This is a genomic window from Lactobacillus sp. ESL0680, assembly GCF_029392855.1.
GTDB lineage: Bacteria > Bacillota > Bacilli > Lactobacillales > Lactobacillaceae > Lactobacillus.
On record NZ_CP113945.1, the window covers coordinates 1,499,152 to 1,614,494 of the forward strand.

Sequence of the window (115,343 nt, forward strand, 5' to 3'; positions counted from 1 at the left end):
ACTAAGTCTATTTGGTAAAAATACCTACCATCAATCTTGAGCCTGATTAGTTTTTTATGAATAAAGATGTTAAACTAGTAATGCTAAATTTTGCACATCACACGAGCACGGGAGCATGATTAATGGATAAATTGACAATCGCGTTAAATATTTTAAAAACTAATCATTATAAATTAACCAAGCAACGCCAAGAGCTGCTTACTTATCTCTATCAGTACTCGGATTACTACCTATCCTTAACCCAGCTCGATAAACATTTACGCCAGCATTTTTCTAAGATGAGTCACGATACAATTTACCGCAATGTTAAGGAAATGCAGGAAATTGGCATTGTGGAAACCAAAATGTTTCCCAATGGTCTCCGTGTCAAATTCCAATGCGACTTTATCGCTTCTAACCACAGCCATTTTATTTGTCAAGAATGTGGGCGTACGATTGAGTTACCATTGCCCAACTTTAACAGTGTGAACGTGCAGCTGGTCGGATTTCAAATTGATGATTACCAAGTAGAAATTCACGGTTTATGCGATCAATGTCAACTTAAAAGCCAATAAAAATAGAGCAGCAAGTCAGCTGCTCTATTTTTATTTTCAATTTTACTTATCCACCGGTTTTTTCCACAAGCCTAAGATTACTCCAGCAACAAGTGAACCAATAATTGTTGCCACAAAGTATAAAACAATGTGGTTAGCCAGTGGCGATACCCACAAGCCGCCGTGAGGTGCAGGCACACCAATCCGCCAAAGACCAACTAAGGCACCACCAACAGCTGAACCAATGATACACGATGGAATAACGTGACCAGCATCGGCTGCCGCAAACGGAATTGCCCCCTCAGTAATAAAGGAAAAGCCTAAGATCCAGTTAGTAACACCGGCGTGGCGTTCATCTTCAGTGTACTTGTTCTTAAAGAACGTTGTCGCAATCGCAGTCGCAAACGGCGGTACCATCCCACCGACCATTACAGCAGCCATCATCACAGCGGCAACCGTTGAGTGCGGGTCATTAGCAAAGGCACCAGAAGCAAAGACATAAGCAGCCTTATTGAACGGGCCACCCATATCAATTGACATCATCGCTGCTAAGATCATGGTCAAGACAACCAAGTTGCCGGTTCCCATTTTATTTAAGAAGTTAGTAATCGCAAAGTTAATACTACTAAAAATCGGGTTAACAATGTAATACATAATTAAGGCGATTAATAACAAACTCAATATCGGGTATATCAGCATTGGCTTCATTCCCTCAAGCGACTTTGGTATCTTGGTACACAACTTTTTCAAGCCAACTACTAGGTATCCAGCAATAAATCCAGAAGCTAAACCACCCAGAAAACCAGCCGGTGATTTGGCATTAGTGATTACGTTGGCTACATAAGTGCCACCGTAAGAGCCACTATAAACAGTCGCCATAAACCCGCCGACAAAACCCGGCATCAATGCCGGCAAATCACCGATTGACTCAGCGATATAACCTGACAAAATCGGTACCATAAAGGCAAAGGCCATGTTTCCGGCATTATTAAGAAAGATGAAGGCTGGTGATTTTGGTCCACCGGCATAATTTTCCACAATAAAGGAAATCGCCATCAAAATCCCGCCGCCGATAACAAACGGCAACATGTGAGAAACACCATTCATCAAGTTTTGATAAATTGAACCCCAGACGCCCTTCTTTGAGCTGTCACTATCATCAGCCTTACTGTCTGAATGATAAACATTCGCCTTGCCTTCCAGAATGGTTTTAACCAACTCGTCGGGCTTATTAATCCCGTCAACTACCGGTCGACTAATCAATGGTTTGCCATCAAAACGTGGCATATCAACCTTTTTATCGGAAGCAATCACGACACCTTGTGCGCGACTGATTTCTTCAGGAGTCAGTTTATCCTTAACGCCTTCTGAACCATTGGTCTCAATTCTGACATCAGCGCCGAGCTTGTTGCCGGCTTTAATCAGCGCTTCTTGCGCCATATAAGTGTGGGCAATTCCGTTAATGCAGGCTGTTACCCCAACAATCAGTGGCTTATTGCTGGCGCTACTCTTTGCTTGACTTGCCGCTTGCTTTTCGGCATCACTCTTAGATTCAGCTTGTTCAAACAGGGCGATTACTTCCTTAGGTGTTTGTGCCAATTTCAGTGCACTAACCAAATCAGGATTAATTAGTAGTCCCGATAACTTAGCTAAGGCTTCAAGGTGCGTGTTATCAGCACCAGCTGGCGCGGTAATCATGAAAAACAGGTAAACTGGCTTGCCATCAAGTGAATTATAATCAATTCCCTGTTTACTTTTAGCAAACAACACCCGCGCCTTGTTAATTGACTTGTTGCGCGCATGCGGCATCGCAATACCATCGCCAATCCCAGTTGTCGACTCATCTTCGCGCTCCCAAATCGACTTAATGAACTCATCTTCATTATTGACAATTCCGGTCTGCACTTCGAGGTCGGCCATCTCCTTAATCGCATCTTCCTTATTCGTTGCCTTCAGCGACATAATCATAGATTCAGGAGCTAAAATATCTTTGATTTTCATAGCTAATTCTCCTTTTTATGAAATCTGCTCTACCTTAATTTGCGGCAAAACCGCATCAATCTGACTTTTAACCGCAATATCCTTAGTAAAGGCAGTCGCGGCACCACAGGCCATCCCAATACGAAAACTTTCTTTAGGATTACCACTCTTAACATAACTGCCAACAAAGCCAGCAATCATTGAGTCTCCAGCACCAACGGAGTTAACAGCTATACCAACAGCAGCCGGAGCATGATAAACATGTTCCTTGGTTATTAAATAGCCTCCCTGAGCAGCTAGCGACACCATGACATTTTGGGCTCCCTTGTCTAGCAGCTTTCGGGCACAAGTCAGCATCTCTTGGTCGCTGTTAAAAGTCGTATTAAACATATCCGCCAATTCATGATGATTGGGCTTAACTACCAGCGGCTCATAACTCAAAGTATCTAAGAGTGCTTGCCCAGTTGTATCAATCACAAATTCAGCACCAGCCTTTTTAATTAGCGGCAGCAACTTTTGATAAAAATCGACCGGCAAATTTGGCGCTAAAGACCCACTTAAAACAACAATATCGCCAGCTTGTAAGTCGCTAAAGCGGTCTTCAAAAGCCGCAACTTCTGCAGGTGCAATCGCGGGACCGGCGGCATTAATTTCCGTTTCCTGCTCGGCATGCACCTTAACGTTCACCCGCGTCAAATCTTTGATGGTCACAAAGTCGTTGACAATTCGGTGCTGATTCAATTGGCGCACTAATTCCTTACCAGTAAAGCCGCCGACAAATCCCCAAGCCGTGTTTTCAATTCCTAGCTGATTAAGAATTTGTGACACATTAATGCCCTTGCCGCCAGCCAAAAAGGTCGCATCTTGTGTACGGTTCACTGCACCAGGAATAACTTTTTGCGGCTGCATGACATAATCCAAAGCTGGATTAACAGTAACTGTATAAATCATTATTTTGCCTCCTTTAAATCAATTTCGTGAGGTAGTATCTGCCTTTGCTCATTCGTTAGGTCAGTCGTAATTACACTGACATCTTGACTATTAGCAAAAATCGCGAAGTTGCGTTCACCAATTTTAGAAGCATCAGTCAAAACATAAGTGTGTCGCGCCTGAAGAATTTCCATTTTTTTCATCGCTGCTTCTTCTGGATCAGGTGTGGTCAAGTTGCCTTCCTGATCTAACCCGTTAGTCCCAACAAAGCTAGCGGCAAACTTCATCCCCTCTAGCTGCCTAATCGCTGATTGACCAACAACCGCGTGAGTATCATCTTTGACACGTCCGCCTAATAGGATCGTGTCAAGTTCATGATTTAATGCCCCTAATGCTGTCTCCAGACCATTAGTCACAATCGTAACGTGAGGAATATCCGCCAAAAATGGCACCATTTCATAAGCCGTCGTCCCCGCATCAATAAAGATATAATCATTTTCATGAACAAAATGTTCCACTGCATAACGGGCAATTTTTATTTTCGCTTCATGGTTCATACTAAAACGAATATGCTGGGACACATCATGCGCGAAATTTTTCACAGATTGTGCACCGCCATGGATTCTTTTAAGTAGTCCCTGTTGCTCTAACTGAATCAAATCACGGCGAATTGTCGATTCTGATGTGTTGGTAATCGTCGATAAATCCTTGACCTGACACATTTCGTGTTGATTCACATAATTCTCAATAATTTTTTGCCTTTCTTGCGTTAACATTCTATCCACCTCTTGCACATATTGTATTCGGTTCCATCACCAAAATCAATCATTTTAGTGCAAAATCATTCATTTTTATTCAAAGATGCGCATAAATAGCTATAAAAAGAGCACTAACCCGAAAAGATTAGCGCTTTTTAATTAAGCTAATAAATAATCAACGGTTGCCATGCCGGCTGCTTTTACCGCAATCAACATACAACGTTCATCCAACATAAAGTTAGGACTATGGTGCGGATGAGTCTGACCATCAGCAACATCACACCCAACATATAAAAAAGTACACGGCTTTTGCAAAGCATAATAAGAAAAATCTTCGGAAGGATCTTGGGCGCCAAAATCTCTGACTTCTTTAATTTCCGGAATATTCGGTAGTTCCTTTTGTAAGTTGGCAACAACCTGCTTAGTAAAATCGGGATCATTATATAGCACTGGTACATCCTTGATAATTTCATATTCAGCTTTAACGCCAAACATTGCCTCTGTTCCCGTAATTAACTTCTTGAGCTGCTCATGAATAAGTGTCCGCGTCTTTTCCTTCATGATTCGAATATCACCCTTTAGTGTGACCGTCTCTTTAATGGCATTACTAGTGCCAACGCCATCAAATGAACCGACCGTAATACTAGCGTGATCGGCTGGCTCAACTCGCCGAGAAACGATTGTTTGTAAGGCAGTCACAAAATAAGATCCAGCAACAATGGCATCATTTGACAATTGCGGCATTGAGCCATGACCACCTTTACCGATAAATTTAACCGTAAAGTTCGAGCGACCAGTTTGACTTTCACCTAAATGATAAGCAACCGAACCAACAGGCATTGTTGACATCACGTGAATCCCGATCACATTATCAACATTATCCAAAACGCTGCCGGCAATCATTGCTTGGGCACCACTTGGAGCCTTTTCTTCGGCAGGTTGATGAATAATCCTAATCGAACCCCGCAATTTATCCTTGAGCGCGATTAGATTTTTAGCTAAAACCATTAAATAAGCAGTATGGGCGTCATGGCCACAGGCATGCATTACGCCAGAATTTTGCGACTTAAACGGCAACCGACTGTCTTCCTGAACAGCCAAGCCATCAAAATCAGCCCGCAGCCCAAGTTTGCGTCCAGGTTTGCCACTGTCAATATCTACAGTAATACCAAACCCTGACCCGCAATCCTTAACCGTGCAGTCTAAGCCATCATAAAAATGCTTAATATAATCATGAGTTTCTTGCTCTTCATTTGATAATTCAGGGTGAGCATGTAAATGCCGACGAATTTCGATCATTTCGGCTTGGTCATGATCTAATCGCTCTAATAATTCTTCTTTAACAGTCATTTAATTCTCCTTATTAATCCTAAGACATCACAGTTAATTCAATTATACGTCACAATTTTGCTAGTACTAAAAATGGACTGGCTTCTTGTGCTAAAATTAAAAGGTTGTCTTTAATAAATAGTAAGGAAGTTTAATCAATGGAAGAAAACGAACCACAGATACGACGACACCACATTTCTGCCAGCCACCACATGAAAATTCAATGGAAAGAATTTTTCAAAAGTCCTGACGATACCCTAATTAAGGACACAACCTTAGTTGAAAAAGGGTCGCTGGTTGGTAGAATTGGCATTATGCTACTGGAATGCGGCACTGGTGCTTGGCGCGTGCGCGACTCAATGAACACCGTGGCGCGTGCACTTGACATTACTTGCTCAGTTGACATTGGGCTAATCTCAATCGAATATACCTGCTTCGACGTTAATAACAAGTCATATTCGCAGACCCTAACCTTGCCGACCACTGAAGTTAACATGAACAAGTTAAATAAAATGGAGCAATTTGTCCGCCAATTTGAAAATAATAATGACCATTTGTCAATTGGCGAAATTCATCACCGGTTAAATGAAATCGAACGCCACACAGCCAACTATCCTGTGATTATTGCAGCCTTAAGTGCCGGATTAGCCTGCGGGAGCTTTATTTTTCTCTTAGGCGGCGGTCTACCGGAAATGATCTGTACCTTCTTTGGTGCCTTAGTCGGCAACTACGTGCGCGGCGAAATGAGTAAACGCAAAATTACACTTGTTGCCAAAATCGCCGTTGGTGTTGCCATTTCTTGTGCTGTTTACTTTTTATGCTTTATGCTGGGACAAAAACTTTTAGGCTGGAATCACGATCATGCTTATGGCTATATCGGTGCGATGCTCTATGTTATCCCTGGTTTTCCTTTCATTACTTCTGGTCTCGACATGTCCAAACTCGATATGCGTTCAGGACTAGAGCGCTTGGCTTATGCCTGCTTAGTAATCATGACAGCAACAATGGTTGGGTGGGGCGTTGCAATTAGCCTGCACCTAACGCCTGGCGCGATGCCAAAGCTTAATTTAACGCCAACTGTTCTAACCTTTTGCCGGATTATTGCAAGCTTTTGCGGTGTCTTTGGCTTCTCCGTCATGTTCAACGCTAAACCCCAAATGGCACTTGTGGCTGCCATAATCGGTGCTATTGCTAACACCTTGCGCCTAAGTCTAGTTGACTATAACCATTTACCGGCAGCTCTTGCCGCCTTTATTGGTTCCCTACTTGCCGGGTTATTAGCCAGCTTTGTTCGCGAAAAGGTGGGCTTTCCTAGAATTGCAATTACTGTCCCCGCAATTGTCATCATGGTACCTGGGCTTTATATGTACCGTGCTGTTTTCAACTTTGGCATCACTAACATTAATGTTGGTGCTTATTGGATTATGAATGCATTAATGATTGTGGTCGCCCTGCCAATTGGCTTATTAACGGCCCGAATCTTAACTGATGCTAAGTGGCGCCACGCCGACTAAATATTTTTAGATAAAATAAACGCTCATTTGTAATGAGCGTTTTTAATTTATGATAGAAAAAAACGGACAAGACTTTCGTCTTGTCCATTTCTGTGTAAGTAAACATTAGCTACTAAATATTAATAAAACTAATAAATTTTTACAACCTATTTGCCTGTCCCAATCTATAAGCCCATCATATGAGCAAAAACCGGAACAAGCAAATTATCAACTAAGCCAGTAGCGACAACCGCAACTGCTGCCATGGCTCCTTGTACAGAGCCAAGTTCCAAACCGAAAGCTGAACCAATTGTGTGACCAGCAGCACCTAAGCCTAGGCCAGTTCCCATTGGGTCACTATCAAGTCTGAACCATCTAACCATTTGCTTACCTAAGGCATAGATGACAACCGCATTCAAGATGCAGGCCATTGCCGTAATTGAAGCATTACCACCAATTGCTGTCGTTAATGGCATAGCAATCGCTGTTGTAGCTGACTGACTAAGCATTGATCTGATACCTACTTTATCAAGTCCAACTGCCTTAGAAACTAAGGTAATCAGAACCAATGAAATAAAGGTACCAATAATCAAGCTCAATAAGATGATAACCCAATTCTTTTTAACAACGTCGTTACGTTTATATAGCGGCACTGCAAAAGCAATTGTGGCTGGGGTGATAAACCAAAAGATAATATCACCACCAGGCTTGTAAGCTTGGGTATAAACTTGAGCTGTTGAAACATTAAAGCACTTAGCTAATACCATCAAGATTACAATTCCCAAAACCATTGCAACAAACAATGGTTGGAAAATAAATAGACCATGAGATTTTTTAAACAACCACTTACCAATTAAAAAGACGAGCAGTGATAAAAAGACTCCGAACAAAGGATTACTGATATAAGCCATTATTTGCCATCTCCTGTCTTAACATCTTTAGAAACTGAACCTAATTTGGCTGAGGTCAACTTCTTTTTTACCCAAAGCAATGCTCTTGTTGTATATGCAGTTACAACTAACAAGATAACTGTTGCTAATAAAATAACTATAATTAGCTTAACTCCTTGGGCCTTCATAATGTCTAAATTACCCGCAATGGAAATCCCAGAGGGAACAAACATAAAGCTAATTAATGAAATGAGGGCACTACCAAATGAATCAACCCATTCAAGCTTAACAATATGAGTTGTTAATAGTACATATAATAGGACTAAACCGATAACTGGTGTTGGTACCGGGAAGCTCTTCGGCATTACTTCTGAAATTAATTGTGATGCAAACAAGATTGCTGCATAGACCAGCATTTGGAATAAAAGCGGCGCTGATTTATGTTCAGATTCTTTATTTTTCATCTTACTCATCCTTTCGCGTTTTCCTTATCTTCACGGATAAAGATACTAGAGAAAAGGCAGTTTGTGAGCAAAATTAGGCTGAACTGCAAAAATCAGACTGTGAACTGCAAATGAGCGAAAGTGAATGTTATTGCACTTAAATGCGCTTACATCCCTAACCTTTGACTTAAATCTTTTCTATATGAACGGCCAACCTGGACTTTTTCACCATTACTCATCACCAATAACAATGTATTATTGAACCACGGCTGAACCTCTTTGACTTCCTCAATATTAACAATTGAATTACGGTGAACCTGCATGAACTTAGCCTGATTGAGGCGCTCCTTTAACCAAGCCAAAGTTTCATGAGTTTCATAATTATTTTGAGCTGTTGAAATTGTCAAGACACCACTATTAATCGTCGCCACAATCAAGTCGTTCTTTTTAATTACAACATTACGATCATCGAGTTCAATGCTAAGCATTTCATTAACCACATGATGCTGCTCCTTACTAATTTGCGGTTGCTCACGCGAGCCCATTACGTTTCGCACCTTAGTTAAGGCCTGATCGATCCGTTCCTGCTCAAATGGTTTTAGGACATAGTCCAAAGCACCAACATCAAATGCCTTTACGGCATACTCATCATACGCGGTTGAAAAAATAATAATCGGTGAATAATCCGCGGGCTTCAATTCATTAGCTAACTCAAAGCCGTTTTCTTCATTAAGTGAAATATCCAAAAACATTAAGTCAATTTTGTTTTTAAGCAGCTCCATCTGTGCCTGCTTAATGTCTTCTGCCTGATAAATAGATAGTTCTATCCCACTAACGCTTGGGCTTTTGGTAATTAAATACTCTAACTCAGTTCTTGCCAGCGGCTCGTCATCAACCAATAAAATTTTCATAATTCACACCTCTTTATTAATTATTATCAACCAGACTAGCTGGTGATTTACTCTTTAATGGAATAACCGTTTTAAAAATCGTACCACTGTCACTAGTTTCAATTTGCAATTTACTGCTGGTACCATACAATCCTTTAAGTCGCATATTCAAATTATATAGTGCTGTGCCCGTTCCACTGCCCTTTTTTGATTCGCTGACTGGCTTTTTGCCTAAATATTTCAGAACATCCGGATCAACACCGTTACCGTTGTCAATTGCCGCTATTTCCATATGTTTATTATCTAATTTCTTAAGCTGGATAATAATTCGGTTGCCCTGCTTTCGACCCTTAAAAGCATGACGCACCGCATTTTCGACAAAGATCTGCAAACAAAACGACGGCAAAAGTGTATCGTCAGGGACACCAATTTGGTAATCAATTGTAAATTTATTAGGAAAGCGTAGCTTTTCAATGCTCATATAGGAATCAACGTGCCGGCGTTCCTGATTCAGTGTTACTTCCTTTTCTTGACCATTGCGCAAACTTGACCTGAAAAAGACACTTAGCTGCATTAATGCCTGATGTGCTTTTTCAACGTTTACTCTCATTAATGCTCCAATCGTGTTAATCGCATTGAAGAAAAAGTGTGGGTTAATCTGAACTTGCAAGGCCTTAATCTCTGCTTCATTGAGTAAGCTGGTCTGTTGTTCGGCAATCCCAATTGCCAATTGTCCTGAAAAAATCATGGCTAACCCACGCACCAAGTTTTCTTCAACGACCGTCATCTTACTGCCCTCGCAAAAGTACAGCTTAAGAGCACCAATTGTCTGATTATTAACACGCAAAGGAAATACAATTGCCGAGGTTAATGGGCAAGATGGTTCTGGACAGCCGATCTCTTTTTTCGAATAGGCCAACTTTTCCTTTCCTGTTAAGATAGCAGTCTTGGATAAGTCAGTTATTACGGGTTCACCCGCGATATGGTGATCTTCACCAGCACCAACGTGAGCAAGAACATTAACTCGGTCGGTTAACCCCACCGCGTCAAAGTTAGTGTATTGCTTAATAATTTGACAAACGTGCTTGGCCGAATCAAAGTCAAGCCCCTTGCGAAAATAAGGCAGCGTTTTGTTAGTTAATTCCAAAACATCTTTAGTTTGAACCGCCCTCAACTGGCGCTCATTTGACAGGTAAGTCTTCAAAATCTCAATAAATAAACTTGCACCAATGGTATTTAACAGAACCATCGGGACAAAAATCAAGTTTACTAGGCCTATACCATGGAAAGTAAAGATGAAGGCCATCTGAATTAATTCCGCAAAAAAAGCTAAGACAGCTACCCATGGCGTTGATGGATAAAGATTATCGCCTTTAACGCGATCACCGCATATTCCAACAAGATAACCAATAAGAACCGAACTAAAAATATAAAAATAATCAGAAAAGCCGCCAAAGACAACCCGGTGCAGACCACCTATTAGACCAACCATCATCCCAACATACGGTCCACCAGTTAGGCTAGCTGCTGTAATCACTAGAATACGCGTATTGGCGATCGAATCCGATTGCGGCAAACCCGTTATAATCAACGGCGTAACTACTTCCTTGGAACTAGTAATCTCAACCCCCGTCAAATTCGCCATCACAACAAAAATTGCAAAAATAATCGTCAGCCAAATTTGCGATTTTAACGTTCTTTTTTCAATTAAGTTCCTAAAAAAGCGCATGTTAACAAGCAAAAATGCCAGCAGCATAATAATGCCCAGCCGTTCCATCAGCAAAATAAATAAGTTAAACATTGTCAATTACTCCCGTTGTGTCTTATTACATTTATTATTGCACAAATCAAAGTATTTTCTTTAAGCAACTTTTTATTGCACTGTCTTAAGTAAATAAAAAGTATTCTAAACTATACAATTTAGAATACTTTAACCTACTAGGTATTATATTTACAAATATAAAACTATGAAATTTCGACATCGCCCTCTTTGGTAGTTATCTTTACTAAAGGCTGACCGGAAACCGTCTTTGAAAAATGTTTACCCTTGTTAGAACCATGATATTTAATATCACCTTCAGGGGTTGATGCTGTGTAGCTGACACTTGGTGCATGCTTAATATCAACATCACCTTCCTTAAGTGTTAGCGTACTATTGCCAGTGAATTTTGTGCCGGAAAATTCAGCATCACCTTCAGTTAATTGGGCAATCAGCTTTAATGCCCCCTTGGACACATCGAGGTCGCCCTCTTTTAAAGCGATTTTTGCACTTGAAGCTGAGACATTCTTAAATTCAACGTCGCCGCCAGTATTTTTAATATACAAACTGCTTAACTTCAGATTTTTCAACTCAATATCGCCATCTGAACTAGTACTTGAAATTTTCGTCAATTTGCTCTTAGGAACAGTAATGCTAATATCGGCATCGTCATCATCGCCGCCTTTTTGAGAAACATTTAATTGACCCTTAGTGACAGATGCATGCAGAGCGTGGTCGTCATCATCAAACTTGACTTGATACTTACTACCGGCATGAATCGAAACATCTGCCTCTTTCAAGTTAAGTTTGATTTTACTAAATGATCCAACTTCAACAGTCCGCCAATCATCAGAATCTGCTGCTACCTGTGTACTAGTTTTTGAATTAAACAGTTGACCAGTTGCAATTGCACCAATTGCCATAATCATAGTTATAACTTTTGTACTCTTTTTCATTTTATCTCTTCCTAACAAACACAATTTATTATAACGTAGAAGATTTTAATATAAACTTTTTAAAAATTCAAACGTCTAACCAAGTTTTGTCTTTTATGAGCATGTTGTTAAAGTAGTTCAGCTATATTTAATTAGATAACTATATATTATATAAGGTTATTTATTCTCTTCTTTAGCTGTTGGCAAACCAAATGAACCAATTAAGCCAATTACTGCAAAGATGAGCATTAAGATGAAGCCCCAATGGTAACCTGTTGCCAAAGCAGAAGCTTTATTCACTCCTGCATTAGCAGAACCAATAGTCACAACCAGCATTGCCAAGGCTGTTCCTAGTGACCCACCAATCTGGCGAATTGTTGACGATCCAGCATTGGCGTGAGCCGTCATGCTTGACTGTACCTGGTTAATTCCCGCGGTAAAGGTTGTCATCATCGTAAAGGAAATCCCGACCATCCGCAAAGCGTAACATATACCAATCATCACTAAGCTAGTTTGCGCGCTGAAAGTCAGCATTGGTACCGTACCAAGAACTAGCATTGCAAAACCAAATAGTGATAACTTTTTAATTCCTAACTTGTCATACAAAGTCCCCGAAATCGGGTTGCAGATAATCATCAACAATGCTCCAGGCATCATTACAAGACCAGAAGTCAAGGCTGTTTCGCCGCGTGTCGTCTGCAAATATAGCGGCAAGACCAGTTCAATTCCGACCATGGCCAAGTTACTGATTGTACTTAATAGCGTACAGAGGTTAAACTGCCAATTTTTAAAAACGCGAATATCAAGTAGTGGTTCTTCTAAATGTAATTGTCTCCGGCAGAAAAGATAAATGACTACCAAACCAATAATAAAAATGAGAGCTAAGGTAAACGTGATTTTGCCAGTGTTACCAATTTCTGACAAAGCATACAAAATTAGCCCGAAGCCAAAAATTGATTCTAAGAATGAAATCACATCTGTTGTACTCATGTGCGGCGTTGTAATATTTTGCACCGTAAAGATTGCCAAGAGAGCTACCAGACCACTGGTAACACTCAAAATGATAAAGAGCATCTGCCAGCCAGAATATTTTAAAATCAAGCCAGAAATTGTCGGGCCTACTGCTGGACCAAAGCCAATGACCAATCCCGTAATTCCCATTGCCATACCGCGCTTTTCAGGTGGAAACATCATCAAAATCACGTTCTGAATAAATGGCATCAGGCCACCAGCCGCAATTGCCTCAATAATCCGTCCTGTTAACAAAACATAAAAATTAGGTGCGAAAACACAAATTAGCGAACCAATAAAGAAAATTCCCATCATGGTTAAATAATTTTGCTTCATGCTAAATGATTCAAAAATCCAGGCGGACATTGGAATCATTAGACCAACCACCAATAAATATGCAGTTGTCAGCCATTGGGCCGTGGACTGGCTGACGCCAAACGCAGCCATAATTGTTGGCAATGCATTATTTAGGAAGGTTTCTGCTAATAGCGCCACAAAGGCACCAAACAGCAGCACCGCCATCATTAAGTTTCGCTTTTTTCCAGAAATTTGTTTTATTTCTTGTGTCATCTTTTCTCCTTTTATGTAGTAAGCTACACTTTTACAAATAAAAATGAGATATTAAAAATTAGAGATAATTCGATTTAACAATCTACTTAGTTGCTCAACATCTTGCTGATTCATCCCCTGAATTATTTGCTGATTGGTTTCAGCCATAATCTGGTGAATAGTAGCAATATTATCATCAATCAATTTAAACCCTTTAGCAGATAAAGTTAATACAATCTGACGTTGATCGCTCTTAAGATGGGCTGTTTCAATAAGCTGATTACTTTCTAGTCGTCTAACAATTCCCCGAATTGTTGGGTGACTTAAAACAAAGGTATCAGCAATTTCTTTTTGCGTAATGGTTCTGCCCTTAGAATCATACAGATAAACCATTAGTGAAATCTGCGCTCCAGTTAATGAATATTCACTAAATATACTAGCAAAGCGATTATTTAAGGCTTTCTCAATTAGAGTATTAGCAATTTTAAATTTTGGTCCTAATTGATTTAAGAATATTTCTGACATTTTAACCTCTCTTGTTTTAAGTAGTATACTACAGTTCTTGCAAAATGACTAATTTAAATTTTCTTAGTAATAATTAAAAAAGCCTCTTTGTTCGGCAACATAATTAGATTATAATTAAAATAAGATTTGTTTATTATTAAATATGTTGCTTAATTTGAGGTACGCAAATGGATTTATTAACAACTATCCACAATAAGGGATTAATTTTAGATGGGGCAATGTCTGATGAACTAGAAAAGCAAGGAGTAATAACAAATAATAAATTATGGACAGCGATTGCTCTAACAAACAACCTTCCGGCCGTTTACCAAGCCCACTGGAACTATCTTCAAGCAGGTGCCCAATTAATTATTACTGACACTTATCAAGCTAACGTGCCAGCTTTCGTTGAAGCTGGTTACACTGAGCAGGAAGCCATAGACCTTATTGCAAATGCCGTTAAAATTGCCAAAAAAGCCCGTGACGATTATGAATTAAAGACTGGCAAGCACAATTTTGTCGCTGGTTCCATCGGTTCTTATGGTGCCTATCTAGCAGACGGCAGTGAATACCGTGGGGATTACAACCTTACAACTAACGAATATCTTGACTTTCATTTACCCAGTTTAAACACAGTCATTGCGCAGCGTCCAGATTGTCTGGCAATTGAAACGCAACCTAAATTAACGGAAGTTATCGCACTTTTAACTTGGCTTACCAATAATGCTCCACAAATACCTGTTTACGTCAGTTTTACACTGCACGATACAACCAGAATCAGTGATGGTACCAGCTTAAAGAAAGTTATCCCCGCAATTAACGAGTTCCAGCAAGTTTTTGCAGTTGGCATTAACTGTGTCAAGCCTATCCTCGTTACAACAACCATCAAGACGATTCACCAATTAACTGATAAAGAAATTGTCGTCTATCCCAATCAGGGCTATTCTTATGATTCATTTTCCAAGACTTGGTTAAAAATTCCATACACTACCGATTTTTATCAAAGTACCAAAAAATGGTACAAGGTAGGGGCACATTTAATCGGCGGGTGCTGCACCACAGGACCAGAACAAACACGTGAAATTGCCCGCGCTTTTCAAGAAATTTAAGTTAGCTTAATTATTTCAGAAAGTCTGATAATGTTTTATAATTAAACTAACAATATATAAATGTATAAGGAGGCTTATAATGGGCTTTATTCTCATGGTTAGCAGCTTAATTATTGGTGGTGGTCTAATCGCTATTGCAATCTTAGCTGCTACCAACCAAACTTTAAAATATTTAACTTTGTCAATTGGCAGTTTAGCTTTATTAGGTGGCTTAGTTCTATTATTGGCACCAACATTTTCTCATCAAGTTTATGATTGGCTATATACATTAATTATTAACCATCAATTTTAATTATAAAAATAGAGTAGCAGTTAGCTACTCTATTTTGTTCCCAAATATTTTATTTAATTCTTATCAGCAATTGCCTGAATTGCATTTCTTCCTGAGAAAATGCAGTAGCCGGCATGAGTACCCGGAACATTAACACCATAGGTATCACCGTATAAAACTGCTGACCCATCACTACCAATTGCATAAAGTCCTGGGATCGGTCTGCCCTTGGTATCTAAAACTTCATTATTAATGTTCACACGTAACCCATCACCAGTGGTGTAGGCACCAACCCCTAATTCAATTGCGTAAAATGGTCCGTCACCAGCAATTGGCAGCATATACTTAGCAGGCTTATGGAAGTCAACATCTTCACCCTTTGCGGCCATTTCATTGTAGTGCTTAACGTAAGCTGGCAAGTTTGGTGTGTCAATTTCTTCAGCTAAGTCTTCAATCGTAGCTGCCTTATGCAAGAATTTGCGACCATCCTTTTCAGCCTTTTCAATATCATCGCGCAAAGTTGGGTATCTATCTTCTGGAACCATTGGCTTCATTGAACGTGGGTAGGCCTTGTCAGTAAAGTCATCTAAAATTGATTGACTAAAGATACAGAAGACGCGGTCTTGGCGGTTCATTGCATTGCCTTCATTTGCCCAGTTAACAACACAGGCCGCCTCATTAACAAAGCGTTCGCCTAGTTCATTAACCCACATTTGTGGTTGGTCGCAGACTGAGCTCCACATTGCCGTTCCCCATAACTTAAAGGCAGGAACAGTTTTATCCTTTAATTGGCCGCCAAACATCATTGACATTCCAGTAAAGTACTTCTTAGCTCCCAATTTCCATGCTAAGCGCAGTCCATCCCCAGTACTCTTACCTGAATTAACTGGAATTACATTATCTGGATTTTGGTGTGGTGTCTTGCCAAATAATTCTGAATCGTTCAAGTAACCACCTGATGCCAAAACCACGTTTTTAGCATTAATCACTTCAGTAGTGCCATCTTCCACCATTGTTAAGGTCACATCATAACTCTGGTCATCTTGAGGTGTCAAATCAGTTACCTTAGTTAGGGTCTTAATAATTAGTCCCTTCTTAGTAGCATACGGTTCTAATCCCTTATGAATCGCATCATGACCCTTGCCTTCAAACAAATGCCACGTTCTAACGCTGGTTCCCATATTGACAACCATCCAGAACTTAACGCCGCGGTCTTGCAGCCAAGAAACATTCTTACCAGCATTATCAATGTAGCGTTGCCACATTCTGCCGTCACCCTTGTAGTGAGAATAGTTCAATTCTTCTTCAAGCAGTTCCTTCTTGTCAATGACGGCATTGTCCTTCTTCTGCAGTTCGGAATCGGCAGCAAATACACCTTCAACATAGTTACCAGTACCACCAGTAGTCTTGCCTTTTTCAACTAATAAGGTCTTCAAGTTGTTATCAACGGCTTCTGCAGCTGCAGCAAAGCCAGCAAGACCGGCACCAACAATGACAACATCATATTTTTCTTCTGTCATGATTTTCCCTCTCTAGTAAAAAACACGTATAAATCAAAATTTCTTCAATTCATACATGTTTTTAAATTTTATTTGCTGGCTTTTGCAGTTTCAGCGGCATCAATTCCGGCTAACCGACCTGAAATGTACGCAAAACCTAATGTTCCACCTTCAAAGTCAACATAAGCCTTACCATACATACCAGATGCATCAGCACCAGTAACATAAAGATTAGGAACAGGTTCACCTTCTGGTGTTAAAGCGTGCATCTTTTCATCAATCGTTGCACCACCAAGTGTTCCCAAGTTACGGGCAATAAACTTAACTGCGTAGAATGGGCCATTTTCAACTGGAATCATTCTATTAGTATCAGAGAAGAATAGGTCATCTTCACCGGTCTTCTTGGCATTATTGTATTGGGCAACAGACTTCTGCAAGTTATCAGAATCAACACCCATCTTATTGGCCAATTCTTCAATAGTATCGCCAATAAAGACAACATTTGTTGACTCAAGTTGATTTAACAAAGCAGTGAAATCAGTCTTCTCATGCTCACGCTTAATGTTTTCTTCGGTATCAGTTGGGTAATTAAATTCCATGTAGAATTCACGATGGTTTTTCCATTTCCCATAATGATCTTCAATCGCAACTGTACCGCCTTCCTTGATCTTATCCAACATCGCTTGATCAAGAACAACATATTCAGTTTGTTTTGGCTGTTCAGATAATTCGGCACCATGAACAGCAAAGTCCAAAGCATGAGTTTCACTAGCGTAACGCTGACCCCGATTATTAACGCGCAAGTTCGGGAAGTCAGCTAAAGCATTGAGTGGCATCCAACCAGGGCCAACAATCTTAGCCATTGCACCAATATCTTCATTACTGAATGTTTGCCAGAAGTAATGCGTTGAACCATTAATATGATGAGCAGTACCAGCATCCCAAGCCATGTTCAAACCGTCACCGGTATTTTGCAAAACTTGACCTTGTGTGCTGACATCACCCAAGTATTCTTTACGCATTTCTGGATTACCACCAAAACCACCGGTAGCAATAATCACCTTTTTGGCATGTACTTCTAAAGTAGAATCATCACCTTGGGCAACAACACCAGTAACTGCACCATCTTCTTGCAACAATTTTTTAGCAGCGAAGCCAAAGTACATCTTGCCGCCAATTGATTCGAATTTTTCAATCAGCTTGGTAATTGCCTTGGTACCACCTTCTTGGTAGCCATGCAAAGTTGCAGGCATCCCAATATGGTCATAACTACCACCAGTACCAGCGTCAACCAACTTCATAATGGCGCCGTTTTCGTTCAGCCAGTCAACTGTCTTACCAGATTCATCAATAATTCTACGAACTAAGATTGAGTTCATATAACCTTGTGAGGCGTCCATGTACTCGTCATATAGCCACTTCTTAGAAACAACTTGGTCAGAATCCTTTTGTTGTTGACTGTCTGCAGCAAACATCCCACCAGCAAATGTACCAGCACCAAGTGGCGAAATTGTCTTCTCAAGAAGGGCAACACTTGCCCCTTCTTGTTTAGCAGCAAGTGCTGCAGCAGCACCAGCAGAGCCAGCACCCACAACAGCAACATCGACATCAATTACTTCTTTATCAGAACTAGCATTTTGCGTGCCATTTTCTTTTAAAGCAGCAAAGTCAACATCTGCCTTGGTTAAAGCATCCTTAACCCCAGCAATAATTCCCCGCGAGGTTTCAGAAGCTCCCGAAACAACATCAACATCAACCGATTGATTTTTCACAATTTTGTCGGCCATTTTCTTAAAGGCATTATCTGCTAAACTATCTGGAGCAAAATTATTCAGTGCTTTAACACTATTAATCTTGTCTTCATTAACGTCGACTTCAACATTAATGATACTTTCCTTACCTTGACCTGAGCCGGTATACTTGCCCGGTTTTGTCGTGATTTTTTGCGTCATAGTATATCCTTCTTAATTAATAACTTAACGATGACGACCTGCATTTGGATTTGGTAGAATTGCCATAAAAATAGCAGTCAAAGCAAAGACAAGTCCTTGAATAATAAAGGTCGTTAAGTAACTCTTACCAGCAATCATCGAAATAATGATTGGTACACAGTATGATAAAAGCAGTGAAACAGTACCAACTAAACCACCGGCTGAACCAGCATACTTAGGACCAATTTCTGGGAAAGTAATTGGCATTGCCTGCATAATTGGACCAGTCATGGCACCAAGCAGACCACCGATAACTAAGTTAATTGTCAGAACTACTCCTAAAGGAACATACCAACTAATAGCCATTGAAATACCACCTAAAACAGTAATCCCAATCATTAATGGTTTAGCGTTCTTAGGCTTATTAATAATTGCTGGACCAAAGGCACTACCAAACATACTACCAACAGTCGCAATAGCGGCAATGGTACCAGCTTGTTGTGGACTCATTCCTCTTGCAGCAAATGCTTGTGGCAAAATTCCGGAGAAAGCTTCACTAGCACCCATACCACAACCTACACAAAGAGCAACAATCCAGGTCTTCTTGCTTTTGGCAGCTTCTTTAAAGAAACTCCATGAAGATGCAGCTTGATCTGCTTGCATTTCTTGCTTAGGAATTTCTTCACCCTTTGGTGTATCTTTAACAAATAATACCCAGCAAACACCTAAAACAAGCAAAACAATTGATGAGAAGATATAAGCTGCTTGAACACTAGGAAACATTGGTCCCGTAATTTGAGATAACATAATTCCTACACTGGCTGAGGCAAAGAAAATCCCCATTGCCATGTTAGTATCTTGCTTAAACCAAATACCAAAGATCTTTAGAGTATTAGCGTTTAACAGTGCCATATATACCCCAAACATCATCAGCATAATCATCATTGTGATGAAGTTATTAGCCCACAGACGACCAAACGCACCAATAACTGATACGACTAATCCAACTGTGACGATTTTCTTAGCACCAAATTTATCTGCCAAAGATCCTGCAGGAATACTAAGGAAAACGGCAATTAACATTGGTGCCATTAATAAACTTTGAAATTGCGGCATTGTAATATGCAATGCTGGCATAATTTGCGTAGCCAATGATGAAATTTGGAATTGGACGTAATTACTAATCATATCTAGCAATGCGGCAATTGCCAAAATCACCCACCGATAGTTAGAAAGCTTCGGTAATTGTTTTTGTTCCATAATAATTAAAACTCCCCTAATTTATGACTTAATTTTCCGCAGCATATTGTCCTGCTAACCGGCCAAATGTTTGTGCGTGGCTGCAGGTAAGACCAGGAACTCTATCTGGATAACTACCCCAGAAGAAGCCACCACTACAGTTTCCTGCTGCATAAAGATGTGGAATTGGCTTACCCATCTTATCGATAACTTCCATCTTGGTATTAATTCTTAAGCCATCAAGCGTTGCCAGCAGCCGGCCGCCCATAATAACACCGTAGTATGGACCATGTTCAACTGGGAATAATCTAAACTTCTCTTTACCAAAGTCAGTGTCTTCTCCTTGGTCGCACATCTTGTTATATTCATTAACAGTAGCAACCAACTGTTCTTTTGGCAGGTTCAACATTTCGGCTAATTCTTCAATTGTATCGGCCTTCTTAACCATGCCATCATCAATTCGCCGTTGAACTTCAGCCTTATTTTCTTCAGTGTTGTAAATACCTGGGAAGCCTAAACGTGAACAGCCTTGAGTTCTAAATTGAGCCATGTGGTCCATTGCATCTTCAGACCAAATTTGTGCTTCCAAGTATCCTGGCTGCTTAGCCATTGCATTAATGTCAAATTGGTAAGGTACACTTTCGTTACCAAAACGTTCACCATTTAGGTTAACCTTCAGCATCGGGTATGCACCCATCCAGAAGTAGCCTGGATCCTTAAAGTCAATGACATAATGATCTTCAGCATTAGTGCCAACTGGAACAGCACCACGGTCAAAAATAATTTCAGCTGGTTCTTCATCACGAGCAGCACCAACTTTTAGTCCGGCCAAGATACCTGAACCATCGTCACGTGGACCATCAGAATAAACATTCTTCTTATAGCCTAGTGGATCCCACTTCTTCATCAATTCAACGTTAGCACCGTAACCACCGGTACAGATAATGACACCCTTAGTAGCAGCGTATTCAGTCTTTTCACCTGAATCACGATCACTAGTAATAATGCCCGTTACCTTACCGCTGTCATCAGTAACTAATTCTTCTAACTTGGTATTGTACTTAAGCGTTACGCCTAATTCCTTCACCTTATCAATCATCCAGTCACCGTAATGTGCCCAATCATTATCGGGTGTGGCAATTGCTAATTCAGTATTGAAGGCTGTGTTAACAATGGTTTCGTAATAAGCATCTGATTGCGGCTTCAATACGCCACCGTTTGGCTTCAAAATATTGTCTTCAAGCCAGTTTGCTGTTTCATCAGTATGATTAGCCCAAGTCCATAATAGGCGTTCATCAACATTATCTTGATAGAACAAAGTTAAGAAATTCATTAACTTAGCTTTATCAACTTTAATTCCTGCTCTTCTTTGTGCGTTACTGTCCAAAGCAGCAAAGAATGACCGGAACAAAAATCTTGAACTTCCCATCTTATCAACTAATAAAACTTTGGCGCCTTTTTCAGCAGCGGCCATGGCTGCCATCGCACCAGCATTGCTGGCACCAGCAACAATTACGTCATAGGTATCTTTCATTTTTTATCCCTCACTTTTATAAAAAAGAAATCCTCTAACCGCTTTCATAATACTATGAATTAAGTGAAATTCTGCACCAATTTCGGAATTCAGGATTACTAAATGGAATAGAGAACATTTCAAAAAGAAAATGGCACTTAAAAAGCCTTAGTATCAGCAACGCTTTATCGCTGATACTAAAGCTCATTAAATAACATGAAAATTTTGACTTTTTTATTTTTTATTTGGCAAAAATTCCGTAATTGACTCTCGCAAAATGGCGATTACTTGCTTAAGGACTGTTTCATTGGCAAAAGATTCCATATAGGCAATACCATACGGAGAAATTTCATGATAATCAAAGGGAACATATGTCACGCCGTTAGCTTGATAGTCAGCAATAAAGTTAGGTAAAACGCCATACCCCCAACCTGCACGAACATATACTCCCATACTCAAGAAGTCTTGAACAAACTTAATTCGTTTCATGCCAACATTATTGACTAACGAATTTTGGAATTTAACCTGAACATTAAGCGAACTATTCGGATCAAGCAAAAAGATGTCCTTATCTTGCAAATCCTTTAACGTTAATTGTTCTTTCTGTGCTAGTGGTGAGTTTGACGGGCAAGCAACAACAAAGTGGCCGCGAATCAGAGGCTCAAATTGCACGTCTTCAACAATTTCAACATCATCACGCGCAATTGCACAAAGATCCACATGGTGATTCAGTAATTCGCCAATCGAATTATTCAAAACAAAAACAAACTGCACGTTGATATTACTGTTAACTGCCCGCAATTTTCTTAAAAAAATAGGTAAAACCTGCTGCTCAAGCGGTGTATCACACACGCCAATTCGAAGCAGTGTGCCAGCATCATTTTTTTGGCTCTGCAAATACGCGACTGTATAATCCATGTCATCAACGACATTGCGTGCAACATGATAAAAATACTTGCCAGCATTGGTCAAAGAAATCCGATGGTGCGCCCGATTAATCAGCGTCACACCAATTGTATTTTCTAAGTCCTTAATATTCTTGGATACAGCTGACTGGGAAAAATTAAGACGCTCAGCAGCAATGGTAAAACTAGAATTATCAACAGCTTTAATAAAACAACGTAATTGAGTAAAGTTCATTTTTGATCATCCCATTTCAATATATAGCTATTTTTATTATACATTTAATGTGAGCTATTTCACATCAATCTAATTAAAAAAGTCGCTGAACCTTAGTTCAGCGACTTAAAATTATTTAATCACGTACATGATTTGCGTCTGGCAAAATCATAATTAAGATCATTGTCGATGCAGTTAAAATGGCTTGAATGGCAAAAGTTACTAAGTAATTTTGCCCAGCAATTGCGGAAATCACAACGGTAAGAACATACGACATTAGCAGTTGCACAGTCCCAACTAATCCGCCGGCACTACCAGCATATTTAGGACCAATTTCTGGAAATTCAGCAACCATCCCTTGCATTAACGGGCCGTTTGCTGCGCCAAATAACCCACCAATTACTAAGTTAGCCATCATTAAACTGCCAGCCGGTGTAAACCAAGTAGCAAAAATCGAAATGCCGGCAACTATTCTAGTTAAGACCATGTATGGCTTGGCCCGATTTAGATGATGTGTCACAGCAGGAGCTACTAGTGAACCAATCAAACTACCAATTGTTGCAACAGATGCAATTGCACCAGCTGAAGCAATTGCGATTCCCTTACCATTAATTAATGCTTGCGGCAAAATCCCAGTAAAAGACATCGTTGCAGCAGAACCAATCCCACCAGAAATGCCGACCAGCCAAGTTTTCTTACTTTTGATAACTACTCGCAAGTACTTAGTAACTGGTTCTGACTTAGGAACCGGCTCGCCTTTAGGCGTATCTTTAACAAAGATAATCCATAGAACTGTCAAAATTAACAAAACAGTTGATGAGAAAATATATGCAGCACTGACACTTGCAAATAGTGAGCTAGTCAATTGCGAAAGCGTAATTCCCACACTAGCTGAGGCGAAGAAAATCCCCATTGCAACATTAGTGTCTTGCTTGAACCAAGTACTAAAAATCTTGATGGTATTTGCATTCAATAGTGCCATGTAGATACCAAACATCATGAGCATCAGCATCATTGTAATGAAGTTATGAGCAAACAAACGACCATAAGCACCAATTACTGAGACAATACACCCAATTGTAACAATCTTTTTTGCTCCAAATTTATCTGCCAGCATCCCGCTAGGAATACTTAAAAATACAGCTACCAGCATCGGTGCCATTAATAAACTAGAAAATTGCGCAGGCGAAATATGTAAAGCCGGCATAATTTGTGTGGCTAAAGCAGAAATCTGAAATTGCGTATAATTACTAATCATATCCATTAGTGCAATTATGCCCAAAATTACCCAGCGATAGCTTGATAAAGCCGGAAGTTTTCTTTCATCCATAAGTATCTCTTTTCTTCAATTAATTATTTAACGTGGTTTGCATCTGGCAATAGCAAAATAAAGATAACCGCACTGACATGTAATAATGCCTGCAAACCAATAGTCATTACTGGATTGTGACCAGCAATCGCAGAAATTGAAACTGGTACAACATAAGACAATAACATTGAAACAGTTCCGCCAATACCACCAGCACTACCGGCATATTTTTGACCAATTTCTGGTAATTGAATCGTCATTCCCTTTAGCACCGGACCAGTCATTGAACCAAACAAGCCGCCAATGGCTAAGTTGGCCATCATAATCAGGCTGCCCGGTAATTGGGTATTCATGAAAATCATAATCCCTGACAAAATAACCGCAAACAGCATGAATGGCTTTGCCCTGTGCAGTTTACGAATAATTGCTGGTCCAACCATCGAACCAAACAAGGCCCCAATTGAAGCACATGAAGTCATGACCCCTGCTAATCTTGGGTTAACCCCCTTAGCATTAACTAAAATCTGTGGCAGTGTTCCAATAAAGGACATTGAAGCAGCACTAACAATCCCGCCGCAAATATATAGCAGCCAAACGCGTTTGTTTCTTGCAGCAACACCAAAATACTTCGTAACTGACTCATGTTTGGGCATTACTTCGCCCTTTGGCGTATCTTTAACTAAAATTAGCCACAAGCAGGCAATCACAACAAGCAATACTGAAGAAAACATGTAAGCAGATTGAACTGTTGGAAAATATGCACCGGTAATCTGCGACAGTGTTGTTCCGACCGTACCACAGGCAAACCAAATTCCCATTGCAATTCCTGTATCTTGCTTGAACCAGGTACCTAAAATTTTGGTTGAGTTGGCGTTACCTAAAGACATGTAGACGCCAAACATTAACAAAGCGAGCATCATGGTGCCATAGCTATGAGCATAGAGCCGACCAAAAGCGCCAATAATTGACACAACAAACCCAGTCGCAACAACTTTCTTAGGGCCAAATTTATCACCCAAAGTGCCACCAGGGATACTCAAAAATACGGCCACCAGCATTGGTGCCATCAGTAAACTAGAAAATTGCGCCGGTGTAATTTGCAATTGTGGGATAATCCTAATTGCTAGAGCAGAAATCTGAAATTGAACATAACTGCTAGTCATTGTCATCAGTGACAAAACTGCTAAGATAACCCACCGATAACTTGATAAAGCCGGCAAACTTTTGCCTTCATTCATAAGCTTCCTTCCTTTCAAAAAATAGTCATCAACTAACCAATATTTTTATTTTTCCCTATTGCCATTTATGCTAGACAAAAATAAGGACCTAATTCAATACAATTCAGAATTAGGTCCTTACATGTTATTGAATTTTAGTAATTATCAAGAACTGCCTTCTCAATGATTGAGCAAATTTTTTCATCCAAACTTGTAACATTATTTTTGGCTGGATAAATTATTTCAAGCGGAACAGTTGTTTCTTCTTTTAACGGAACCGTACAGATTTGACCAGAACTAAAATAATTATTGCCAATTGATGCTGTCTCTGGCATTACTGTATATCCACGATTGTGGGCCACAGCATTAAAAATAATGTCACGACTTGATAATACATATTGGCGCTCGTGCCCTGCCCAATTTTTATAATCATTGAGAACAAAGCAGGTCAAGCCTTCAACGTCCTTTTCACCAATAGCTGCCTTTTTAGCCAGCTGACTATCCTTAGCTGCATAAACTCGCAGCGGAACATCAACTAACTTTTTGTGTTGCAAATGCATTTCGGCAATGATTGTATTAAACAAGGCTTCGTCATCTCTGCGCTTACTGCACAAGGCAATATCAACCTTGCCATCACGTAAGTGCTGCAGTAATTCCCGCGGTCGTAATTCTTCTGGTGAAATTTCCAACTTAGGAAACTGCTGGTAAATTTCGTTAATGATTTGCAAGAAAGTCGTTCCAGAAACCATTGGTACAACAGCCAAATTTACAGCTTTAATGTCTTCATTATTAATCGCAAACCGCTGCAGTTCTTCCACATCACGCTGAATTCTTTGCACAATATGGTAAACTTCCTTACCCTTAGGAGTTAATTTCACGCCCTTACGCGTACGTTCAAAAATCTGAGATCCCATTTCACTTTCAAATGATTTAATTGATTCACTTAGTGCTGGCTGCGAAATAAATAGTTCACAGCTTGCTTTAGAAATTGAATGACATTCGGCAACTTTTAGAAAGTATTGTAATTGGACGAGTTTCATGTTTAGCTCCTAATCAAAGTTTATCAACGCAAAATGCAGCACCCTCACCATAACCAGCAGCACCATCAACTGAGACTGTCACATCTTCTTTGAAGTTAGGATCAGCAGCACCAGGAACTTGGAAATCAGCAATCTTTGGCGGTGTAATTGCCTTAGGTTCTTCCTTAGTCAATTGCGGTACCCATTCATAAGGAACCCGATAAGCACGATATACTAGGTAATCCCCAACATAAGGATAAACATATTCCCAAACAACTTCTTTATCTGGTGTGACTTCCAAGAAACGTCCTTCAGTACCTTCATCAATTAGAGTATTACCATTTGGTAAACGTTGTGCATCACTAACTAATGGGGAATAGAAATGATGTCCATGGAATGGTGTCTTGCTGTCAAAGTCAGTAGTACCAAATGACCAAACAACTTCTAATGTAGTTGGATTAAATTCGATTACTCTTGAAGTATCAACTCTCGTTGTCTTCATTCCTGTCTTTGAAGTCTGGTCAGGCAAACCATAACCGGCCCAGCCACCGTTATTAAAGACCATAATATTGCCAGCACCAGGTAGTCCTTTAGGAATCATGTGTGAATGGTGCATTCCGACTAACGGACCAAGTAACCGCAGTGCCAGGCTGGTTGTATAATCTGGACCAATTTGCCAAACAATTTTACCGCTTTCATGGTCAACAATCCACATAATATTTGCTTCCCGAGAATCCATAATAATGTTATTAGGATTAAACCGTTCATCACCCTCATCAAACCAATGGTTAGGTCCTAAATAGCTAGCACAGTTAACGTGGAAAATATCACCTTCACCATGTTCACCACTCTGCTGTGTGTTTGGATCACGGAACATCGCGTTCTTTTCAATATTAGTCAAATGAAATTCACGGAAGTGATCCATAATGTGCCATGACCATAGTTCTTTACCTTCACGGTCAACTTCGAGCAAGACATCTTCAAGCAACAATTGTGGAGAAACCTTACGCTTCTTAACGTTATTATGGGTTAGCAAAAGAACTTTATTAAAGTCTTCCTTCGCATCTTGTCCTGGAACATAATAACCAACTGGATTACTTTCAATTTGATAATCATGGTGCTGACGAGCAACCCAAGCCTTACCTGAATCTTCATCTTCAACTTCTTGGTTATGGTCAAAGCTCCAAACTTTCTTCCCATCCCAGTCAATTTCTGTCAGATCAGCATAATCCTGATAAGCCGCATAACGATCACGACATCTTAATGAGCCAAAAATCTTGCCACCGGGAACCATCTTGTTGGGAAAACCCTGAAAATCTTTCCATTCGTGAACAACCTTACCGGACATATCAATTAAAACAGCACCTACACCAGCGGCATTAAACAATGTATAGCCGCTCCATGCCTTGTCTGGATTGTATCTAACAGTCCCTGTTGGATAAATACTTCTTCCCATTTTGTTCTCCTTTTACTTAATCAATTATGAAAGCATATCTGCATAATCATCTTCAGAATGATTGCCGCTAAGCCGCTTAACTGGCTCACCATCGTCAAACAAAATAACGTGGGGCACACCCTTTAAACGCAATTTTGCTTGCAATTCCGGGCTTTCTTCAACATCAACGTTGTAAAATGGAATCTCTGAAAATTCATCTTCTAAGTCTTCTACCTTTGGATGAACCTTTTGGCATACTGGGCAGGTCTTCCGCGAAAATAAAATTAAGCATTTTTGACCATCATCTTCGACAACTTCATCAAAAAATTCAGAGTTAATAGTTTTCATAATGAATACTCCTTTGTAACATTATTATTTTTTTCACAATTAAAGTTTAATACAAAAGCGCTTACTTTTGGGTATACGTAAAACTTATACCATATAAGAAAGCGCTATACTATGATACTTTTGAAAAGTTATATTATAAATCATAGATAATGTGAATAAATTAATTAATAACTAAGGAGAACAGCTTATGGAAGATTACGATGTGCTCATTTTAGGTGCTGGTCCAGCGGGATTATCCGCTGGCTTATTCAGTGCACGCTACGGCTTAAAGACAATAATTCTCGAAAAAGATGAAGTTGGCGGCCGTGCTAACCAAATTACAAAAATTACCACTTATCCCGGTATTTTAGAATCATCTGGCGCAGATTTAATCGCTAAAATGCGAGCCCATGCCGAAAAGTTTGGTGCCGTAATCAAGATGCAATCACCGAAATCAATTAAAATTCAAGATGGTTATAAAATAGTCCACACCCGCAAAGTTGATTACAGAGCCAAGACTTTAATTGTTGCAACAGGTATGACACCACGAGTATTAGGTATCCCCGGTGAAGAAGAATTTGCTGGGATGGGCGTGTCCTACTGCGCAACTTGTGATGCTGACTTTTACCAAGATCAAAAAGTTGCCGTTGTCGGCGATAATAACGAAGCCATCAGCGAGGGATTATTAATTTGCAAATTCGCCAGCGAAGTTGACGTAATTGTTAATCGGCCTGAAGGTCATCTGACTTGCAGTAAAGCCAATCAAGAGCGTGCTGATAAAGAACCTAAGATGCATTTTATTTGGAATACCGAAGTTGAGGATGTCCACGGCGACATGAATGTTGAGGGACTAAAGGTTAGGAACCTAACAACTGGTAAAGAAACTGATTTGCCTTGTGATGGTGTCTTCTTCTTCCTTGGAATGATGCCCGCTACTGCAATTGTCAAAGACATTGTTGAACTAGACGATCAAGGTTATATGCATGCTAAAGAAGACATGAGCGTTGGCAATCAAGGGATTTTCGCAGCGGGTGATACGCGCAAACGATACCTCAGCCAAGTTCTAACTTCTGCTAATGACGGCGCAATTGCCGCTGCAGCTGCACAAAAATACATTGCCACCAACTAGAAGCAACTGACTTCGGAGAAAAATCATGAAAAACATTTCGCACAACAGCATTATGTTTAAGATTTCCGTTTTATCAATTTCACTAGCAGTTATGCTGGCACCAACTATCTCGCCAGCTCTGCCGTTAATGCATTTTCCAGGTGTCTCCAAAGAGCAGATTGATACTTTATCAACCATTCCTAACCTGGCCAAAATTTTGGGAATTCTGTTCTGCCCTTTCCTTATTCGCTGGATTGGTCAAAAGAAAACTATCTTAATTGGACTGACTGGAATTGTTGTTTTGGGGATTATCCCCTTCTTCAGTAATTCTTACCAAGTAATCCTAATAGCCAGAATTATCGTAGGCTTAGCGTTCGGGATTTTCATGCCGCTATGCACCAGCTTAATTGTTCAATTATATCGGACAGATAAAAATACCATGGCGCACATGATGGGTTACCAAAATACAGTCCAGACTTTAGGTAGTGCTCTTGGGTCATTCACAGTTGGCAGTCTCGTTATGTGGGGCTGGCATCAAGCCTTCTTGGTTTACCTAATCCCCATCTTGCCAATTGTATTGTTTAGCCTTTTTGTCAGCATTGATGATCCGCAAAAAACAACCCAGAAAGAAAAAAGTAAGACCAAGTTTAAATTCACTGGTGAAATGGCATTGATTTGCTTCTTTATGCTAGCAACTTTGGTGTTCTACATGCCAATCAACTTTACCATGCCGCGGTTAATCATTCAGAAGCAGATTGGTTCTGCGAGCACGGCTGCGCTAGTTGCGGGAATTGTTCAAATCGCAACAATGGCCACTGCTTCACTATTTGGCTATATGATGAAACATGTCGGTAAAATTATTTTCCCGATTGGGTTCTTGCTAGTTATGATAGGTTACTTTGCTATTTCACAGGCAAATAACATTGTCATACTAATCTGTGCCTTGTTAATTATGGGCATTGGCAACAGCTTCTGTCTGCCATTCATTTACAATTGGATGGCACTTCTAACTAACAGTGATACGGCAACAATGGGACAATCCATTTTAATGATTGCCTTGAATATCGGTACGGTGCTATCGCCCAAAATTGTCAACGGCATTAACCAAATGATGGGCAGCAATGACCCATGCAACGTCATGATTATTTGTGCCTGTGGCGACTTATGTTTAGCAATAATTGCCGTAATTAATTATGTGTCCAATCGAAGTAAGAAGCATCCACGCTTACAAGGTAAATAATTTTTAAAATAAACAAAAAAGAACCACCTCTATTACGAGGTGGTTCTTTTAATTAGGATTAACTAATTAATCCAATTTTTCCTTGTTAGTGACATTCAACTTGTCATCGAAGGTGTAAACAACTGGTTCACCAGTCTTCATTTCCAAGTCCATAATGTCAGCATCAGAAATGTTTTCGATGTACTTAGTCAATGCACGCAATGAATTACCGTGAGCTGCGATAATGACATTCTTACCAGCCAACAAGTCTGGCGCAATGTGGTCTTCCCAGAAAGGCATAACTCTGCCAAGGCAGACCTTCAAGTTCTCAGTCCGTGGAATGATGTTCGGGTCAAGATCAGCATAACGACGGTCATGTACTTGACTGAATTCTGAATCATCTTCAAGCTTTGGTGGCAAAACATCGTATGACCGACGCCAAATGTGCACTTGTTCATCGCCGTATTTTTCAGCAGTTGCCTTCTTGTTTAAGCCTTGTAAACCGCCGTAATGACGTTCGTTAAGCCGCCAAGACTTAGTTTCTGGAACCCAGAGTTGATCGCTTTCTGCCAAAGCATAGTGCAGGGTCTTGATTGCACGAGTTAAAACTGAGGTATATGCTTGGTCAAATTGCAGACCAGCTTCTTTAATCAATTTACCCGCATTTTTTGCTTCTTCGACACCCTTTTCTGACAGGTCAACATCAACCCAGCCAGTAAATTTATTTTCAAGGTTCCATTCACTTTGTCCGTGACGGATTAAAACTAATTTCGACATGAAATATCTCCTTTGCAAATTAAATGTTTCACTTACTATTTTACACATTTCGTTTTTATTTTCATAGGGTTTTCTATCAAAAATCATTTTTTAGCTAACGATTTTACGATACAATAGGAGTAATAATTATTATCAGAAAAGAGCATGTTCACATACTATGAAATTCAAAAAAATAATCATTGGTCTTAGCCTCGCTGCAGCTTTAATTGTCGGCGGCTGTTCTAAAAAACAAAAAACTAGTGAGCCGATCCTAACTAAAACTCAGGTAATTAACGCCTCACAAAAAACGTTCAAAAGTGGTCAAGTTAAGCAAAATGTCACTTTGGGTAATGACACATCTAAACAAGTTGTAGTTACTAATGCCGTCTTTGGCGGCAAGCCAACTATCTTCCACATTAATTACCAAACACAGGTCAAGGGCAAGAATCAGACTTCAGAGCAGTGGGCTGACAACATGAACCACCTCTACTTCAACGGTCAAAGTTCCTGGTACAAGGCCGACCTCGCTACTACCACCGGCCACTCTTATGCCGACCTAGTTGACGCGGTCTTTAACAACGAGATGCTAATAGATCCGCCAGCTGCCTTGACTAAGGCTTACAAAATGACGCGCAGCGGCAATACCTACAAGCTAACAGCCACAATTACCGACCCCAAAGTTATGCAAAAGGCTGTTGCTCCAATCTTTACAACCGATACTCAAAGTCCCAAGCAGTTAAAAGCCTATCAGAAACTTGAAAAAGCCGGCAAGTTCCAAAATATGACCGTTAAATTAGTGGTCAAAAACGGTAAATTGTACTCTTTCAATTACCTTGTTAACATTAATTTAGACAAGGTAATGAAATTGAGTGTTAGCCAAAGCTATGGCAACATGGGCAAACAAGACTTCCTAAAACTACCCAGCAATGCCCTAGGCGCAAAACCTTTACCTAAAAAATAATTTATTTAGACTACTTTCTTTAATGGAAGTGGTCTTTTTTAATGTGACGACAGCTTTAACCAATTATAAATTAACAGTTGCTTATCCAAACAATAATCTGTATAATGCAATTATATATATAGAATAGTGTTAGTAAATATCAAACTATTATGAGGTAAAATTATGAAATTCAAAAAAGCTGTCATAACGTTATTAGCCGTTATTGGCCTTGGTACCCTTGGCACTAGTGCAACTCAACCTGTTGCCGCCAGCACCAGCAAAGCTGATGTCATTAAAGTTACCGAGAACGATTTATCTAAGGCTGATGATGCGCAAGCAACGATTAAGTTGGGTCTCAAAGCAGGCAAAAAGCAACTCAAATTCAATGCCACAATGACAATGGGGAACAAACCAACAGTTATCCACGTAATTGCCAACAGTAAGGCTCTGCCAAGTAATGTAGAAGCCTGGATCGACAGCGGCAGCGGCAAAATTTATAGCTTAGATGGTAAAAAATGGGTTAAAGAAGACATGTCTAAGGAAGACCAAGCTTCCTTTAATGACACAACCCAAGGTAAACCTTCTCCTACTTTTTACAAAAAACTAGCTAAGAAAGCTAAGTTAACCCACTCTGGTGACTCTTATACCGTTAGTGGCAAAGTTACCGACCAAAAGTGGCTCAATAAGTTCCTTCTTGCAATCGCTAAGGATGCAAAATTGAGCAAAAAAGAAATAAAATCTCTGAAAAAGGTGAAGCTGAGCAACATTAGCGTTAAGATGACCACATCTAACGACAAGTTAACTAATTACCTAGTTTCTACCAAAGTAAGCTTGACTAAGAAAATATCTGTTACTTTGAGCATGAACATGTCAGAGTTTGGCAAGCACAGTGACTTAGCCGTTCCTAGCGAGATTGTCAATTCTGCTACACCAGCTCCTAAAGATTAATTATTAAAAAATGAGATGCCGCAAACAAGCGACATCTTTTTTTATTGTCCAAATTGAATTATGTTAACATAAAAGTAGTTAAAACCAGGTTTTAGATGGAGGCTTATCTATGAAATTAGGAATTGTCGGCAGCGGCAAAATTGTCCATGACTTTTTAACAACTGCAAATAAAATTGACCACTTAGAACTAACTGCAATTTCAACTACTCAGCGAAGTAGGCAGATTGCACAAGATTTAGCCCAGCAATATGGCATCAAGAAGGTCTTTACTAATAACGCCCAGCTCTGTAATGATCCTAACGTCGATACCGTTTACGTGGCAGTTCCTAATTCCCTGCATTATGAAGTCGTTAAACAAGCGCTTGAAGCTGGGAAAAATGTGATTTGCGAGAAGCCATACATGGCAACAACAGCTCAAGCTCAGGAACTCAAGCAAATTGCGGATAAACATCATGTAATTATCGTTGAGGCAATTACTAACATTCACCTCCCTAACTACAAGGCAATCAAGCGCGTTCTGCCTAAAATTGGCCCGGTTCACATTGTGTCACTCAATTACACCCAATATTCAAGCCGCTATGATAATTTCTTAAAGGGGATCATTGAACCGGTCTTTGATCCCACTAAGGATGGCGGCACCTTGAAGGATCTGAATATTTATAACATCCACCTCGCTGTCGGCTTATTCGGTAAGCCCGACCACGTTCAATATTACCCAGTTATGCAACAGGGAATTGACACTTCTGGAATTTTGAACCTAACATACGCAGACAAACAGGCAACTCTGGTCGCAGCCAAGGACTGTTACGTAACCCCACGTTCCTTTATTGAAGGCGAAAAAGGCTCAATCTACTTTGATGGTTCCACCGGCGTAATTGATAGTTTCACTGTTGAATTGCGCACAGGGGAAACCAAGCATGTTAACTTAAACAAGTTCGATCACAGAATGGCGAGTGAATTCACCGACTTTGTCAACATCATTGATAATCATGACGTCACTACTGCTAACGAATTATACAACCACAGCATGACTGTCATGGACGTCCTGGCTAACGCCGTTAAATCAGCCCAATAACAAACATCTAGTTAACCACCAATCGGCTAACTAGATGTTTTATTTTGGCATAGTTTGCTTAATTAAATATGCTAAAGCTGAGCTGATGTCCATCCCGTACCGCAATTCTTCCTGCTTGCTCGTCTTATTAGCCGCGATTGCCAAATGCGTTGCCGTAGTTGCTATTTCAATTGCCCTAGGTAAAGTGAAATCCATATTAAGCAAACCTGCCAAACTCGCTGCAAATAAATCACCCGCACCATAAAAATGCCCAGCAAAATATTCTTGACCACAATATTGCAGCTGCCCCTGCTCAAGATAGCAGCAGCCAATCTGCTTACCGCGCCGAATGCCGGTTACCACCACTTGCAAATTAGGATTAGCCTGACTAATTACTGTCTGCATGGCCTGCACTAAGTCTGCATTACTAGCGGTCACTTTTTTAGAACCAGACAATAAACCAAGTTCCGTCATGTTCGGCGTAATCACAGTTGCAGTCGCCACCAACTGCCTCATCGCTGCTACATCTTCTAAAGTTAATTCAGGGTACAACTTTCCATTATCCCCCAGAACTGGATCAACAATTACCTGCTTGAATTTACCCTTGCGGATATTTTCAACCAAGAGCTGACATGTTCTCCGGCTGCCAAGATATCCGGTTAATAATGTCGCAAAATTTAGATCTGGAATTTTCTGCCAATGAACCAATGCTTGCGGCAAAAAGCCCACCAAGTCTACCATTTGCGGCTTACCAAAGCCTTCAGTCTGCGTTGACAAAATCTGTGTCGGCAGACTGCCATACTTAATCCCCAACGCACTCATGACACTAATTGCCGCAGTTGTAGAAATACCGCCAATTGCTGAGTAATCTTCAACCAGTAATAATTTTTGCTTTGATTTCATTCTTTCACTTCATTCAGTAGTTTAAATTTACTTACATTATAAACTCACAAAGCAATTAACGCCGTTACAATTTAATACTAACTAAAAAATCACCTTAGGAAATTCCTAAAGTGATTTTTTTCTACTTAAAATTTGCGGCTTTCACAAATTCACTAGTATTAATTTGGTAGTAAGTCATGCCATTAATCGTAACTTGACCACCATAAGTACGCACGCGATTGCCACGGTAAAGTTTAGGACTAGCTGTCTTTTTACCAACCGTATCATAAACATAAGCATTGTGACTCAACGTCCGCTTTTTACCAATAATGTTGCTGGCAACCACATATTCATCCGTACCAATCTGCAGATACTTCTTGCCGTTAATTATCTTGGTCTTAGCAACAGTTACCTTAGTGCCAGCAGTCTTTAAGGCTGCCGAAGTCCGCTGCCCCTGTTCGTTATAAGTATAGGCATCATGCATCAAAGTCTGGTTACCCGTTGGTGCTTGTGAAACCGTACTTGTATCAGTTGTAGTATCAGGATCATCAGATACCGGTACTGCATCAAGATCAGCATCAAGATCAGCATCACTATCGGCACCCTGCAGATTGTAGTAGTACTTAACTAAGGAGTAAAAATCATCCATTGAGTAACCCCACTTAGCAAAGTAGCCATCAGGATCCGTATGATTGGTGCCGCCCAGATATTTAGACACAGCATGGTGCGACCAGATTGTTCCCTTACCGCAATTAGTTGCATTACTTGGCTTTAAATCGTAGCGGTGCAAAATCTTCGCCGCATATATCGCATCATTGTTCACACTCTTAGCAAAGTTATCCCGCGTATTTTCCTCGGCTAATTCAATCTGGAAAAAGCGGCTGTTGGCAATCGCACCAGCACCCCAGACACCGTACTTAGGAGTCATCATCTGGATAACTTGCTTGTGGTCAACAAAGGCATGAACATAAGCGTACATATTCATCCATTCACGATTAAAGTAAATGGCTTCGTTATAAGCAGTCGCGTTAGGTGTCGCCGTCTCATGGATAACTATCCCCTCAGGCTTGCCATTACGGTACTTGATTTTATTGCCATTAGCATAAAACTTGTTATACTTAATCCCCTCTGTCTTGAGCAGCGTGTGGAGGTAGGTCACACCCACATAACTATTCTGCTTGGCAAGTGAATTAATCGAGGCGGCTTGGGCTGTCTCACTTTGACTCATTCCAAAAACAGGCGCAACTAAACCTACGCCGATAAGGGCAGTAGTTATTAGTTTCTTTATCTTCATCTGAAATTTCATTCCTTATTATTGCTTACAATTAATTAAAATTACCGGCTTTGACATACTGGTGAATGCCAATACGGTAATACTTCTGCCCAGCAATCGTGTAGGTTGAACCATAAGTAGCTACAGTTGCACCCTTCTTTTCCTTATTGCTATTATCGCGGTTGCCATAATCATTGTAAACATAAGCGTTATGCTTCAACACGCGCATTGTACCGTCAATGTTGCCGGCAGCAACATACTGGTTATCACCAATACGGTAATACTTCTTGCCGTTAATTGTCTTGGTGCCGTAAGTAGCAATGACCTTGCCTTCAGTACCAGCCTTAAGAGCCTTCATTCCCTTAACCCGGGTCAACTTGTCAGTATAAACATAAGCATTGTGCATCAATGTCTTATTGACTTTGGTTTCACCTTTTGGTGCTTGAGAAGCTGGCGGCAAGGCACTACCGAGATTTAAGTTGCCGCCGTTAACCCAGCCTTTGCCAGCAACGTACATTCTCTTCTTACCATTATAAAAAGTAATGGTCTTGGTAACAGTGACATTATCGCCCTTGTTAACTGAGTCAGTCTTAGCAGAAACCGAATGGTCGGTTGGCCAAGCATAGGTCGCGGTTGACTTCTTAACCGTGTAAGAAGCATTGGCATGAGAAATCTTTGGATCATATTGGGTCAAATTATAAGTTGTAATTTGCCGGTTCAAAGTTGTGTTGTAATTAGGATCAGTAGCATAAGTGCCAGTTAAGGCCTTAGTTGCATCGCCATAACTAGATGCATTTTCAAGCCAAGTACCTTGGTAGCGATCTGGCTGCCAACTGACACCTTCACGCAGCTTCATGCCATTATCATCAAATGAACCTTGATAGCTCGAATATTTTCTAAATTTAGCAGTGATGTAATAACTTTTACCGTTCTTATCGACTTCACGTGTCTTACTGGTGTAGACATCGCCGGTCCAACTGTCGTCGGCCTTCATTCCGAATAGGTTATTGGCGTTAACTGCCAAACCTGATTGGCCCCAGTTAGACTCTGTGATTGCCTGCGCAATCATAACTGATGGGTACAAGCCGTACTTCTTAGCTACTTTTTGTGCTTGACTTGCAGCAGTATTTAAAAACGCACTTTGGCTGTCTGTAGCCGCATTAACCTTCTTCGCCTTAGCTGGAGAAGCAGCAATTAAGTTGTTGGTAACTGGTATAACGGCTGATGATAATAAAGCCGCGGCAGCAAAACCAGTGATTAGTTTATTTTTCATAAAGTATGTGTCCTCCTTAATCGATACCTTTATTGTATCGGGCAAACCCTAACTAAACAATACTTTCCATTTAATTGTAGTCAAAAAGTAATATTGTTCACTAATTTATTACAAATTAGTAATCTGTGCGTCTAAAACTTGACGCAAGTGCATTAGTAACTGACGTTTAACCCGTTGCAGTTGAACCCGCGTGACGCATGCCTCTTGAGCTAAGGCACTAATTGGCTCGCCGGCAATTAGATTATGAAAAAATAACAGTCGCTCTAATTCCGACATCTGCATGACTTCTTTTTCTAAAATCAGATAGTTGTCCCAATTATTCATCATGCCCAAACTTTGTGCTTGCTCAAAATCTGCCTGCCGCTCAGTAGTCCTCTGATCCTTGCGCAACTGGTCAATCGTGTGCCAAATAATCTTGCGAAAACTCCGCCGATCAACCTCTTCTTGAGATAGTTCTCCCTTTTGGTCTAACATTTGGGCGTAGACGCAAATTCCTTCCTGCAATAGGTCTTCATAGTTAGTATAGTCCTGTCTAACGTGGACGGCTTTTAATGCGCCCCGAACTAATTTTTGATTCTTCCATGCAGCTAAAAAAGCTTGTTTACTAATCTTCATGTGTGACATTTCCTCAATTTCGATATTGTCACAAGCGCTTGTGCACTATTAGATTAGCAAGACCCAGCTATGATTAAAAAGCAAACTAAGTAAGCGGTATCAATTGATAGTACGGGCTTTGAAGTTCTGAAAATCAGCACACTATGTAAAGCGCTAACATCTAGTTATTCCATACCTTTGGGTACAAAAAAGTATTAAAAAAACACGAATCAAGTGATTCGTGTTTTTAGATTAAAATAGCGTATTGGGCCGCCTACTCAAAATGTAGACAGTATGATGGTCATCTTGAACTAACGGCTGTTCAAGTAGACTGGCTAAATACCGTCCATAACGCGCGTGACTTTTATTCAAGATATCCTGATAAATGTCTCTAAGTGACAACTTCGTTAACGTCGGATGCGGGTGAAAGTATGCCCGTTGGTCAAGCAGCGACTTGCCACGAGTGCGCCGCACCTGCCAGCCAAGGGACGCTTCCAAATGATTACTGCCTAATTTGTACAGCGCATGATTGTAGTATAGTCCGCGGTACACCTGCGCACTAATGTAGCGCGTGCAGTCGGTGAAGGCAAAAGTATAGGTCAACTGTTTGCACATCACCGTATCAAAGACAATGGCTGACTTGCCAAGCGAATGAAAGTCAGCCATCTGGTGCAGGGCTACCCAATCAGTATCCCCAGTCGTATAACCATGCATTGAAAAGTACGCTCGTTTGCCAGTCGCAATTACATAACGTGCCTTTTGTTCAAGCCGATTGGCAAACTCTCGCTGAAACTCTAGCCCACCCAATAAGTTGTTCTGGGCAAAGGCGTTAATCAACGAGCGACTGCTGCTTTTGCATAAGACAATTCCTCTTTGGCAGTCAAAAATTACACTCTTATACTTCCCGAGCAGCGGCTCTTTTTGAAATTGGTAGATAGCAAGTGTGTTGCCATCTATCTGATAATCGGCAGCCTCAACTAAGTACCTGCTTAATTCCGGCGAATTAACCAACTCCTGCAGCTTAGCTTTCGACCAATTGCGGTACTTCTTGGCAGTTGGCAATCTCCAACTTTGATTTGTCGTTTCAGGCAAATTGTTGTCCTCCTTATAGTTATTTTAGATTGTTTTGCTAGATACAATTATACTAAAATTGTTATCGCTTTCATATAGTGGATTAAAAAATAATTGCACCAAAAAAGGCAGCAACTAAATCGCTGTCTTGATATGGTTTAATATTATTTAATTATTTTAAGTCATTCAACCAAGTAAAGTTACCATTTTGCAAGTCTTCATAGATATTCTTTAAATTTTGAATTTGTGTTGGATCTTGAGCAACTTTTTGATTCAAATCTTCCAGACCATGTAAAGCAGTTACAAGTTGCGTCTTAATGCCTTTACCCTCAAGGCTAGAAGCAATTGTCCGCAAATCGCCATAAATGGCTTTTACAGCATTTATTTCTGGAGAACTTTGTCCCAATAAATGAGCCATAGCAATATTAGTAACTAAATCGTCACCTGATGGTAACTGTTCAGCCTGACCTAGTGCATCATTTATTGCGCTATTAATTGCATCAACATCAATCTGAGTCGTTGTTATTGCATCAAATGCATGATAAATATTGGCTAAATCACCATGAGCTAAAATTGCAAGTCCTTTAGCATTAATAATAGTTTGATCCGTACCTGAATAATTTTCTAATTTAGAATCTAAATCTCTTAAATCATTAAGTAATTCAGAATCATTAGCCTTTAATGTTGTATTAATATGTTCAGTATCAGTTAGCAATTTTACTAGGTTAGTCTTAACACCAGTATGCTCTAACTTAGAAGCAATATCCTTAGCAGCATTATAAGCCTTCTTAAAGCTGCCCAACACACCTTGAACATCTTCGTCTCCCATGTGAGTAGGATCATTTAATTTTGACCAATCAAAACTAGCAGGCATTTCCTTAATTCCACTGATAATATCTTTAATATCATTCTTGATATCCTGATATTTATCTGCTGGAACTTCACTCTTAATGCTTTCTAAATCATGATAAATATTTGATAAATCTGGATGCAACCCTTGAGCAAGTTCTTTAATATCCTGACGAACCTTGCTTGTTGGAGCAATATTTTCTAATGCAGCATAAATATCCTTAAGATTTTGAATTTGATCTGCATCTAATTCATTATTTACTGTTTCAAGTCCATGTAGAATTGTTACAAAATCAGTTTTTATGCCTGAACCTTCAACTTTTTTAGCAATATCCAATACATCATTTAAAATCGGTGTGATGTCTGTAAGCATCTCACTAGTAGTTGTCCAATTAGCTGGTAAAGCCGAAATTTTAGCTAATATGTCCTTAATATCATTCTTTACATCTTGATATCTAGGATCATTTAATTTACTGCTTAGACTACTTAACCCGTGATAAATTGCTGCCATACCAGGACGAACGGCGCCAACTACTGCTTTCACTTTGTCAGAAATTGTTGGCTCCGAAGATGGAGCAGAATCTGGATTACTATCTGCACCGGAACTTGGTGTTGAGCCTGTGCTACTGTCTACGCCAGAACTGGAATCTGAACCCGCGCTACTGCCCGAACTAGAGCTTGGAGCTGAACCCGAACTACTGTCTGCGCCAGAACTAGAATCTGAACCTGTGCTACTACCTGCACCAGAACTTGGCGTTGAACCCGCGCTACTACCTGCATCAGAACTGGAATCTGAACCTGTACTACTATCTGCACCAGAACTTGGCGTTGAACCTGTACTGCTGTCTGCGCCGGAACTGGAATCTGAACCCGCGCTACTGCTACTGCCCGAACTAGAGCTTGGAGCTGAGCCTGTGCTGCTGCCTGCACTGGAACTGGAATCTGAGCCTGTGTTGCTGCCTGCACTGGAACTGGAATCTGAGCCTGTGTTGCTGCCTGCACTGGAACTGGAATCTGAGCCTGTGTTGCTGCCTGCACTGGAACTGGAATCTGAGCCTGTGCTACTACCTGCACTGGAGCTTGGCGTTGAACCCGCGCTGCTGCCTGCACTGGAACTGGAATCTGAGCCTGTGCTACTACCTGCACCAGAGCTTGGCGTTGAACCCGCGCTACTGTCTGCGCCGGAACTGGAATCTGAACCTGAACTACTACCTGCGCCTGAACTTGACGTTGAGCCTGTGTTGCTGCCCGAACTAGAGCTTGGAGCTGAACCCGAACTACTGTCTGCGCCAGAACTAGAATCTGAACCTGAGCTACTACCTGCACCAGAACTTGGCGTTGAACCTGTACTGCTGCTTGCACTGGAGCTTGGTGTTGAGCTTGAGCTACTACCTGCACTGGAGCTTGGAGCTGAACTTGAACTACTGCCTGCACTGGAACTTGGTTCTGTAACAGGTGGTACTACATTAGCAGCAGCGATATATCTACCATTACCTAAGTTATAATACAGCTTACCCTTAATCTTCTTAGTACCATAGACCTTAATCTTCTTACCTTTATTAACAGCTGTCTTGCCTACACGCTTACCTTTACTGTTATAGAAGTATGATGTCTTTTTAAGAGTTACAGTAGTAGCAACAGTCACATTCTTTACTAAAACATAACGTCCATGACCTAAGCTATAATATTTCTTACCCTTAATGGTCTTAATCCCATAAACTTTAAGAGCTTTTCCTTTTTTAAGAGACTTGCCAACTTTTTTACCCTTACTGTTGTAGACAGCTGCTGCCTTATTAACCTTAGCTGAGTTAGCAGCTGTCTTTTTAGTAGTCTTAGCTTCAACAATTACACTAGTAGCACTTGGATTAACATTAGATGCTAATGCCAAGCCACCTAAAGTACTACCAGCAGCAATTGTAGTTACCAATAAATTACGAGCAGCTTTATGCAATCTTCCACTTTTTAGTGCTTTGGAAATATCTTTTTGTAATTTCCGTTTATTACTAAAATCCAATTTTATAAACCTCCATAATAACAATTAACATGTACAATACTACAATTTAATAATATTACTTATTTATTTTTAATCAAGTATGCGCTTACTTTAATCTTGGCAAGTCACGTTATTTTATTTTAAAATTATTCTATACATGTTGCTGGTATTGCTTGAATTTTAGCATCGCTGTTTTTATATATGATATTTTAAATGTTATTTTATTATTTTATTTTGATTTATGACAAATTTGACCCAATATTGCCATACACCTTCAGGAGAAAAGCGCTTAGCATTCTCATATGCTCCCTGACTCAAGTTTTCTCTTAACTTTTTATCACCGAAAAATTGCTCAATTTTTTGTTCTAAAAGCTTCGTATTGCCATCAGGAACTAAAAAGCCACTCTTGTTATCTTGAATTAAATCAGACGGACCATAATTAATGTCATACGAAATAACAGGCACACCATGCGATTGTGCCTCAACTATACAAAGAGGCGCACCTTCATAGCGTGAAGATAATATCATCAGTTGAGCATCATCGTATACCTTATTAACGTCTTGCACATAACCCTTAAAGCTAATAGCATTTTCCATGTTAAGCGTTTTAACTAACTCTCTTAGTTTCTTTTCTTCTTTTCCATTGTCGCCATCGTTACCATAACCATAAATATCAAAAGTTAAATTTGAATTTTTTTGATAAACTTTCGTAAACACATTAATCGCATCATCAAGTCTCTTTTGATAATCCAATCTTGCGACTGCAATAATCTTGCCATTTGTTCGCTGCTTCATTGAAATATGTGGTGCCTGCAATTGCGATTTAGGAACTATTCCAACTGGAATTGCAACAATTGGAACCCTTGTCTGCAGTCTTGCTCGCATATCTTTGGCTTGCTTTTCAGTTGGAACTACGACAATACTTGTTTTTCTTAACTGATCTGTATTAGCAATTGAGGGATAGGTAAGCGGGGAGTTCATTGGATCCCAATAGTCACGAAAATGGATATTATGGAAGTGTTCAATCTTTCTTGCTTTTGTTTTCATATTAAGCATAGGCAAATTAGTAATATTACTTCTATCAGAAATAAAGGTTGATTTTTCACCACTTGTAGCATCAGATTTATTCAAATGATCCAACATAATAGTAAAAGCTTGACCCAAGTTCATTAGCGAATACAATGTGCCATCTACATCAGTTAATTGAATATTAGTTACTGCCAAAAAATCTGGTCTCTTAGCACATGAAGTTTCACAATAAATTGTACCATCAGGTTTATGGAACTGTTCCACTTCCATTAATTTGGAATTTGTACCATAAAATTGTGTTACGCTAAGAAATCCTCTATAATCATACAAATCCTTTTTGGTACAATCACCGTCACCATTCAAATATTCAACTGTATCAAGTTGCCTACTGTTTGGAAGCAGATTAATAATCATTGTTTTCCGTGATTCATCATAAATTTCGTAACCGTTACCTGTCCTTACTTTTTTAGCAAAGTTCGGTAATGGCAATTGATCGATGGTCATTACTCTAGACTTAAATTTAATTGTCCCCGCAAAATAATCATACATATTAATATAATCATCATCAGTTAGACCATAAGACTTAATATTTCGATGTGCAAAACGATCATAGCCAAAAGTAACTATTTTAGTATTAACGTTAAATTCTTGAAATAATTTTAGTCGCTTAATCTCTGCATGTTCAATTCCAGAGCTATTTAAATCTATTTTATTATTTAAAAAATAATACATTTTTCTCCTGCCTCATTAATGTTGATATTATTCTATATATATTCATAATAGACTTAGATTTCAGTAAATCAAGCTGCTGTTAAAAATTTTCAGCACAAAAAAAGCGGTGGAATTTTCCATCGCTTTTTCTTAGATACAATATATCAATTATTTAACGATATCAGCGTTAACAACCTTGATGTATTGACCCTTAGCAATTCTGTAGTACTTTTGACCATTCTTGAAAGTGAATGAAGAACCGTAAACAGTTACAGTTGAACCTTTCAATAACTTCTTGTGGTTAGCACGTTTCTTGCTAGTCTTGTAGATGTATGAGTTGTGGTTCAAAGTTGCCTTGTAACCATCAACGTTACCAGCATCGATGTATTGACCATCACCAACTTGGTAAGCTTCAGTACCATCGTTAAGCTTAGTCTTGTCACCGTAAACAGTAGTGTTAGTGTATGAACCAATCTTCTTAGTACCTACACGCTTGTGATCCTTGTCGTAGATGTAAGCATTGTGCATAACAGTTACAGTAGATTGCTTTGCAGGCTTGAAAGTACCATCAACGTATTGTGCTTCAACATATTGGTTAGAATCAGCACTGTTAATACGCACATATTTCTTACCGTCAACAGTTACTTGTCCATAAGTTGCAACTTGTGAACCATTAGAAACAGTTGTTGTAGTCTTAGTTACAACATTTCCACTAATTGTATAAACTGGAATATCTGCATCAGATTGAACAGTCTTGTAATCAGCATTAGGATCACCAACAGTAAAGTTAAATACAACACTAGAAGTCAATCCATCAGCATTTGTTGCACTAACAGTTACAGGATATACACCAGCAACCTTAGTATTTACTTTACTAATATCAGCTTTCACTGATACAGTATTAGTTGTATGTCCATTTACTGTAGCTACAAAAGCACTCTCGATTTTCTTTTCATCAACAGTTCCGTTAACACCAGCTGAAGCAAAATCTTTCTTGTTTGCACTAGACAATTCAATAGTTTGATTTTGACCCATGTAACTCTTTTGGTTCAACCAAATAACTGGATATACTAATTTATCATCACCGTTACTTGAAACTTTCATATTAGCAGTTAAAGTAGCAGTTTTACCATTATCTGCAGTTACAGTAATAGGAACAACGAAATCAGTTGCTGGAATATCAAAAGTACCATCATCTTTAATTGTAATTCCATTAGTTGCTAATGCTGATTGAACTGCTGACTTAACTGCTGATTCATAAGCTGCTTTTGAGACAACAGTAGTACCTGTGGAAGCAATCTTAAAGTTGCTTACGATATAATCAGTAATACCTTTAACACTGTTACTTGCACCCTTTATAATAGGAACTTTAATAGATGAAATTTGTTTGTTATTTCCATCCAAAAAGTATGGAGCACCAGTTTTTGATGAATCTTGAACAGTAAAAGCTGAACTAACTACAGTTATAGGACGTGTAATACTTCCAAAGCCATCAGTTGTTCTGCTTTGATTATTTACAATTACAGTACCGTTTATAGTATCTAAGCCACCAAGTTGAACTTGTTGCAATGCAGCAACGTATGTTCCACCTTTTTCAAGCTTTTGAACAGGTACTGCATTATCTTTAATTGTACCATCAGCATTAAGATCTGAAGCATTATATACATTTGCTTTTTTGTCATTAGCAATAGCAATTTTACCAGCACTAGCAGTTAAGCTTGCCTTAACTGCTGAAGCTGGGCCTTCAGTTAAACTTGTAGCATTATCAATATTTAAAGTTACAAGTATGTTCTTAGCTGCAGTTGTAGCACTACCATTTCCATTTACAGAAACAGGTACACTACCATTTGAAGTAGTATCAGCTGAAACAGCAGTAACAGCACTAGTAGCAACTGGAGCAACAGCTAATAAAGCAGCTGCAGCAGCACTAACAATTCTATAATTTTTCTTCATGTGGTCTTCCTCCTTGTGTATATACAAAATCGTAATAGACTATAGGTTCAGTCGCATTGAGCCTACATTGTTACAACATTCTTCAAGTCAAAATCATAAGTTTATAACTCTTATGAGGTAGCTTATCTGGCTGAAGAACCCGCATGCGTACAGGTTTGCAAACCTGAAGCATAGCTATTACTTACCACGCTTCATATTGTACTAACCTTTTAGCTAAATTGCAAGGTGTTACGGTATTTTACACACTTTTGTAATAAACGTTTTCACTAACTTTTTAAAAGTATAATTTTGTCACAAGCAAACAAATCCCTATCTAGCAATGTATTTGCCATAATTTTTTCTTAAAGTTTACATGATAATTTTTTGATTTTGCATAAATTTTACAAAATAATAACAAAATGATTTGTAAATAACTTTTTATATAGAAACTTTAAAATCATTTTTAACAAAAAAATACCGCTCGTGTAGAACGGTATTTCAAAAGTGTGTTTGGATGATCGCGAAGTTAGTGTATAAGATAAACTGTTAGAGAAGGTTCTACTACTCAGACGTGATCATCCTTAAAAGTGCTAGAAAAGAAATTTGTGAGTAGCATAACCACGTATATTATAGCATTGTTTAATAAATAGCGCATACATTTTTGACCAATTGTTGGTATTGGTTTTTTAATTTAGAGGCTCTAACTACTGATATTACAGTATTTTCAAGCAAATGGTTTTCGTTAAATAATAGCCGAAAACGCCCGCAAAAGCAGCCAATAATCTAGTTAATATATACAAGAATATATTATATCAAATATCGCCTAAAACCTTTTCACCCAAATTTTCCACAAAAATAAAGAGGCAGTACACCCTTCACGAATGCTTGCCCCTTTAAAAAATTATCGCTTAAAAAACTCTCTAATTGTCCTAATTATGTTAGCCAACCTGACTAGGATTAGCAGGCTGTTCTGGCTTACTTGCAGCATCGTCAAACATATCAGTAACAGTCCGTTCAATGTATGCAGCAGATTGAGGAATCTTATACAGATCAACTCCATCCTTTTGGAAGGCATCAGCCTTGACGATTGTGTCCATTGCTGCCTTAACTGCAGCTGGCTCTAAGTTGCTTGCCGCATCAGGCAGAGATAAGCTAGTCCGCTTATTTGCACCATTTAAAAATGTTAATTGTAAAGTCTTTGTTGTCTTAGTCATTATTTTTACCCCTATTCTTTCTCAATAATCGCTTGATTTTATCCTAATCTGCCAATGGTACGAGTTGTTTTTGAATTAAAATCGCAGCACCGAGTTTGTCACCTTGCAATGCTGCCAAGGCCGTCCCAACATCTGCTAGTCCAGAAGCTGTTACTCCTTCTTTGACATTGTTAAAGATGCGGCTCTTAGCACCGTCGCCGTCAACGTATTTTTCATTCAAAAAAGTATATTGGATTGATTGATCTGATAATTCAAAGTTCATAATTGTTACCTTCCTTAGTAATTAATAATTGCGTTTGTGTAAGTGACCCGCGCGTCAGATGTCTTACACTATTACTAACGAATTGAAACCGCCAAGTGTAACATTTTTGTTGAAAGAATTTGGGTAACTGCAGATTAAGCCGCAAAAAATCTTACTTATACCAAAAGACTACTGCATTGCAGTAGCCCTTCAGTAGTATATTTATTGTTTTTTCTAGGCAGCCAATCTTTTGACTGCTGATAATAATTTGCCATCACGAATTTCTACAGCTTACACCTGCTCTCATCTTTTAGCGGCAAGACAATCATGATCTAGTTTCATTAATTGTATTGCCTAACTAATACACTATTATATATTGGCTAAAAAGTCAACTGATACTAAGGATTGTCGCAACAAAAAAGACTACTTACATAGTCCTCTTGTTAAATTATTCAGCTACCTGCATTTCATGATTAACCTTGGCGCGGCCATTAGCGTAATCGAAAATATAGTCAGGCTGCACATTAAACAGGTACACATTGAAGTCAAGACTGCCGTCAGTCGCAACGGCTTGTAAATTAATCCCGCGTGCCATCAGCTCATTATCACGAAAAATCGGCGTTGCCTGATAAATAACCTTCTTATTAGCCCGCAATGCTGCCCTAATCTTACTTTCAAAAATTGTCTGGATCTTCTGGTTGGAAAACGCGGTCTGCGTAAAGAGGTTCTTAGGATTATTCTGGTCTCCTGATTGATTATCTGGGTTGTAATTGCCCTCCTGGTCAATCCCAGCTGACACGGAATAGGCAATCATATGCCCGCGGTTATATAGTTGTGTCTGTCCGCGATGATTATAATGCCATGCCGTTGGCTCAACGAACTGACGCACACGTAAACTATCATTAGCCACGTTCCGTCTTTCTAAGAAGGCAGTATTGGAGCGTGATGTCCGGTTCAAACTGTCCAGATCAGAATAAATTACGCGGTTAATCTTCCATGCACCCTTAATCAAGGTCGAATGGTCATCATTCACCGTAATATATGCCTTACTGCCACTCTTAAAGTTCAATTGCGCCAACTTTTGGTAGTCTTTTTGCGCAAGACCGCCATAAACCTTGGATGCCGTCTGCGCCTTACCCACATCAGCAGTCTGCGGGTTCTTACCAGTTAATTGGTTAACCAAGTGATTGCCGCTGGAGTCGCTGCCGCCCTTAGTCGAGACACCCCACACGAGGGCAATCAAAATAATCACAACTGTCCAAAAGTTGCTGCTTTTCTTACTAGTTCGTTTACTTCGCCTGCGCGCCATGAAATTTGCTCCTTAATTAATATTCATTAAGTATAGTCAATCGAACTGTTGTTTGCAATCTTTGCAATAAAAAAGCACCCATAATCAATTATGGTGCGCTTTAACTATTGTGAAGTCGGTCTAGCCTCTAGCCCATTCATCAAGCAGGTTAAGGAAGAACCCTTCTGACCAGCGCTTAATTTTACTGCCTGATTGATTAAATTCCTGAGCCTGTTGCCAAACAGCATTATTTTTATCAAAGAAATCATGGTCGCCCATAATCAAGTAATCAGTATCAGGAGCAATTTGCACTTGCGCCTGACCGCCTAGATTATTAACCAGCTGCATTGCTTCATCACTGGCCATCCCCAAATTACCAGTAAAGACAATCTTCTTATGGTTAACCGGATTGTGCAGCCCTAATTGCCAAGATTCCAGTTCATCTGCCAGTAAGTCTAGATTTTTCACCTTGCTTTGAGCTTGCTTGAGCAGTTCAGGTGTAAAGTGCTCACGAAAATCATCGTAGACCTTTTTCGTATCGATTGAGTCTGCTAGACCGTGGTGCTGCTCTTCTTGGGCAATCCCGGCCCGCTGGATACAATCAATTAGCCGATTATGCTGGCGCGGATAATATGCTCGAGCCAGCCGCAGGACATCAACATAATCATTGTTTAATTCTGGCAGCTTGAATTTTTTCGTCAAATCATACAAGAAATTCAGGTCAAAGTTAACGTTATAGCCGGCAATCACATCATCCCCGATAAACTCGCGAAATTCAGTCATTGCCTGCTTCACAGGGACACCCTCATCAAGCAGCTGCTGCTCGGTAATCCCATTCAGCTTGGTAATGAATGCCGGCACCTTATTAGAACGCGGATAAAATACCAAGTTGCTGTACTGCGCGACAATTTCATTGTTGCGAACCTTCACGCCACCCAGTTCCGTCACATGATCGCGGTAAGGATTAAGGCCGGTAGTTTCAATATCCAGCATCGTGTAGTCAGACAAAAAATCCGGCAGCTCTTGCCCCTTGCCGCGCAACTTATCTTGGGCACCCGAAACATGCAGTACCCCATTTTTAACAAAAATACTCATACTAACTTCCCACTATTTCTGCACTAAGTCCGCAATTAAAGCTGCTGCACCATTACCGACTGCCGCACTGCGGTCTTGCAAATTATCCGGCAGCAGTTCTTCTTCTAGGTCTGCCGCCACATACGACCACTGCGGGAACTGCTGCACCAACTGAACAATCGGCTCAAGCAGCTGGGGACTTGTATCATCAACGCCCAGTTCCAAGAAGACCACGCGCTTATCTTCATTCCCCGTCAAAAACCAGCGAAAACGTGTATTAGCATCGGTATCTGGATAAAAGTGCTCGTTCAACGGCATCTGTAATTCCATTGGCTGACCGCAAACCTTACATTTAGGTACCAAATTTGCATCCGCCGCGTTTTTAGCTGCAAATTCTGCCACAACTGCGCGATCATCCTCTAAGCCATGATTAATACCGCTCGAGCACTGCATCTTGGTCCAATCACCAAAGGCATTAAAAATTCGGTTCTTGTTAAAGCCCGCCGTTTCAAAAAAGTGACCAAAAGTCGAAGTGGCAATGAAGTATTCTTTCTTGCCAATCAACTGCTTTAATTGTCGCATTGTCTTGCTCGGCTGATAAGATAGTGAATATTTCTGTACCAGCTGACTCCAAAAAAGCCACTGCTCCTGCCACGACGTTAATTTCTTGTCCAGAGCATCCCCAATCGTATGCACATCATACTTTTGCGCAATCGTTGGAAACTCTTGGTCAAACTTTTCTTGCGCTAAAATATCCAACCCTTCAATCTGCGCCATGCCATTACCAGCAGTCACAATAACTACTTCGGCATCCGCCAGCAGTTTTTTTGCCTTGTCTATATTATCCATAATTTCCTTTTCTAATTATCGTGATAACCCGTAAACGACAGCTTACCATGATTAAAATCAGCCAAAAAAACGTCGCTCACGTTCTGATAGCCAGCTTTGCGTGCTTCTTCTTTAAGCCAATCATTATCTTTATGAATTAATTCAAGCACATCTTGGTTAACTTGACCATCATTAATAATAGGGAAGCGAATATTTGTTTCATCTTTTTGAATAACGGTTAACTGCCCATTCTTTTCAAAAATACAGTTCTTAACGTTTTCAACCGAATAGATCCCCTGACTACGCAGCTTAAACATTAACTCATTAGCCGAAATTCCCGCCATTAAGCAGTTGCGCACCAGCACCTTACCTTCTTTAATCACCTGAATTGGCTTGCCGTCAATCACATTGCGCACCCAATTATTGTGCTCACGAGCGAACTTAAGGATGAAAACAACTAACGTCCACACAATCAATACCAGCAAAAACTGCAGAACAGAAATATTAGCATTGTAAATCACGCCGCCGATAATGCCACCAAGGACGTAATTCTGCAGTTGGTCAAGCGCGGTTGTCGGTGCCAAGTTGCTTTTACCAAAAACATTAATCTGAAAAATCAGGGTTAACACACCAAGGGCAAATTTAATAAAAAGTTGCAAATAATCCATGATTAAGCCTCCTAATTCTTCACATTAACATCATGATTGATAACGTGAGCTTTATTCAATGTATAACTGTTATTATCTTCATTTAAATTAAGCTGATAATCTGTGTCTTTAGAGTCGACACGCACAATGATCCCGTTCTGCAAGGTTGTTGAATTAACCAATACATCTGATGTCGCTACGCCCTGGTCGCGCGCAACTGACTTGATAAACGGCACAATCTGAACTGACTGCGACTTAACCAGTGTTGTTTCAACGTATTTTTCGTACTGTGTTCCGACAAATAATAGTAAGAACAGCAGCGCGATAATTCCTAAATCGCGATAGCGTGTATCAAATCGGTGCCGCAAATACAGGATTGCAAATACAATCATCGTTAACGCGGCCGCCGCAATTAAGACGTAAAGAATAGTTTTACTCGTACTTTGATTTTGCTCAATATATTTAAGTGTATAAAAAGTCATTACATTGCCACCTTTTGCTTTAACAAACTCAAATTACAATCTATGCTTTTAGTATAACAAAAAGCGGTCAACTATTAGTTGGCCACTACTCAGCAATTTTTAATTTTCAGAAGCACCACTAGCTGTATCAGCTGCAGGTTCTGGTTTTTCAGCTTGTTCTTGTGCAGCTTCTGCCTTAGTAGAGGCACCAGTTGCGGCATCAGGATTAGAATTGCGTCTATAAGTTGCTCCTGTCGTCGCGTCCTCATCAACTACCAGCTTCTGACCAGTAGTTTCACAGAAGTACTTAACTAACGGGTACAAGTCCTGAACCCATTCATAAATACCGGCGTAATTGCCTTCATCATCAACTACCCGCTTATAATAGTGCAGCACTAGTTCCTTCAAGTTGCCGGTAGGAACTGGCATATAAACGTCATCATGACCAGCTTGTCTTGTGCGCAAAGCATGAACAACCTTCTTGGTTTCCTGAATTACATCACCAACATGTGGGTGGACATCATTCATCGTGTTGCCGACTTGTTCAGGAACCCGCTTAGCCTTCATCTTGGCAATCGGGTCAACTGGCCGGTTGTACCACAAGAATTGGTTATTCTCATCAACAAACGATAACTCACCAATCGTGTCGCGCAGCATCCAGTTAATTTGATTAACCGTTAACAAGCCACTGTCGAGCTTAACGTAATCATCGCCTTCAGCCGCGTGAACCTTCTCTGCAGCTTGGTCTAACCAGTCTGGGTCTTCTTTATTAATTCCACTAACTGTATAGCGGCCCTTGCCCTTAGCATCAAAGTCTTCTTGCATGTATTCATCGGGGTTCATATTCTTTAACCATTGCGGTTCTGCCATTTTTATTCTCCTTGTTCAATTAATCACGTAATAACAATACAATTATATTATAAAAGCGCTTTATTTGCACTGGCATTTAAAAAAATATTTTTTGCCGCGTTTGTAATTTTTCTTTCATATAGTTATGAGCTAAAATATAGTGTAACTACTAGCACAAAAGGAGATACTATGAAAACTGGTACTAAAATTATTACTTTAGACAACGGTTACCACTTATGGACCAACACCCAAGGCCACGGCGATATTCACCTCTTGGCTTTGCACGGCGGCCCCGGCGGCAACCACGAATATTGGGAAGATACTGCTGAACAATTGAAGAAGCAGGGCTTAGACGTACAAGTAACCATGTACGATCAACTTGGCTCACTTTATTCTGACCAACCTGATTATTCTGACCCTGAAATTGCTAAGAAGTATCTGACTTACGAATACTTTTTGGATGAAGTTGACGAAGTCCGGGTTAAACTAGGCTTAGACAACGTTTATTTAATCGGACAAAGCTGGGGCGGCTTATTGGTTCAAGAATACGCCGTTAAGTATGGTCAACACTTGAAGGGGGCCATCATTTCTTCAATGGTTGACGAAATTGACGAATACGTTGCTTCAGTCAACCGCCGCCGGCAAGAAGTCCTTCCGCAAACCGAAATTGACTTCATGCACCAATGTGAAGAAAACAACGATTACGACAATGACCGTTACCAAGCCGACGTTAATATTTTGAACATTAACTTTGTCGACCGTAAACAGCCATCTAAGCTCTACCACTTGAAAGACATTGGTGGCACTGCCGTTTACAATGCCTTCCAAGGCGACAACGAATTCGTAATTACTGGTAAGTTGAAGGATTGGCACTTCAGAGATCAACTCAAGAACATCAAGGTGCCAACACTGCTCACTTTTGGCGAGAACGAAACAATGCCGATTGCCACTGCTAAAACGATGCAGAAGGAAATTCCTAACTCACGCCTTGTTACTACCCCAGACGGCGGTCACCACCACATGGTTGACAACCCTGCCGTTTACTACAAGCACCTAGCTGACTTCATCAAACAAGTTGAAGCTGGTACCTTCAAGGGTGAATAAATAAAAAACGCAGCCCGATTATGAGTTGCGTTTTTTATTTACCCTGAATTAATTAGTAATGTAGTCCAGTAAGTCAAACATGACTTGTTTATTTTCAGCGGGGACTACTTGACCCAAAATATCGTCTGCCGTTTGCCCTAGAACTGACCCCCTAATATAGGGGAAATCATTAGTAACCATTTCGCGAACGTTATTGGCTTTGGGTTCAAAGTGAAATTGCAGGCCAATGACGCGGTGACCGATGACGAAGCCCTGATTTCGGTGGTATTTGGTTGAGAACAACAACTGACTGCCTTCTGGCAACTCAAACATTTCTTCATGCCAATGCAAGGCAAGCAGTTCAGCTGGTACATTAGGAATTACCGTTGTTTCCAAATGTACTGGTTCCCAACCGACTTCTTTAACTGCAGCCTTTTTAATCGTGGCACCCAATGTCTTGGCAATCTGCTGGGCACCGAAACAAGCACCGAAGATTGGCTTATCTTGAGCCAACAATTCTTTAATTAAAGCCCGTTCCTGCTTAATCCACAGCAGGTCATCATTTGGACTCATTGGTCCGCCCAAAATAACTAACATATCAGTCTGCTCGGCAGTTGGTAAATACCCAAACTGATACGGATGATACGTATAAACTTCGTGCCCACGGCTCTCAGCCCAATCAACGATTGAGCCCGGTCCTTCGTTAGGGGTATGTTGTAAGATATTAACGCGCATATTGCGGCCTTCTTTCCAGATGTCTTCTTGGCAAATATTTATCTCAATCATACATTACTATTGCCCTGTTTTGTATTTAAATATGCTGGTGATTATTTTTTATTTAAGAAAGCACCAAAAGTAGTCAAATATGCTCTAAGCAATTATAATTAGGGATAAGTTAATAAGGAGGATATTTCCTATTATGAAGAAAACTACGATTTGGACAATTGTGGCAGTTGCGATTATTGCACTTGGCGGGGGCGTCATTTATGGCACCCAAAAGTCCAGCAGCAATCAGGTTAACGCCGCATACACTGAAGCAATTGATAATGGTAAGAACGCAGTAATGGACAAGGATTATGTCCGTGCCAGCAGCGACTTTGCCAAAGCCGGCAAAATCAAAAAGACGGCACTAGCTACGGCATACAAAAACCAAGCTGATGGGATGCTCTCGGCAATTGACGCGGCTAAAGATGGCGAATATACCGATGCCTTAAGCACAGTTAACAACGTTATTAATGAAGATCATGGCTATTCCCTGTTAATTAAACAAGGCCAAAAACTGCAATCAACGCTGAAAGATGTCAAGGATAACTACGAACATGAATTGAAGCCGCTCTTTGACCAAGCCAAAAAGGCCGAGCAGGATAAGCAGTACCAGGAAGCTGTTGACCACTACCAAAAGATCCTTAACCTGCCTTACATTGACGGCAAATACTATGCTAAATATAAGGACAAGGCACAAAAAGGTATTGCTAATAACAAAGATGCCGCTAAAGACAATCACAGCACTGTAACTACTGATAAAAATTCAACCAATAATTCTGCTGCTGGTGACACTGGTAATGCTGGCAAAACCGGCGAAGGTGCAATGGGTGACCACAAGGTTAACGGCAAAACTGTCGGCGCCAGCCAAATCACGCAGCTGCGTAAACAACTCAAAAGTCTTGGCTTTGACCCAATGTCATGGAGTCCGCAAGACTTGATTGACATGTATCGAAGCACAGGTCACAGTGATCCCAGCCAAATTACAAAAGAAGATGTACAAAAATACTTGAAGCCATAGTACTTTAAGATAATGTACCTTAACTCGTCCGCCTAAGAGCAGGGCGAGTTTTATCTTTTAAAGTTCAATTTAACCAAGTAAAAACATGATATAATTAGATAGATATCATCGAATACAAAACTACTATATTTAACATGGATTACCGCAATAGTTGCTTTTACCGCTTAAACTCGGTAAAATGACTATTGACTTTCACGTGTCCTATTTTTATTAAAGGAGTGTCCGCATTGACTGAACAAGAAAATAACACTAAAGATACTGAACAAGAAAATGATGAACTTAAAGTTGTCATGCCAGATGCCAATTGGTCTACTATGACACAAGAAGAATTTGCTGAGCAGCCTGACTACTTGCAAGTCTTCACTGACTTCTACATTTCTCAATTCAATCAACGTGATTTGGAAATTATGGATCGTTACGATACAAATGCAAACATGGTTGATATCAACCACTATTTGCTTGATAATATCCATTTTTCACGGAAAGAATTAATCAGACACGCTTTGCAATATCATGCAAATAACTTCCAAAACCTGATTGACGAAATCGCCAAACAAGACGAAGTTGACCCAAGTAACATGACAACTTATACTGATTGGGATAATTGGTATGAAGATTGCCGCAATAAAATCGAAAATTCTTTGTCATAATTTACTTGTACTACAGCTAAAAAAAGAACACAATAGATACTTAACGAGAATGCCTTTTTGGACATTCTTTTTTACTTAAAAACAAATACTATTTTAGTCTATGGGAGTACAGATAACTATGGATCAAAAAAAGAAGCGAATTTCAGCCGCTGGGCTGTTAATTACAATTGGGATTGTTTACGGTGATATTGGGACTAGTCCCCTTTACGTAATGAAATCAATCCTAAATGGTAATGGCGGTATAGCTAATGTTAATCGCGAATTAATTTTAGGTTCAATCTCGTTGATTTTCTGGACGGTTACTTTACTAACAACTGTCAAATATGTAATGGTCGCGCTCAACGCAACTAACCGCGGCGAAGGTGGGATCTTCGCCCTTTATGCACTGGTACGTAAGCGTGCCAAGTGGCTGGTTGTTCCAGCCTTAGTCGGTGGTGCAGCGCTTTTGGCTGACGGAACACTGACGCCAGCTGTAACGGTTACCACCTCAATCGAGGGGTTAAAAAACATGAAGTTTGGCTCGAGCATCCCCGTCCCTAGCCAAACAATGGTTATTATTATTACCATCGTGATTTTGCTGCTGCTATTCTCTATTCAAATGCTGGGTACCAGCAGTATCGGTAAGGCTTTTGGTCCTATCATGCTTGTCTGGTTCACCTTCTTAGGTGCAATCGGCATTCTCAACATGGCACATGACTGGTCAATTTTAGAGGCACTTAATCCATATTGGGCAATCAAAATTCTGTTTAGTCCGGCTAACAAAGTCGGGATCTTTATCTTAGGATCAATCTTTTTGGCAACTACTGGGGCTGAAGCGTTGTATTCAGATGTTGGTCATGTTGGTAAGGGCAATATTCGTGGTTCTTGGCCTTACGTTTTCATTTGTTTAGCACTCAACTATCTTGGTCAAGGTGTTTGGATTTTACAAAATCCTAATTATCAAACTCACGGCACCGAATTAAATCCTTTCTTTGAAGCTGTTCCAGGTAATTTGCGATTATTTGCCATTATCTTGGCAACTATCGCCGCTATCATTGCCTCACAAGCCTTGATTACTGGTTCCTTTACCTTAGTTTCTGAAGCCAGCGGATTAAAATTCCTGCCGCGCATGAACATTAATTATCCAACTACTGAGCACGGACAGATTTATATCCCATCAGTAAACAAGATGCTCTGTGTAGCCACAATCGCCATCGTTATTTTCTTCCAAACATCTGAACATATGGAAGCAGCCTATGGTCTGTCAATCACAGTAACAATGCTAATGACCACGCTTCTATTATTCGAATATTTGGGTAACAAAAAGACACCGCTGGTCTTGCGACTAAGCTTCTTATTAGTATTCGGCTTTATCGAGAGTATGTTCTTGATTTCCAGTTTGACCAAGTTCATGCGTGGTGGTTACGTAACTGTCTTAATTGCCGGTTTCATCGGCATTATCATGTTCATCTGGTACTTCGGCAACAAGGTACGCGACAAGCACGAAGGCGCCAATACTTATGTACGTCTTGACGAATTTACTGATATGTTAACCGACCTAAGTCATGACGATGACTTCCCTGTCTACGCCACCAACTTAGTTTACATGGCTAAGGTTAAGTACAATAAGTTCATTAAACGAGAAATTTTGTATTCAATTTTGGACAAACGGCCTAAACGAGCACACGCTTATTGGTTTGTGTCAGTTAACATTACCAACGAACCATTCACTGCCAAGTATGCCGTCAACACTTATGACACAAAGAACGTGATTAACGTTCAATTGTTCCTCGGCTTCAAAAAGCAGACTAGCGTTAACGTCTACTTGCGGCAAATTGTCCACGACCTAATTAAGGACGGGACAATCGAAGCTCAACCACAGGAATACACCACAATGCCTGGACGTGAAGTTGGCGACTTCTCCTTCGTTATCGTTAACGATGTCGTTAGTCCATTAACGAAGCTTAAGGGCTTTGACAAGTGGATTGTTCAAGCACGGGTTTGGCTGCAGAACCTATCATCCAACCCCGCAACTTGGTTTGGCCTTGAATACACAGACACAGTTGTCGAACGTGTCCCACTGATTTTAGGCAAGCCTGAACGTAATTTACACATCAAGCGGGTAGCAACACGCGACTATTCTAATTTAAAGAACGAAGAAAATTAAAATTTTAAACACACAAAAAGTGCAGTAGCTTAATTGCTACTGCACTTTTTTATATGGCTTTTTATTTTGACTGCTAAAGCATTATTAAATATTGCTATTTTGTAGTAAAATACTACCAAGTTTAAAAAGAATATACTAAAAGTAGGCTAATCAGTGAAAAACGTAAAAAGAATTATTTTAGATATTTTTAAATCGCTATCATTTTGGGCGCTATTTCCGGTGCTTTATTTTCTAGTTACCTGTATTAAATCTAAAATGTATCTGTCAATGTGTTTAGCATTGTTAATGCTCATAATCGATGTATCCCAATTTATAAAAGATTTAGCTGGAATATTAAAAAAAGACATACTGTAGAAAGGTAACATGGACCCCCGAAATTAGGACAATCTAATTTTTGGAGCCATTATGACTAATTATCTAAAAAAATAAAATTAAACGTTCTTTTTTAGTTATTTACTCGGTCAATTTTGAATACACAAAAGCCGTCAATCATATCATGAATGACAGCTTTTTATAAGTGTTTAATATTAAATTACCAAATATGAACTCGCTTGTCTGGATCAAGCCACATACCATCAGTTGGCTTCACGTCAAAGACCTTATAGAAGTCGTCTTGACATTGAATTTGAACATTTGCTCGCTCAGGACCAGGTGCGTGAACATCAACAGCCGTTTGCGATTTAATTGATTCAGTCAATTGTTTGTTGGCCCAAATTCGAGCAAAGTTTTCAAACAATTTCTTCAAATCGTCGCCTTCATTTTTAGCAGCTTCAACTGCAGCTGTCAAACCACCCTGATCGGCAATATTTTCAGAAACAATCTGCTTACCGTTCAACTTAACTGGACCGTATTCAATCCCGTCAAAGATGTCAATTTCAGCTTGTGTCCGCTTCTTAAATTCGGCGTAATCTTCATCTGTCCACCAGTTAGTCATATTACCTAACTCGTCGAATTGCGCACCATTATTGTCAAAGGCATGAGAAACTTCGTGGGCAATTACTGTACCAATACCACCAAAGTTAGTTGCGCGATCTTGCTTCAAATCATAAAATGGTGCCTGTAAAATGGCTGCTGGGAAAGTTAAGTCGTTTCTTTGTGGATCATAACAAGCATTAACCAAGTTCCCTGGCATTGCCCAAACTGTCCGATCAACTTCCTTATGCAATTGTTCAATATTATACTTTTGTTCTTCAACAGCAAAAGCACGTCCATTTGAATAAAGACTGCCGCCTTGACTGGCTGGGACAACTTGCAAACGATTGTAAATTTCTTCAATCTTGTCTGGATAGCCAATCTTTAATTCCAAAGCATCCAGCTTAACAACTGCCTTCTTCTTAGTTGCTTCTGAGAGCCAGCTATTATTTTGCAGACGTTCTTCATAAACAGCCAGCATCCGGCGAATCATATCTTCAACATCTTTTTTGGCATCAGCACCAAAGTAAGTCTGACCATAGTAAACACCAATAACTTCACTAAAAGCACTGTTGGCAATATGATAAGCCTGCTTTTCACCTGATTGCAGTTGTGGTTGGCCTGATAAAGCTTGACTAAACGGAAAGGCAGCTTCACGGAATTCTTGTGACAAGTCTGAAGCAGCATCGTTGATGAAGTTAACAATCATCCAACCCTTGATCTCATCAAAGTTGGACTTGTTGATGATTTCGTTAACGTGGTCAAGATAGCGTGGCTCCTCAACAATAATGCGGTCAGGTTCTTCACCAATAACTTCCTTTAAGTAGTACCCAATCTTAAAGTCATCGAATTTAGCTTCAAAGTCTGCAATCTTCATTGGGTTGTAGCAAGCTGGGTAATCAGCCCATTCTTCAGCTGACTTAACTACTTTGGCTAACTTAGCGTCAAACTTAATTGCATCTGCAGCGTATTTCTCAGCTTCAGCAGTTTCAACTCCTGCCATCTCTAGCAACTTAACAGATTGCTTACGCAAAGTTTCTAGTAACTCTGCCGCATCAGCAGTTTCATAAGTAGTTGTGTCCGGCAAAAAGGTTCCAGGACCAGCAAAATTGAGCACATTAATCTTGGTGTTCTTCATGTCTGGTTCAACACTTAAACTAAACGGAATTGACGCAAAAGTAGCTAAGTCCGGAGCGTTTAAATTATAATCAGAAAAATCTCTGATGCCTTCTAATAACTCTAAGTCCGACTTAATTGGTGCAGCACCATCTTCATTACGCTTGGTAAAGTCCTTAGCCAATTTATATAATTCGACAGCCTTATCCATATTAGGCACATCAGGAATAGCCTTTTTACCAGCAGCAAAATCCGCAAAGTCAGCCATCAAATGCTTTTCAACATTAACATCAATGCCATCAAATGATGCCATTCGTGAACGATCAGATGGAATTTCAGTTTTTTCTAACCATTCTGAGTTAACGGCAAGGTACATATTATCCTGTGGTCTAGTGCCTACTTTAGGCTCAATAACATCGCCGCTGCCGCCGCGAACTGCAATATATTTTTTCATTCAAAAATCCTCCCTGATATTAAATTAAAATAAGTTAAATTAATAATATCATTTTAATTAAATAACTATTGTTAAAAAATATTTACAAAATTACTTGTACAGTGTCAGATGCTTCCGCAATTTAGCATGCAATGGGATTAGCAGAATAATCATCAAGAAAATCCCCACAGCTGCAATGATAAAGAACGGAATATAACCGGAACGGTCAATCACTAGACCGCCAAATAATGGTCCAAATGCCTGCCCAATTCCACGAGCCACATTAATTGCCCCCTGATACTTTCCTTTGCTGGATAATGGCGACAAGTCATTAATGTAAGCTGGCACAGCTGGAAAGGCCGTGGCTTCACCGAAGGTCAAAATGAGCATTGAGAGCGCAAAATGCGCAAAATCCCGAGCAAAGATTAAGGTCACAAAGGAAATGGCAAACATCAATGTGCCAAAAATAATCTGGTGGAACAAGTTTTTAAATAAATGTGGATAACGTGCCAAAACCACTTGGATAATCACAATTACCGCACCATTCAATGTCCAGAGCAAACTGTACATGTGGAATGGAATCCCAAGCGAAACCATGTAAACGGACAGGTTGGATTCCCAATTCATATACATTAACCAGGTAACAGCTAATGAGATTAAGAAACCAATGGTGAGCATCATATTATGCTTCGGCATTGCTTGTGACTTCGGCTTCTCGCCAGTCGCCACTGTTTTTGCCTGCCGCTGTTTATGAAAATTAATAATCGGTCGATAATTAATCGCGGCGTTAATTGCGGCAATCGCAAATAACGCTGCAGCCAAAATAAACAGGAATTCAATTGAGAAGTCATACAGGTAACCAACTAAGAGTGTACCCGTGACTGTCCCCACATTTTGAGCAAAATAAATTAAATTAAAAACATAACGTCCCGGATACTTACGCAGGCTAGTCGCAATGGAATTAATCATCGTGCCATTCCAGCCACTAGTTAGCCCAGTTAACGTTAACCAAATCCAGTAAGCAGGCCACCCATGGAAAAAGGCCATCAAAAATAAGATCGTCGCGTCAAGCGATAATCCCACTACAATTAGCGGATACGGATTATAGCGGTCATAAAAGCGGCCCGCCACAATTGACCCGAGCACATTACCTGCACAATTGCAAAATAATACAACCCCAATCATTGAGAGGCTGATATGTAATTGCTTATTTAAATAGACAGAGGTCAGCGGCCAAACAAAGCTCGACCCAATCCACGTGGCCAATTCACCCAGCAGCAGCCAACGCAATTTAACTTCTGTTTCATTATTAGATCCATGTGTAAGTTTCATTTATTCAGTCCTTCCTATTTAAGTTCCAATTACCAGTGTAGCAAGAAGTATCAAAAAAGAACACCCCCATGCAATGAGGTGTTCCAAAAAAGTTTATTTATAATAATTTTTATTTTTGTGGTTTTTTCTCAAAGAATTGACCCTTGTTTACCTGATAAAACTTCTTATACCGGTCATAATAGTTATGGAACATGTACTTCATTAACAGCCAGCGCTTAAGATTACGGTCCTTATCATAAAAGACAGTGGTGCCGTAGCGGCCCTCATGAATTAATTCCTCAGCAGCCTTCTTAGCTTCATTATCAGCAGCATATTCCTTGAAAATTTTCACTGGAACTCCCAGCCACAGAACGTGCTTGGATTTTAACTTATTACCATAAACAGTTGGCTGTTCCTTCAAGCTGTCATAAACGTAATCATCAACGTACCACTTAGCTAAGTTATAACCGTTTAAGGTAACATAAAAGCTAGAGCGGCCCTGACGCAAGTTAATTTCAAAGAACTTATACTGGCCATCGCGACTATCATACTTAATATCAAAGTTGGCCATCCCTGTATAATTGATCTTTTCTAAGAAAGTCTCAACTTGCTCATATAACTTTTCATTATATTCCGGCAGAATCGCCATGTAATTACCAATTGATTGCGGCGTTGGATCTTCCAGCAGTGGGTGACCCATACACATCATCTTAATATGATGGTCTTTATCAACATAAGCATTCAACACCCGCATGTTAGAATCATCACCAGGAATGAAGTCCTGCAAAATCAGGTCAGCCTGGTAGCCGTTGCCGTAGATTTTACCAACAATATCTTTTAATTCAGCTTCATCATGAATTGTGAAGGCTTTTTTGCGGCCTTCAAAGTGAACATCAAGCCAAGAAACAGGATCCTCTGGCTTTAATTCAACAGGATAGTTGAATGGCAGGTTTAAATAATCCTCAGCCTGAAAGTCAGCCATCGTAACAATCTTAGTCTTAGGGTACGGCAAGCCATATTCTTCCGCAATTTGGTAGAAGCCTTCCTTAGAAATCAGCTTTTCAAGCAGATCATAGTCAATATAAGGAACGACAAACACGTCTTGCAATTCATCCTTGTGCTTAGCTAATAATTCAGCGTAGCCATCCCCACAAGCAATCAAAATTACTGGTTCCTGATGATCCTTGTAAAGCTTCATCTGCTCACGCATAACTGTCATAAAGGTTGGATCTTCACTAAAGCCGTGATGCAATTCAACTTCGACTATCTTAGAATAACGCGTTGCCGCAAGCTGACTATCAGCTAGAGCCTTAACTTTAATACCATAAGCTTGATTAAACGAGCGCGCCATGCCATAGACATTAATGTCGCTACCCAATAAAATTGGCGTAAAATCTTGATTCATTATCTTGCTCCTATTAAACCAGCTTGCCTTGTTCGATCAAGCTAGCTACTTCCGGCTGAACGTGTTGATACTTAGCAACCGTGCCCTCATAATCAACAAAGAATAACTTGTACCAAACAAGGAAGGTATAAATTGTCCAAATTTGCCGACGGTGAGAACCATCGCCATTGAAGTTTTCATCGAGTAATTGCAAAATCTTGTCTTGTTCAAAAATATCACTGACAAAATCTTCACTGAACATGTCCCGAACTTGCTTGTCAAAGCGCGGTTCCTGCAGCCATTCCTTGATTGGCGTTGGGAAGCCTAATTTTGGCCGTTTAGCCCATTCATCTGGCAAAACTCGCTCTGAAGCCTTACGTAAAGCGTACTTAGTATCATGCTTATTAACCAAATATTCAGTTGGAATTGAGTTTGCTCGTTCAGCAATCTTGCGGTCAAGGTACGGTACCCGCAATTCTAGAGAGTGCGCCATTGAAATCTTGTCCGCTTTTTGCTCAATATCATTTAGCATAAAGTGGTGCAGGTCAATGTACTGCATCTGCCGGACGTTATCAAGATCCTTAACCTTCTTAAAGTCGGATTGGTAGATACTGTTAACCGTCAACTTGTTGCGGTATGACGGCTTCAAAATACCGTTAGCATCCTCAGAAGTGAAAATCGTTGGGTAATCCATATCGTAAATCACAGATTGACCAACGTAAAACTCGCTTGGTTCAGCTAGGTTAGTGTACAAATGCACCTTACCTGGGAAGTTAGGCATCTTCTTAATCTTATGTGCCAACTTAACTTTTGTCTTTTTCGGCAATTTAGTTAATTGTGACGTAAAGACCTTAATTACATTGTTATGCGTGTGCATGCCGTAATTGACATAGCCAGCAAATAACTCGTCAGCACCTTCACCTGATAGAGCAACTGTGACATGCTTACGCGCCATCTTGCACAAGTACCAGAGCGGAATAATTGATGGGTTCGCATCCGGCTCATCCATGTGGTACTGCATCTCAGGAAAGTCATGCATCGCTTCATCCGACTTTACTTTGTCAGAGAAGAACTTCCAACCCTTAATATCAGCTAAAGCCTTAGCCTTTGAGGCTTCATCATAAGTTGCATCGTCAAATGAAATTGAGAAAACATCATCAGGATCTAAGATACTGGTGATATAACTAGAATCGACACCTTCTGACAAGAAAGCACCAACCGGAACATCAGCAATGCGGTACAAATCAACCGTTTCTTTTAGGTCATCATCAATCTTTTTAACGGTTTCTTCAAAGCTCAAATTGTTAGCCTTGTATTCGGCATCCCAATATTGGTGCATTTTCATCTTGCCGTCTTGATATTCAAACCAATGACCAGCTGGGAAGCGGTGAATGCCCTTAAAGAATGTTTCATTAAGGTCATTGTATTGGTTCATTAAGTATGGCTTAACTGCTTCCGTGTTCAACCGGCGCTTAAACCCTGGGAAAGCCAAGAAACTCTTGAGCTCTGAACCGATAAGCAAATGACCATTTTCATCACTATAATATAACGGCTTAATTCCAAAGAAATCACGGGCACCATACAAAGTTTGGGTATTATCATCCCAAATAGCGAAGGCAAACATTCCGAGCACGCGCTTGAGCAAGCCATCCATGCCCCATTCTTCAAAACCGTGCAACAAGACTTCTGTATCAGTTTCAGTAGTAAAAGTATGCCCAGCGGCAACTAATTCTTCTCTTAATGGTTGAAAATTGTAAATTTCACCGTTAAAAATAATTGCTCGGGTATTATCTTCGTTAAAGATTGGTTGGCTACCACCGCGCAAATCAATAATTGATAATCTTCTAAAGCCCAACGCTACCTTATCATTGGTATACATCCCATCAGAATCTGGGCCTCTGTGTTTAATCGTTGCCATCATTTTACCAATGGCTTTTTGTTTGTCATTTATTTCTGGATCATAAAATGCGACAATTCCGCACATAGTTTATCTTCCCTTAATTAGTTTTATTAATCTATTAAATTCTTCATATTAACTGTTTCATTATATGCTAAAAGCCGGACAATTACCAAACTGTCCAGCTTAATTTTACTAAATATAAAAGATTCTGCGCTTAGAGGCAGCACCATACCCAAAAACTTGGATAACGTGACGGTGTGAATCAACATTGACAATGTAACCAGCAAATTCAGTATGGTGGTCAATCTGCCGGTTCCAATTTTTATTATACTTAGTCGTCAACACATGATTAGGCCCCATCAACGCCGAGCAGTTAAACAAGATATACTGGATACCATTAATCCGATATTGGTCTTCACGGTGACGATGACCGCAGAAGTAAGCAATAATGCGCGCATTTTTAATATTAGTAAAGTCAAAATCATTCGCCAGCCGAAATTCCGGTGGAATACCGCGGCTGGAATGCATCTGTCCTTTTTCACGTTGGTTAAACGCAACAAGGAGTTCATGTAGAGACCGGCCGTTATACTTCAAGGCATTAGTTCCCTTACGATTAATCGGGTTAGCATGACTCATCAAAATGATCTTTTTGTTTGATGATTGCTCTAAAATCTCAATAATCTCTTCAATTTGGTCTTCTCTGACGGCTAACGTGATTTTGGTGTCATATTTTTTCTGACCTTGGGCATCAAGCTCATATGGTACATCAGAAGTATTAACTGAAATAAAGCGGACATCATCAACATCGTAATAACAAACGCCATGCTGGCGTGAAATATAATGAATATCCCGTTGAGCATACATGCTCGGCCACATGATGCTTTCAAATTCATTTTCAGGGAATGATGCTTTTAAATCATGGTGCTCATCAAACTTATCATTTTCGTCATGATTACCCTTAATCATGATTGTCGGAACGCGATCAGAGACAAAGGAATCGCGCAGCTTCATCAATTCGCTCTCACTTAAAAAGCCAGCGTCTGAGCCATCAATCCAATCACCTAAGTGAACCTTGAGGTTAAGTAAGCCAGAATCATCAAGATAGGAAAATTCATTAACGTGCGTTAAACCATTCCAACCATAAAAATCACTGCTATTGCGATCTTTATAATGCGTATCAGAAATCACGCTGACATTAACGGAATTTTTACCTTGTCTGACGTGATCGTGAACCCGATCAATAAATTGGTCAAGATATTGCTCGGTTACATAGCGGCGGCCGGTCTTCTTATTGGCGAACGCACGATAACAGCCAAGCTCCTCGTTAAATTCACGCACATATTCTGGCGCCAATTTTTCCGTACTTTCCAAGCTGAGTGCTTGATGTAAAACACCATTTTCATCTTTATAAACGGTCAAATTATACGGCTGACCTCCCGGTGTTCCTTGCCCGCCGTCAACTTGATATTCACCGACTGTCATATATTCTTGCATCGGGTCAAGTGAGTCGTCCTTTTTCTTAAACGCAGCTCGCTTTTTCACACCAATTAAACGATCAAATAATCCTTCTGCATGCTTAAACACATTCATGATTTTGGCCCCTAACAAAAAAGCTGGACCAATAATAGTCCAGCTTAAAAATTATGCATTTTCTGCCAAAGCATGTGCTGCCAAGCCAATTGACAAAACAGCATCCTTTGACAATACCCCTTGTAATCCCTTAAAGGCGATTGCTTGAACCGCGCTAATTACTTTAAGACTATATGCAACTACATGATAATCAACTGTACTGTTATAAAAATCATCCTCATAAGGATCTTCATGGTTATATGTCAGATTAATTTCATCCTTATCCACAAAACCATCCACATGATTAGTTAAAATACGGTCATGCAAGTCCGTCAACTTCTCCGACAATTTAATCAAAGTCAACTTATGATCGCTTTCGGTCTCATAATATTGCTCTTGCGTCATGTCAAAGTATTCTTTAACTGGCTTGTTTAAGATGTGCAGACTATCGATTGCACGATATACAGCCTCGGCATCAAAGTCTCGTTCCTTATTCAAAATTTCTTCTTGGTTTGCGGCCAAGTCATCGGCCAAAGTAATTGTCTCTAACTTATCCATGGTATCCTCCTAAAGTTCAACTTATATTATACCAAAAACAGCGGTTAAGGAAGCTATTTTGTTACTTTTTAACTTAAAACCAAAAGTTTAAAAATCTTGCTTTATAAAAAGACTTTACCTTAACAAAAATAAAACTCAGCTTGAAAATGCATCAGCAATAATAGTTTATAATTCAATAACTGTTCCAGTGTTGCCAGCAATAATCTCGTTGACATTATCCAAAGAACCAATAATTGCCTTCTTACCTGTATTTTTAACAAAAGTTAAAGCAGCTTGAACCTTAGGCAACATACTTCCAGCTGCAAATTGATCTTCGGCAATATAGCCTTCTAATTCTTTAACGTTCGTCTTAGTCAAGCACTTTTGATCCGGTTTACCAAAATTAATGCACACACCATCAACAGCAGTTAAAATAATCAACTCATCTGCAGATACTAATTCTGCAACTTTTGCCGCACTAAAGTCTTTGTCAATAACTGCTTCTTTACCGGTGAAATGAGTGCCATCTTTCACTACTGGAATACCGCCACCACCAGAAACGATTGGTATAATCCCATTAGCAATCATCTTTTGAATTGCACCGATTTCTTTAATTGCTTGAGGTTTAGGAGACGGTACAACCCGACGATAACCACGACCGGAATCTTCAACAAGTGTCCAATCTGGATATGTTTTCTTCACGTCGTCAGCTTCTTCTTTAGAATAGAAGGGGCCAATTGGTTTAGATGGTTTTTCAAAAGCAGGATCGTCACCATTAACAATTGTTTGCGTTACAACTGTAACGATATCTTTGTCAATGTTATTTTTAGCAGTTTCTTCTTGCAGTGCATTTTGGAACCAATAACCGATGCTTCCTTCTGTCATTGCTCCCACAGTATCTAATGGCATTGCCGGATTTTTTTCGCTGTTTGCAGCTAATTGTTGCAATAACAAGTTCCCAACTTGTGGACCATTTCCATGAGTAATAATTAATTCATCCCCATTTTTGATGAAATTAACTAATGCACTTGCTGTTTTTTTAACTGCTTCTTGTTGTGCTTGCGCAGTAGGATCTTTGGATAAAATTGCATTACCACCCAAAGCTACTACGATTCTATTGTTTGCCATATATTATTCTCCTAATAATAAGTTTTATCCGATCTTGATCGTACCGTTAATAATTAAGCCGATTGTAATAATTGCTAATATCAAAATTATGCCCATTACAATCTTTTCTTTAAAACTAATCTTGTGTCCATATTCTTTACATGCTACCCAGTAGAAATAAAAACCAGGCAAATAAGCGATTGTAGTCATCATTACTTGTTGCCAACCAGCTAATACCATTGCAAGCAATTGAAAGCCAGCTGCAATTACACCAATAAATAATTGTCCCCATTCACCATTTTTATATGAATACTTAACTTGGTAGACGCCAACCAATAAATAACTCAATAAAATAGCGGCTGTTGCCAAAGTATAAGCAAAATTATATGCATAGTTGGTTGCCAATAGTGTAAACAAAAATAAAGTTTGCAGGATTCCTGTAATAACCAATGAAATAGTTGGTGCTTTCTTTGAATTAAGCTTGCCCCAATATGAAGGTAATTCATGATCTTTTGCCATTAAAGTTGTTGTCTCTGCTGGCAGCATTGTCCATGAAAGCCAGGCGCCTAATGTCGAAATGATAACGCCAATATTAATAAAGATTGCGCCCCATTCACCAACAACATGTTTTAAAATGTTGGCCATTGCTGGTTGTTTAATTGTTGCCAATTGCGCTTGCGTTAAAACACCATAGGGTAAGATTGATGCGAAAACATAAACAATAATTAAAGTTGCTAAACCCATAATAGTAGCGGCTTGAGCATCTGAACGTTTTTTAGCTCGATTAGCTAAAACACTAGCACCTTCAATCCCGATAAAGACCCACATGATAATCATGATACTCTGCTTCATCTGACCAAATACGCTAATTACCTTACCGCCATGTAAAACATTATTTGCAACATTACCCCAAAAGTCGGCTGTAAAGACACCAGCTTTAAAACTAACTGCAACAATAATCATAAATACAACTAGTGGCACTAACTTGCAAATAGTAACAATCGTATTAACAAAACTTGCACTTTCGACACCATTGTTTACTAATAAACTTAGACCCCAAACAAAAATAATTGCACAAAGGATTGATGGTAAGTTCTGACCACCCTTAAATATTGGAATAAAGTAACCAATTGCGCTCATTAGCATTGTTGCAAAGGCAATATTACCTAACCAAGCTGAAAGCCAATACCCCCAGCCGCTCAAGAAACCACCCAAAGGTCCAAAAGCAGCCTTAGCATAACTAAAAATACCGGAATCTAGTTCTGGACGCTTTTTTGACAAGTTATTAAGTGACAATACTAATGCGTATATACCAATACCACAAAATAGCCATGATAATAATGCTGGGCCTGGTGCTGCAGCATTAGCCATATCGCTGGTAATACCAAATATCCCCGTACCGATTGATGAACTAACAATCAGCGCTGTTAACCCAAATTTGCTAATTCCATCTTCTTTATCCATTTTCAACCTTCTTACATTCCTTAATAAAAAAAGCAGCTGTTTTACTAAAGATTTCTTAAGCAAACCGCTACTTTTTGTAAACATATAAAAGAGATATTTATAAGTTGTTAATTAAACTTCAGGTATAAACAAGTTGCCTAATGTTGCAGCCATTATTGCCTTAATACCATGTTTACGGTTTTCTCCTTCTTCAAAGACGCGAGAATATTTACTGCGGAATACTTCATCAGTAACTTCCATTTCAGTAATGCCGTATTTTTCACTGATTTCTTGACCATAATCCGTATTAGTATCATGGAAGGCTGGCAAACAATGTAAGAAAATTAATTCGTCATCTGGGGTGCCAGTCTTTTTCATCATATCCATATTTACTTGATATGGCTTCAATAATTTAACACGTTCTTCCCAGTTGGATTCACCCATAGAAACCCACACATCAGTGTAGATTGCGTTTGATCCCTTAACACCCTTATCAATGTCATCAGTAATCAGAATTTCAGAACCACTTTGTTCTGCATACTTTTTAGCAATATCAACATGCTTTTGTGATGGGAATAACTCTTTAGGTGCAACAATATGAATATTAACACCCATCATGGAACAGCCAACTAACAAAGAATTACCCATGTTATTGTGGCCATCACCAACATAAGTTAAAGTTAAGCCCTTAAGGTGACCAAAGTTTTCCTTCAAAGTCATCAAGTCAGGAATAATTTGGGTTGGGTGCCATTCATCAGTCAAACCATTCCAAACAGGAACACCGGAATACTTAGCTAACCCTTCAACAGTTGATTGTTTAAAGCCTCTGAATTCAATACCATCAAACATACTACCTAAAATTTTAGCAGTATCTTCAACTGATTCTTTCTTTCCTAAGTGAATCTCATCTTTACCTAAGTAGTCAGCATTTGCTCCTAATTCAGCAGCAGCTGTCACAAAGGAAGAACGAGTTCTAGTTGATGCTTTTTCAAAAATCAAAGCGATGTTCTTTCCTTCAAGATAGCGATGAGGAATATTATTCCGCTTAAGATATTTTAGGTGCAAACCAAAATCAATTAAATAATTCATCTCAGCAGGGGTCATTGAAGTTTCTGCCAAAATGCTTCTGCCTTGAAATACGTTAGATTCCTTACCGTTAAATCTCTTATCCATTACTTAAATTCTCCAAATTCTATAATTTTAAATATCTTCTCTGACAATTGGCATTGACATACATCTTGGACCGCCACGACCGCGTGATAATTCACTTGAACGAATTTCGTGAACTAAGATTCCATGTTCGCGTAATAAATCATTTGAAACGTAATTACGGTTATAAGTAACTACTTCACCTGGGGCAATAGCCAAAGTGTTTGAACCATCATTCCATTGTTCTCTTGGAGCAACAATTGGATCGCCATTACCAGTAGGAATTAGGTCGATCTCTGATTGGTTTAATACTTTCTTCAAAACCGAAGTAATGTCATCATGATATTCGACCTTAATTTCATCGTTTTTGTCTGGTGTTAAAACATAAACATCGAGCTTACCGTTATCCTTCAAAATGGCCGGATGAACAGTAAATTGATCGTAATTAATCATCGTAAAGACTGTATCAAGGTGCATCATTGCGTGATTATGAGGGATTCGAATTGCCAGAACTGTATCAAAGTCTGAATCTTTAAATAAATTGTGTGCAATATCTTCAATTGCTTTAGCTGAAGTTCTTTGAGAGACACCAATAGCTAGAACGTGATTACTCAGAACCAGTTCGTCGCCACCTTCGATTCGGCTATCATGATTCCGATTACGCCAAACATGAATGCCTTGATCCTTAAAGCGTGGATGATAATTAATAATGTATTGCATAAACAATGATTCACGTTGCCGAGCTGGGAACGTCATATGGTTAATTGATAAACCATTACCAATAGCAGCAGCAGGGTCTCTAGTAAAGTAAGTGTTTGGCATTGGATCCATCAAGAATGGGTCATCAGCATCTTCTGCTAATTCGCCCAAAGATTTCAAATCAACGTCAACCTCATTTTTACGAACACCAGCAATAATCTTGTCAACCATGTCTTGGTCATTTAAACCAAGCAAGTAATCTTTCAGTGCTTCATAAACTGAACCCTTTGTATGACCGGATTCCTTAAGCATTTGATCCAAAAATTGATTCTTTACTTTTTCATCTGCCAAAGACTGAGCAGCTAATTGCTCCATGTACAATACTTCTGTACCATTAGCCCTTAACGTATTTGCAAAGTCATCATGTTCTTCCTGAGCAATTGGCAGATAAGGAATATCATCAAACAATAATCGTTCCATCGTATCAGGTGTAATATTCTCAACTTCATGATTTGGTCGCTTGAGAATAACCGTCTTTAATTTTCCAATTTCTGAAGTTATGTGAATTGCTGAATTTTTCATCAAAACCACTCCTTTTCTATTTTCAATTGAAGTGCACTTTCAACACGTTAGATATTAACCACATTTGCAAACGCTGTCAAACACTTTTTTTAAAAAATGTGCCACAATTTACACTTTTTAAAGGTCACAAAAGTGTATTATAATCAGGCTTGGAGGTATTTTTTTATGACAACAAAAAAGTTTTCACCGAAGGACAAAGTTTATAACTATCTTGCTCAGCAATTAACATTAGGAAAAATAAATCGTAATGACCATATCACTGAGCAATCACTAGCAACTCAACTCGGAATGAGTAGAACTCCAATTAGAGAAGCACTACTAGAACTTTCGATGGACAATATTCTGGAACGTATTCCCAATAAGGGCTTCAGAGTACGGTACTACACTAAAAAAGATATTCGCGAGTTATACACTTTAATCGGCTTACTTGATGGCAAAGTTGCAGAACTAACAATCGATAAGTTAACTGAATCTGATTATTCGCTAATGCAATTTTACGTTGACAGTATGACCTCAGCTATCAAAAATTCTTTGTATACAAAATACAATGAGCTGCAGGATCAATTTCATGCCATTTATTTAGATAAATGTTCCAATGCTTTGCTTACAAACGAACTACTTAATAAGAAGAAAAGTTTTATTGGTAAAGACTACGCCCATTTATCTTCTACAGAAATAACCAATCTATTAACCCAAACCAATAACGAGCATCAACATATTTATTATTTATTCAAAAAGCACAAAATCGATGAATTACGTAAGTACTTAGAAGAAGTACATTGGAATCCAGACAATTCTCGTTACGATATATCATAGATATATAGGAAGGAAAAATAAAAAAATATTTTTTCTTCCTATTATATGGATGTCTAAAGATACAAAATTCATAAGAGTAATATTGTATACAATTGCTTAGTTCAGTCTTTAATATTATTTTTTAAGAATAGTATTCATTTTTAAAAAATATCTGCTTTGATAATTTTTTTGCAATATGCTATCATAAAAACGTTTTCAAAATTTACTAACGTTTTTTTAAAAAAAACTGAGGAAATAAATTTATGACCGAAAAGAAAAAAATAAACGGTTTTACTTTAGTCATGCTAATTGTAACTACTTCTATTGGCGCGGGAATTTTCGCACTCAGCAGTGATCTGGCTCACGCAGCCGCACAAGGTCCTGCGCTAATTGCCTGGCTAATTATTGGCATAGGAGTAATTCTTCTTGCGGCAACTTTCAATAATTTATTGATTAAATGTCCCACTCTCAATGGTATCTTCACTTATGGCAAAAAAGGATTTGGCGATTTTGCTGGCTTCATTAGTGGCTGGGGTTACTGGATGTCCTGTTGGCTTGGTAATATTGCTATTTCAACCATTTTTATGAGTACATTAGGTTACTTCTTCCCGATTTTTAGTAAGAGCAACAGTATCTATTCTATTATTGGCGCAAGTATTTGCTCATGGCTGCTAATCTTTATGGTTTCACTGGGAATTGAAAATGCTGCCTTTGTTGACTCAATTATTACGATTTGCAAGTTAATACCAATTATTGTTTTTATTATTGCCAGTATATTAGTTTTCAAAGTAAACTTTTTCTCACAACACTTTTGGGGCAATCTTGCTAATTCTTTTAATTTCAGCAGTACTGTTGTTCAAGTAAAGAACTGTTTTATGACCATGATGTGGTTATTCGTCGGGATCGAAGGAGCTACTGTTCTTGCTGCCAGGGCAAAAAGTAAAAAAATTGCTGGTCGCTCAACTTTAATCGGTGTTGTAGCATTATTAATTATCTACGTTTTAGCTTCAATTCTACCCTATGGTTATTTTACAAGGGCACAATTAATTAATGCACCTCAACCACCAATGGCTTATCTCTTAGAAAAAATAGTTGGCCCTTGGGGTGGATTACTCATTAGCGTTGGCGTCTTAATTTCAATTATTGGAACATGGATTTCATGGACAATTTTACCGTCAGAAACAATGTGTGCCATGGCTAAAGAAAAACTTTTGCCAAAAAAATTGGGGGAAACCAATAAATTTGGTGCACCAATTTATGCACTTATTACAACTGGGGTAATGGTACAATTGTTCTTAATTAGTTTACTATTTACAAATAAGGCTTACGAATTTGCATATAGTTTAAGCACCGCTTCTGTAATTATTACTTATATTATTGTCGCTTCCTATCAAATTAAACTATCATCGCAAGAAAAAAATAAGCGGCAATTATTTATTGGTATTGGTACACTGATTTTTGAAACAGTCGGTATTCTTTTTGCAGGATTAAAATACTTATTGGTATGTACAATTATCTACATTCCCGGGCTATATTTATATTATTTAGCAGTTAGAAAAAGACGTAAGTTAACTACTTTAGAAAAGATTGGTATGCTAGTAATAGTAATGATTGGTATCGCCGCAATTTGGATGTTACTAAGTAAAAAAATAACTATATAATTAAAAATAAAAGCATAGTTTTAATTAAACTACGCTTTTATTTTTAACCAATATTTTACTATTACTTTTCATAATGCAAATGATACTTTATTGTATATGACTTTTCTTTATCCGTTTTTAATTCAATTGCAGAAAAGTCACGGGTACTGCCAGCTTTAGATAAAGTCTGCGGCTCAAGAGCAATTCCTTCATATGGTTCACCTACACCTTTGGTCCTTATCAAGTTCATCTGGTCTTGAGTAAAGGAATTAGCCGTGAACATTACCAAGCCATTTCTATCTGACTCGATTCCCACGCTAATTTTAGTTTGCGGATCCGCCAATTCTGCAATTATCTTCTGGTCATTATTAACTACAAAAATATCGTCGAACCCTTTTTCAGTAGTGCCATTCATCTCTTTAATTGCTGTACCTAAATTCGTCGGTTGTTGAAAATCAAATGGGGTATGCTCAACCAGAATTTGCTTACCTGTTGGAATTTTATTCTGATCTAATTCCTGAATATGAGCCGCGTTTATTTTTAGCATCTGTCCAGTAATTGTATCATCCAAACCTAAATTAAAATAAACATGCTGGGTTGGATTAAAGACTGTATCTGCCGTGCTGGCAGCAGTATACTTGATACCAACAACATCATCGGGTGACAAAGTATAAATAATTTTAACTTGCATCTCACCGGGATAACCATCTCCTGTCTGCAGATGACTCATTTCAATTGCATCACCCATGGCAGTTTGGACAATTTTTCCCTGCCAAATTTGACTGTTAAAACCGTCAGGTCCCCCATGCAGCGTTGTCGTTCCCTCATTTTGAGGTAATTGGGTTATCTGACCATTAAGGACTACCTGACCATCCATGATTCGGCCAGCAGTGCGACCAATCGCCATACAAATATAAAACGGATTAGCAAGATAATCCTTGCTATTATAATAATTTAAAACTATATTATGTGTTTCGGACTTAGTTGGCACCAGAATTTCATAAATTGTTGCTCCCAAGGTCAAGAGCGACAATGTTACACCATTAGCATTAGTTAAGCTCAACTTTTGAATTTTATGACCCTGATATTCGTCAAAGTCACTAACTGTTCCGCGTACTTTTTGCATCATTTTATCTCCCTAATTTCTATTTATGTATTCGCTTACATAAATATATTACTTTTTATAATTATTGGCAAATAAATTATTAATATCATAAAGCTAATATTATTAATTCCGCTATTTTTTGCGTATTTAATATTAAGCAAATACAGACTAAAGGAGCAATTAACATGGAAGAATATTCCCGTTGTCCGTGGGGCAACAGTCAAGACAAATTAATGCAGCAGTATCACGATCACGAGTGGGGCAAACTCAACTTAGATGAGCAATATCTCTATGAAATGCTTGTGTTGGAACTATTTCAATCCGGACTTAATTGGTCGATTGTTTTGCACAAGCGAGAAAATTTTCGTCGTGCTTTCAAAAATTTCATTCCCGAAGAAGTCGCACAAATGACAGATGCAGACATTACAACTCTGATGCAAGACAGTTCGATTATTCGTAACCGGCAAAAAATTACCGCTGCTATCAAGAACGCGAAAGCGATCTTAATTATTGAAGCCAAATATGGCAGTTTTGGTCATTATTTACAAGAATTTATCCAAACACCACTTATCAATCATCCGCAAACAATGGCTCAAATTCCAACAACAAGTGAAGTCGCCAAAAAGTTGGCAAAACAATTAAAAAAGGATGGCTTTTCTTTTGTTGGTCCTGTTGTAATTTATTCATATTTACAAGGCATCGGCCTCATTAATGACCATTTAGAAACCTGTCCTTTTAAATATCATAGCTAATCATCACTTATCTTTATAATTTTTTCCTTTCGTGTTACACTATTTCTATAATAAAAAGGAGCTGTGCTGGTAACACAACCCCTTAACGTAGAGCCACTAAAAGTGGTTTACTACCTGAAAATTAATTTTTACAAAACCGTCATTTCCTGGTAGAGTAAGACGGTTTTTGTTTACTCAAAATTACTTGAGCAAACTTCTTAGCAGTTCAACCACTAATGGCAGTAGATTGATTATCACTGCCGCCAGCAGCTGATACTGTTTCATTTTGACTAATATAAATGCTAATCCAACTAAACTAATAGCAAAAATTAACATCAGTGCCAAAATGATTTGCACCTACCTGTCCTCCCTTCTGATAATAGATTGGAGTATGAATCCACTCATGCTCATAGGCATCAGTCCTTTCACTCACAGGTAGTAAACCGTCTTTTAACTTTTCTACGTTCCTAATATTATACAAAAATATACTACTAAAGGCATCAATTTTTTAAAATAAACCAAAGAAAAAGCAGTGAATAAATTATTTATTCACTGCTTTTAGCATATTCTTATTAAACTAATTTCTTCCGAATTACACCGGAAATCCAGTCAATCACAATTACCATGACAATAATTCCAAGTAGGATAATTCCAACGCGATTCCATTGCCGGTATTGCAGTGCAATAATCAGCGGGTAACCGATACCACCGGCACCAACCAAGCCAAGGATTGAAGCTGACCGAATAGAAACATCAAACCGGTACAACGTATTCGAAATCAAGGCTGGCATTAAGTTAGGCAGCGTTGAAAACATCGTAATATTAGTTTTCGAACCCCCAACAGCCGTTACTGCCTCATTAGGACCATCTTCGAGATTTTCAATTGCTTCCGAGAACAATTTTGCCAGCATCCCAACCGAGTGGAAGCCTAATGCCAAAACACCGGCAGCTGAACCAGGACCAACAGCCTTAATAAACATCAAGGCCAAGACGATTTCAGGGAATGACCGGATAATTGCCAAGATAATCTTACCAGTCCGTGAAACATACCACTTTTTATGCTTAGTGTGTGCTGCCCAAAAGGCAAATGGCAATGAAATAATTGCAGAGATAAACGTACCTAAGAAAGCAATACATACAGTTTGCCATAATTGTGATACCAAATCTTCACCAGTGCCATTATAAACGTATGACCAATCAGGATGGAAAATACCGCTAAAAATCGCACCAGCAATTTGACCAGCAGTAGCTTTAATACCGCCAAAATCCATTCCCGTGCATGACCAAACAATAAGAACAATTGTAATTAACGCTAAACCCCAGTGCAATATCCGTTTCGAGACATCAACTTGGCGAGGAGGTAATTTCTTCATATTAGTATCCATTATTTCATCAACGCCTCCCGTGATTTAGACGAAACGTAGTCGATTAAGACTACAACCACAATGATAACTAGGATAATCGTTCCCGTCTTAGCGTAATCAAAGACTTGCAGAGTTTGCTGCAGGTAAAGACCGATACCACCGGCACCGATATATCCTAATACAGTTGAAGCCCGGACGTTAATTTCAAATGCGTACAGACAATAAGAAATAAAGTAAGTAATGACTTGTGGTAAAACAGCAAAAACAATAATTTGCAGTTTATTAGCACCGACAGCCGTCAAAGCCTCAATTGGACCCGGATCAATCGTTTCAATTGCTTCATAAAAGAGCTTAACAACAATCCCAAAAGTACAAATAGCTAAGGCCAAAATACCGGCAACTGGACCAATCCCAACAATGGCAACAAAGATTGCCCCTAATAAGAGGTCTGGTACAGTTCTGATAATATTCATAATTAACCGCAAAATGCCGGTAACAGCCTTATTCTTAACGATGTTACGTGCAATTAACAGCGAATAAATGAAGGCCAGAATAGAACCAATCACTGTCCCCAAAATTGCCATCTTGATTGTTTCAAGAAGCAGCGGCATAACTGGTCCCAAATATCCCCAATCAGGGTGCAGCATTTGGGAAAAGATGTCGGTAAACTGACTAAAGTTAGCAAACAGAGTACCAAGATTAGTGTGTGTAACATCTGTTGATACAAATAATCCCGCAATAAAGACAATTACCCAAATTAAGTTCCAAAACTTGAACTTTTTCTTAGGCAAAGCCATGAGTGCTTCCTTATCAGTATTACTCATCTTGTTCACCACCATTGTAAATCTTGGTGAAGGTCGACTCTGGTGTTTCGCTCATCTTGCCGTCATAAATAATTTCACCAGCACGTACACCAATAACTCGTTTACCAAATTCTTGTGCTAACTCGACACTATGCAAGTTAATCACAACTGTCATGCCGTGCTTTTCGTTCAGCATCTTGAGGTCTTGCATTACACGACGAGAAGTTTGCGGGTCAAGTGAGGCTGTTGGCTCATCAGCTAAAATGATCTCTGGATTTTGCGTTAAAACGCGGGCAATCGCAACCCGTTGTTGTTGCCCACCAGATAGTTCATCAGCACGTGAATAAACCTTGTCAGCCAGGTCAACTTGTTGCAAAGCCTCATAAGCACGCTGCTTATCTTCTTTAGTAAATAAGTTAAGTGTACTCTTCCAAGTAGGGTAATAACCTACGCGGCCTGTTAATACATTACGCAAAACGCTAGAACGTTTAACCAGATTGAAGCTCTGGAAAATCATCCCAATATTGCGTCGCAGAATCCGTAGCTCTTTGCCTCTTGCCTTAGTGATTGATTTGCCATTAATTAAAATATCACCATCAGTAATATCAATTAGGCGGTTAATCGAGCGCAGAAGGGTCGACTTACCAGCACCAGAGAGACCAACAATAACGACAAATTCGCCTTTATTGATAGTTAAATTGATATTCTTTAAACCAACAACGTCTTTGCCATAAACTTTTTTAACGTTTTTTAATTCAATAACTGGCTTAACTGAAGAATCTGCCATTATATACTTCCTTTATTTAACTTATTTCTTGGTTGACTCAATAATCTTTTCGTATTTACGAACAACGGCAAAGTTACTATCTTTTGCAGGAACGTAACCTTCATGAGTGTAAATACTTTCGATAATCTTCTTACCCTTCTTAGATTTACCAATTTCAATAAATGCCTTAGCTAACTTCTTACGGAATGCCTTTGGCATACTTGGAACAACTGAAATCGTGTCATTAGGAATAGCCTTAGTAAAGTAAATTGGCACTACTTGGCTCATAATCTTCGGGTTATCTTTTTGAACGATTGTCCGTGCATCTTCAAAGACAAAAGCAGCATCAGTATCGCCGTTTAAGACGTTCAGAACTGCTTGGTCTTGACCAGTAACAGTTACTAACTTACAACTCTTAGGTACATCTAAGCCCTTTTCCTTTAATTCAGCAATTGGGAACACGTAGCCTGCTGATGAAGTTGGACTTTGAATTGAAATTGACTTACCCTTTAAGTCTTTCCAACTCTTAATCTTTGAATTCTTTTTAACTAAAATTTCTGACCGGTAAAAGTTAACTAAGTCCTTAGTTGGCTTACCACCTGGTTGCTTAACACCATATCTTTGTGCCTGCAATAAAACATCGGCAGCACCTTGCTTGTGCGCTAAAATGTAACCATTTGGCGGCAAGAAACCAACGTCAACTTTCTTAGATTTCATGGCTTCAACAACCGTGTTGTAATCTGTTGACATTGATACGTGAACTGGAATGCCTAAACGATCAGATAGCATCTTTTCTAACGGCTTAGCTCTAGCTTGCAGCTTAGTTGCAGCTTGGCTTGGGACAAATTGAACATTCAAAGACTTCGGGGTGGAACTTTCTTGACTCTTACTCTTACTTGAACAAGCAGTTGCCATTAACGCTACTAAAAAGACGGCAGCACCAGCTAGCACTTTCTTAAATTTTTTCATTATGCCCTCCTAGACATCAAAAAAGACTTAATGTAACAACACAAAAGTGAATTATATTAAGTCTTTCAATAACTTTTTTGGTTAAAAAACGAACAATACTACCATTTGCAGGAAAGCAAAAAGTCTTAATTGCAAAAACATCAATGAACGCTACGCGCCGTTCATCTTTTTGCATGACTTTCACTCCCCTTTCATCTGTTTCGCATTTATTCTATTAAATAATAGCAGAAATTAGTTGTTTAGAAAAGAAAATTATTTTAAAAAAACTATTTTTTAGCTAAAAAATGTTAGCTGCCTTCGCAAGCAAATTTTTTCTTACATAAATGATTACCTTAATCAACTTCTCTTAACTAGCCCAGGCAAACTAAAAATAATATTGTTCGGAATTTACTTAATAAGGTTGATTAGACTACTGAATTCATCATCTTAGGTTCGGCTTTTTCAATGATTGCTTCATGATTCCATTATTAACAAAAAACTCGATATTAATCACAAAACGTAATTAACATCGAATTTCAAATAATCCACTATATAATATCAACAGACTAATTAATAGCTATCCAACTGGTTTCTTATTTTTGCCGAATTGGGTTGTTATCAACGTCAGTACGAACAATCAATACATCAGCCAAAGCATGCTGGTTAACGTATTCTGTAACTGACCCCATCAGCATTCTCTCAACCGCATTCAAGCCAGTTGCACCCATAATGATTAGATTATCGTGGTGGTCCTTAATAAAGTCATAGGAAATAACCGCCTTAGGGCTGCCATAACGAATATGGTAATCAATATCATCAAAGTCAAAGTTATCATGTGCCCATTGCTTCAAACTCTTTAAATATTTACTAGTATCTTGCGTCATCTGGTAAACAGTATCGCCTGAAATCAGCGTATCCTGCATTTCACCCAAAAATTGCCTAGTATCAATCACGTTTAAAATATCAATATGAGCATTTTCCGTTAGTGCAATTTTAACTGCTTTATCAAAAGATCTTTCAGCTGATTCTGAGCCATCAACTGGAACTAAAATACTGTCTTTTTTCGTACTCATGTACTCACCCTCTATAAATATATTGTTTTATTTAACTTTAATTTTAACATATTTTTGATAACATTTAACTCTTTTATAATTGTTTACACCCTGGTTTATTGCTAGAATAGAACGTAAATGTCAAAAGATAAAGGGTGGAATTTATGACAGAGAATTTAACTAATCAATTAATCGGTGTTAAGAGCGGCCGCAACTTCCGTGAACTTGGCGGCTACAAAACTGCAGACGGCAAAACGATTAAAATGCACAAGTTGTTAAGAACTGCTAACTTAGGTAGCTTAGATGAAACTGACCGCAAGTTCTTACACGATTACGGCGTTAAATACGTCGTTGATTTCAGAAGTCAAGCTGAAGTTGACCATGAACCTGACCGCGTTCCTGAAGGAGCCGAATATGATTACGATCCAGTTTTCAGCGAGGATTTAACCAACGCTTCTAAGAGTATTGAAGAAGTCATCAAGCAAGGTCAAAAAAATCCTCAAGCAGGTTATGAACACATGATGTTTGCTTACGATGATATGATTACCAGTGAACCCGCACAAAAGGCTTACCGCCGCTTCTTCGACCTATTATTGGCAAATGATGAAGAAGGTCAAAGTTTAATCTTCCATTGTACTGCTGGTAAGGACAGAACCGGTGTTGGAGCATTGCTTATCTTAACCGCTCTTGGTGTTCCCCTTGAAACAATCAAGCAGGACTACTTATTAACTAACATTGCCACCGCTGACTTTGTTGAAAATATGATGCAAAAAGCTAAGGCACAAGGTGCTGACGATGCCACATTAAATATTTTAAAAGACTTCCAAACCGTTCACGTTGAATACATCGATCATGTTTTAGCAACTATTAACGGAAAATATGGTAGCGTGGACAACTATTTACATGATATTATGAAATTAACTGATGCAGAAATCAGTAAATTACGTAACATTTACCTAAAATAATAGTTAAAGGAGACCTAGTATGACTAAGACAAAGACCGTTTACTTTGGTGCTGGTTGGTTCAACGAAAAGCAAAACAATGCTTACCAGGCAGCAATGAAAGCCTTGGCTGCCAACCCAACCATTGATCTTGAAAACAGTTATGTTCCATTGGACCACCAATATAAAGACATCAATGTTGAAGAACATCCAGAATATTTGCGTGATCGCGAATGGGCAACTGCAACCTACCACGGTGATTTAATTGGTATTAAGTCCAGCGACATCATGATTGGCGTTTACTTGCCAGAAGAAGAAGATGTTGGTTTGGGAATGGAACTGGGCTACGCTCTAAGTCAAGGTAAATATATTTTACTGGTTATTCCTGATGAAGACTACGGTAAACCAATCAACTTAATGAGCTGGGGTGTCTGCGATAACGCCATTAAGCTCAGCGAATTAGAAAATTATGACTTTAATAAGCCACGTTTTAACTTTTACGACGGTGCTGTTTACTAAAGTGTACATAAAAAATGGTTCTCTTATGAGAACCATTTTTTGTTAGGCCTTGTAACGTGACTTACCGCTGAGGTAGGTTTCACTCAAAGTCATGTCTGGATTAAGTACAATGAAGTCCGCGTCCTTATCCGGAGCGATCGAACCGCACTTGTCTAAAATATGTGCACTCTTAGCTGGAACATAAGAAGCCATCATAATCGCTTCTTCAGGAGTTGCCGCATTCCAGTCAACAACGTTCTTAACGGCTGTCTTCAACTGCAGGATACTGCCGGCCAAGTTATCGTTGCTCTTTAAGCGAGCCATGCCATCTTGAACATAAACTGGTAATTCGCCCAGCATATAATCGCCATCAGGCATCATGCCGGCTTCCATACAGTCGGTAATCAAGGCAATATGTTCAGGCCCCTTTAATTGAATTAGTGCCCGCACCATTTCCTTCTTAACATGGTGCCCATCACAAATTAGTTCATCGGTGACATTATGGAGCGCCATTGCCGCGTTAGAAATTGATGGTGCGTGATGTGACGGATCCGGCATCCCATTAAATGTGTGAGTGAACATGGTTGCGCCAGCTGCAATGCCAGCTGCAGCTTGCTCAAAGTCAGCACTTGAATGCCCCAAGGAAACAACAACACCTTCTTGAACAACGTTGCGAATGAATTCTCTTGCGCCTTTACGTTCAGGAGCAAGAGAAATCTTATTTAACAGACCTCGCGACTCTTCACGCCACTGATTAAACTGGTTAATATCGGGATCTAACAAATATTTCGGATTTTCAGCACCGGCATGCTCGGCAGTGAAGTAAGGCCCCTCAAAGTGCAAACCTTGAATTTTAGCACCTGTTTCTTCGCCGCGATGATCGCCAAACATCTGACAAATTCGACTCAAAGTATCGGCACCAGCTGTATAAGTTGTCGGCAGCCAGCTAGTAACACCAGATTGCAAAAAGCCTTCAGACAAGTGATTAATCCCGTCCCAATCACTTCTCATCACGTCTTCTTTTAGTGAGCCGTGAACATGGGTATCAACTAGTCCGGGAGCAATCCACTTACCGAGATAATCGACAATCTTACCCGCTGGCTTTTCCTGTTCTGAATAATAGTAACCAAACTGCCCGTTATCTTGAATTTCAAGATAGCCGCCATCAGTAGTTATATTTTCCAGAAAAAATTTATCAGCGTGAATATAATAAGTCATTGTTTCCTCCCTCTTTGCGAACATTCACTTCATTATATGTTCATTTTAACCCATTAAATTGGTCTTAACCAGTTTAATCACAAATACTGCAGAAAAACTTGAATTTTTAGTTATAATAGATATTAAGCAAACTAAATTAGGAAGCAAAGATTATGACAGAATATATGCAAACAAACAAACACCAGCTAGGTGCATTAACTGGTGCCAACAGATGTGAAAACTATTATGAATTGCATTACGCAACTGGCGAAATAGCCCGCTTTTATATTTTAGCTGACGGTATTTTTCGGTTTGTGCTTGATCCCAATACTGATTCTCCAATCACGCAAACATCGATGCTTCAGCTTAATTTTAGCAATGAATTTTTTGAGCATTCACAAGTGCGGGCAACTAGTGACTCATTAATTATTCAAGCAGGTAATTATCAAGTTATTTTTGGGCAAAAACCTGCCGTCATGAGTATCTTCGATGAAACTTTGCATGGTATCCGAATGAAACAGGCACAGCCGCTCGAACTATCAGCTAACCAAACCACTGAATTTTTAAATCAAAATAAAAATGAATTTTACTTTGGCGGTGGCTTACAATGCGGTTATTTCAGCCATAAAGGACACAAATTGGCAATTATGGCTGACAACATTACTGGCAAGGAAGGCGTTATTACCCAAGTACCATTTTTTTGGTCTAATGCTGGTTACGGCGAGTTTCGCAATACTAATACTAACGGCAGCTACGACTTCGGTACTACCTATAGCAATTTGACTTCAATTACCCACCAAGACGGGATTTTTGATAATTTTTATATTATCGGCGATACCCCGCAAGCGATTTTGGCTAAATATTATGCCCTAACTGGCAAACCAATGATGCTGCCTAAATATGCATTGGGGCTTGGTCATATTGGTAACTTCTGCACTACTCTGTGGCAGCCAAGCGAAGCCAAGGAGCGCAATGCCAGCAAGTTTGGCAATAATTATTACACGCGAACAAGTAATGAAGCTAATGCTGTTGGTAAAGCTTCACTTAATGGCGAGGAAGACTACCAATTCTCTTCACGCGCCATGCTTGACCGCTATAAGAGTGCACACTTCCCCCTTAGCTGGTTTGTGCCTAATTATGACGTAACCAATTCGGCACCTGAGGCTCTCAATTGCTTCAATGATTATGCCCAAACTCAAGATGTCGCAGCTGGTTTTTGGCATGATGATAAGACACCAGTTCAATTACCAGACCATACTTCCTTCACTTTTACTAACAAGCATGCCGCAAGCGATTATGCAACTTTGAATAATAATTTACAGCGCAAAAAGCCGCTGGTTCTGCAAAGTGCCGGTACCCAAGGTATGCAAAAAAACGCTGCTTTAGCTTTTGGCGCACCCGGCGGTAACTGGGAAAATATTGCCACTCAAGTAGCCAGCTTTATCGGCAGTAATCTTTCCGGTCAACCACTTGTTGGCGCCGCAATTGACGGTACAACAGGCGGCGGTAATGCTCAAATCAGCGTCCGTGATTTCGAATGGAAGAGTTTTACGCCGCTGTTATTCAACCTTGATGACCAAGGCAACTTTAGTAAAACGCCATTTGCTTATAATAAAAAAATAACGGAAATTAATCACGCATATTCAATCTTACGGGCACAACTACAAAATTACCTCTACACTCTTAACCACCAAGCCCAAGCTGGGAATTTTATCGTGCAGCCGCTCTTTATCGCGTTTCCTGATGAACGCAGTAATTATACCGAGCAGTTCAGCAGTGAATTTATGCTGGGCAATAACCTGCTAATTGCGCCAATTACCAATGGTCGCGAAGATGAAAATGGCAATTCACGTAAGGACAACCTTTATTTGCCAGACAGCCGAACAATGTGGCTCGACCTGTTTACTGGCGAAAAATATGCTGGCGGCCGCGTCTACAACAATTTATCTTATCCTGTCTGGCACCTGCCCGTCTTTGTTCGCGGCGGCAGTGTCTTTGACCTTGGCAAGCGAGACTATGTCTTTTATCCACAAGGGCACAGCAGAACCTTAATTTACGATGACGATGATTTGACAGACTTTAATCATAATTATTGTGAAACTTGGATTGACACCAATCAAAATTCCGGGAATTTAACCATTAACATTAATCCAGTTAAGGGCAATTACCCCGGATTTGAAGTTGAGCAGCCAACGAACTTGGCAATTATGTGCGATGCTTATCCCGATCAAATCTCCGTCAAAGTCAACGACCAACTAATTAACTTGCAGGAATACGGCACAATTGAAGCCTTTAATCATGCTCGTGAAGGGATTTTCTTCAATACGAATTACAGTCCTGTACCAGAATTCAATCATTATCACGATGCCAAGCAAACAGTCCTGCAAATTAAGCTGGCAAGTCGCGATGTTACCAACACCAAAATTAAAATTGCTATTCATAATTATACTTACGGCGAAAATGTTCTAGTCCACGAAATCACTGACGGTCTTTTGCCTTCACCAAAACTTCCTGCCGTTGATCCAAGTAAAATCTCGGCTCATTCATTCGAACTCGCTTGGTCCAAGCAGGCTGCTGTTCAAATTGAAATCAATGGGCTTTTATATGAAGGCATTACTGGCAATTGTTTTTCTTTCCACGAGTTACTGCCTAATACGCGCTACATTATTCGGATGCGCTACGTTTCCGGGAATAAAGTATCCGAATGGTCAGATCCATTCGGCGTTATTACCAAGCATGCAGCGATCGATTATGCTATCGACAAGATTAATGTTACCAGCAACTACCCCAGCAGCCCAACACAACCGCTAGCTTACTTAACCGACCTCAAGCTGGCGAGCGAATGGCAGTCGGCTCAGGCATTAACGCCAGACAAGCCACTAGAATTAACCTTTGATTTTGGTCAAGTAGAAAAATTAAGTCGAATGGTCTTCGTGCCGCGTAACATCGACCACAATTTTGATCCTACCGACATTAGTATCGCTGTTTCAACAGATGGCTTTAATTACGTCACTTACTTCGACCACCTTAATTGGAAGGCTGATTGTAAGAATAAAGTAATTGGCTTGCGTGATGTTCGGGCCAAAGGGATTAGACTAACTATTCATCAGGCTTCAGGACCGTTAATTGCGGCTCGTGAAGTAATCTTCTTTAGGGCGAAGAAGTAATTCAGCCAAAAAAAGCAATCCAATTAGGATTGCTTTTTTATTTTGCCTTCATTTTTCTCGGGCTATTTTACTTTCCAATCAATTAATTTAGTAATTCAAAAGCTTCTTATTATAAAATAAATAAATTTGTTCATTTGCTAAATACAAGATATACTATTTAAGTCAAACAAGAGTTTGCCCATAAATTTTATCTTTATCAAGGAACTGATTAACTTGAAACTTTTGCTTTTAACAGAAAAAGCCAGCGCCGCGAAGAATTTTGCCGCAGCATTAGGCGGCTTGAAGGGCAGCTTCAATCACGACAGCTACCAAATTGTCCACGCTCACGGGCACCTATTACAATTCAAAGAGCCGCACCAAATGGTTGCCCAAGATAAGGCTGCTAAATATAGCGATTGGTACGACTTAAACAATTATCCGTGGAACCTGCTTGACTTTACTTGGGAAAAAGAAGTTATTCCCGGCATGGAACCAGCCTTGGCCAACATTAAGAATGCAGCTCAGAAGTGCGATGCAATCGTAATTGCCACCGATGATGACCCATCAGGCGAAGGCGATTTGCTGGGCTGGGAAATTATCAATGCAATTAACTGGACTAAGCGTGTTTTTCGCATTCGCTTTGCGGATGAAACACCAACTAATATCAAAAAAGCCTTGCTGGAAAAGGTTGATGTCACTAACCAATACCAACAGGGCGAGTTTTTAGAGGCAACTGGCCGTGAACGCTTTGACTTTGCTTCAATGCAACTATCACGAATTGCCTTAATCATTGCTAGACAAGCCGGCTTTCAACCGAAGTCATTGCGATTAGGACGGCTCAAATCAACGATTGTTAATCAAGTCTACCAACAAGAGACTGCGCGGCAAAATTATGTCAAAAAATCCTATTACGAAGTCCGTTTTCGTGATACTAACCAAAATATTTTTAAACAAGGACAAAAGGCAAAATTTACGACAGAAGCCGATGCCAAACTGGAATTATCTAAATTCCACAATTCTCAAATTATTGTTGACGCAAAAATCGCTAAGCACCAGGCACCACCTGACTTGCTTGACCTAAGTCATCTGGCAATTTTAGTTGGAAAAAAGGGCTACTCTTCTCAAGAAGTGCTTACAACTTACCAAAAAATGTACGAGGCGGGGATCTTATCATATCCAAGAACAGAAGATACTAAAATCACTCAAGAGCAGTACGCTCAATTACTGCCACTAGCTAAACAAATTGCCCATGTCACTCACGTTGACCCCAAATTATTAACGCACACAACACTTCGAAAGAAATTCTTGGCGAATAACGCCACTCACGGTGCCAATCGTCCCGGTCTGAATGTCCCAAGAAGTCTAACGGAAATTGAACAAAAATTTGGCAAATGTGGCCGAGTAATTTATGAAGCTGTCGCCAAAAGTTTTTTGGCAATTTTAGCTGAGGATTACCTTTACGACCAAGAACAGGCCCACCTTGCCGATTATCCCAAATTTACCTGCACAATTAACTTACCCCGCGAATTGAATTACAAGCTGATTTTTGACGAAAATGACCTAAGCGACGCACCTACCCAAGAAGTGTTGCCTTTTGGCTCAAGCGCACAGCCCTTCGTCTATGAGGGACATAACCCCAAGCCTAAGTCGCCAACTCACCGGTTTATTATTGATTTTCTTAAAAAAGACAAAATTGGAACGGGTGCAACTCAAGAGCAAACGTTAGCCAATATCTCAACTGGTAAAAGTGCCCTAATCAAAAACACCAAGGAAAAATATTCGCTGACTTTTCCCGGTTTAGTCCAATCAATCTTGTGTGACCAAACCTACATTGCCTCGCCCAAAGTCACCGAGCAATTACAAGACACGATGAAAATGGTCAAACAAGGCAAGTTTGATTATCGCAACGTGCCCTTTTTGATTAATCAAATCGTTAAGCACGACCTAGCAATTGAACAAAAAAATGCCGCCAATTTAAACAAAAACCCTAAACTAGCTAAATTGCAAACAACTAAGAAGCCCACCTTTACGCCTAAGCCAAAAGTTACAGGAACTTGGCGCGGCAAAGAAATCGCAATTAACCAAACTTGGGGCAAACACACCTTTAATGAGCGCGAGCTCAAACATCTTTTTGCCGGCAAGTCAATTACATTCGTCTTAAATAAACGGAAAATCACAGGCAAATTAGCCAAGCAAACTTACCAAGGTCATCAATTCGTCGGTTTTAAAGCCGACTTTAGCTAATAATTTACTTATTTTCTAAATAAAATTTGTGCAGCTGCTTACTGTATTCAGGCATCCCTGTAAAAGCCAAATTATCAATCACTGTTTGACACTGCGCTAATAATTTTTCATCGCCAGTTTGATGATATCTGATAATATTCGCCATAAACTGCAAGATGTTCTTATAAAAGAAGTTTTCTGGGATAACTGTAACCTGCTGGGCACTTTCAATAAAAAAGTTTGCTTCATCTTCGCGCTGATTTTCAATACACTGGATAATCATATTATCAATAATTGCTAAAATAATTGCTTGCAATTTCCATTTGGGAGAATTGATAAATTGCTTAACTACCCTTTTAGCAATAATCAAATTACTGTCAATATCAAAAATTACCATCATATAATTGCAATACAGCCGTAAATTATCCTCATTAAAATCCGCAACCTTAAAAATTAACTGCTTCAAAGTTTGCTCTTCTTCTACTGGCAGTTTTTGGTCGGTCATTTCCGCAATTTCTGCATCAATGTAGACAATCCGCTCTTCCTTATCCGCAAAATTACTTTCTTTAAAAATTCGTTTTAATTTACGTAAATCTGCGACAGAATTTTTATAAACAGCCTCCGGTGCCAGATTAAACAGCTGTTCCTCTTGTTCTTGCTCTGTTTCCTGCTCCTGATTAAGCTGCTTAAAAAACGCCGCCACTGAAACATTGTTATATTTCAATAGCTGCAATAAATCTTCTGCTGTAATCCGATGAATATTCTTCTCGACTTTAGAATAATAAGAGGGACTAACAATGTCACCAACCCACTCTTTTTGCGTTTTCAGGCTCTCCAGCCGGTACTTTTTTAATAGTTCTCCAATTGTCACTTGTTAAATGCTCCCTAATTTAATCAACTTGCGAATACGCAAGTTTGTGTCAAATACGCCACTTCTTCTTTAATTTATTTTAACTCAAATATACTAAATATATGTTAAATGAAAAAAGGAGTTATCAATCATGGGCATTTTTTTAAAGAACAAAAACTTTCGTAAACTAACACTTGCCAGCTGGTTATCAACTGCTGGCGACATTCTGTTCTACTTGGCATTAATGACTTATGCCAGCAAATTACATAATTACACGCTAGCAATCTCATTAATTTCAATTACTGAAGCAATTCCACGGTTAATCCAAAGTTTAAGTGGTTATTATGCCGACAGAACTAAGAACAAGTTAAAAATGATTGTTTGGTTGGCGATTATTCGCTTTGTCCTTTATCTGATTGTCGGGTTACTATTTGTCACTAACATTGCTGGCTGGAATTTAGTTCTAATCGTTATTGGCATCAACTTCATCTCTGACATTTCGGGTATGTACTCAAGCGGCTTAACAACGCCACTAATTGTTGATCTAGTGGGTGCAAACGAAATATCTGAAGCTGAAGGTTTTACCAGCGGTATTTCAGAAATCATTTCAACAATTGCGCAATTTATTGGCTCTGGTTTACTATTATTTTTCTCATATTCTAACTTGGCAATTATCAATGCTTTAACCTTTTTAGCAGCCGGTTTATTATACGTCAGTATCAATCATAGTTACCTTCAAGACCACGCCAAAGAAGAAATTAAAGTTAACGAACAAGGCTTCTTCACCACGTTAAAGTCATCCTTCATGCAAATCAAAAAGGCTAACGGCCTATTAACTGTTATCTCTGTTATTGCCTTGTTAAACGGCATTTTGATGGCACTTGAACCACTGATTTCAATTGTGGTTGCTGGAAATAAAACCATGTTAATTGGTACTTACAGTTTTACCATTGCCTTAATTGGTGTTATAAATTCAATTGGACTTGCTCTAGGCAGTGCCATTGGAACCATGATTTTTAAGAAGGCCTCACTATTTACCATCACTTTACTTGATACAGTGGTTAGTGCTGGAACCGCACTTGCCGTTATTGCCCAAAATATTATTGCCACCTTGATTTTTATTGTCCTGCTTAGTTTCTTTGCCGGCGTTGCCAGTCCCAAAATGTCCCAATGGCTTGTTTCAGCAGTTGACCGCACGATTTTATCCTCATCAATTGGAGCACTAAACACGATTTTACAAGTTGCTGGCCCCCTGATGACTACCATCTTTACCAGTATCGCCAGTGCAATTAATATTAATGTCGCACTAGCCAGCCTAATTGTGGTTAGCGTCGCTGTCTTCATTGTTGCCTTTTACGTAATGAAGAAGACACAAAAGACAACGCCAGAAGTAGAACCAAATATTGACTAAACAAAAAAGACGAGAATTTAAATTCTCGTCTTTTTACATGCCCAAATCTGCTCTAGAAATTTCAAGTGAAGGATAATGGCCTAAAGTTGGCAAATATGTATCTTGCGGACAACTATAAACCATATAAAATTCATCAGCTGCTTTATTTTCATTTAGTTCGGTGAATTTCTTTTTAGCCAATTGGGCATCACTTGTCAGATAAACTACCGCAACAACGCCTAGCGGTTCATCATTTACCTGTTCAACATTACCTTTTAGAATTAATTTTAAATTGCCGTCTGGCTTTAATGCCAGATTTACCATTTCGTCAAAGTCCATTATTAACCACTCCCTAACTATTAAAATAATATTATTTTAATAGCTTTCGGAGTAAAAGGCAATTTTATTCAAATCGGTCTTTTTTAATCACACGGTAAATTGAAATTATTAACACCATTAAGGCACAGCCCATTGCCACATAAGCCATTGGTCCGACACTTACTACCGCTTGTGCCTGCGCCTGAGACATCTGATTTTCCATTGCGTACGCCACAATCCATTTCCGCATCAAAGTCGGCGTTAAGATAAAGCTAATCGTAGTTATGCCTGACGCAACTAACATTGTATTGCGCGAATATGGCTCTCTAAAGAACTGCGCCAACACGCAAAATGCCGGGGCAATCATTAATAGCAATACCCAAATCACAATCCAGCGGCCTGCATTGCTGTTCATCATTTGCGCGCTATTTGTCGCGTAACGATATGTTCCCCATAGTTGTCCGCCAGTTAGTGTATTAAGCAAATTCAAAAAATATGAACCTTGTTGCCCATACACACCGCCGCGATCAGATAATAGTCCCTGGACAATTTGAAAACCATCAGTTGACCCAGCCGATGAAAAGTCAACCGTGACCACTTTTTTCATATATGTTGCCAAGAAGATGATGATTGCCCCACCAAACTGCAATGCCCGCAGCATACTGAGTTTACGTGATGCTTTTAATTTAAATTCAAGACTTAAAACACGGTCAGGGTGATGGCTGCGGCCAATAAGATAAATCCCAATTACGACTAATACCAGTAATAAAACCAGCAGCCACCACAATTTCGCCATAATGAAGAAAATTGCCAAGACAATAATCGCAACAGCAATATACGGTCGATCAGAAAAAATTTCCCAAAAATTCAGCTTTAAATGACGGTAATTCGTACGTGTCGGCACGCGCAGTGAATAGTGCTTGGTCTCAACACTTTGTTGGACAATTTTTTCTCTATCTGTTTCACTTTCAACATACCGTTTGCGATATTCACGCCTTGTTATGCGTGGATCTTTCCCCATAATGCACTCATCCTTTCAGAAACACTATCCTACCATGTTTAACAAGCAAATTTCTTGTTTTTAGCAAATTTTTAGCAATTTTTATGTGCTAAAATAAAAAGGATTAATATTTTTTTAATTAATATAGAAGGATGGATCATTTTGACAAAATCTTACAAGTTACCAGCTGGGTGGCATAAATCGTTTTATACCCTCTGGCTTGGCTGCTTTATTACAGGTATGGGCTATTCGATGACAATGCCCTTTATTTCTTTATTTATCGCGGACCTTGGTCACTACAGTAAGTTGCAAATCAACCTATATTCCGGACTAGCCTTTGCTATGACCTTCATTGCGCAAGCAATCGTTTCGCCTTATTGGGGCAACCTCGCTGACCGCAAAGGACGCAAATTGATGTGTATGCGTGCTTCCGGCGTAATGGCTTTAACCATTACTGCCACTGGTTTCGCACCCAACGCTATTTACATTATCGTCATGCGGTTCATTCAAGGCGCATTTTCCGGATACATCAATAACGCCACAGCATTAATTGCTGGTGAAACACCACACCAACGCAGCGGTTGGGTAATGAGCCAAATGATGACTGCCGGAACTGCCGGCAACTTGGTCGGCCCACTGCTTGGTGGTGTTTTATCCAGTTTCTTTGGTAACTGGCTCGGCGGCGTTTGGGGTTATCGAATTCCCTTCTTTATCACTGGCTTCTTAATGTTACTGGTCTTCATTGGGTCTACCTTCCTAGTTAGCGAAGAATTTACCCCGATTTCTCGTGAAGAAATGAAGCCAATGGGCGAAATCATGCACGAGTTACCTAACATTAAGTTAATCGTCATCATGTTTATTACTACCTTACTCGTTCAGGCAGCTAACATGTCAATTGACCCAATCGTTTCACTTTATGTCAAATCAATGATGCCTAACAGCAAGAATATTGCCTTTGTCGCCGGTATCGTTGCCGCAACTCCGGGCTTAGGTACACTGCTCGCCGCTTCTCAAGTTGGTCACAAAATGGACGAAATTGGGCCTCTGAAAATTTTACGCTTAGGATTAATTGTTGGCGCCGTTCTTTTCGTTCCGATGGCCCTCACCCATTCACCATGGATGCTGGCAGGATTAAGATTTTTGCTTGGAATTGCCAGTGCAGCCATGCTGCCGGCAGCGCAAACTGTTTTAACTCTCAACACACCAACAGAAAGCTTTGGTCGAATTTTCAGTTATAACCAGTCGTTCCAAGCCGTTGGTTCCGTCTTTGGTTCTATGATGGGATCAATTATCTCTGGCGTCTTCAATTACGCTACAGTCTTTTGGACAACTGGCTTTACTTTATTAATCAATTTCATTCTGATTATTTTCTTCACTTTGAAAAAACAACATAAGTAAATAACAATCAAAAAAGACTAGTCACAATTATCTGTGACTAGTCTTTTTATTTTTTGAAAGGATTTTGCAAAAGTTGATTACTTATCTGCTGTTTCCTTACCAGCATTGAAGTATTTCAAATCGCCAATTGGTCCTGCTAACTTAAATTTACCATCTTTATAGGTCAACTTAGTAACAGCATCATTAGCTATACCAACACCTTGGTATTCTGGATAGTCTTGAGCTGACAAGAACATGTTGATCGACATTCCTGAGCTAACTACCAGGACATTGCCGCCCTTCTTTTGATACTTTTTAGCAATTGCAGTTAATACTTCTGTCATCCGCTTTTGAACCGCGGTTGATTGCTCCGCACGATATTGTTGCGGCAAAGTAGTATCTAGCTTATTAGCTTGATCTAAAGCATAGTAGCCGTCTTGCATCTTATTTTGGAACAATTTACCAGTCTTAGTTTGAAAGTCTTCAGTACTGCTGTAACCATAATAAGCTGCAATTTCAGGAACATTTTTGGCAATATCTGGACGGCCTTCATAACTGCCATAATTGCATTCACGAAGTCGCCAGTCAATCTGTAATTTGACCTTCTTATTGCCAGAATAATCCAAAGCACCTTGAGCTGTCTTTTCCTGACGAGTTAAGTCGCCAGAATATGCAGCCTTGAACTTGGTGCCCTTCAATCCCATTCCAAGATATTGGGCACCTTTAACACCATTATCAGTTAGAGTATAATCGCTCCAGCCTTGGGCCAAGTGCATTACATTAGCAGTAGTTTCACCATGACGAGTTAAATAAATAACTACTGGCTTAGTTGCCTTACTGCTCTTAGCAGACACTTGGTTTGTTCCAACCAAAAAGAGCGCAAATACACTAATGAATGACACAACTGTCTTCATCCACTTTTTCATAATTATTTACCGTTTATCCCAAATCTTGACCGTTAGTAGCAATTACATTCTTATACCAGTCAAATGACTTCTTCTTGTAACGCTTAAAGCTGCCTTCACAATGATCGTCTTCATCGACATAGATAAAGCCGTAACGTTTGGACATTTCACCAGTTGATGCACTAACTAAGTCAATACAGCCCCATGGAGTATAACCCATAACATCAACACCATCATCAATTGCGCCTGAAATTGCTTCAATATGTTCACGCAAGTAGTCAATGCGGTAATCATCAACAACATAGTGGTTTTCATCTGGCTTATCAATTGCACCAAGACCATTTTCAACAATAAAGACAGGCTTTTGGTAACGGTCAGATAATTGGTTCAAGGCAATTCTTAATCCAGTTGGATCAATTTGCCAGCCCCAATCACTGCTCTTCAAGAATGGGTTCTTAACGCCGCCCATCAGGTTACCATTAACTGTTTCTTGCTTTTCATGAGTAACATCAACAACTGATGACATGTAATAACTAAAGCCAATGTAATCAACAGGATATTTAGCTAATAAATCTAATTCCTCTTGAGTGTAGTCAAGATCGCTCAACTTAACACCGTTACGAGCCAATAAACTCTTAGTGTAAGCTGGATAGTGACCACGTACTTGAACATCGGCACAGAAGAAGTTATTAGCTTGGTTATCTTGCAGTGCAGCTAATTGGTTCTTAGGATCACAATCATAACTGTAAGTAGTAGCATACAAAATCATGCAGCCAATCTTTAAATCAGGATCTAATTCATGACCAATCTTAACTGCTTTGCTACTACCAACAAATTGGTTGTGCCATGCTTGGTAGACATTCTTCTTGTCGTTAGCACCATTAGAAGCAACCAAGCCTTGACCCATTACTGGGAAGTGCGCAGCACTGTTAATTTCGTTGAAAGTCATCCAGTATTTAACTTTATCATGGTAACGAGTTAATACTGTCCGAGCAAACCGCTCATAAAAGTCGATTAATTGCTTGTTCTTCCAGCCACCATACTTCTTAACCAAGTTCAATGGTAATTCATAGTGTGAAATGGTAATTACAGGCTCAATCTTGTATTTCAAACATTCATCAATTAAGGCATCGTAAAACTTCAAGCCTTCTTCATTAGGTTCAGTTTCATCACCATTAGGAAAAATTCTGGACCATGCAATTGAAAAACGGTAACACTTAAAGCCCATTTCTGCAAACAGTGCAATATCTTCTTTAAAGTGGTGATAGTGGTCAATCCCAATATGGTTAGGATAGAAGCGCTTAGGATCAATCGTGAAGTCAAAGTCAGGTTCATTAACAACGGTCATCCGTTCCTTACCACCTGGCAAAACGTCAGGTAGTGATAGACCCTTGCCGCCTTCTTGATAAGCTCCTTCTAATTGATTGGCAGCAGTAGCGCCGCCCCATAAAAAGTCTTTAGGAAAATTACTTGTATCCATCTTTATCTAACCTTTCTGTAACTATTTTAAGTCAATAAATGCGTCAGTGGCCTTAACTTGACCATCTGCCAGCACCTTAACATCATTATAGTCCTTTGAATTAGTTACGATCACTGGAGTTGTAACAACATAACCTGCCTTTTTAATGGCATCAATGTCAAATTCAATTAATGGATCGCCGACTTTAACAGCTTGATCCTTTTCAACTAAGGTCTTAAAGCCCTTACCGTCAAGTTCAACTGTGTCCATTCCAATATGGATCATTACTTCGGCACCATTATCAGATCTTAAACCAATCGCATGTCCGGTTGGGAAGACCATAGCAATCTGACCATTAATTGGTGAATAAACTTTGCCTTCACTTGGTTCAATTGCGGCACCTTGACCCATAGCACCACTTGAAAATACTTTATCTTTAACATCTTTTAAATCAACAACAGTACCGTTTAATGGCGCAGCAACTACTTCAGCTTTAACTGCAGTATCAGCAGCTTCATCATTAGCGATAGTTTCAACTTCAGCGTTAGCGTTACCTTCAGCAACAGCTGCGCCAGCAGGAACTGCTTCACCATCAAGTGGAGCATCAACACTGCTCTTACCGAATAACATTTGTAAACCAAAACCTAAAACAGTAGCAACTGCCATGGCAATAATCAAACCATAAACGCGCATGTCGATACCATTCTTACTAATTGCGTCTGGAATTGAGAAGATTCCCATTCCGGCCATAATGTAAACTTTGGTACCAAACATTCCGATTAAGCCACCACCGATTGCGGAAGCGATACAACTAATGTAGAACGGCTTCTTACGAGGTAAAGTAACACCATAAATAGCTGGCTCAGTAACACCAAAGATTCCTGAAACAACAGCCGGAATAGCTAAACTACGAGTCTTTTCATTCTTAGTTTGGAAAATAATAGCAGCTACAACACCAGTTTGAGCAAATGATGCAGCAAGTGATAAACCTAAGATTGGGTCATAACCCATAGCCGCAATGTTGGTCATCATAACGGCAACAAAGCCCCAGTGAACACCAAAGATAACAAATACTTGCCAGAATGCACCCATCAGAACACCAGCTAAGATTGGGCTGAAGTTGTAAACGGCACTAACACCAGCAGCGATTGCATCACCAAGCCAAGTAGCAATTGGTCCAATTACGATAAAGGTTACTGGGATAGTAATCAGCAGAACCATAAATGGTACTAAGAAAGTCTTAACAACGTCAGGAATAATCTTTCGTGCTAATTTATGTACTTTAGAAGCAAACCAAACTGCCAAGATAATCGGAATAACTGATGAAGTATAGTTCATCGAAATTACCGGAATTCCAAGGAAAGTCATGTGGATTGGAGCTTGGAAAATTGTTCCCTTAAATAAAGTAAACAAAGTTGTCTTGCTGCTAGTCATCGCAACAATTGTTGGGTAACAAAGTGCAGCACCAATTGTCGCACCAAGGTAGCCATCAAGCTTAAACTTCTTAGCTGCAGAAATACCTAAGATAACTGGCAAGAAGTAGAACAAACTGTCGCCAATAGCATTTAATACTGTGTAAGTACCAGAAGTTTGTGCTTCCCAGCCCAATGCAACGAACATCGCATTGAAACCTTTAATCATTCCGGCCGCACACATTGGCCCTAAGATTGGGTTGAAAATACCAGAAATCAAATCAATAAAGCGATCGGCAATACTCATGTTGCTGGTATCTACATAATCATCAGCAACTTCACCGCCGTCGGAAAAGCCACCAACTTTGATTAAAGTATCATAAACATCGGCAACGTTATTACCGATAACTACTTGATACTGACCACCAGATTTAACCAATGAAATAACTCCATCAGTTGATTTCATTGCATCATCGTTGGCCTTTTTTTCATCCTTCAACTTAAAGCGCAACCGTGTTGTACAGTGAACAACACTGGCTACGTTGTCCTTACCACCAACATTGGTGATAATCTTTTGACTTAAATCTTCGTAAGCCATAATTCCTCCTAAAAATAGACAAAATAAAACCCGTGGACATAAAAAGCATTACCCAGCTATTAAGCAGAGGTCTTACTTATGTTCTCGGGTTAATGCCTGCATTACCAGTAACACACCAGATAAACAATATTATTTGCCGCTTGTTATGCGCTCATCACTATCAGGCTCTGAACTATTCTGCCTGCGCGTTACCCGCCAGACATGTAAAGTCAGATAAACCTGATCGTCAGGCTGCAATTCCCAACCAGCTTGCTTTTGTAAATAAGTACCAATCTTTAAGACCGTGTCATAAGCCGTGCGATACTTTGCCTTCATTAATTCCAGCAAAGACCGATCTAGCTCACTCCCACTATCATCATTAATGCCACAAATATGTCGAACCATAAATGCTCGTAAATGCGTCATAAAACGATTAAAACTAAATGATTCCGTGTCAAGCTGCATCCCATATTGATACTCAATAATGGCAATGACACCATGGATTAACTTCGTAATCTTAATTGTGTCCTGCAGCTTAGTTTGATCGGAGCCAGCATTGATAAAGTGATACGTCAGATAAACGGCCTCACTACGCGGCAAAGTCAAGTTTGTCTTCTCTTCAATCAGCTTAATCGCTGCTAGAGCGGTATCGTACTCTTTGGGGAACAACTTATGAATTTCCCAGCGGACCGTTTCTTGGCCCAAGTCGATGCCCTCATCAGCTCGTTTAAGCACAAAATCAATATGATCGGCTAATGCAAAATACTGATAATCAGAAAACTTAGTTTGCAGTTTTTGTGAAGCAAGTTGAATGATCTCAGTTGTCAGTGCTAATGTACGCGTATCAATATCACCGATACTATTGGCCAATTCAATATTCTTCTCAACCGCGACAAACCGACGGCTTATCTTACTCTCATCAATCTCATCGCCAGCTTTTTTACCAAAGCCGATCCCATTACCAATTACAACCCAGTCAACGCCGGATTCATCAGACACCAAAGCAGCATTGTTATTAAAATTCTTGACAAATTTCACTTTGCTAACCTCTTTTTAACAAAAAAACCTACAAATAACCAATAGCAGATTATGAGTTATTGTTTATTTATAGGTTAATGCCTGATCGAATCAGTAACACGCTTATTTACATTTAAATTATAAATCAGTGTTAAAGCGATTTCAATAGTTATTTGAATATTTTTTATCAGTATTATTCTTAATATACATAATTAACTTGCATCATGCTAATTTAAGCAAAATCCTAATCATATATATTTAATAATCATTGGGATCAGCTTGTGCGGGCTCATATAAATCAGAATCATCATCTTGATAATCCCACCACTCACTTTCATAACCATGAAAGCCAGCTTTGGCCATTGCGTCATCTAAAATTTGGTAGTTATGCTCCTGCTCCTCAGTACGCGGATATGAACGCAAAGCTTTACCAGTAAAATCATCGAAACCACTTTGCATCAGGAGTTCATTTCCTGCCATATCAGTAATTGTCAGATCAAAGGTAACACCCTTTTCATGACTGTAATTAGGATTAGGTGCAGCCACCCATTCATCATGAGGATAAACTTCGTACATTTTAATTTGGGCTGTGCTTGGCCGAAAGGCATCCCACACTTTAATCCGGTAACCTTGCTCTTTTAATAATTTAGCTGCCACGCCCAACTTTTTAGCGGTACCAGCACGAGCAATCGCCGTTGTAAAATCATAAATCACATGATCTGTAAAATTATCCATTGTGGCATATTTCAAATCCACGATAATTGACGGATCAACTTTCTGAATATTCAAAAATGCTGGGTCTGGCTTGATTGCCTTAGCGGCCGCAATAATTTTTTCTTTAGTCATTATTTGCCCCCCTAATTCAATTCATTAACTGGATACTTGTGTCTAAAGTAATAATAGACACCAACAGAAATTGCTGGAATTAGCAGACCTAACAGTGAAGTTACGGGGTCATCAAAGAAGTTATTGATTAAAATAATTAAAAAGGCAACAACAGCAATGATGACTGTCCACGGATAAGCCCAAACTTTATATGGTCTAGCAGCATCTGGTTGGCGGTAACGCAAAACAGGTACAGCTAAGATTGACAACAGGTTAAAAATTGCACCACTGAAGACAACTAGAGAAGTAAGTTCATTTAAGTCCCGCGTCAAAACTAAGGCAATTGAAATAATCATCTGCATAATTAAGCCGTGATCTGGAGTGCGGTATTTTGGATGGATGTGTTCAAATGTTTTCCATAATAAACCGTCTTTGGCAACGGCATAATAGTAACGTGAAAAGGCTAAAATCATGCCGTTTAATGAACTAATCATTGCCAAAACCATTGTAACTGCAACCAAAATTGTACCGGCATAGCCCATAAATGTTTGCGCAACATTCGTACCTAAGTATAATTGTCCTGCCTTGATTGACTTGGCAATCGCCTTAGCAGGCAGTGAACGATAAATCGCAAAGTTGAACAGTACATAAACAACTGTTGTAAAGCCAACTGATAAGATTAATGCTTTAGGCAAATTCTTTTGCGGATTTTTCATTTCACCAGCAACGGTATTGAGGTTCGTCCAGCCCTCAAATGCCCAAAGCGAGGCGATGACCGCAAAGGCTACCATTTGAATAATATCAATCACATTACCCTTACCAGCAGGAAATGATAATGATAAATTAGGCGTATAGTGACCAAAGAAAACACCCAAGCCAATAATTAAGACTAGCGGCAAAACCTTCAGAACCGTGAAGAAGTTTTGTACCCATTCACCGATATTAACACCAAAGTAATTGACAATCGTGAAAATAACAATTAATAAAATTGCAATTATTTTTACTGTTAAATCATTAAAATGGAAGAAACTTGTCAAGGCCATCGGCAGCGCAATCGCAATTGCCGCAATTGAACCGGGGCCGCCAATCACCATACTTTGAAAGGTAAACATATAACCAACTACTGGTGAATAAGCATCTGACAGATAAACATAAATCCCACCAGTCTCGGGATTCATGGCACCTAATTCCGCAAAACACAAGCTCCCCATCAAAGTAACTAACCCACCAATCAGCCATGCAAGTAGTGCGTAGCCCATTGACATTTGCGAACGCTGCAGAACGTATGACCCAATGTAAAAAATCCCTGAGCCAATCATAATCCCAATTAAAATATTACTTCCGCCAAACACACCAATCGTCTTTTTCAACTGCGGCGCGTTTTCTTCACTTTTTTCCTTCAAAATAACACCTCTTAAAAATCAAGTTAGCCCCAAACAAAAGCCCCATTGTCTTAACAAAACAATGAGACCAAATTTAATCATTTTAGACAAATCAGCTAACGCTCCCTAAGCATTCCAGGACTTCTAAGACATTGTCCTAGAATCTCGATTGCGTTACCATTTAATTTAAAAAAAGATTAAAGCAAAACATACTATTTGTCAATACACTGCTTGAATTATTGTTTAATTTAATACAATTTAACCGCAAATAATATGCTATGATAGATTTAATTATTTAGAAGGAGTCTTGAATGGAAATCATTTATCACTTTCATAATATCCAGACAATTATTGTCAGTAGGCAAGCCGCTGTCCTAACTAATGATGATTTACAAATCAGCGCCACCTGTGAAATCGGCCAAAAATTATCGGCTAACAATTTAGTCAAAGATAATCAGCAGAATATTTACTTTAATACTGCACAAGGTTTATTATCATTTAACGATGCATATTTTGAAAAATTAAACTACTTTAGTGAATTTGACCTTTTTACCCAACTTAAATGGGGGAAAATCAAAAACCCGCGTGGCACGAATACCTATTCTAGCCAGCACCAATTGCTCGCACATCGGCCCTTGGCAAGCAGCCTGCAACTTGTCGGTCAAGGAGAAGACATATTTCACCAAACTTGGTTAATGACTTCCAATGGCACTTGGCTCAAAAGAAGTGATGTTTGGCTTGATGGCGAGCCGCTAATTACGCGGACTCATGATCTAAACCAAACAGAAACCATAATTAGCAATCCTCATGGTTCAATTGCCCGCGATCATTTAGGGCAAAACTTAGACTTAATTAAGCCTGACAAGCAGCTGTCGATTTTGGCAGTCAAAGAAGACGAGTTTGGTAATGAATACCTGCAGATTGGACCCGACACTTTTATTCCAACAACAGACTGCCTCCTGCACGATTGCCCCCAGCAATTAAAGCCGCAAGCACCGCAGCTGCTTATTACCGAAAATATTAACCAAATGTTTTGGGGAATTCAAAACGGCTGCGAGGCCGCAGCTTTACTAATGGGTCTGCATTATCAAGGTAAACTGAAAACAACGGATTACCAAACTTTCATTAATGAGATGCCGCTATCCCCAGACTATAATCCATATCACGGCTTTGGCGGCTCACCTTATGAGAACGTAACTGGACGTTTTGAGGCGATTTTTCCGCCAGCGCTATTAGCTTGGGGACAAAAATTCACAACTTTGCGTGACTTAAATGGCGCAAGTGAACCTGAGCTGATTGCCGCCATCAAGCGCGGCAATCCAGTTCTAACTTATGTCACCACCAATTTTACCCCGCCAGACCCGGACACTTATCCGTGGGGCAAAACTTACAAAAATAATCACGCCGTCTTATTAGATGGCTTCAGTGAAGATTTGTTCCATGTTTCCGACCCAATTGACGGCCATTATTGGTTGACAAAATCTGCTTTTATGCAAGCATATAATGTTAGACAATGGGCAATAGAAATCATGTAGTATATATTTAAGAAAGAAGAAGAATTATGGGACTTAACAAACCACTTTTAAACGCACTAAGCGATGCCAAGAGAGGACCAAAAAATTTAATTACCGATGTTGCCGGAATTACTGTCGGACACAAGACAGTCAAGACTGACCGTTTAAACACTGGGGTTACGGCAATCAAGCCTTGCCAAGACAATATTTTTAGAGAAAAAATGCCCGCTGCAGTTCAAGTAATTAACGGCTTCGGCAAAAGTACCGGTCTAGTTCAAGTTGAAGAACTTGGTACTATTGAAACGCCGCTGGTTTTAACCAACACACTAAGTGTCGGTACTGGTTGCACTGCCTTAGTTAAGCGCATGCTTGCTGAAAATCCGGAAATCGGGACTACAACCGGTAGTGTCAATCCGATTGTCATGGAATGTAATGATAGCAACATCAACCATATTCGTGATTTGGGCGTTACAGAAGATGACGTTAACGATGCTTTTGCGGCAGCTGACACTACTTTTGAAGAAGGACCCGTTGGCGGCGGTACTGGTATGTGCTGTTACGACCTCAAAGGTGGTATCGGCTCTGCTTCACGGCAAGTTGAGATCGACGGCAAAACCTTCACAATGGGCGCACTGGTAATGTCCAACTTTGGCTTTGGCGAAGATTTAAACATCTATGGTGAACATATTGGTAAAAAGATTGCCCAAATGAAGAAGGACAAGGAAAAAGGCAGTATTATCACAATTATCGCTACTGATATTCCTTTCAATTCACGGCAATTGAAGCGAATTGCACGCCGCTCAAGCGTTGGTATTACTCGCAGTGGTTCCTTCGCTGGTAACGGCAGCGGCGAAATTACCCTTGCCTTTTCAACCGCTAATCGGGTAAGCCACTTCCCAGAAAACGAACTCAGCACAATTCAAGCAATTACTGATGACAAGATTGACCGCTACTTCAGAATTACGGTTGATATCGTTAATGAAGCCATTCTAAGTTCATTAGCCCACGGTAAAACCTTTATCAACTGTAACGGCAAGCCTGTTTACGGTTTGCCAGATGCCTTAAACGAGTTGGGCAATGATCCAGATGCCATTAAGTTAAAGGAACAATTGGGACTTTAATTAATCTCGCTAACTAAATAGGACCATAGAATTATGATAATTCTATGGTCCTATTTTTATACCTGTTTTTGATAAAGTGCTGCCGTTTTATCATCAAACGCACACATTATTACTTCTATTTTAGCCGCTTCATTTTCTCGCAGCCATTTTTTAACCGTTTGGAAAGCAATTAGGGCTGCTCGACCAGCCGGGAAACCATACGCTCCCGTTGAAATTGCAGGAAAAGCAATACTATGCAAGTTGTTTTCTTTAGCTAGGTCAAGTGAACTAACATAACATGCCCGCAAAAATGAATCATCTCTTGCTCGTCCAGAATAAATTGGCCCAACAGTATGAATGACATACTTAGCAGGTAATCTGTATCCCCGCGTTATCTTAGCTTGACCTGTCTTACAGCCATGTAACGTTCGACATTCAGCCAATAGTTCCGGACCAGCAGCCTTGTGAATTGCACCATCTACTCCCAAACCGCCAAGCAAAGTCTCGTTCGCTGCATTCACAATTGCATCAACTTTTAACTTAGTAATGTCACCTTTAATAACTTCAATTTTTAACATTATTCTAAATACATCCGCCTTAATTGCATCAAATCATCTGCAGTAAAACCCAACTGTTTTTGAAAGAAATTGGCAAAGTCGCCCCAGCCGCCGCGAATGGTTTCCGTAATGCCGCGAATGGCAATTCCTTCACCTTTAGTAACATTCATCTTAGCAACCATTTTAGAAATATCGTCATTACTCGGCAACTGCCGCGAAATAGCGAAATCATATAACTCATTAGTTAACAAATAATCACGGGCAATTGTGTCGTCATCAACGCCCAACGCCATTAAAATCAAAGCAGACACCATCCCCGTCCTATCCTTACCGGCACTACAATGATAGACAAGTGCCTCATCTTCTGGTAATTCCAGTAATTGTGCAAAAATTCGGGTAAAAATGTCCTGACTATGGGGACTAAGAAGTGTCTGCTGGTATATCCGCCCAATAAAGTTATCCTTCATATCTGGAATATGATGCAAAAAACGATACACCTTACGGTCATTTTGCTGATCCGCAATATCTTCAGAATAAACGGGAACATCGACAAATTCGCGCTTAAACCATGACTTATCAGGAGAAGTCTCTTTTTCATACGCTGAACGCAAATCACAATCAACTGTAACGTGCAGATCCGCCAGTTTTTGTTGGTCATGAGGCGTAAGTGAACTTAATGAATCCGAGCGATAAATTTTATTCCATTTAACTGTCTGACCATTCTCGGTTTGATAACCGCCAACATCCCTAAAATTTAATGGCCCATCAAAGGCCACAATTCGCTTGTGTGCCATTAGTTCTCACTTCTTTTCCCTTAAATCATTTTGCTATTCGCCATGAGCATAAACTTGGGTTGCCTTAACCGCACGCTTCCAGCCAGCATACAAATGGTCGCGTTCTTCCTTAGGCATTTGTGCATCAAAAGTCTTACCGACAACAAAAATGTTTTTCAGTTCATCAACATCTTTCCAATAGCCAACTGCAAGACCAGCCAAAAAGGCAGCCCCCATTGCCGTTGTCTCAAGCGTTTTTGAGCGATCAATCTTAATTCCTAAAATATCAGCTTGAAATTGTAACAGATAATCATTGTTTGAGGCACCACCATCAACGCGCAACGTTGGAATATCAATTCCAGAATCAATCTGCATTGTGTCAACAACGTCTCGAGTTTGGTAAGCAAGTGACTGCAGTGTTGCCTTAATAAAGTCATTCTTGTCTGTTCCACGTGTAACGCCAAAGACTGAACCCCGAGCTTCAGAATCCCAATATGGTGCACCTAAACCCGTAAATGCTGGTACTACATATACTTCATTTTTTGACTTAGACGCGCGTGCTGCTGTTTCCGATTCTTCCGCCGACTTAATCATTTTCATCGAATCGCGCAGCCATTGAACCGCACTCCCAGAAACAAAGACAGAACCTTCAAGTGCATAAGAAATCTTACCGTTAATTCCATAAGCAATCGTGGTCAACAGGTTATTATCAGACTCAGTTGGTTCTTCGCCCGTATTCATCACGATAAATGAACCAGTACCATAAGTATTCTTAACCATGCCCTTCTTTAGCGCAAGTTGACCTACAAGTGCTGCTTGTTGGTCCCCGGCCATCCCGCAAATCGGGACTTTACCACCAAAAAAGGTGTAAGACTTGGTATAACCATAAACTTCCGAATTTGACTTAACTTCCGGTAACATTTTCTTAGGAATATTCAATAACTTAAGAATATCATCATCCCACTTTAAATCGTGGATGTTAAAAAGCATGGTTCTTGAAGCGTTGGTATAGTCGGTCACATGAACCTCACCATCAGTTAACTTCCATAATAGCCATGAATCAATCGTCCCAAACAGTAAGTCGCCGTTTTCAGCCTTCTCCTGAGCACCTTCAACGTGATCCAAAATCCAGCGGATTTTTGTTGCACTAAAGTACGGGTCAATAATCAAACCGGTCTTTTTATGAATCATGTCACTGTAGCCGGCTTTTTTCAGTTCTTCAGCTAGAGCAGTTGTCTGCCGCGACTGCCACACAATCGCATTATAAATTGGCTTACCCGTCTTCTTATCCCAGATAACTGTTGTTTCTCTTTGGTTAGTAATCCCGATGCCGGCAATCTGGTCTGGGCGCAAACCCGAATTAATAATTGCATTAGCAATTGTCGTCTGTACAGCATGCCAAATTTCTTCAGCCTTGTGTTCAACCCAACCTGGTTGAGGAAAATATTGGGGGAATTCTTTTTGCGATGACGCAACTTTCTTGCCTTGATGGTCAATAATCATTGCCCGGGTTGAAGTCGTACCCTCGTCAATCGCCATAACGTACTTTTTTAACATAATTATATCCTTTCTCAAGAAAGCGGTTTTAATATAATTTTACTTATCTGCATGTTTTTTTACAAGAAATAATTATATCATTGTCAGTATTTTAAGTTATACTTGAAACTAAAGCTTGGTTTAAAGAGGAAGGCAAAATTATGAACAAAGAAATTATCGCTCTGACAATTGCTGGCAATGATAGCGACGGCAGTGCAGGTATGACAGCTGACTTACACTCCTTTTATGCACGAAAAGTATATGGTATGGGCCTGCTCACTGCAGCCGTTGCTGGCAATACCACTGGTATTTATGCTCAAGAAGTCATGCCACTACCCTTCATTCAAAAGCAATTTGATGTTTTAAACGAAGATTTTAAAATTGACGCATTAAAGACTGGCATGCTAGCTAACAAAGAGGTCATTAATTGTGTTGCGACTAATCTGCGCAAATACGACATGGGCAAAATTGTCCTCGACCCCGTTATCATGACCAAACACGGCAATACTTTGCTTGACGATGATGCTTATCAAGCCTTTTTGGACGAATTATTACCACTGGCTGATATCATCACGCCCAATTTTTATGAACAACAAAAGCTAACTGGTCTTGCATTGACTACTAAGGAAGAAATTAAGCAGGGTGCCCGTAAATTACAAGAAATGGGTGCCAAAAATGTCTTAATGAAGGGCCGCCACGATAATAATGAACAGTCAGCAGTGACAGATATCTTATTAACAGCTGACGGCAATTTTTATGAATTTACCAAGCCGTTTATTGATACTGACCGCATTAACGGTACTGGCGATACCTTATCTGCCGTAATTGCCGCTGAACTGGCTAAAGGCAAATCAATTATCGATAGCGTCAAGATTGCCAAAGACTTCACTTATGAAGCAATTGCCCATCCAATTGCTGTGGGTTCTAAATATGGTCCAATCAATCACTTTGCCGCCCAGCAAGACGTGAAATAACACCAACAAAAAAGAGTCGCGTGGACTCTTTTTTTGTTAACGATAATTATATTCTGTATAACTAATATTTTTAAAATGATGATTACCGTATTTTTTAGCTAATTTCTTTGATTTAAAGTATTGGTTATAAACTTTTCCAGTATCTGGCTGAGCTTCAAATAATACTTGAACTTTCTTGCCGTTAACCTTTTCAACCTTCATTGAATAAGCAGCACTCTCTGCATCTTTACCAGCTGGCGTTACAATCGACCAAGTAACATGATTAATCTTTTTATTAGTACCTGTAGCCAATGCCGCAAGCTTAGCAGGATCTTGATCTTGGCTAACGCTGACTATTTCTGAAGTCAGTTTACCAGTAGTTGGGGCACTAGCAACGCTGGTCATTTTAACAGTTTCGCCGGTTTTAGGTGATGTATAGCTACCTAACTTAATAATTAATGGCTTAGGCGTTAAAATATTACTACTATACCATTTACCGCGCCACTTCTTAGGGAAAGAATATGTATTGGCAATTTTTTGGGTAACAGACTTAACTGGTTTAACAGTTTGCGCTTGGACAGTTGTACTTGCCCCAGCTGCACTAGCAAGCGTTGCCGCTGCAAGTAAAGTTAATATTGAATGCTTCATTTAAAATTCTCCTTTTATCTAAAATAATATAATCTTTAACAATTATTATAAAATAATAACAATAGTTATATTATAACAAGCTTGTTACAGTTATCTCCACATGTCACCAGTTCATCTATCGGTTCTTAAAAATCAGTTAATTTACCCCATAATTAGAATCTTCTTTTGCTTAATACCAACCTTTTACGCTATAATTTATTACAAAAATACGAGGTTGAGGCGCGATGGCAGACAAGACAATTAAAATTGCATACTTATATGAAGATTTAATGAATACCTATGGTGATTCTGGTGACGTTAAAATTATTCGTTACCTATTAAAGAAGCAAAACTATAACACTCAAATTGACAATGTTTCCCTAGGGGACCCATTCAATGCCTTTGATTACGACTTTGTCTTTTTTGGTGGTGGACAAGACTTCGAGCAAACCGTTGTTGCTAAAGACTTGCCGCGGCATAAAGAAACATTAACTAATTACATTAATGCTGGTCACCCAATGCTTGGCGTTTGCGGTGGTTACCAGCTTGTTGGTACTTACTACAAAACAATTGGTGGTGCCACAATTAAAGGATTGGACATTTTGCCATTTCACACCGTCTTTAAAGCAGACAAGCGCATGATTGGCGATACTCACTACAATACCGAATGGGGTGAAGTTAAGGCCTTTGAAAACCATTCAGGTCAAACTTATTTTGATGACCAAAGTTTGCAGCCATTGGGCAAAATGATTACTGGTTATGGTAACAATCCTCAAGATGGACTTGAGGGTTTGCATTACAACAACTTTATTGGGACTTACTCTCACGGACCAATTTTGCGCAACTTGAACGTCGCCAATGCCATTGTCAAGATGGTTCTTGATTGGCACCAAGAACGTGTAACTGACTAATCATTATGCCAAAGCAAAAAACATCTTCAGTTTAATCTGAAGATGTTTTTATTTATTTAAATTTATTACTTGCTTGCATCAGCCAACAATTCACTAAATGTTGGTTGGTCTGCTGCATCTAACTCGTAAGTCTTACGGTAATCAGCTACAGCTTCTGCGCCAAACACATTTTCATCAGTCATCACAACGTTAGTATCAATTGGATCAATATCTAAAATCTTAGCATCCAAAACAATTGGCAACTCATTGCCGCTAGCTTGCAGCTGCTTAATCTTAGCCATTGCCTCTTTTAATTCCGCTAAATTAGTGGCAGTTAAACCAATTGCACCCATACTCTCAGCTGCCTTGGCCCAATCTGCTCCAACTAAGTCAATACCATAAGGTGCCTGACCTGCCTGCAACTTTTCATGGCCGATAAAACCAAATGACTTGTTCTCCAAAACCACGTTAACTACAGGCAAGTGATACTTAACTTCCGTTAACAAGTCCGGCATTACCATTACGTAGCCACCATCACCAGAAATTGTCCAAACTTGGCGGTCAGCAAATGATAACTTAGCTGCAAGACCTGCTGGCAGACCAAAGCCCATCGTACCGTACCAAGCAGACATTGCGTATTTTTGCTCATGATCGAATGGCAATTGCCGTAAAGCCCACTCTGTGTTATTACCAACATCAAGACCAAAGACAGCATCCTTTGCTGAGTTATCCTTAATTGCTTGAATTACACTTTCAGCACGCAAGCCATCATGGTCGTCAGCCGCAAGCTTTTCAAGCCAGTTTACCCACAAAGCGCGGTCTTGTTGGGCTGCCTTTAAAAATGCAGTTGGTTCTGCTTGATAATCTACTGCGGCTAATTTTGCCAAAAAGTCCTTCGCATCAGCCAAAACAGTAATATCAGCATCATATTGCTTACCCAAATCAGCCAAATTGTTGTTAACCTGAATAATTGTCTTGTCATTTGGCAAAAAGCGCGCAAACGGATAATTAGTACCAACATACAAAATCAGGTCGCTGTCTTGAGAAACATCAAAGGCAGGCTTAGTTCCCAAACGTCCACGCGCACCCATGTAGTTAGGGTGATTAGTCGGAAAGACATCTGCAGCTGGTGCAGTAGTCAAGACTGGTAAGCCAAACTTATCAGCAACTAGAACTGCGGCATCACGACTGCCGCGCGCACCTTGACCAAGCCACATCACTGGCTTCTTGGCATTCTTAATTGCGTCAGAAACAGCTAATACATCAGCATCCTTTGCTAAAATTTCATTATTAGTTGTACTTAGAGCAGCTGTCTTGGTTGCTACGTACTCAATTTCTTGTCCTGAAAGGTCATCAGGCAACACAACAACTGATACTGACTTAGTTGCATAAGCTGACCGGATTGCCTCATCAATTAAACTAGGAATTTGTTCCGCATTAGCAGCTAATTTATGAAATTGAGCAACATCTGCGTAAATTGGATCCTGATTTAATTCTTGGAAGAAATTAGTATTCATAAAAGCTGTAGAAGTCTGACCAACTAAGGCTAATACTGGCACATGATCCATCTTGGCATCGTAAAGACCGTTTAGCATATGGACTGATCCAGGGCCAGCTGAACCAAAGGCAACCCCAATCTTACCAGTTAGCTTAGCATCAGCTGCTGCTGCCAAAGCTCCAACTTCCTCATGACGTACTTGAATATACTTAATTTGGTCACGTTCTTGGTATAAGCCATCAACTGTATTATTAATTGAATCAGCAGTAATGCCGTAAACATGGTCAATATTCCACTTCTCTAATACTTTTGCAAGTGCTTGACCTGCCATCATCTTTGTCATATTAAAACTCCATTCTTTGAATTCATTCCATGGCTTACTTTTTGTAAGCATTTCTAAATAATATCACTTACTTTTTGTAAGTCAAGATATAATACCCTGATTTTTTAAACGCACAAAAAAAGCGACCCAACAGGGATCGCTTTTTTTAGTTATAAAATACTATTCAGCTTGAGGAATAACTGTCATGAGACCCATACCGAAAGTCTTCTCCAGTCCGACACCATTAGTTAAAGCTCGTTTAAATAAGTTAACATTTTTTACAACTAACTTACCCTCAAACTTCACACTACTGAGCCGCACTCTTTGACTATCTTGATGAAATGCTATTGGCCAATCACGACTAATAATCTGTAATTCCGGAATTTTTACTTGAAAGCCATTCTTCTCTGCTTGTTCGAGCAGCCACCGTACTTGATCTTTTACAGTAACAGCAGGCTCTACTTTACCATCTCTTGACTTAAATGATGGATCAGCAGCTAACCTAAATTGCATGACTTGATCTGACTTAATTTTACTTAAAAATTCGTCATAATCTTCGATATCAACAGTACCCGAGACACCATACTCTAGAAGACTACTAGAATCTGGCTTAGTTTGACTAACAATTATCAGATATTCTTTATCCATTAGACGATCAATTCGCCATAAATGGGGCTCTTGATCCTCAGATTCGACCTCATCAGGAAAACTCTGTTCTACCCAATTGTGAAACGCAGAAAGTTGCGTTAATTCCTTAGCTTTCGGCCAATTGTTAACATCAATTTCAACTCTTGATAGATACACTTCTGCTTCCCTCCTTCAATTACCTTGTATAAAGCTAATTAAAACTATTAATCTTGCATTGCCTTTGTTAAGGCTTCAGTAACCCTATCCAGCAATTTTGATAGATTTTCAGCTTGGTTGTTGAATTTTGAAGGATGATTAGTAAGAATTACATTCATCAAAGGTTCTTCAACGAATCTCTTAGTTACAACATATTCGTCTTCCAACTTCTTAATTGATCTCGCAATACAGTCCTTCTTAGAAGGAATTGGTTCTTCAAACGCAGAAGCCAAGTTGATTGGTGTATCTTCCCGCAAAGTAATCATGATGTAATTCGGCAAAGTCTTGTTAGCAAATGTCATTTGCGAACTAGTTGGCATTGAAAGAATGAAGGCCTTAACAAAAGCAACAATGTTCTTAACAATATCTTCATTGTTAAGGTTGTTAGCTAAAGTACCAACACTAACATTTGCATAACGATATAAAATTGCTGCATTATATTCAACTGCACCTAGCATATCAACATTGCTTGAGTCTTCTGGGTGTGAATCTTCAATTGCAGTAAAGTAATCGTATTCTGGTTTGATTTCATGAGTTGAAATTGCGTTTGCCATTTGAGCTGCTGCATTAACATTAAGTACAGAATTATCTGGAACCATCCGACCAAATAATGCCAAATCAAGAGAATTATCAGATTCCAAAATGCGCGTAACGTCATTCTTGGCAGTTTGATCGGTCAAATTATCATGAGTCAAAGCATATTGCGCCAATTTTTCTAATTGAACAGGACTAACTGTCAAAAAAGTAGACGTTAAAATCTTGCCGCTATCAGAATCCCGGTTAAATTTGAGCCCAGCTGCACCCAAAGTAGCAATAGCCTTGTCCATTGCAGCTTTTTCGTCTAAAGAACCGTCTAAAGCTGACAATTCATGAGCTAAAAGTTCTGCAATTTCTTTTGTTTTTGTACCAACTGCAGAATTTTCTGCTTTAAAGAAATCACGTACAGCCTTTTGCCAGCTTTGTGCAGAAACACGTGCACGCGTAACGCCGCCGTAATATGCGGTTTTAGGTGCACCTGTACCATCTTGGTTAATGTTAGAAGATGGTACTTTCTGTAAGATGTTCAGATCGAGATATAAATTTGTATTACTCATTCCAATTACTCCTTTTAAGTATTGTTGGCCAAATCATGTATTTTATACTTTACTTAATCCATGTATTCCTATATTTATCCACTAATAATTAGTACATCAAGTAAATTTAGTTTAGGTAGAACTTGATTACTAACTAAAAATACTTTTAAACATACATGTCATTATTATAAGCATAAATTTATTTGTTAACACATTGTTTATAACTACATATTATGTAATAAAACCATATTTTTTGCAAGGTGTTTTACAAAGTAAAATATAGTATACGAACATTAATATTCAACCAGCTATATTAAAATAGAAAATCTATTACTCACAGCTTCTGGAACACAGATTATAAATATTGTTTTGGATATTCAGTACTACTTCTTAGGTTAAAATTACCCTCATGAATATGGGGAATACTTTAAGAGTTTATTAGTTAGTTCCAGTGTCTTAGGATCACCCCCACGCATGTGGGGGAATACGATGTAACTGGCATTAACTATTACCTCCCTGTGGGATCAACCTCACACTCGTGGGGAATACTATTACTATCAGTTCCCTGATCAGGGATCACTCCCATGCATATGGGGAATACCAGCCTCCAGCCGTGTGATAATAAGTAATTCCAGGATCACCCCCATGCATATGGGGAATACGCAACTCTTCATGCAAGAACTCGACAAATTAAAGGATCACCCCCATGCATATGGGGAATACGACTTTAATCTATCTGTGCAAGTAATAAAATCAGATCACCCCCACACTCGTGGGGAATACCTATTTTTCATGATAAATCATAACTATTTTTCAGGATCACCCCCACACTCGTGGGGAATACAATAATTCCCTCAGAATGTAAATTAGACAATTGGGATCACCCCCACACTCGTGGGGAATACTAGTTAACATTTCAGAGTTGTTCAAAGACACAAGGATCACCCCCACACTCGTGGGGAATACAAATTTTTCAATAAGAAGACAAGAGGCAATTAGGGATCACCCCCACACTCGTGGGGAATACCCAACTGGCAGCTGCCTGATCGGGAGTTTGATAGGATCACCCCCACACTCGTGGGGAATACATTGGGCCAAACATTACTCAATAATATTGAATAGGATCACCCCCACACTCGTGGGGAATACTATGTTGAATAATTGTAAAACTTGCCATAAATGGGATCACCCCCACACTCGTGGGGAATACAACGGTTTTAAGTCTTGGTTCAATAGAAGTTAAGGATCACCCCCACACTCGTGGGGAATACTGCTCCCAAGAGTCATTAATTAAATTAAAATCAGGATCACCCCCACACTCGTGGGGAATACGATAAGTTCCAGGAAAAATATCGGCCACATCAAGGATCACCCCCACACTCGTGGGGAATACTGGTTCTAAACCAATTTTTGATGGTCAAACCTAGGATCACCCCCACACTCGTGGGGAATACTTAAAATCAGCATTGACAAATATGAAACTCTTAGGATCACCCCCACACTCGTGGGGAATACTGAAGGTAAAATACCTTTACAGCAATACGAATAGGATCACCCCCACACTCGTGGGGAATACAAAATCTGCAGCATCTTGTACTTTTACATAAAGGGATCACCCCCACACTCGTGGGGAATACAATTGCTGTATCTGCAAAATACCAGCTGGAGTAGGATCACCCCCACACTCGTGGGGAATACTTACTCAAAAAGACATAGAGCTGCTTAAAATAAGGATCACCCCCACACTCGTGGGGAATACTTGCCTCAGACAAATAATCAACAAGATTCTAAAGGATCACCCCCACACTCGTGGGGAATACATCCGACACACAGATTAGCAAAAGATAAACGTAGGATCACCCCCACACTCGTGGGGAATACAGCTGAGTAATGAATTGAGCAGTG

100 protein-coding genes and 1 CRISPR repeat array (1 of these 101 running past the window's edge) are annotated in these 115,343 nt (G+C 39.5%); of the genes, 26 read left to right on the forward strand and 74 right to left on the reverse strand.

Annotation, left to right across the window (positions count from 1 at the left end):
• Positions 1-122: 122 nt before the first annotated feature.
• The gene (locus OZX58_RS07250) at positions 123-554 is read left to right on the forward strand and encodes a Fur family transcriptional regulator (RefSeq protein ID WP_277140834.1); all 432 of its coding nucleotides are present in this window, start codon (positions 123-125) and stop codon (positions 552-554) included.
• Positions 555-596: 42 nt separating this feature from the next.
• Here OZX58_RS07250 and OZX58_RS07255 read toward each other — a convergent pair whose 3' ends face one another.
• The 4 genes from OZX58_RS07255 to OZX58_RS07270 form a co-directional block, all read right to left on the reverse strand.
• Positions 597-2,534 carry a fructose-specific PTS transporter subunit EIIC gene (locus tag OZX58_RS07255; RefSeq protein ID WP_277140835.1) on the reverse strand — a complete coding sequence of 646 codons (1,938 nt, stop codon included), beginning with the start codon at positions 2,532-2,534 and terminating at the stop codon, positions 597-599.
• A gap of 15 nt (positions 2,535-2,549) precedes the next feature.
• Positions 2,550-3,464 (reverse strand): 1-phosphofructokinase, encoded by a 915-nt coding sequence (pfkB, locus tag OZX58_RS07260; RefSeq protein ID WP_277140836.1) that lies wholly within the window; start codon positions 3,462-3,464, stop codon positions 2,550-2,552.
• Entirely contained in the window at positions 3,464-4,219 is a 756-nt protein-coding gene (locus OZX58_RS07265; RefSeq protein ID WP_277140837.1) for a DeoR/GlpR family DNA-binding transcription regulator, read from the reverse strand. Before OZX58_RS07265 ends, pfkB begins: the two co-directional genes overlap by 1 nt.
• Before the next feature lie 141 nt (positions 4,220-4,360).
• Positions 4,361-5,551 (reverse strand): amidohydrolase, encoded by a 1,191-nt coding sequence (locus OZX58_RS07270; protein WP_277140838.1) that lies wholly within the window; start codon positions 5,549-5,551, stop codon positions 4,361-4,363.
• Positions 5,552-5,688: 137 nt separating this feature from the next.
• On the opposite strand from OZX58_RS07270, the gene OZX58_RS07275 reads away from it, so the two are divergent.
• Complete coding sequence (locus tag OZX58_RS07275) at positions 5,689-7,044, forward strand: threonine/serine exporter family protein (RefSeq protein ID WP_277130372.1); 1,356 nt, start codon at positions 5,689-5,691, stop codon at positions 7,042-7,044.
• 164 nt (positions 7,045-7,208) lie between these two features.
• Here OZX58_RS07275 and OZX58_RS07280 read toward each other — a convergent pair whose 3' ends face one another.
• From OZX58_RS07280 to OZX58_RS07310, 7 genes are all read right to left on the reverse strand, one after another.
• A complete protein-coding gene (locus OZX58_RS07280) occupies positions 7,209-7,934 on the reverse strand; it encodes an LrgB family protein (RefSeq protein ID WP_277130370.1) in 726 nt (241 codons plus the stop codon).
• A complete protein-coding gene (locus tag OZX58_RS07285) occupies positions 7,934-8,377 on the reverse strand; it encodes a CidA/LrgA family protein (RefSeq protein ID WP_277130368.1) in 444 nt (147 codons plus the stop codon). The genes OZX58_RS07280 and OZX58_RS07285 overlap by 1 nt, the downstream gene beginning before the upstream one ends.
• A gap of 146 nt (positions 8,378-8,523) precedes the next feature.
• Positions 8,524-9,267 carry a LytTR family transcriptional regulator DNA-binding domain-containing protein gene (locus OZX58_RS07290; RefSeq protein ID WP_277140839.1) on the reverse strand — a complete coding sequence of 248 codons (744 nt, stop codon included), beginning with the start codon at positions 9,265-9,267 and terminating at the stop codon, positions 8,524-8,526.
• Between the two features lie 16 nt (positions 9,268-9,283).
• Positions 9,284-11,047, reverse strand: a complete 1,764-nt coding sequence (locus tag OZX58_RS07295) for a sensor histidine kinase (protein WP_277140840.1) — start codon at positions 11,045-11,047, stop codon at positions 9,284-9,286.
• A 164-nt stretch (positions 11,048-11,211) separates the two neighbouring features.
• Positions 11,212-11,961 carry a DUF4097 family beta strand repeat-containing protein gene (locus OZX58_RS07300; protein WP_277140841.1) on the reverse strand — a complete coding sequence of 250 codons (750 nt, stop codon included), beginning with the start codon at positions 11,959-11,961 and terminating at the stop codon, positions 11,212-11,214.
• A 156-nt stretch (positions 11,962-12,117) separates the two neighbouring features.
• On the reverse strand, positions 12,118-13,521 hold the full coding sequence (locus OZX58_RS07305) for an MDR family MFS transporter (protein WP_277140842.1): 1,404 nt from the start codon (positions 13,519-13,521) through the stop codon (positions 12,118-12,120).
• A 51-nt stretch (positions 13,522-13,572) separates the two neighbouring features.
• Entirely contained in the window at positions 13,573-14,025 is a 453-nt protein-coding gene (locus tag OZX58_RS07310; RefSeq protein ID WP_277130358.1) for a MarR family transcriptional regulator, read from the reverse strand.
• A gap of 167 nt (positions 14,026-14,192) precedes the next feature.
• On the opposite strand from OZX58_RS07310, the gene mmuM reads away from it, so the two are divergent.
• Positions 14,193-15,113: a homocysteine S-methyltransferase gene (gene mmuM, locus OZX58_RS07315; protein ID WP_277140843.1), complete on the forward strand. Its 921-nt coding sequence runs from the start codon at positions 14,193-14,195 to the stop codon at positions 15,111-15,113.
• Positions 15,114-15,192: 79 nt separating this feature from the next.
• Positions 15,193-15,405 (forward strand): hypothetical protein, encoded by a 213-nt coding sequence (locus tag OZX58_RS07320; RefSeq protein WP_277140844.1) that lies wholly within the window; start codon positions 15,193-15,195, stop codon positions 15,403-15,405.
• 53 nt (positions 15,406-15,458) lie between these two features.
• On the opposite strand, the gene OZX58_RS07325 is transcribed toward OZX58_RS07320, so the two are convergent.
• The 10 genes from OZX58_RS07325 to OZX58_RS07370 form a co-directional block, all read right to left on the reverse strand.
• Positions 15,459-16,904 (reverse strand): FAD-dependent oxidoreductase, encoded by a 1,446-nt coding sequence (locus tag OZX58_RS07325; protein WP_277140845.1) that lies wholly within the window; start codon positions 16,902-16,904, stop codon positions 15,459-15,461.
• A 68-nt stretch (positions 16,905-16,972) separates the two neighbouring features.
• Complete coding sequence (locus OZX58_RS07330; RefSeq protein ID WP_277140846.1) at positions 16,973-18,835, reverse strand: FAD-dependent oxidoreductase; 1,863 nt, start codon at positions 18,833-18,835, stop codon at positions 16,973-16,975.
• Between the two features lie 24 nt (positions 18,836-18,859).
• Positions 18,860-20,074 (reverse strand): MFS transporter, encoded by a 1,215-nt coding sequence (locus tag OZX58_RS07335; protein WP_277130349.1) that lies wholly within the window; start codon positions 20,072-20,074, stop codon positions 18,860-18,862.
• A 28-nt stretch (positions 20,075-20,102) separates the two neighbouring features.
• Positions 20,103-21,587 carry an FAD-binding protein gene (locus OZX58_RS07340; RefSeq protein WP_277130347.1) on the reverse strand — a complete coding sequence of 495 codons (1,485 nt, stop codon included), beginning with the start codon at positions 21,585-21,587 and terminating at the stop codon, positions 20,103-20,105.
• 213 nt (positions 21,588-21,800) lie between these two features.
• Positions 21,801-22,706, reverse strand: coding sequence for a LysR family transcriptional regulator (locus OZX58_RS07345; RefSeq protein ID WP_277140847.1), 906 nt, complete (start codon positions 22,704-22,706; stop codon positions 21,801-21,803).
• Positions 22,707-22,821: 115 nt separating this feature from the next.
• Complete coding sequence (locus OZX58_RS07350) at positions 22,822-24,015, reverse strand: MFS transporter (RefSeq protein ID WP_277140848.1); 1,194 nt, start codon at positions 24,013-24,015, stop codon at positions 22,822-22,824.
• A gap of 23 nt (positions 24,016-24,038) precedes the next feature.
• The gene (locus OZX58_RS07355) at positions 24,039-25,232 is read right to left on the reverse strand and encodes an MFS transporter (protein ID WP_277140849.1); all 1,194 of its coding nucleotides are present in this window, start codon (positions 25,230-25,232) and stop codon (positions 24,039-24,041) included.
• Positions 25,233-25,366: 134 nt separating this feature from the next.
• On the reverse strand, positions 25,367-26,251 hold the full coding sequence (locus OZX58_RS07360; protein WP_277130340.1) for a LysR family transcriptional regulator: 885 nt from the start codon (positions 26,249-26,251) through the stop codon (positions 25,367-25,369).
• A 13-nt stretch (positions 26,252-26,264) separates the two neighbouring features.
• Entirely contained in the window at positions 26,265-27,686 is a 1,422-nt protein-coding gene (locus tag OZX58_RS07365) for an aryl-sulfate sulfotransferase (protein ID WP_277140850.1), read from the reverse strand.
• 24 nt (positions 27,687-27,710) lie between these two features.
• Positions 27,711-28,013 carry a thioredoxin family protein gene (locus tag OZX58_RS07370; RefSeq protein ID WP_277130336.1) on the reverse strand — a complete coding sequence of 101 codons (303 nt, stop codon included), beginning with the start codon at positions 28,011-28,013 and terminating at the stop codon, positions 27,711-27,713.
• Between the two features lie 187 nt (positions 28,014-28,200).
• Here OZX58_RS07370 and OZX58_RS07375 point away from each other — a divergent pair, with 187 nt between their 5' ends.
• Together OZX58_RS07375 and OZX58_RS07380 are read left to right on the forward strand one after the other, a co-directional pair.
• Positions 28,201-29,121, forward strand: a complete 921-nt coding sequence (locus OZX58_RS07375) for an FAD-dependent oxidoreductase (protein WP_277140851.1) — start codon at positions 28,201-28,203, stop codon at positions 29,119-29,121.
• 25 nt (positions 29,122-29,146) lie between these two features.
• Complete coding sequence (locus tag OZX58_RS07380; RefSeq protein ID WP_277140852.1) at positions 29,147-30,340, forward strand: MFS transporter; 1,194 nt, start codon at positions 29,147-29,149, stop codon at positions 30,338-30,340.
• Positions 30,341-30,406: 66 nt separating this feature from the next.
• On the opposite strand, the gene OZX58_RS07385 is transcribed toward OZX58_RS07380, so the two are convergent.
• Entirely contained in the window at positions 30,407-31,096 is a 690-nt protein-coding gene (locus tag OZX58_RS07385; RefSeq protein ID WP_277130331.1) for a 2,3-diphosphoglycerate-dependent phosphoglycerate mutase, read from the reverse strand.
• 157 nt (positions 31,097-31,253) lie between these two features.
• Here OZX58_RS07385 and OZX58_RS07390 point away from each other — a divergent pair, with 157 nt between their 5' ends.
• The 3 genes from OZX58_RS07390 (at position 31,254) to OZX58_RS07400 (ending at position 34,038) form a co-directional block, all read left to right on the forward strand.
• Complete coding sequence (locus OZX58_RS07390) at positions 31,254-32,036, forward strand: hypothetical protein (protein ID WP_277140853.1); 783 nt, start codon at positions 31,254-31,256, stop codon at positions 32,034-32,036.
• 162 nt (positions 32,037-32,198) lie between these two features.
• Positions 32,199-32,963 carry a DUF6612 family protein gene (locus tag OZX58_RS07395; RefSeq protein ID WP_277140854.1) on the forward strand — a complete coding sequence of 255 codons (765 nt, stop codon included), beginning with the start codon at positions 32,199-32,201 and terminating at the stop codon, positions 32,961-32,963.
• 109 nt (positions 32,964-33,072) lie between these two features.
• A complete protein-coding gene (locus OZX58_RS07400) occupies positions 33,073-34,038 on the forward strand; it encodes a Gfo/Idh/MocA family oxidoreductase (RefSeq protein ID WP_277140855.1) in 966 nt (321 codons plus the stop codon).
• A 39-nt stretch (positions 34,039-34,077) separates the two neighbouring features.
• Here OZX58_RS07400 and OZX58_RS07405 read toward each other — a convergent pair whose 3' ends face one another.
• The 16 genes from OZX58_RS07405 to OZX58_RS07480 all read right to left on the reverse strand — a co-directional run bounded on the left by OZX58_RS07405 (position 34,078) and on the right by OZX58_RS07480 (position 52,247).
• Positions 34,078-34,920: a PfkB family carbohydrate kinase gene (locus OZX58_RS07405; protein ID WP_277140856.1), complete on the reverse strand. Its 843-nt coding sequence runs from the start codon at positions 34,918-34,920 to the stop codon at positions 34,078-34,080.
• Between the two features lie 121 nt (positions 34,921-35,041).
• Positions 35,042-36,193, reverse strand: coding sequence for an SLAP domain-containing protein (locus OZX58_RS07410; protein ID WP_277140857.1), 1,152 nt, complete (start codon positions 36,191-36,193; stop codon positions 35,042-35,044).
• A 31-nt stretch (positions 36,194-36,224) separates the two neighbouring features.
• Positions 36,225-37,445 carry a glucosaminidase domain-containing protein gene (locus OZX58_RS07415; RefSeq protein WP_277140858.1) on the reverse strand — a complete coding sequence of 407 codons (1,221 nt, stop codon included), beginning with the start codon at positions 37,443-37,445 and terminating at the stop codon, positions 36,225-36,227.
• A gap of 108 nt (positions 37,446-37,553) precedes the next feature.
• The gene (locus OZX58_RS07420; protein ID WP_277140859.1) at positions 37,554-38,060 is read right to left on the reverse strand and encodes a sigma-70 family RNA polymerase sigma factor; all 507 of its coding nucleotides are present in this window, start codon (positions 38,058-38,060) and stop codon (positions 37,554-37,556) included.
• A 231-nt stretch (positions 38,061-38,291) separates the two neighbouring features.
• Positions 38,292-39,131: a hypothetical protein gene (locus OZX58_RS07425; RefSeq protein ID WP_277140860.1), complete on the reverse strand. Its 840-nt coding sequence runs from the start codon at positions 39,129-39,131 to the stop codon at positions 38,292-38,294.
• A 151-nt stretch (positions 39,132-39,282) separates the two neighbouring features.
• Positions 39,283-41,973, reverse strand: a complete 2,691-nt coding sequence (locus OZX58_RS07430; protein WP_277140861.1) for an SLAP domain-containing protein — start codon at positions 41,971-41,973, stop codon at positions 39,283-39,285.
• A 195-nt stretch (positions 41,974-42,168) separates the two neighbouring features.
• A complete protein-coding gene (locus tag OZX58_RS07435; RefSeq protein ID WP_277140862.1) occupies positions 42,169-43,713 on the reverse strand; it encodes a glycosyltransferase in 1,545 nt (514 codons plus the stop codon).
• Positions 43,714-43,860: 147 nt separating this feature from the next.
• Positions 43,861-45,645 (reverse strand): SLAP domain-containing protein, encoded by a 1,785-nt coding sequence (locus OZX58_RS07440; RefSeq protein ID WP_277140863.1) that lies wholly within the window; start codon positions 45,643-45,645, stop codon positions 43,861-43,863.
• A 917-nt stretch (positions 45,646-46,562) separates the two neighbouring features.
• Positions 46,563-46,838: a DUF2922 domain-containing protein gene (locus OZX58_RS07445; RefSeq protein ID WP_277140864.1), complete on the reverse strand. Its 276-nt coding sequence runs from the start codon at positions 46,836-46,838 to the stop codon at positions 46,563-46,565.
• A 43-nt stretch (positions 46,839-46,881) separates the two neighbouring features.
• Positions 46,882-47,100, reverse strand: a complete 219-nt coding sequence (locus OZX58_RS07450) for a DUF1659 domain-containing protein (RefSeq protein WP_277140865.1) — start codon at positions 47,098-47,100, stop codon at positions 46,882-46,884.
• Positions 47,101-47,527: 427 nt separating this feature from the next.
• Positions 47,528-48,388, reverse strand: coding sequence for a DNA/RNA non-specific endonuclease (locus tag OZX58_RS07455; protein ID WP_277130306.1), 861 nt, complete (start codon positions 48,386-48,388; stop codon positions 47,528-47,530).
• A gap of 120 nt (positions 48,389-48,508) precedes the next feature.
• A complete protein-coding gene (locus OZX58_RS07460; RefSeq protein ID WP_277140866.1) occupies positions 48,509-49,462 on the reverse strand; it encodes an exonuclease domain-containing protein in 954 nt (317 codons plus the stop codon).
• A 12-nt stretch (positions 49,463-49,474) separates the two neighbouring features.
• A complete protein-coding gene (locus OZX58_RS07465) occupies positions 49,475-50,290 on the reverse strand; it encodes a Sir2 family NAD-dependent protein deacetylase (RefSeq protein ID WP_277140868.1) in 816 nt (271 codons plus the stop codon).
• Positions 50,291-50,301: 11 nt separating this feature from the next.
• Complete coding sequence (locus tag OZX58_RS07470; protein WP_277130300.1) at positions 50,302-50,937, reverse strand: DUF421 domain-containing protein; 636 nt, start codon at positions 50,935-50,937, stop codon at positions 50,302-50,304.
• 11 nt (positions 50,938-50,948) lie between these two features.
• Positions 50,949-51,398: a DUF3290 domain-containing protein gene (locus OZX58_RS07475; RefSeq protein ID WP_277140869.1), complete on the reverse strand. Its 450-nt coding sequence runs from the start codon at positions 51,396-51,398 to the stop codon at positions 50,949-50,951.
• A 99-nt stretch (positions 51,399-51,497) separates the two neighbouring features.
• Positions 51,498-52,247, reverse strand: coding sequence for a PAS domain-containing protein (locus OZX58_RS07480; protein WP_277140870.1), 750 nt, complete (start codon positions 52,245-52,247; stop codon positions 51,498-51,500).
• 168 nt (positions 52,248-52,415) lie between these two features.
• Here OZX58_RS07480 and OZX58_RS07485 point away from each other — a divergent pair, with 168 nt between their 5' ends.
• On the forward strand, positions 52,416-53,330 hold the full coding sequence (locus OZX58_RS07485; protein ID WP_277140871.1) for a prolyl aminopeptidase: 915 nt from the start codon (positions 52,416-52,418) through the stop codon (positions 53,328-53,330).
• A gap of 48 nt (positions 53,331-53,378) precedes the next feature.
• Here the strand turns inward: OZX58_RS07485 and OZX58_RS07490 are convergent, their stop codons facing one another.
• The gene (locus OZX58_RS07490; RefSeq protein ID WP_277141779.1) at positions 53,379-54,044 is read right to left on the reverse strand and encodes a type 1 glutamine amidotransferase; all 666 of its coding nucleotides are present in this window, start codon (positions 54,042-54,044) and stop codon (positions 53,379-53,381) included.
• Positions 54,045-54,228: 184 nt separating this feature from the next.
• Between OZX58_RS07490 and OZX58_RS07495 the strand changes: the two genes are divergently transcribed.
• The 3 genes from OZX58_RS07495 to OZX58_RS07505 all read left to right on the forward strand — a co-directional run bounded on the left by OZX58_RS07495 (position 54,229) and on the right by OZX58_RS07505 (position 57,888).
• Positions 54,229-55,092, forward strand: coding sequence for a hypothetical protein (locus tag OZX58_RS07495; protein WP_277140872.1), 864 nt, complete (start codon positions 54,229-54,231; stop codon positions 55,090-55,092).
• Positions 55,093-55,319: 227 nt separating this feature from the next.
• A complete protein-coding gene (locus OZX58_RS07500) occupies positions 55,320-55,742 on the forward strand; it encodes a hypothetical protein (protein ID WP_277130290.1) in 423 nt (140 codons plus the stop codon).
• A 118-nt stretch (positions 55,743-55,860) separates the two neighbouring features.
• Positions 55,861-57,888, forward strand: a complete 2,028-nt coding sequence (locus OZX58_RS07505) for a KUP/HAK/KT family potassium transporter (protein WP_277140873.1) — start codon at positions 55,861-55,863, stop codon at positions 57,886-57,888.
• A gap of 532 nt (positions 57,889-58,420) precedes the next feature.
• Here the strand turns inward: OZX58_RS07505 and OZX58_RS07510 are convergent.
• The 10 genes from OZX58_RS07510 to arcA form a co-directional block, all read right to left on the reverse strand.
• A complete protein-coding gene (locus OZX58_RS07510) occupies positions 58,421-60,370 on the reverse strand; it encodes a M13 family metallopeptidase (RefSeq protein ID WP_277140874.1) in 1,950 nt (649 codons plus the stop codon).
• 90 nt (positions 60,371-60,460) lie between these two features.
• Positions 60,461-61,681: an MFS transporter gene (locus OZX58_RS07515; RefSeq protein ID WP_277140875.1), complete on the reverse strand. Its 1,221-nt coding sequence runs from the start codon at positions 61,679-61,681 to the stop codon at positions 60,461-60,463.
• 109 nt (positions 61,682-61,790) lie between these two features.
• The gene (locus tag OZX58_RS07520) at positions 61,791-63,065 is read right to left on the reverse strand and encodes a carboxylate--amine ligase (RefSeq protein ID WP_277140876.1); all 1,275 of its coding nucleotides are present in this window, start codon (positions 63,063-63,065) and stop codon (positions 61,791-61,793) included.
• A gap of 13 nt (positions 63,066-63,078) precedes the next feature.
• Positions 63,079-65,028 (reverse strand): asparagine synthase (glutamine-hydrolyzing), encoded by a 1,950-nt coding sequence (gene asnB, locus OZX58_RS07525; protein ID WP_277140877.1) that lies wholly within the window; start codon positions 65,026-65,028, stop codon positions 63,079-63,081.
• Positions 65,029-65,136: 108 nt separating this feature from the next.
• Entirely contained in the window at positions 65,137-66,534 is a 1,398-nt protein-coding gene (locus tag OZX58_RS07530; RefSeq protein ID WP_277140878.1) for a metallophosphoesterase, read from the reverse strand.
• A gap of 51 nt (positions 66,535-66,585) precedes the next feature.
• Positions 66,586-67,071: a hypothetical protein gene (locus OZX58_RS07535; RefSeq protein ID WP_277130277.1), complete on the reverse strand. Its 486-nt coding sequence runs from the start codon at positions 67,069-67,071 to the stop codon at positions 66,586-66,588.
• A 165-nt stretch (positions 67,072-67,236) separates the two neighbouring features.
• On the reverse strand, positions 67,237-68,178 hold the full coding sequence (gene arcC, locus OZX58_RS07540; RefSeq protein ID WP_277140879.1) for a carbamate kinase: 942 nt from the start codon (positions 68,176-68,178) through the stop codon (positions 67,237-67,239).
• Between the two features lie 24 nt (positions 68,179-68,202).
• Positions 68,203-69,621, reverse strand: a complete 1,419-nt coding sequence (locus OZX58_RS07545) for a basic amino acid/polyamine antiporter (RefSeq protein WP_277140880.1) — start codon at positions 69,619-69,621, stop codon at positions 68,203-68,205.
• A gap of 111 nt (positions 69,622-69,732) precedes the next feature.
• Positions 69,733-70,773, reverse strand: coding sequence for an ornithine carbamoyltransferase (gene argF / locus OZX58_RS07550; protein ID WP_277130271.1), 1,041 nt, complete (start codon positions 70,771-70,773; stop codon positions 69,733-69,735).
• A 27-nt stretch (positions 70,774-70,800) separates the two neighbouring features.
• Positions 70,801-72,030: an arginine deiminase gene (gene arcA, locus OZX58_RS07555; RefSeq protein WP_277140881.1), complete on the reverse strand. Its 1,230-nt coding sequence runs from the start codon at positions 72,028-72,030 to the stop codon at positions 70,801-70,803.
• 165 nt (positions 72,031-72,195) lie between these two features.
• On the opposite strand from arcA, the gene OZX58_RS07560 reads away from it, so the two are divergent.
• Together OZX58_RS07560 and OZX58_RS07565 are read left to right on the forward strand one after the other, a co-directional pair.
• Positions 72,196-72,846, forward strand: coding sequence for a GntR family transcriptional regulator (locus tag OZX58_RS07560; RefSeq protein ID WP_277140882.1), 651 nt, complete (start codon positions 72,196-72,198; stop codon positions 72,844-72,846).
• 242 nt (positions 72,847-73,088) lie between these two features.
• Positions 73,089-74,486, forward strand: a complete 1,398-nt coding sequence (locus tag OZX58_RS07565; RefSeq protein WP_277140883.1) for a basic amino acid/polyamine antiporter — start codon at positions 73,089-73,091, stop codon at positions 74,484-74,486.
• A 61-nt stretch (positions 74,487-74,547) separates the two neighbouring features.
• Here OZX58_RS07565 and OZX58_RS07570 read toward each other — a convergent pair whose 3' ends face one another.
• The gene (locus OZX58_RS07570; protein ID WP_277140884.1) at positions 74,548-75,594 is read right to left on the reverse strand and encodes an aldose epimerase family protein; all 1,047 of its coding nucleotides are present in this window, start codon (positions 75,592-75,594) and stop codon (positions 74,548-74,550) included.
• Positions 75,595-75,755: 161 nt separating this feature from the next.
• Between OZX58_RS07570 and OZX58_RS07575 the strand changes: the two genes are divergently transcribed.
• Positions 75,756-76,322 (forward strand): DNA-3-methyladenine glycosylase I, encoded by a 567-nt coding sequence (locus OZX58_RS07575; protein WP_277140885.1) that lies wholly within the window; start codon positions 75,756-75,758, stop codon positions 76,320-76,322.
• A gap of 180 nt (positions 76,323-76,502) precedes the next feature.
• Here OZX58_RS07575 and OZX58_RS07580 read toward each other — a convergent pair whose 3' ends face one another.
• The 7 genes from OZX58_RS07580 to OZX58_RS07610 form a co-directional block, all read right to left on the reverse strand.
• Positions 76,503-76,658 (reverse strand): hypothetical protein, encoded by a 156-nt coding sequence (locus OZX58_RS07580; protein WP_277140886.1) that lies wholly within the window; start codon positions 76,656-76,658, stop codon positions 76,503-76,505.
• Between the two features lie 215 nt (positions 76,659-76,873).
• The gene (phnE, locus tag OZX58_RS07585; protein WP_277140887.1) at positions 76,874-77,686 is read right to left on the reverse strand and encodes a phosphonate ABC transporter, permease protein PhnE; all 813 of its coding nucleotides are present in this window, start codon (positions 77,684-77,686) and stop codon (positions 76,874-76,876) included.
• A complete protein-coding gene (gene phnE, locus OZX58_RS07590) occupies positions 77,686-78,489 on the reverse strand; it encodes a phosphonate ABC transporter, permease protein PhnE (RefSeq protein ID WP_277130259.1) in 804 nt (267 codons plus the stop codon). Before phnE (OZX58_RS07590) ends, phnE (OZX58_RS07585) begins: the two co-directional genes overlap by 1 nt.
• Positions 78,482-79,255: a phosphonate ABC transporter ATP-binding protein gene (gene phnC, locus OZX58_RS07595; protein ID WP_277140888.1), complete on the reverse strand. Its 774-nt coding sequence runs from the start codon at positions 79,253-79,255 to the stop codon at positions 78,482-78,484. The genes phnE (OZX58_RS07590) and phnC overlap by 8 nt, the downstream gene beginning before the upstream one ends.
• A gap of 21 nt (positions 79,256-79,276) precedes the next feature.
• Entirely contained in the window at positions 79,277-80,203 is a 927-nt protein-coding gene (locus OZX58_RS07600; RefSeq protein WP_277130253.1) for a phosphate/phosphite/phosphonate ABC transporter substrate-binding protein, read from the reverse strand.
• Positions 80,204-80,219: 16 nt separating this feature from the next.
• Positions 80,220-80,378 (reverse strand): hypothetical protein, encoded by a 159-nt coding sequence (locus OZX58_RS07605; protein WP_277130250.1) that lies wholly within the window; start codon positions 80,376-80,378, stop codon positions 80,220-80,222.
• A 397-nt stretch (positions 80,379-80,775) separates the two neighbouring features.
• The gene (locus OZX58_RS07610; protein ID WP_277130247.1) at positions 80,776-81,255 is read right to left on the reverse strand and encodes a universal stress protein; all 480 of its coding nucleotides are present in this window, start codon (positions 81,253-81,255) and stop codon (positions 80,776-80,778) included.
• Positions 81,256-81,398: 143 nt separating this feature from the next.
• Here OZX58_RS07610 and OZX58_RS07615 point away from each other — a divergent pair, with 143 nt between their 5' ends.
• Both OZX58_RS07615 and OZX58_RS07620 read left to right on the forward strand, forming a co-directional pair.
• Positions 81,399-82,199: a tyrosine-protein phosphatase gene (locus OZX58_RS07615; RefSeq protein ID WP_277140889.1), complete on the forward strand. Its 801-nt coding sequence runs from the start codon at positions 81,399-81,401 to the stop codon at positions 82,197-82,199.
• Positions 82,200-82,218: 19 nt separating this feature from the next.
• Positions 82,219-82,695, forward strand: a complete 477-nt coding sequence (locus tag OZX58_RS07620) for a nucleoside 2-deoxyribosyltransferase (protein WP_277130241.1) — start codon at positions 82,219-82,221, stop codon at positions 82,693-82,695.
• Between the two features lie 42 nt (positions 82,696-82,737).
• On the opposite strand, the gene nagA is transcribed toward OZX58_RS07620, so the two are convergent.
• Complete coding sequence (gene nagA, locus OZX58_RS07625; protein ID WP_277140890.1) at positions 82,738-83,892, reverse strand: N-acetylglucosamine-6-phosphate deacetylase; 1,155 nt, start codon at positions 83,890-83,892, stop codon at positions 82,738-82,740.
• 152 nt (positions 83,893-84,044) lie between these two features.
• Here nagA and OZX58_RS07630 point away from each other — a divergent pair, with 152 nt between their 5' ends.
• Both OZX58_RS07630 and OZX58_RS07635 read left to right on the forward strand, forming a co-directional pair.
• Complete coding sequence (locus tag OZX58_RS07630) at positions 84,045-87,038, forward strand: TIM-barrel domain-containing protein (RefSeq protein WP_277140891.1); 2,994 nt, start codon at positions 84,045-84,047, stop codon at positions 87,036-87,038.
• 213 nt (positions 87,039-87,251) lie between these two features.
• Positions 87,252-89,261: a DNA topoisomerase gene (locus tag OZX58_RS07635; protein WP_277140892.1), complete on the forward strand. Its 2,010-nt coding sequence runs from the start codon at positions 87,252-87,254 to the stop codon at positions 89,259-89,261.
• 4 nt (positions 89,262-89,265) lie between these two features.
• On the opposite strand, the gene OZX58_RS07640 is transcribed toward OZX58_RS07635, so the two are convergent.
• The gene (locus tag OZX58_RS07640) at positions 89,266-90,111 is read right to left on the reverse strand and encodes an Rgg/GadR/MutR family transcriptional regulator (RefSeq protein ID WP_277140893.1); all 846 of its coding nucleotides are present in this window, start codon (positions 90,109-90,111) and stop codon (positions 89,266-89,268) included.
• Between the two features lie 130 nt (positions 90,112-90,241).
• Between OZX58_RS07640 and OZX58_RS07645 the strand changes: the two genes are divergently transcribed.
• Complete coding sequence (locus tag OZX58_RS07645; RefSeq protein WP_277140894.1) at positions 90,242-91,501, forward strand: MFS transporter; 1,260 nt, start codon at positions 90,242-90,244, stop codon at positions 91,499-91,501.
• Positions 91,502-91,534: 33 nt separating this feature from the next.
• On the opposite strand, the gene OZX58_RS07650 is transcribed toward OZX58_RS07645, so the two are convergent.
• Positions 91,535-91,819, reverse strand: coding sequence for a hypothetical protein (locus tag OZX58_RS07650; protein WP_277140895.1), 285 nt, complete (start codon positions 91,817-91,819; stop codon positions 91,535-91,537).
• 64 nt (positions 91,820-91,883) lie between these two features.
• Complete coding sequence (locus OZX58_RS07655; protein WP_277140896.1) at positions 91,884-92,819, reverse strand: cytochrome C5; 936 nt, start codon at positions 92,817-92,819, stop codon at positions 91,884-91,886.
• A 135-nt stretch (positions 92,820-92,954) separates the two neighbouring features.
• Between OZX58_RS07655 and OZX58_RS07660 the strand changes: the two genes are divergently transcribed.
• On the forward strand, positions 92,955-94,196 hold the full coding sequence (locus tag OZX58_RS07660; RefSeq protein ID WP_277141781.1) for an MFS transporter: 1,242 nt from the start codon (positions 92,955-92,957) through the stop codon (positions 94,194-94,196).
• Positions 94,197-94,273: 77 nt separating this feature from the next.
• Here OZX58_RS07660 and OZX58_RS07665 read toward each other — a convergent pair whose 3' ends face one another.
• From OZX58_RS07665 to OZX58_RS07690, 6 genes are all read right to left on the reverse strand, one after another.
• On the reverse strand, positions 94,274-95,101 hold the full coding sequence (locus OZX58_RS07665; protein ID WP_277140897.1) for a histidine phosphatase family protein: 828 nt from the start codon (positions 95,099-95,101) through the stop codon (positions 94,274-94,276).
• 13 nt (positions 95,102-95,114) lie between these two features.
• Positions 95,115-96,560, reverse strand: a complete 1,446-nt coding sequence (locus tag OZX58_RS07670) for a 6-phospho-beta-glucosidase (protein WP_277130220.1) — start codon at positions 96,558-96,560, stop codon at positions 95,115-95,117.
• A gap of 21 nt (positions 96,561-96,581) precedes the next feature.
• Complete coding sequence (locus OZX58_RS07675; protein WP_277130219.1) at positions 96,582-98,549, reverse strand: beta-glucoside-specific PTS transporter subunit IIABC; 1,968 nt, start codon at positions 98,547-98,549, stop codon at positions 96,582-96,584.
• A 129-nt stretch (positions 98,550-98,678) separates the two neighbouring features.
• Entirely contained in the window at positions 98,679-99,566 is an 888-nt protein-coding gene (locus OZX58_RS07680; RefSeq protein WP_277140898.1) for a PRD domain-containing protein, read from the reverse strand.
• Positions 99,567-99,803: 237 nt separating this feature from the next.
• On the reverse strand, positions 99,804-100,391 hold the full coding sequence (locus OZX58_RS07685; protein ID WP_277130214.1) for a M15 family metallopeptidase: 588 nt from the start codon (positions 100,389-100,391) through the stop codon (positions 99,804-99,806).
• Between the two features lie 11 nt (positions 100,392-100,402).
• A complete protein-coding gene (locus tag OZX58_RS07690) occupies positions 100,403-101,773 on the reverse strand; it encodes an amino acid permease (RefSeq protein ID WP_277140899.1) in 1,371 nt (456 codons plus the stop codon).
• Positions 101,774-102,063: 290 nt separating this feature from the next.
• Between OZX58_RS07690 and OZX58_RS07695 the strand changes: the two genes are divergently transcribed.
• A complete protein-coding gene (locus OZX58_RS07695) occupies positions 102,064-103,287 on the forward strand; it encodes a C39 family peptidase (RefSeq protein WP_277140900.1) in 1,224 nt (407 codons plus the stop codon).
• Between the two features lie 26 nt (positions 103,288-103,313).
• Positions 103,314-104,387 carry a P1 family peptidase gene (locus OZX58_RS07700; RefSeq protein WP_277140901.1) on the forward strand — a complete coding sequence of 358 codons (1,074 nt, stop codon included), beginning with the start codon at positions 103,314-103,316 and terminating at the stop codon, positions 104,385-104,387.
• A gap of 56 nt (positions 104,388-104,443) precedes the next feature.
• On the opposite strand, the gene OZX58_RS07705 is transcribed toward OZX58_RS07700, so the two are convergent.
• From OZX58_RS07705 to glpK, 3 genes are read right to left on the reverse strand one after another with little or no spacing between them, the layout of a single operon-like run.
• On the reverse strand, positions 104,444-104,944 hold the full coding sequence (locus tag OZX58_RS07705) for an O-acetyl-ADP-ribose deacetylase (RefSeq protein WP_277130206.1): 501 nt from the start codon (positions 104,942-104,944) through the stop codon (positions 104,444-104,446).
• A complete protein-coding gene (locus OZX58_RS07710; protein ID WP_277130204.1) occupies positions 104,944-105,717 on the reverse strand; it encodes a tyrosine-protein phosphatase in 774 nt (257 codons plus the stop codon). Before OZX58_RS07710 ends, OZX58_RS07705 begins: the two co-directional genes overlap by 1 nt.
• Before the next feature lie 33 nt (positions 105,718-105,750).
• Positions 105,751-107,253 (reverse strand): glycerol kinase GlpK, encoded by a 1,503-nt coding sequence (glpK, locus tag OZX58_RS07715; protein WP_277140902.1) that lies wholly within the window; start codon positions 107,251-107,253, stop codon positions 105,751-105,753.
• A gap of 140 nt (positions 107,254-107,393) precedes the next feature.
• Here glpK and thiD point away from each other — a divergent pair, with 140 nt between their 5' ends.
• The gene (gene thiD, locus OZX58_RS07720; RefSeq protein WP_277140903.1) at positions 107,394-108,206 is read left to right on the forward strand and encodes a bifunctional hydroxymethylpyrimidine kinase/phosphomethylpyrimidine kinase; all 813 of its coding nucleotides are present in this window, start codon (positions 107,394-107,396) and stop codon (positions 108,204-108,206) included.
• 36 nt (positions 108,207-108,242) lie between these two features.
• Here thiD and OZX58_RS07725 read toward each other — a convergent pair whose 3' ends face one another.
• Positions 108,243-108,833 carry a hypothetical protein gene (locus OZX58_RS07725; protein ID WP_277140904.1) on the reverse strand — a complete coding sequence of 197 codons (591 nt, stop codon included), beginning with the start codon at positions 108,831-108,833 and terminating at the stop codon, positions 108,243-108,245.
• A gap of 224 nt (positions 108,834-109,057) precedes the next feature.
• Here OZX58_RS07725 and OZX58_RS07730 point away from each other — a divergent pair, with 224 nt between their 5' ends.
• On the forward strand, positions 109,058-109,723 hold the full coding sequence (locus OZX58_RS07730; RefSeq protein ID WP_277140905.1) for a cobalamin biosynthesis protein CobQ: 666 nt from the start codon (positions 109,058-109,060) through the stop codon (positions 109,721-109,723).
• 65 nt (positions 109,724-109,788) lie between these two features.
• Here the strand turns inward: OZX58_RS07730 and OZX58_RS07735 are convergent, their stop codons facing one another.
• The 3 genes from OZX58_RS07735 to cas7e all read right to left on the reverse strand — a co-directional run bounded on the left by OZX58_RS07735 (position 109,789) and on the right by cas7e (position 113,459).
• Positions 109,789-111,543, reverse strand: coding sequence for a thiamine pyrophosphate-dependent enzyme (locus tag OZX58_RS07735; protein WP_277140906.1), 1,755 nt, complete (start codon positions 111,541-111,543; stop codon positions 109,789-109,791).
• Between the two features lie 159 nt (positions 111,544-111,702).
• Positions 111,703-112,326: a type I-E CRISPR-associated protein Cas6/Cse3/CasE gene (gene cas6e, locus OZX58_RS07740; protein WP_277130191.1), complete on the reverse strand. Its 624-nt coding sequence runs from the start codon at positions 112,324-112,326 to the stop codon at positions 111,703-111,705.
• 47 nt (positions 112,327-112,373) lie between these two features.
• Entirely contained in the window at positions 112,374-113,459 is a 1,086-nt protein-coding gene (cas7e, locus tag OZX58_RS07745; RefSeq protein ID WP_277140907.1) for a type I-E CRISPR-associated protein Cas7/Cse4/CasC, read from the reverse strand.
• A gap of 378 nt (positions 113,460-113,837) precedes the next feature.
• A CRISPR array of direct repeats spans positions 113,838-115,343; the repeat unit is 28 nt; unit sequence GGATCACCCCCACACTCGTGGGGAATAC; it runs 342 nt beyond the window's last position.

Bases quoted from the DNA above. Each gene is read 5' to 3' on its own strand.
- OZX58_RS07250 (WP_277140834.1), top strand. From the start codon at position 123: ATGGATAAATTGACAATCGCGTTAAATATTTTAAAAACTAATCATTAT.
- OZX58_RS07255 (WP_277140835.1), bottom strand. From the start codon at position 2,534: ATGAAAATCAAAGATATTTTAGCTCCTGAATCTATGATTATGTCGCTG.
- pfkB (WP_277140836.1), bottom strand. From the start codon at position 3,464: ATGATTTATACAGTTACTGTTAATCCAGCTTTGGATTATGTCATGCAG.
- OZX58_RS07265 (WP_277140837.1), bottom strand. From the start codon at position 4,219: ATGTTAACGCAAGAAAGGCAAAAAATTATTGAGAATTATGTGAATCAA.
- OZX58_RS07270 (WP_277140838.1), bottom strand. From the start codon at position 5,551: ATGACTGTTAAAGAAGAATTATTAGAGCGATTAGATCATGACCAAGCC.
- OZX58_RS07275 (WP_277130372.1), top strand. From the start codon at position 5,689: ATGGAAGAAAACGAACCACAGATACGACGACACCACATTTCTGCCAGC.
- OZX58_RS07280 (WP_277130370.1), bottom strand. From the start codon at position 7,934: ATGGCTTATATCAGTAATCCTTTGTTCGGAGTCTTTTTATCACTGCTC.
- OZX58_RS07285 (WP_277130368.1), bottom strand. From the start codon at position 8,377: ATGAAAAATAAAGAATCTGAACATAAATCAGCGCCGCTTTTATTCCAA.
- OZX58_RS07290 (WP_277140839.1), bottom strand. From the start codon at position 9,267: ATGAAAATTTTATTGGTTGATGACGAGCCGCTGGCAAGAACTGAGTTA.
- OZX58_RS07295 (WP_277140840.1), bottom strand. From the start codon at position 11,047: ATGTTTAACTTATTTATTTTGCTGATGGAACGGCTGGGCATTATTATG.
- OZX58_RS07300 (WP_277140841.1), bottom strand. From the start codon at position 11,961: ATGAAAAAGAGTACAAAAGTTATAACTATGATTATGGCAATTGGTGCA.
- OZX58_RS07305 (WP_277140842.1), bottom strand. From the start codon at position 13,521: ATGACACAAGAAATAAAACAAATTTCTGGAAAAAAGCGAAACTTAATG.
- OZX58_RS07310 (WP_277130358.1), bottom strand. From the start codon at position 14,025: ATGTCAGAAATATTCTTAAATCAATTAGGACCAAAATTTAAAATTGCT.
- mmuM (WP_277140843.1), top strand. From the start codon at position 14,193: ATGGATTTATTAACAACTATCCACAATAAGGGATTAATTTTAGATGGG.
- OZX58_RS07320 (WP_277140844.1), top strand. From the start codon at position 15,193: ATGGGCTTTATTCTCATGGTTAGCAGCTTAATTATTGGTGGTGGTCTA.
- OZX58_RS07325 (WP_277140845.1), bottom strand. From the start codon at position 16,904: ATGACAGAAGAAAAATATGATGTTGTCATTGTTGGTGCCGGTCTTGCT.
- OZX58_RS07330 (WP_277140846.1), bottom strand. From the start codon at position 18,835: ATGACGCAAAAAATCACGACAAAACCGGGCAAGTATACCGGCTCAGGT.
- OZX58_RS07335 (WP_277130349.1), bottom strand. From the start codon at position 20,074: ATGGAACAAAAACAATTACCGAAGCTTTCTAACTATCGGTGGGTGATT.
- OZX58_RS07340 (WP_277130347.1), bottom strand. From the start codon at position 21,587: ATGAAAGATACCTATGACGTAATTGTTGCTGGTGCCAGCAATGCTGGT.
- OZX58_RS07345 (WP_277140847.1), bottom strand. From the start codon at position 22,706: ATGAACTTTACTCAATTACGTTGTTTTATTAAAGCTGTTGATAATTCT.
- OZX58_RS07350 (WP_277140848.1), bottom strand. From the start codon at position 24,015: ATGGATGAAAGAAAACTTCCGGCTTTATCAAGCTATCGCTGGGTAATT.
- OZX58_RS07355 (WP_277140849.1), bottom strand. From the start codon at position 25,232: ATGAATGAAGGCAAAAGTTTGCCGGCTTTATCAAGTTATCGGTGGGTT.
- OZX58_RS07360 (WP_277130340.1), bottom strand. From the start codon at position 26,251: ATGAAACTCGTCCAATTACAATACTTTCTAAAAGTTGCCGAATGTCAT.
- OZX58_RS07365 (WP_277140850.1), bottom strand. From the start codon at position 27,686: ATGGGAAGAAGTATTTATCCAACAGGGACTGTTAGATACAATCCAGAC.
- OZX58_RS07370 (WP_277130336.1), bottom strand. From the start codon at position 28,013: ATGAAAACTATTAACTCTGAATTTTTTGATGAAGTTGTCGAAGATGAT.
- OZX58_RS07375 (WP_277140851.1), top strand. From the start codon at position 28,201: ATGGAAGATTACGATGTGCTCATTTTAGGTGCTGGTCCAGCGGGATTA.
- OZX58_RS07380 (WP_277140852.1), top strand. From the start codon at position 29,147: ATGAAAAACATTTCGCACAACAGCATTATGTTTAAGATTTCCGTTTTA.
- OZX58_RS07385 (WP_277130331.1), bottom strand. From the start codon at position 31,096: ATGTCGAAATTAGTTTTAATCCGTCACGGACAAAGTGAATGGAACCTT.
- OZX58_RS07390 (WP_277140853.1), top strand. From the start codon at position 31,254: ATGAAATTCAAAAAAATAATCATTGGTCTTAGCCTCGCTGCAGCTTTA.
- OZX58_RS07395 (WP_277140854.1), top strand. From the start codon at position 32,199: ATGAAATTCAAAAAAGCTGTCATAACGTTATTAGCCGTTATTGGCCTT.
- OZX58_RS07400 (WP_277140855.1), top strand. From the start codon at position 33,073: ATGAAATTAGGAATTGTCGGCAGCGGCAAAATTGTCCATGACTTTTTA.
- OZX58_RS07405 (WP_277140856.1), bottom strand. From the start codon at position 34,920: ATGAAATCAAAGCAAAAATTATTACTGGTTGAAGATTACTCAGCAATT.
- OZX58_RS07410 (WP_277140857.1), bottom strand. From the start codon at position 36,193: ATGAAGATAAAGAAACTAATAACTACTGCCCTTATCGGCGTAGGTTTA.
- OZX58_RS07415 (WP_277140858.1), bottom strand. From the start codon at position 37,445: ATGAAAAATAAACTAATCACTGGTTTTGCTGCCGCGGCTTTATTATCA.
- OZX58_RS07420 (WP_277140859.1), bottom strand. From the start codon at position 38,060: ATGAAGATTAGTAAACAAGCTTTTTTAGCTGCATGGAAGAATCAAAAA.
- OZX58_RS07435 (WP_277140862.1), bottom strand. From the start codon at position 43,713: ATGTATTATTTTTTAAATAATAAAATAGATTTAAATAGCTCTGGAATT.
- OZX58_RS07440 (WP_277140863.1), bottom strand. From the start codon at position 45,645: ATGAAGAAAAATTATAGAATTGTTAGTGCTGCTGCAGCTGCTTTATTA.
- OZX58_RS07445 (WP_277140864.1), bottom strand. From the start codon at position 46,838: ATGACTAAGACAACAAAGACTTTACAATTAACATTTTTAAATGGTGCA.
- OZX58_RS07450 (WP_277140865.1), bottom strand. From the start codon at position 47,100: ATGAACTTTGAATTATCAGATCAATCAATCCAATATACTTTTTTGAAT.
- OZX58_RS07455 (WP_277130306.1), bottom strand. From the start codon at position 48,388: ATGGCGCGCAGGCGAAGTAAACGAACTAGTAAGAAAAGCAGCAACTTT.
- OZX58_RS07460 (WP_277140866.1), bottom strand. From the start codon at position 49,462: ATGAGTATTTTTGTTAAAAATGGGGTACTGCATGTTTCGGGTGCCCAA.
- OZX58_RS07465 (WP_277140868.1), bottom strand. From the start codon at position 50,290: ATGGATAATATAGACAAGGCAAAAAAACTGCTGGCGGATGCCGAAGTA.
- OZX58_RS07470 (WP_277130300.1), bottom strand. From the start codon at position 50,937: ATGGATTATTTGCAACTTTTTATTAAATTTGCCCTTGGTGTGTTAACC.
- OZX58_RS07475 (WP_277140869.1), bottom strand. From the start codon at position 51,398: ATGACTTTTTATACACTTAAATATATTGAGCAAAATCAAAGTACGAGT.
- OZX58_RS07480 (WP_277140870.1), bottom strand. From the start codon at position 52,247: ATGGCAGAACCGCAATGGTTAAAGAATATGAACCCCGATGAATACATG.
- OZX58_RS07485 (WP_277140871.1), top strand. From the start codon at position 52,416: ATGAAAACTGGTACTAAAATTATTACTTTAGACAACGGTTACCACTTA.
- OZX58_RS07490 (WP_277141779.1), bottom strand. From the start codon at position 54,044: ATGCGCGTTAATATCTTACAACATACCCCTAACGAAGGACCGGGCTCA.
- OZX58_RS07495 (WP_277140872.1), top strand. From the start codon at position 54,229: ATGAAGAAAACTACGATTTGGACAATTGTGGCAGTTGCGATTATTGCA.
- OZX58_RS07505 (WP_277140873.1), top strand. From the start codon at position 55,861: ATGGATCAAAAAAAGAAGCGAATTTCAGCCGCTGGGCTGTTAATTACA.
- OZX58_RS07510 (WP_277140874.1), bottom strand. From the start codon at position 60,370: ATGAAAAAATATATTGCAGTTCGCGGCGGCAGCGGCGATGTTATTGAG.
- OZX58_RS07515 (WP_277140875.1), bottom strand. From the start codon at position 61,681: ATGAAACTTACACATGGATCTAATAATGAAACAGAAGTTAAATTGCGT.
- OZX58_RS07520 (WP_277140876.1), bottom strand. From the start codon at position 63,065: ATGAATCAAGATTTTACGCCAATTTTATTGGGTAGCGACATTAATGTC.
- asnB (WP_277140877.1), bottom strand. From the start codon at position 65,028: ATGTGCGGAATTGTCGCATTTTATGATCCAGAAATAAATGACAAACAA.
- OZX58_RS07530 (WP_277140878.1), bottom strand. From the start codon at position 66,534: ATGAATGTGTTTAAGCATGCAGAAGGATTATTTGATCGTTTAATTGGT.
- OZX58_RS07535 (WP_277130277.1), bottom strand. From the start codon at position 67,071: ATGGATAAGTTAGAGACAATTACTTTGGCCGATGACTTGGCCGCAAAC.
- arcC (WP_277140879.1), bottom strand. From the start codon at position 68,178: ATGGCAAACAATAGAATCGTAGTAGCTTTGGGTGGTAATGCAATTTTA.
- OZX58_RS07545 (WP_277140880.1), bottom strand. From the start codon at position 69,621: ATGGATAAAGAAGATGGAATTAGCAAATTTGGGTTAACAGCGCTGATT.
- argF (WP_277130271.1), bottom strand. From the start codon at position 70,773: ATGGATAAGAGATTTAACGGTAAGGAATCTAACGTATTTCAAGGCAGA.
- arcA (WP_277140881.1), bottom strand. From the start codon at position 72,030: ATGAAAAATTCAGCAATTCACATAACTTCAGAAATTGGAAAATTAAAG.
- OZX58_RS07560 (WP_277140882.1), top strand. From the start codon at position 72,196: ATGACAACAAAAAAGTTTTCACCGAAGGACAAAGTTTATAACTATCTT.
- OZX58_RS07565 (WP_277140883.1), top strand. From the start codon at position 73,089: ATGACCGAAAAGAAAAAAATAAACGGTTTTACTTTAGTCATGCTAATT.
- OZX58_RS07570 (WP_277140884.1), bottom strand. From the start codon at position 75,594: ATGATGCAAAAAGTACGCGGAACAGTTAGTGACTTTGACGAATATCAG.
- OZX58_RS07575 (WP_277140885.1), top strand. From the start codon at position 75,756: ATGGAAGAATATTCCCGTTGTCCGTGGGGCAACAGTCAAGACAAATTA.
- phnE (WP_277140887.1), bottom strand. From the start codon at position 77,686: ATGGATACTAATATGAAGAAATTACCTCCTCGCCAAGTTGATGTCTCG.
- phnE (WP_277130259.1), bottom strand. From the start codon at position 78,489: ATGAGTAATACTGATAAGGAAGCACTCATGGCTTTGCCTAAGAAAAAG.
- phnC (WP_277140888.1), bottom strand. From the start codon at position 79,255: ATGGCAGATTCTTCAGTTAAGCCAGTTATTGAATTAAAAAACGTTAAA.
- OZX58_RS07600 (WP_277130253.1), bottom strand. From the start codon at position 80,203: ATGAAAAAATTTAAGAAAGTGCTAGCTGGTGCTGCCGTCTTTTTAGTA.
- OZX58_RS07605 (WP_277130250.1), bottom strand. From the start codon at position 80,378: ATGCAAAAAGATGAACGGCGCGTAGCGTTCATTGATGTTTTTGCAATT.
- OZX58_RS07610 (WP_277130247.1), bottom strand. From the start codon at position 81,255: ATGAGTACGAAAAAAGACAGTATTTTAGTTCCAGTTGATGGCTCAGAA.
- OZX58_RS07615 (WP_277140889.1), top strand. From the start codon at position 81,399: ATGACAGAGAATTTAACTAATCAATTAATCGGTGTTAAGAGCGGCCGC.
- OZX58_RS07620 (WP_277130241.1), top strand. From the start codon at position 82,219: ATGACTAAGACAAAGACCGTTTACTTTGGTGCTGGTTGGTTCAACGAA.
- nagA (WP_277140890.1), bottom strand. From the start codon at position 83,892: ATGACTTATTATATTCACGCTGATAAATTTTTTCTGGAAAATATAACT.
- OZX58_RS07630 (WP_277140891.1), top strand. From the start codon at position 84,045: ATGACAGAATATATGCAAACAAACAAACACCAGCTAGGTGCATTAACT.
- OZX58_RS07645 (WP_277140894.1), top strand. From the start codon at position 90,242: ATGGGCATTTTTTTAAAGAACAAAAACTTTCGTAAACTAACACTTGCC.
- OZX58_RS07650 (WP_277140895.1), bottom strand. From the start codon at position 91,819: ATGGACTTTGACGAAATGGTAAATCTGGCATTAAAGCCAGACGGCAAT.
- OZX58_RS07655 (WP_277140896.1), bottom strand. From the start codon at position 92,819: ATGGGGAAAGATCCACGCATAACAAGGCGTGAATATCGCAAACGGTAT.
- OZX58_RS07665 (WP_277140897.1), bottom strand. From the start codon at position 95,101: ATGAAAAAGTGGATGAAGACAGTTGTGTCATTCATTAGTGTATTTGCG.
- OZX58_RS07670 (WP_277130220.1), bottom strand. From the start codon at position 96,560: ATGGATACAAGTAATTTTCCTAAAGACTTTTTATGGGGCGGCGCTACT.
- OZX58_RS07675 (WP_277130219.1), bottom strand. From the start codon at position 98,549: ATGGCTTACGAAGATTTAAGTCAAAAGATTATCACCAATGTTGGTGGT.
- OZX58_RS07685 (WP_277130214.1), bottom strand. From the start codon at position 100,391: ATGACTAAAGAAAAAATTATTGCGGCCGCTAAGGCAATCAAGCCAGAC.
- OZX58_RS07695 (WP_277140900.1), top strand. From the start codon at position 102,064: ATGGAAATCATTTATCACTTTCATAATATCCAGACAATTATTGTCAGT.
- OZX58_RS07700 (WP_277140901.1), top strand. From the start codon at position 103,314: ATGGGACTTAACAAACCACTTTTAAACGCACTAAGCGATGCCAAGAGA.
- OZX58_RS07705 (WP_277130206.1), bottom strand. From the start codon at position 104,944: ATGTTAAAAATTGAAGTTATTAAAGGTGACATTACTAAGTTAAAAGTT.
- OZX58_RS07710 (WP_277130204.1), bottom strand. From the start codon at position 105,717: ATGGCACACAAGCGAATTGTGGCCTTTGATGGGCCATTAAATTTTAGG.
- glpK (WP_277140902.1), bottom strand. From the start codon at position 107,253: ATGTTAAAAAAGTACGTTATGGCGATTGACGAGGGTACGACTTCAACC.
- thiD (WP_277140903.1), top strand. From the start codon at position 107,394: ATGAACAAAGAAATTATCGCTCTGACAATTGCTGGCAATGATAGCGAC.
- OZX58_RS07725 (WP_277140904.1), bottom strand. From the start codon at position 108,833: ATGAAGCATTCAATATTAACTTTACTTGCAGCGGCAACGCTTGCTAGT.
- OZX58_RS07730 (WP_277140905.1), top strand. From the start codon at position 109,058: ATGGCAGACAAGACAATTAAAATTGCATACTTATATGAAGATTTAATG.
- OZX58_RS07735 (WP_277140906.1), bottom strand. From the start codon at position 111,543: ATGACAAAGATGATGGCAGGTCAAGCACTTGCAAAAGTATTAGAGAAG.
- cas7e (WP_277140907.1), bottom strand. From the start codon at position 113,459: ATGAGTAATACAAATTTATATCTCGATCTGAACATCTTACAGAAAGTA.